This window comes from Ruminococcus sp. 210702-SL.1.03 (assembly GCF_020559915.1).
Classification (GTDB): Bacteria; Bacillota; Clostridia; order Oscillospirales; family Ruminococcaceae; genus YE71.
The window spans coordinates 1-115,343 of the sequence record NZ_JAJCLZ010000004.1 but is presented as its reverse complement, the minus strand read 5'-3'; the positions used below and the strand labels follow the sequence as shown (position 1 = coordinate 115,343).

The following is a 115,343-nucleotide window of genomic DNA, read 5'->3' as shown; positions in this document are numbered from 1 at the left end:
GCGCAAGAAGCAGGTCAAGCCCCGACTTATGATGGACTATCTTGTAGCTTTCGCCCGTGCGCTCGTTCACTGCCGTTTCTATAGTAGTTTCACGCATATGCTTCGCCTCCTTCGGGGGTAAGTGTGTATACAGTATCCAGCTTGAAGTTTTTCAGCGACTCCAGCACGTCCTCGCGGCTGAGCGCCTTTATCAGCGCCGCCGCTTCGTCGGGCGAATACGCCGTGCCCCTAGCAAACTGGTAAAAGTACCAAAGATTTAGATTTTCAGCCGAATCGTAATTCGAGCGGATAGCGCCTATGAGGTATTTCTTGGTATTTTCAAGTTCTTCATCGGTAAAATCTCCGCCGCGCAGGGCTTCGAGCTGAGCGATTATCTCGTTGTAAGCTTTTTCCTCATTGCCCGGCTCTACACCGCTGTCCACAAGCATTGCCGCCTTGCACTCCACTATTCCCGACTGGCAGTAGTAGCAGAGCGAAAGTTTTTCGCGGACGTTCATAAAGAGTTTTGAGAAAGGCGTGCCGCCGTAAAGTTCGCAGGCGAGCCTATCGGCGTAGATATTTTTGCCCGCCGTCTTGAAGAACATTACGAGCTTCGACTGCGCCTGATCTATCTTTTCATCAGCGCGATGCGGCTCGGCTTTAAGCAGCGAATAGGCGTTGAGGTCGTGAATATCGGCGACTTCCGCCTTGCGCTCGGAAGCGAGCTTTACGAAAGCGTTTTTTACCAGCTTTTGCGCGCCCTTATTCGTACCGCCGCCGCAGAAGCTTATGCTGATAAACGCATTTTCCAGCAGTTCGCGGTGGCTCTCGGCTAACGCTGCGGAGGTCAGCGCGTTGGCGTTTTCCTCGCTGCCGAGCGGTGAAACAGCCGCAGGCTCGCCCGCAAAGGCTATATCGCGCGCTTTTGTGACAGCGTAGGTGTGCCTGTTATTGAAAGAGCTTTTTATCTTATCGATAAGCTGGCGTTTTTTCTGCTCGAAATATTCCCGCGGAAATTCGCCGTTAGTGATATCTGGCTCAAAAATGCAGCTAAGCAGCAGCTTTGCGCACTCTTCGGTGATATTCTCGCCGTTTATCGTGTATCTGTCGCCGATACTGCTCACCGCCAATCCGCAGCAGAGCGAATTGCCTAAGCGGTATGCGAAAGAGTTTACCGAAGCGCCGTAGAGCGAAGCGAGCTTTTTAGCCATATCAGCCTTATCGGGATATTCGCGGCAGCTTTCAGCCATAAGCGATACCAGCGCCGTATACTTTTGCGAGCTTTTCTCCTCCAGCGGTACTATGAAGCGAACAACTATCGACTCAGTATTGAATTTTTCATCCTCGCTGTGCGCTATCACAAGTCCGCGGCAGGGGCGCTCATAACTTGTATATAATGCCATATTCTGTTCTCCTGTTTCTCTTTGACTTGAATACAATTAAGCAACACTATTTATTATACCACAAGAAAGTTATTTTTTCCATACTTTTCACGAGAATTTCATCATATTCAGTTCTCGATAACGCTGTACTCGAAATTTTCCCAGTGCAGCTTTACACCCTCGTCGCTCTCTTCGGGTATCAGCGCTCGGGCTATATTCAGCTCTATGCCGCTGTTAAGGTCGCGCAGCAGGGCGTAATCGCCGTCTATTTTTTCAACTATATAATCTTTTGGTTCCATAGCTTTCTCTCCTTTCAGCCGCGCTTTTTCATAAAGCGCACGTTCTCAGCGCCAGCCGCCTGCCGCAGGTCTTCTATAAGTCCGCCGCTGATCTTTACGGTCGGCGCGCTCTTTAAACGTATCGAAGCATGCTTGTCCGCTAAATAGATTATCAGCGACCTGCCGTCCGGCGCGGCGTGCTTTTCGGCGGCTGACTTTACCCGCGCTAAAGCAGCTTTATCGTCTGAGCGCAGTTTTACGCATATATCCTTGCCCATACAGCTTTGAACGAAACGTTCGCCCGTTTCCACAAGCTCGGCTATAAGCTTCGCAGGTTCGTCGTCTTTAAGCGAAACTTTGCCGAAAACGTGAAGCACCGCGCCGTCTTTCAGAAGCGGCTGAGCGACCTCGTAAAGCGCGGGGAAGATTATAAATTCCGCCGTGCCAGACCTATCCTCGCCGTCGGCAAAGCACATAATAGCGCCGTTTTTGGTCTTGAACTGTTTTTTTCCTGTAAGACGTATCAAGATACCCGCAGGCGAGTCGTTTTTCAGCCTGCGGTCTGTATCGGCGAACATCTGCGCGGGCAGGCAGCCCTCGGCTTCGGCAAAAGGCAGGTAGCTATCGAGCGGGTGACCCGAAAGGTACAGCCCCGTTACCTCATACTCCATATCCAAAAGTTGAGTGCGCGAAAATTCATCGCAGCGCTCAACTATTGCCTGATGTTCATTGCCGCCCGAGGACATATCAAAGAAATCGAGCTGACCCTCTGCATTATCGCGGCGGCTGTACTGAGCCTGTTTGAGGATAGTTTCCACCGACATCAGCATCTCGCGGCGGTTGTTCGGAAAGCTGTCGAAAGCGCCGCTTTTTATCAGTGCTTCGCAGCCTTTTACAGTTATGCCAGTACCTGCCGCGCGTGTACAGAAGCTCTGCAAGGTGGTGAACGCGCCGTTTTCATCGCGCTCGGCCGTCAGCGCATTTATCACGCCCTCGCCCAGACCCTTGACCGCGAGAAGTGCGAAACGTATGCCCTGCGGCTCGGCTTTGAAACCGCCCACGCTCTTATTTATGTCGATAGGCAGTATCTCCAGCCCGCTGCGGCGAACGTCGGTGATGTAGTCGTAAAGCTTGTGCGGTTTTTCAAAAAGCGTTACCGTCATCAGCGAAGCCATGTATTCCTTATAATAGCGGCATTTCAGATACGCCGTTTGGTAAGCGATGGTAGCGTACGCGGCGGCGTGAGATTTATTGAAAGCGTATGAAGCGAAAGAGCTCATTTCGTCAAATATCTCGTTCGCTACATTTACGGGCACGCCGTTTGCGGCAGCACCGCAGCACTCATCGTCGCCGTAGATGAAAGTTCGCCGCTCGTTTTCAAGCACATCATGCTTCTTTTTCGCCATAGCGCGGCGAACAATATCCGCCCTGCCGTAAGAGTAGCCCGCCAGCGTGCGGAATATCTGCATCACCTGCTCTTGGTAAACGATACATCCGTAGGTGACCTCTAAAATATCTTTCAGCAGCGGGTGCTTGTAAGTTACTTTCGAGGGGTCGTGGCGGTTGCGGATATAGGTCGGGATAGAGTCCATCGGGCCGGGGCGGTATAGGGAAATCACGGCTATAAGGTCTTCTATTCGCTCGGGGCGCAGACGCATTACGGTAGATGTCATTCCCGCGCTTTCAAACTGGAAAACGCCCTGAGTTTTTCCGCGCGAGAACATATCGTAGACGGCGGGGTCGTCGAGCGGTATTGCGGAAATATCAAAATCCGGATTGCGCTTTTGTATCTGCTTTACGCACATATCTATTATCGTCAAGTTGCTTACACCGAGAAAATCCATTTTCAGCAGACCCAGCCGCTCCAGCACTGTCATGGTGTACTGCGTAGAGATCTGTCCGTCGCGCGCGTACAGCGGCACATATTCGCTGACGGGGTCTTTTGTGATAACTACGCCCGCGGCGTGAGTGCCTGCGTTTCGCGGCATATTTTCTATGCGCATGGCTGTTTCGATAAGCTCGTGTATCTGCGGGTCGCCGTTATACAGTTTGCGAAACTCGGGCGAATTTTCAAGCGAAGCGCGAAGCGACATACCGCCTATAACTGCCTTTGCCGCAACATCGCCCGTCTTATAAGGCAGACCCATCACACGCGCGCAGTCGCGCAAAGCCTGCTTCGCGCCCAACGTTCCGAAAGTTATTATCTGCGCCACATGGTCTGAACCGTAGCGACTGATGACGTAATCTATAACTTGCTGACGTTTCAGCGTACAGAAATCTATATCGAAGTCGGGCATGGAAACGCGCTCGGGGTTCAGAAAACGCTCGAAGATGAGCTGATAGCGAAGCGGGTCGATGTCGGTGATGCCTATACAGTAGGCGACTAAGCTTCCCGCGCCGCTTCCTCTGCCGCAGCCAACGGGTATATCGTGCGTTTTGGCGTAGTGCACGAAATCCCAGACTATGAGAAAATAATCGACGTAGCCCATCTGCGTTATCACCGAAAGCTCGTACTCGGCACGGTCGATATGCTCTTTCCGCGGCGTTCCATAGCGCTTTTGCAGACCTTTAAACGTCATATCGCGCAGGAATCTAACGTTATCATTAACGCCGCTGAAAGTTATCTTCGGCAGCTTTGTAACGCCGAATTCAAACTCAACGTTGCACATATCGGCAATCTTGACGGCGTTTTCTATCGCCTGCGGGCAGCTGCGGAAAAGCTCAGCCATCTCGTCGCCTGAACGGAGGTAGAAATCATCCGTCGGCAGCTCAAGCCTTTCGTTATCGTCAAGCGTTTTGCCTGTGTTTATGCACATCAGTATCTTCTGCGCGTAGCTGTCCTCGCGGCGGATATAGTGCACGTCGTTAGTCGCGCAGAGGGGTATGCCAGTTTCTCGCGAAAGGCGGATAAGCTGATTGAAAACAGCCATCTGCTCGGGAAAATCATGGCTCATTATCTCAATGAAATAATCCTCGCCGAAAATCCTGCGGTAGCGAAGCGCGACCTCTTTTGCGGAATTGAAATCGCCCGCCGAAAGCGCGCGAGAGACCTCGCCCGCCAGACATGCAGAAAGGCAGATAAGCCCCTCGCTGTACTTGCTGAGCAGCTCAAGATCTATGCGCGGACGGCGGTAAAAGCCCTCGGTATACGCAAGCGAAGCAAGCTTCGCGAGGTTGTGATAGCCCGTTTTGTTCTTGCAGAGAAGTATCAGATGGAACGTGCGTTCGTGCGGGTCTTTATTAAAGCGCGAATTTTCGGCAACGTAGACTTCGCAGCCGATTATCGGTTTTATGCCGACCTCTTTGCAGGCGTTATAAAACTCTACCGCCGCAAAGAGATTGCCGTGGTCGGTGACGGCGCAGGCTTTTTGACCCAGCGCTTTTGCGGCGGCGGCAAGCTCTTTTACGCGGCAGGCGCCATCTAGAAGCGAATATTCGCTATGGACGTGAAGATGAACAAAATCCGTCATTTTTCGCCCTCCGCACCGCGCAGCTCTTCCGCTATCTTAGCGAGCTTTTGCAGACGGTGGTTAGCGCCGGAGCGTGAGATGGGCGGGTCGAGTGCCGCGCCGAGGTCGCCGAGATTATAGTCGGGATTTTCGTAGCGCAGCATAGCGATCTCGCGCAAATTATCGGGCAGCGAGCCTATGCCCAGTTTTTCATCTATCAGCTCAATATCCGCTATCTGCTTTTCGGCGGCGCGGATAGATTTTTCTATATTGGCGTTTACGCAGTTTACCTCGCGGTTGATCTTATTGCGCATATCCTTGTAGATCTTTATGTTCATGAGGTCGAACGAAGCGGAGGTCGCGCCCATCATCGCTATCATGTCGATGATGTTTTCAGACTCTTTGAAATAAAGTATCTGCTTGCCCTTGCGCTCGACGTGCTTCGCCAACAGCTCGTAATTATCCAACAGCAAAAGCCCGAGGCTGTTGCAAAGGTGCAGCTCAGGCATTACAAATTCCATATGGTAATTTTTGTTTGGGTCACTGAGCGAGCCGCAGGCTAGGAACATACCCGCCGTCATGTACGGGTAAAGGCTCTTTTTCGGATAATTCGGCTTCGAGCAATGCCTGCCGTCCACGATATGGAAATGCTCCAGAAGCTTTGCGCGCTCCTCCGCGCCCTTTACCGTCAGCGAAAGCATAGCCGCGCCGCTGCCGCGGTCGGTACTGGTAAACTCTACGCTGTTTTCGCCGCAGATACGCTTTACGTTCAGCTCGAAAAAATCTGCTATCGTTTGCGTTTCGGTAAGCAGCGTTATCTCGTCTGCGCCAAGCTCGTTCGCGCAGAGCAATATCCCGAACAGACAAGCGTCAGCCTTCTGTACGGAATTTATCTTTGAAATAATCTCTTCTTTTACCTGTTTGGAAAAAGACTGCTCTGACATGATCTAAATGCCGACTCCTTTATTATTTAGTGATCTATATCGCGGTGCTTTACGCGTATCTTATGACCGTTTAGCGTTAGGTGGCGGGCTACTGCCTCGGCGAAAGTAACGCTGCGGTGCTTGCCGCCGGTACAGCCGAAAGCTATTACAAGCTGCGACTTGCCCTCTTTTTCGTAAAGCGGCAGTAGGAAATCTATAAGGTCGGTAAGCTTATTATAAAGCGTTTTAGCATCGTCGAATTTCATGACGTACTGCGAAACTTCGCTGTCAAGACCTGTTTTATGCTTCAGCTCGGGCACATAGAAAGGGTTCGGCAGACACCTTACGTCAAAAATAAGATCGCCCTCGGCGAAAACGCCGTATTTGAAGCCGAATGAGCGTATCTCTATGTGCATATGCTCGCTGTTATCCTCTTCAAAAATAGAATACAGCCTGCTGCGGAACTCTGAGGTAGAGTAATTTGAAGTGTCGATAAAATAATCGCTCATCGCTTTTGCCGACATAAGCAGCTCGCGCTCCATGCGTATAGCCTCGGTAAGGCTACCGCCAGCAAGCTCGTCAAGCGGGTGCTTTCTGCGCGTTTCCTTATACCGCCGCGCGATCACGTCGTCGAAAGACTCTAAGAAAAGTATTTTTAGATCTACATGAGCGGCGCGCAGATTTTGTATAGTATCCTGCAATTCAAGGAAGAAATCTCCGCCGCGCACGTCTACTACAAAAGCCGCTTTCTGTATCTTGCCCTCTGACTTCGCGCAGAGGTCGGTAAATTTTATTATCAGCTCAGGGGGGATATTATCTATACAGTAATAACCCATATCCTCCAGCACGTCGATAGCCGTAGATTTTCCCGAGCCTGACATTCCCGTTACTATTACAAACTGCATTTTTTCATTCTCTCCTTTCGCGCAAGCCGTATGGTCAGTCTGCCTTATAAGGTATTATCCTTACCTCGCACTCCAGATGAAAGCCCGTTTTTTCGTAAACGGTCTTTTGTATGTGCGCTATAAGTTCTTTTATATCGGCAGAGGTAGCGCCGCCTTTGTTTATAACAAATCCGCAGTGCTTTTCAGAGACCTGCGCGCCGCCTACTGTCGCACCGCGCAGACTGCAGTCCTGTATCAGCTTACCCGCGAACTGTCCCTCGGGGCGCTTAAAAGTAGAGCCTGCATTCGGGTACTCTAGCGGCTGTTTATCTTTTCTGCGCGCCATAAGCTCGTTCATCTTCGCTTCGATCTCCGCCTTATCGCCGTGCGCAAGCTTGAAGTCGCCGCTGACTATTATCTCATCAGTATGTGAAAAGCGTGATCTGCGGTATGTAAGCTCCAGTTGTGCGGGGGTGTAGGTGTGCAGTTCGCCGTTTCTATCCATAGCGGTAACGCTAACCAGCACGTCTTTCATCTCACCGCCGTAAGCTCCAGCGTTCATGTAAATACCGCCGCCTACGGTGCCGGGTATGCCGTATGCAAATTCCAGACCTCTCAGCCCGTTATCCAGCGCTACCCTGCAAAGGCGGCTCATAGCAGCGCCCGCCTGCGCGCGTATAGTGCAGTCGTCGAGCATAGTTATCTCAGAAAAATCACTGCCTATCAGCAGCACCGCGCCGTCAAAGCCTTCATCGGCGCAGAGCATATTCGAGCCTTTTCCCATCACTAGGGTACGCACGCCGTTTTCCGCAGCAAATTTTATCAGCTGCGAGAGGTCTTCGGCGCTTTTAGGCATTATCATGCAGGTGCAAGGCCCGCCTGTGCGGAAGGTAGTATGCGCGGAGAGCGGTTCGTTTTCGCAGACGCCGCAGCCCAGCTTTTCGGCGAGCGCGGCAAGAGCTTTTTCGTTCATTTATGTGTTACCGTTCCTTTCTTTATATCTTGCAGTCGGGGTGCTTTTTCAGCACATATTCGCGTATCTTCTCCCAGTCGGCGTTATAGACCAAGCGCATGGGGAAATCAAGTTCTTCTATCAGCTTTTCGGCGTGGGGTGTCTGACCTATCGCGTCGCAGAAATGGCAGTCGGTATTTACCACTACGGGTATCTCGTACTTCTTGCATATCTTGAGCGCTTCGGTGCAGCCTTTCAGCGAGCCTTTTTTGTTAAAGATAGAGTTTTCATTTATCTCTACTAACTTGCCGTACTCTTTGAAAGCTTTAAGGCATTTTTCCATATCGAATGGGTAAAGTGAGGTCGTGCAGTGACCTATAACGTCTATCGCGGGGTTTTTAGCCGCCGCGAGGTACGCCTTTGTGTGGGTATAATAATCCTTCGGCTCGAATGTCCAGCGGTGCATAGAAGCGACCACCCAGTCAAGCTTTTTCAGCAGCGAATGGTCAACGTCGAGAGTGCCCTCGGTATCTATTATATTCGCCTCAGTGCCTTTAAGCACATACACCCCGCATATCTTATCAGGCAGCGTAAAAAGATTTTCAAAGTGCCATATATGCGGCGAATCGGGCATATTTATCATATGGTCTGTCATAGCTATCGCTTTAAGTCCGTACTCAGCGGCGCACTGACAGTTTTCCTTTATAGTTGAGTAAGCGTGTGTAGAAGCTAACGTGTGCGTGTGAAGATCCGCTTCTATAATCATTTTTGTATCGACCACCTATTTACATAAGATCCCAGTTTTTAACTTTATCCTTTTTATCGAACTGCAGACCCAAGTTATCGAGCAGCTCCTGCGCGGCGTTATATCCCATTTTCTTCTGACGGTTGTTCATAGCCGCTACCTCGAGGATAACTGCGAGGTTTCTGCCGGGCTTTATAGGAATAGTAAGGCTGGGCACTTTTACGCCGAGAATGGTGGTAAATTCGTTATCCACTCCCATTCTGTCATATACCTTCTGAGAATCCCAAGGCTCCAGCTCTACTACCATATCTATCTTCTCAGTCACCTTAACTGCGCCCATACCGAAAAGGCGGCGCACATTTATAATACCTATGCCGCGTATCTCGAGAAAATGTCTTATATTATCGGGCGAAGAGCCGACCAAGCTCTTGCTGGAAACGCGGCGTATCTCTACTGCGTCATCCGCTACAAGGCGGTGTCCGCGCTTTACAAGCTCAATGGCTGTTTCAGACTTGCCGACGCCGCTTTCACCGACTATCAGCACGCCCTCGCCGTATATCTCTATCAGCACGCCGTGCCTTGTTATACGCGGCGCGAGCTGTACGTTCAGATAAGAGATGAGCGCCGCGATAAAAGCGGTGGTGCTCTCTTTAGTTCTTCCTATCGGTATCTCGTACTTTTTGGCAAGCTCTATCATCTCGGGGTAAAGCTCGTGACCTCTCGCCACCACGAACATAGGGATATGGGTAGCAAAAAGCGTTTCTATCTTCTTGTATCTTGTTTCTTCGTCAACGCTGGCGAGGTACGCAAACTCCATGTTTCCGCATATCTGTATACGCTCGGCGTTGAAGTATTCGTAAAAGCCCATTAGCTGCAATCCGGGACGGTTGCAGTCGTTATCCGATACCATTATCTCAGTAGAATCCTTCGGCGCATAAACAAGCTCTAACTGTAGCTCTTTTACTATGTCCGCAATGCTGACGGTAAATATCTCTGCCATAGCTCTTTTTCCTTTCTAATATAAGATGAATGTCAAATTTCTATCAGACCTCTGTTAAGAAGCTCCTGCGCGGCGGTGAGCACGCCCAGTTTGCCTGTCGGGTAAGTAAGTCCGCCCTGAAGCCACGCGGCAAAAGGCTCTCTTATCGGCGCGTCTGCCGAAAGCTCTATCGAAGCGCCCATTGTGAAAGCACCTGCCGCCATTATCACCTTGCTGTCGTATCCGGGCATATCCCATGCTTCGGGGGTGCAGTAAGCGTCTACGGGCGAGCCTTTTTGTATGCCCTGACAAAATGCCGTAAGGCGTTCCTCATTTTCCAGACATATAGAGGAGATTATATCCGTGCGGTGATCGTCGGCGGCAGGGAAAGTCTTAAAGCCCAGCTGCTCGAACAATGCGCAGGCGAAAACGCCCGTTTTGAGCGCGTTTGCGGTGACCTCGGGCGACATGAAAAAGCCCAGCAGCATCTCTCTGCTCTGGTTAAGCGTACAGCCTACCTCTTTGCCGACGCCCACGCAGGCAAGTCTGTCGGCGCAAAGCTCTACAAGGTCTTTTCTGCCGCAGATATATCCGCCGGTAGAAGCTATACCGCCGCCGGGGTTTTTTATCAACGAGCCCATTATGAGGTCTGCGCCTACCGCGAGCGGCTCGCGCTTTTCCACAAATTCACCGTAGCAGTTATCCACCATTATTATGATGTTAGGCTCGGCGCTGCGGGCGGCTTTAATTATCTGCTCTATAACGTCTATCGTGAAAGATGGACGCAGCGAATACCCGCGCGAACGCTGGATATAACCGACCTTTTTGCCCTTTGCGCGCTCGACTATCTCCGCGAGGTCGGGCGTGCCGTCATCAAGCAGATCTACCTGCTCATACTTCACGCCGAAATCTTTCAGCGAGCCTCTTCCCGCCTCGCCGCGTATGCCGATGACCTCTTCCATAGTGTCATATGGGCTGCCCGTGAGCGAAAGCATGGTATCATTCGGGCGAAGCACGCCGAAAAGCGCGGTAGAGAGGGTATGCGTACCGTTCACAAAATTGTGGCGGACTACTGCGTCCTCGCCGCCAAACGCCTGCGCGTAAACAGCATCGAGCGTTTCCCTGCCAATATCGCCGTAGCCGTAGCCCGTAGTGCCTTTAAGGCAAGACTCGCTGACTTTGTTGTTGATAAAGGCTTTGAGCACCTTAGCTCCATTATACTCGGCGGTCTTATTTATCTCGCCGAAGCGCTTTTCGGCGACTTGCTCAGCCTTTTCCGCAAGCGCGGCAAGTCTAGGGTCTATATTGAAAAAATCTGTCATTTTAATTATCCTTTGTTATGTATTATCCCTTATGTATTGTCCCTTAGTTCAAAAACTTCGTCCTGCGAAACTGCCGCAAAACCTATCTCGCGGTAATAGCTTACGCGGTGCGGTCGCGCAAGCAGACGGACATCGTAACCGTCGTTCGTCAGGCGCTCGCCTATCCAATAAAGCAGGCGGCGGGCGTAATAGTGTCCGCGGTATTCGGGCAGGGTGGCGACGTGACCTATCAGCGCGGTCTTGTCGATTATATACTGTATAGTCGCGGTAGTGCATCCGCCCATCATGAAAGACTGCGAAAGTCCGCGGCGCACGCGGTGAGAAGTATCGGTGAGCCAAAGCTCGTAGCAATCTGCCAGCGCGGGAAACGACTCTTTCAGAATAGCGTAAACATCGTCCAGCGGCGGACATTCGTTCACGTCGAGCGCGGGCAGTTCGCCGCGGGCGCTGTACGCGAACTCGGTGCGCAGCTCAGAGGAATAGTCTTTGCCTATCAGTCCGCGCAGCGTTTCGGCGTAGCGCGGGTCAAGCTCTACCGAATACGGCGAATTCATAAGTATAAAATGCGCAAGCTCCTCCACCTCGGCGGCAGTGAGCGACTGCCCCGTTATATCGGCGCACATCATCGCCGCGTTGAAAATGGAGATAAGCGTTACCGCCTGTCCCCCGCGCCGAAGAACGTAAAAGCGCGCAAAATCATATTTGATCGAATATGCGGCGAAATGCGAACGTATACGCCGCGCGTAATGGTTCGGCTTCAGCTTTTCAAAAAGCTCTGTTTCGCCCTCGGTAAGCTGACTTATCATAGCTCTTGCATCCGTTTCAGTAAATTTTTAGTTAGCAGATAAGCGTTCTCTAAATCGCTCTCAGCTATCACGCAGGAGGGCGAATGCAGGTATCTGCATGGCAGTGAGATCGCGGCGGTGCGCACTCCCCCGCGTGCGAGCGAGATAGCGCCCGCGTCATTGCCGCCCGCCACCATAGTCTTTGTCTGGCAGGGTATATCCAGCCCGCGCGCGGTATCGAAAGCCAGCGCGTAAAGCTGCTTATCATATATCGTGCGCCTGTCCATATAGGAAACAACAGGGCCTTTGCCGACCTCGCAAACGCGCTTTTCGCCCGCCGCCGAGGGTATATCCGCCGCGGTGGTAGACTCAAGCACTATCGCCATTTCGGGGTCAACGGTAAAAGCCGCAGCGCCCGAACCGCGCAGACCTACTTCTTCCTGAACTACGAAGGTGAAGCAGGTATCGTACTCAAGCTCTTCATCTATAAGCGCAAGCATTATCGCGCAGCCCGCTCTGTCGTCTATCGCGCGCGCTTTTATCATGCCCTCACCGAAGCGCATAAAGCGCGAATCGAAGATCACGCTTTCGCCGAGCGGGATATGATTCTGCGCTTCCTCGCGCGAGGAAAAGCCTGCGTCGATCACAAGTTCACTTTCCTGCGGCGCTGCCGAGCGCTCAGCCTCGGAAAGATTATGGACAGCCTTTCCGCCGATAACGCCGAGAAGCCTATCTTTTCCGATAAGCACGCGTTTGCCGTAAAGCACGCGCGGGTCTACGCCTCCCACCGTTGAAAATTTCAGAGTGCCGTCGGCGTTGATGTAGGTGACTATCAGTCCTACTTCGTCCATATGCGCCGAGATCTGCACGCGGTGAGGAGCGCGCTTCGCGCCCTTTTTGTAAGCTATGACGTTGCCTAGGTTATCTATACTATACTCGCATTTGCGCTCCAGCTTTTTGCAGATGTACTCCGCAACATCGCCCTCATCGCCCGAGATACCGCCCAGCGTGCAAAGCTCTTCCAATATTTCAGCAAGCTTCATCAGAAAAGCCCCCTTTCGCAGAAAGCCGCAGCCAGACGCGCGGTGTTTTCAATATCGCCGAGGTAGGCAGCTTCTACGGGCGTGTGCATATTGCGTATCGGTATCGAAAGTGTACAGGCGGCAGAGCCTTTACCAGCAGCCGCGGCTTCGTCAGCGTCGGTGCCAGTTCTTCCGCCCATCACTTCTATCTGATATGGAAGCTGCTCGGTCTTAGCCGTTTCGATGAGCGCATTTGAGAGCCTGCGCGAGAGCACGGGCGAAATGCCTATCATCGCTCCCCCGCTGACCTCGCCGGTATCTTCATCCGACTCGCCGTGCACTCTGCCGAACGAAACGTCCATTATCAGCGAAATATCAGTCTGCTCGCAGAAAGCCGTTACCTTAGCCCCGCGCGAGCCTACCTCTTCGCCCGAGCACACCGCCGCCGAGATATTGTAGGCGGTATCCCTGCCTTTCAGCAGGTCAAGCGTGCGGATAAGCGCGCAAACGCATGCGCGGTCGTCGAGCGCTTTAGATGTCACCAGCCCGCCCATATCGGCGAGGGTATTTTCTATCAGCACTCTGTCGCCCAACGAGATAAGCTCTTTTGCGCGCGCGCCGCTCAGACCCGTATCTATATACAGATCATCGAGTTTCGCCGCCTTTTTATGCTCGGTCTGTAAATGCGGGGGAACGCTCGTCACCACGCCGATGAGCTTTTCTTTGCCGTAGATCGTGACCTCCGCCGCTGGCAGAACGCGCTCGTCTATTCCGCCGCTCTTTGAAACGCGCAGAAAGCCGTCGTCCGTAATGTGATTTACTATCATGCCTATCTCGTCGATATGCGCTTCTATCATTACAGTGGGCTTGTCCGCAGTGTGGCTGCCGACTTTGCAGATCACGTTATTGAAAGCGTCGGTCTGCGTTTCGCCGTAAGCCGAAAGGTACTTTGCGCACACAGCCGCCGCGTTTTCCTCCGTTCCCGAAACGCCGTCGGCGGCGCAAAGGGCGGAGAGCATATTTTTAAGTTCAGATCTATCCATATCGACCGCAGATCAAAGCTCGTTTACAAGGCGCTTGAAATGCTTTCCTCTTTCCTCAAAATTTACATACAGATCAAAGCTCGCGCTGGCGGGCGAAAGCGAAACTACATCGCCCGGCTTTGAAAGGATATTCGCCTGCTCTACCGCTTCCTCGAGCGTTTTCACGCGAACTATTTTAAGTCCGCTCTCGGGGTACAGCGGCGAGGAGGTAACTGCTTTTTCTATCTTAGGGCCAGTCGCGCCAAGCAGGATAAGTATTTTTACCTTTTCGTTTACGGTATCGGCCATAGGCTCGTAAGGTATCTTCTTATCATATCCGCCCGCGATGATTATTATTTTCTGGTCGAAGGAATTTAAGCCCGCCATAACGCGCGTCGGGCTAGTGGCGATGGAGTCATTGTACCACTTCACGCCGTCTACTTCGCGGACGAACTCTATTCTGTGCTCTACGCCGCCGAAAGTCATAGCGGTGTTCACGATGCTTTCGATAGATACTTCGCCCCATACTGCCGAGATCGCAGTAAGGTAGTTATCCACATTATGGATGCCGGGTATGCGTATATCTTCCTTATGGACTATCTCGGTAACTTTTCCCTTGTCGATATAGCAGAGCATACCGTCGTCGCGCAGGAAAGCTCCGCGGTCGGTGTTGCCCGAGAGGGAAAATTTAACGAGCGTGCCGCGTACCATTGGCGCAAGCTTCATAGTTTCCTCGTTATCCGCATTGAGTACAGTTTTCGAAAAAGCGTTCTGATGGCGGATAAGATTGCACTTAGCGTCGATGTACTCTTCCATAGTGCCGTGAACATCGAGGTGGTTTGGCGAGATATTGGTTATAACGGCTACGTCGGGCGACTTGCGCATAGAGATGAGCTGGAAGCTCGAAAGCTCTACTACCGCAGCGTCGGTCTCGCTCATAGTTTCAACTATCGGCAGCAGTGCTTTGCCTATATTGCCGCCGAGGTGCACTCTCTTTCCCTCAGCCTTTAAGAACTCGCTGATAAGGGTGGTGGTGGTGGTCTTTCCGTCAGAACCGGTCACAGCGTAAAGCTTGCAGGGGCAGAGGTCGAAGAATACCTCCATCTCGGAAGTAACTACCACGCCCGCCTCGCGCGCCTTGGTAAGCATCGGGTTATTGAAATACATACCAGGGGTACGGAAAACAATATCGCAGTTGAACATTTCGTCGAGGTAATTATCGCCGAGCGAAAACTCAGCGCCCTTTGCCGAAAATTCGCTGTAAAGGTCTTCGGGGAAATGGTCCTCGTCCTTTTTATCAAGAATAACTACTTTTATGCCCTTGGAAAGAAATACGCGTATCAGCTGGGTGTGGCTAACGCCCGTACCGATAAAGCCTACTCTTTTATCTTTGATCGAAGTGAAAAATCTCTGTGCCTTTGTCATTAGCAACTATCTCCTTTTCTGCCGTACTGCGGCAAAGTAATTATGTATCAAGCCTATAGCATACATACTCTATTATATTATATAACAAATGCGGCGAAATAGCAAGGGCTTATCATGAAAATTAACAACTTTTCATTCAAAACAAAAAAGCCCCGCTGAAAACGGGGACGTTTCTGCACATCTATTCCGCTGTAAAAAGCTCTGCGAGGGCTTTTCCTATCAGCTCGCCGCTGTATTTTGCCTGCTCAAGCGTATTGCCGTGGCTGCCGACCTCTATCAGCAGCGAACCGGAAGTAAGATCTTGATTGTAAAATCTGTAATCAAAAAGTATCGGGCGGGTAAGACCAGAAAAAAGCGTTTCGGATTCCGACTGCAATTCGCAGGCGAAGCGAAAGTTATCCATATAATTCGGCATATCCATAGTGCCGTCATCGCAGCCCGAGATAATCATTATCTGCGCAGCTTCCCTGCCGTCTATCTCGGCTACGGGCGCCAGGCGCACGCCTTCGGCTGTTTCTATGCCGTCGCGGTGAATGTCGAGCGCTACTTTTACCGATGGGTACTCCTCAAGCAGCTCGCTGACCGTCTGTCGGCTGGAATCATACGCCGCGTCGTAGCTGGGGTAATCGTGCACTAATGTATCGTGGATAACGGTTATCCCGCTCTCTTCAAGTTGTCGGCATATCTCGTCGCCGACGGCTGTCATGTTCTTATCAGGCTCTGAGGTCTTTCCGCCGAAATCGCTGTCGTACCAATCTTTATCTTCAAGCTCAAAGCTTTCGGTGGTGTGGGTGTGGTAGATAAGAACCTGCGGCTCTTCCGTGCCTGTTTCTATCTCAAACACCCTGCCTTTAGTGCTGTTTTCGAGAAGTTCGGAATTATCTAAAGACGTGCAGTTTCGCACCTGTCCGCCGTCTGCGAGGTCAAAATACTGCTCGCCGCTGTATGCGCCGAAATTGTTCTTTTCTATAACGCCGTCGTGGTCGGCGAGGTCAGTAGGGTAAGGCAGAGCGTTTATCACGTCAGCTGAGGGCATAGGCGTAGGTATCTCAGCGCCCTGCGGCAGGCGTATCTCCACCTCTTCGGGCGCGGCTTCCATATCGCGCGCGGTAGAGCCTATCATATCGCTGTGCGCCGCGGAAAATGCTGTCTGCGGGACGGCTGCCTTTGCCGAAATATCCATCTCGCGCGCTGCCGAGTACGCCGCCGCGCTTGAAAACGCAGGTGCGAGCTTTGCCCCCTCTGAAACGCCGAAAGGCACTACCGCGCAGGAGATCACCACCGCGAGCGACCATTTGCAGGTCTTTTTCATATCCATTACCGTTATCCTCCTTAATATTCTGATACTGAGTAATACTATGCGGTATCAAAAGCGAATATTACAGCATATATATAATATAATGCAGTATATTAACAGGAGGAATAGAAAATGGACTATCTTATTCTTGTAGACAGCGTAAGTCCTGTACCGAAAGACTTCGCGCCGCAGTTAGAGGAGGTCGGCACGGTGAAGATGGAAAAGACCGCCGCGGAACACTGCCGAGAGATGCTGCGCGCCGCCGAAAGCGATGAAGTTGTGATAAAAGTGCTTTCCGCTTACCGCACGCCCGAGTATCAGCAGCAGCTTTGGAACAGAAGCGTGGCGGAGTATATGTGCAGCGGCGAAACGCCTTCGGCGGCGGAAAAGCTCACTGCGCGCTATCTCGCGAAGCCTATGCACAGCGAGCACCACACTGGTCTTGCCTGCGACCTATGCTCGCCCGACTGGGACGACACGCAGGACGATTTTTACGCTACCGAGCAGGGGCGCTGGCTATGCGTGAACGCTTGGAAATACGGCTTTATACTGCGTTATCCGCGCATGAAAGAGCACATTACGGGCATAGCCTACGAACCATGGCACTACCGCTATGTCGGCAGAGAACACGCTGAGGTGATACGCCGAGAGGGGCTTACGCTGGAGGAATATCTATACTACTACAAATAAAAAGCGGCTGTCCATATGCGGCAGCCGCTTCTGTGTTATTAGAGATAGCGTTTTACATCGCTGCAAAGCTTTTCCTCGCAGCGTATGACTTTTTTGGCAAGGCTCACGGCGGCGGAGTCGGCGTGCTTATACTGATTTATATACTTATTCAGCGTTTTTACTCCCATATTGCAGCCGTCGGTAACAAGCCCTGCAGCGGTCTTGTCGCCCGGCTCGGCAGCCATTTTCACGTTGGTCTTCATCCAGCTCATGGCTTTGGCGGCGAGGTGAGGCTCTTTAGTATCAGCGCCGTACTCCAGCAGCAGCCTGTGCGCTTCGTCGCCCAGCTCGTCATGCTCCGCCTTTGAGTCGTGCATAACCGCGCGCAGGCGCTCGTCGCGAATGTCTGAGATCATCTCTTCCAGCGTGGAAACGCCCATCTGTATGCCCGCGTTAGTTTCTTTCAAAAGCCCTATGGATTCCTGTTTATTGCTCATATAAGATCGCTCCTTTTTGATTACTGTATGTAGTATTATCAAAAAGGAGCGGTTTTATAACTTATATTTCAAATCAGCGTTTCATGATTTTAGAAAACTGTTTTTGATATGGAGTGATCAGCCGCGGCGGGAGTCAAGCAGGCAAACGGCGCTTGCGGAAATGCCCTCGCACGCGCCCGTAAAGCCTAGCTTTTCCTCAGTGGTAGCTTTCACCGAGATCTGCGAAAGCTCTATGCCGCAGACGCGCGCTATGTTATCGCGCATCTGCATTATATACGGCGCCAGCTTCGGTTTCTGCGCTATAACGGTAGCGTCGATGTTGCCTATCTCGCAGCCCTCGCCGCGGATAACCTCGCAGACTTTTGCCAGCAGCTTCATGCTGTCAGCGCCGCTGTATTCTGGGTCGGTATCGGGGAAAAGCTTGCCTATATCGCCCATAGCGGCTGCGCCGAGAAGCGCGTCCATTATAGCGTGCACGAGCACGTCGGCGTCAGAATGACCCAGCAAACCTTTATCGTGCGGAATATCCACGCCGCCCAAAATAAGCTTTCTGTCCTCGGTAAGGCGGTGAACGTCGTAACCCTGTCCTATGCGCATATGTCAGCCTCCTCAGATCTCTTTATAGTTACCCAGCAGTTTGAAATAGCCAAGCTCGGTTTCAAGCTCGCGTATCAGCTTTACAACGTCGGGTGAATTTACCGAACCCTGAAAATCGAGATAGAAAAGCACGTCGAAATCGGTATTGGCGATTGGGCGCGACTCTATCATGGTAAGATTCAGACCCGAAACGGAAAACTTCGTCAGCAGGCGGTAAAGCGCCGAGGTCTGGTGGGGAACGGTGAGCGAAACTGAGATTATATCGGCGTCGGGCGCTAAAAGCTGCTTTTTGGAGATAAGTATGAATTTGGTAAAATTGCACTCGGCGTTTGCTATGCCGTGGTCGATTATCTTCAAGCCGAAATGGTTCGCACACTGCTCAGAGCAGATAGCCGCGTAAGGCTCGGCGCTTTCTTTTACAAAATCTGCCGCGAGGGCGGTATTCTCATACGGGTGAGCCGACCAGCCGTGCTGCGCTAGATATTTCGAGCACTGCATAAGCGCCTGCTCGTGCGAGTAAACGCGCTTAACGTCCGCAAGGTCGGTATCGGGCTTTATCGCCAAGCAATGGTCGACCGAAACCTTAGTGCAGGCGCATATCTTGAAATCGTGGCGGCGCATAAGCTCGTATGTCTGCGAAACCGTGCCCGCTGTGGAGTTTACGATAGGCACTACGCCGAACTCAGCTTTGCCGCTTTCTACCGCCGCGAATACTTCGCCGAAAGAATCGTAAAACTCCGGCTCAGACTCGGGCAGGAACTTATTTGCCGCAACGTGCGAATACGAGCCGACAGTGCCGGGAACGGCTACCCTGCGGCTTCCCGTAAGGTCTAGCGGCGAGGACTCAAAAGGCTCGGCGTCGGCAAAAAATTTCTGAAACTGCTTGCACTTCGATATATCCATCATATTGGTAAAAAGCACCTCGGCAGGATCTGCCATATCGGCGGGCACTTCGCTGCGCACGCGCTCGATTATCTGATGCTCTCTGTCCATCTGAAACACGGGCAAGTCGTTAGCTATCTTATATTCTGCCACTTTATAGCAAGTCTGCATACGCTTCGTAAAGAGCGAAAGTATCTGCTCGTCTATCTCGTTGATCTGTGATCTGAGTTCGTCAAGATCCAAATGATCCATAAATAAATGCTCCTTCTGCAAAAATATTCATACGATACAAATTTAATTTTATCACATAATCTGCCGAAATGCAAGCATTTTATCTATAAAGCAACATTTGGTTTATAAAACTTTAATATTATAGCCGCATGGATATATACATTATAGATTTCATAAAAAAGCCCTTGAAATTTTGTATAAAATGTAGTATAATGAATTTGTATTATTTTATGCGAGAATATTATCGCAAACAAGATCTGATATTGAAAGGAAATGGTCAGTATGACTAAAATAGGATTTATCGGTGCGGGCAACATGGGCTACGCCATCATGAAGGGAATTTCGGGCAGCAAGGACATAGAGGCTGAGCTTTACGCTTACGACACTTACGCTCCTGCGCTCGAGAGAGCGGCTGAGATAGGCGTGAACGCCTGCGGAAGCGCTGCCGAAACAGTAGAGAAATGCAAGTACGTTTTTCTTGCCGTAAAGCCGCAGCAGCTCGACGAAGTTCTCGCGGACATCGCGGAAGCTGTTACCGCAGATACCGTAATAGTATCCATCTGTGCGGGCATAACCGACGATTACATCGCATCAAAGACCATTGCGGGGGCTAAGGTAGTGCTCGTAATGCCGAACACTCCCCTGCTGCTGGGCGAGGGCGCTACCGCACTTTCGCACTCTGAAAGCGTTACCAAAGAGGAGTTCGCCGTTATCTGCGGAATATTCGGCTGCTGCGGAGTATACGCCGTTATCCCCAAGGACAAGATGAAGGAGATAATCGCGATAAACGGCTCTTCGCCCGCTTTTATCTATCTTTACGCCGAATCTTTCATCAAATATGCAAAATCGGTCGGCATCGACGAAGAGGTCGCGAAAAAGCTTTTTGCAAAGTCGCTGATAGGCTCGGCTAAGATGATAACCGACAGCGGAAACACGATAGAAAAGCTGATAGAGATGGTATCCTCAAAGGGCGGCACTACCATCGCGGGTCTTGAAAAGCTGCGCGAAGGCGACCTTGACGAAGCCGTTCAGAACTGCTGCAAAGCCTGCACGGCGCGTGCTTACGAGCTTTCGAAGTAATACTTTTCAGACAAGCCGCATAAATATCCTCTTAAAAGGAGTGATGTTTATGCAAACGCTGAAAAACAAGCCTGCCGATAAGAGCGGCAAAAACCTTACGCTTTTCGCGGTGCTGTGCGTTTCGGCGCTGGTGGGTACGCTTTTCGGGGCAGTGTGCTGCTGCTTTATGGACACCCGCCTTACCGAGCTGCTCACGGGCGCGGAGGAGAGCTTTTTCAACGCCCGCCGCAGCGGCGACATTATCCGCATAATGCTCAGCACGCTTGCGGGCAGCGGGTTTTATCTGGCGGCAGCATTTGCGCTGGGGTTCAGCGCTATATCTCAGCCGTTTGAAGCGGTACTGCCTTTTTTCAAGGGCATAAGCAGCGGAGTGATACTCACGCAGATATACGGCGAAAGTCCATCGGCGCACGCTTTTGCGAAAGCAGCTGCGGTATTCCCTGGGATATTCGTAACGCTTATCGTTACCGTGCTCGCCTGCCGCGAAGCGATGTTCCTCTCGGGCAGACTTTTCAAGATATGCTTTCAGGACAGGCTTTTTGACGGGCTGCTGAAGCGCTGCAAGCTTTACGGCACAAGGTTTCTCGCGATGGCTGCGGCTATATGCGCCTGCGCGGCGCTCGACTGCGGGCTTTCGATACTGATACTCGGCAAGATATAGTCGGGAAGATCAGATGTTAAAATTCAAGGAGTGTAGAAATGTCATTATTCAGCAAATACGATGAACCGGGCAGAGGTATACCCAAAGCGCCGGTCGAGAAAAAAGGCTTTTTCAAATTTATGGAGATATACGGCAGGCGCGGCTGGAAACTGGTACAGCTCAACCTCATCTACCTGCTGGCGCTGATACCGATAGTTACGTTCGGCCCTGCCACGGCGGCTATGACGAAGGTCTGCCGCAACTGGTCGCAGGAGCGCAACGCCTTTGTATGGGAAGATTTTTGGGAAGCTTTTAGGAAAAACTTCAAGCAGGGCTTTATCATGGGGCTTATCGACCTGCTTTTCATAGTGGGATTTGCAGTGGCGATACCCTCGTACTCCGCGTGGGCTAAGCAGACCGAATGGATGTACATCCCGCTGGTGATATGCCTTGCCTGCTGCATCGTTTTTTTCATGATGCACTTTTACATTTATCTTATGATAGTTTCGACAAATCTTTCGCTGGGCAAGATAATCAAAAACGCGTTTTTCCTCGTGAGCCTCGGCATAAAGAACAGCCTTTGGACGCTGGTGGTATGGATAATCATCGGCTCGCTGGTGGTATTCACATTCCCAATCTCGCTGTTCATTATCCCTTTCTGGCCATTCAGCATGATATGCTTTGCGGGAGCTTTCAACTGCTACCCCGTTATACGCAAGTACGTTATACAGCCGTACTACGACGCGCGCGGCGAGGAGAACCCCGAGTTCGACTATTTGAAATCTGACGAAGCGATATTCGAAGACCGCGGCATGGAAGAGCCTGCGCCCGAAAAGAGCAGCGCTAAAAAGAGCAAGCCGAAAACTATTTCGTAATGAAAGGACGTTAAAATAATGAGTGAGATAAGAAACATTGACCTTTGGGAAAGCGGAGCAAGAAAGATCGAATGGGTGCGCCGCAATATGTGTCTGCTGCGCAGCATAGAGGAAGATTTCAAGCGCGACAAGCCTTTCAGCGGACTAAAAGTAGCGCTTTCGATACACCTCGAGGCAAAGACCGCCTACCTCTGCAAAGTGCTTGCGACGGGCGGCGCTGAGATGTACGTTACGGGCAGCAATCCCCTCTCTACGCAGGACGATGTAGCTGCGGCTCTGGCGCACGACGGTCTGAACGTTTACGCATGGCACGCTTCCACTCCCGAAGAGTACCACCGCCACATTTCAGAAGTTATCAAGGCAGGCCCGAACGTTATCATCGATGACGGCGGCGACCTTGTGAACATGATACACAACGAATACCCCGAGCTGATACCCAACGTTATCGGCGGCTGCGAGGAAACCACCACGGGCATTATCAGACTCATCGCGATGAACAAAGCGGGCGAGCTGAAATTCCCGATGGCGCTGGTAAACAACGCGCGCTGCAAATATCTTTTCGACAACCGCTACGGCACCGGTCAGTCGGTATGGGACGGCATAAACCGCACCACGAACCTCATCGTTGCGGGCAAAAACGTAGTAGTTGCGGGCTACGGCTGGTGCGGCAAGGGCGTTGCTATGCGTGCGAAGGGTCTTGGCGCTTCCGTTATCGTCACCGAGATCGACCCGATAAAGGCTATGGAGGCTGTAATGGACGGCTTTAAAGTAATGAAGATGGAGGAAGCAGCTAAGATAGGCGACATTTTCGTTACGGTAACGGGCTGCAAGGACGTTATCACTGAAAACAGCTTTGCAAACATGAAGGACGGCGCTATACTTTGCAACGCGGGCCATTTCGACTGCGAAGTCGCGGTAGCTAAGCTCGCCGAGATATGCACCGAGAAGTACCCCGCGAGAAACAACATCGACGGATACAGAATGAGCGACGGCAGAAGCATTTTTGTTATCGGCGAGGGCAGACTTGTAAACCTTACCGCAGGCGACGGTCACCCCGCCGAAATAATGGATATGTCCTTCGCGATACAGGCGCTCACCGCCGCTTACCTCGTAAAAAACCGCGACAAGCTTACGGACAAGATAATCACCGTGCCCGAAGAGATCGACAACGAAGTAGCATGCCGAAAGCTGAAATTCTGGGGAATAGAGATAGACAAGCTGAGCGAAGAGCAGGAAAAGTACCTCAACAGCTGGCAGGTCTGAACCGAATTTAACTAAACAACAAAAGGCAATATCATGCAGAAAACGCAGCGTGATATTGCCTTTATTTTTATGCGTATAAGTTGGATAAAAACGCAGATTTTTGCGCAAATTATAAGTAGCTGATATTTACGAGAGGAGCGATAATTTGCATCAGAATTTACGAAGCGAAGCGGCTAAACTGCTGGCGGTGTTCACGACGGGGGCTTTCAGCTACGGTATCATCGAGATATGCGCGCGCGGATTCACGCACATCTCGATGGGACTGCTGGGCGGGCTGGCGATGTACCTGATACACCTCCTCAACCGCAACGGGCGCACGGCACCGGGCGTGTTTCTGACGCTGATGATCTCGGCGCTTTTCATCACCGCCTGCGAGCTTATAACGGGCGAGATAGTGAACAGGCAGCTCGGGCTGAACGTTTGGGATTACTCAATGATGCCGATGAATTTCGACGGGCAGATATGCCTGCCGTTCACACTGATATGGTTCGCGCTTTCGGCAGTCGGGATAATGCTCGACGACCTCATGCGCAAAAAATTATTCGGCGAGCAGCGCGATATTTTATTCCTGCAAAGCAGCGGGCGCACCGCAGTATGAACGGCACGCCCCAGATATAAACATCATTTTTCCTGCGCCGCTATCAGCTCCGCTAGCTGCATATCGAATGGCGCAGTTATTTTTATATTCGTATCCTCGCCGCGGACTATCGCAACCGGTATGCCGCGCAAAGCGAATATGCCCGCCGTATCGGTAAGGCGCGCTTTCTGCTCGTCGGTCAGCGCGGCGTATTCCTGCATAAGCTCTTTAAGGCGAAATGTCTGCGGGGTCTGCGCGCGGAACATTCTTGCGCGCGGCGGCACGCTTTCGATAACTCCGCCGTCCTCAGATGAGAGCAGGATAGTATCTACCGATGGAACCGCCGTACCCGCGGCGCTGTGGTCGCGCATGGCGGCGATATTGTCGGCGATGATGCGCTCGGTAACGAAAGGCCGCACGCCGTCGTGCGTAAGTATAATATCCTGCGGAGCAACTCCCCTCTCGGCAGCGATATGCTCGGCTATCTTAAATACCGTGCCGTTTCTGTCCGAGCCGCCCGCCAGAATAGTAACGTTATCCGCTTCGGGCAGATACTCGGCGCACATAGCTTTCAGCTCATCCACCCACTCGGCGTTAGTACCAACGTAAACTGCGTCTACCGACGGACTGCTGCAAAAGCGCGAGATAGTGCGCACGATCATCGGCACGCCGCCCACATTTAGAAACTGCTTTGGTATATCTGCGCCCATGCGGCTGCCTACGCCGCCCGCCGCGATAGCTGCGTATATCATTTCATCATCTCCCAAAAAAGGCGGCTCGTAAAAAGCCGCCCTTATTTTGCTGTAAATATATTACTTTTTCTTGTTGTGCTTTTCGAGCAGAGCAGCTATCTTCTGATGAGGGTCGATAACGTCTGCGATGGACATATCGTGGTTAAGAGTAGCGATGTAGTACGCGATGTACTTCGAGCAGTCGACCTCGTGGAACCAGGGAGTAGCAAGAAGCTCAGGCGAACGGTAGGTAAGATTTGTACCGAAAACTGCGTCGATGATACCGTCTGCATAAGCCTTATTGAAGCTTTCAAGACCATTGGTGAAGATACCGTAGGTAGCGTAGCAGAAGATCTTTCCTGCGTTGCGCTTTTTCAGCTCGATAGCTATGTCAAGCATCGACTCGCCGGAAGAGATAAGGTCGTCAGCGATGAAAATATCCTTGCCGGTAACGTCGTTGCCCATGTACTCGTGAGCTACGATGGGGTTTCTGCCGTTTACTACGGTAGAGTAATCTCTTCTCTTATAGAACATTCCGAGGTCTACGCCGAGAACGGAAGCGTAGTACATATTTCTGTTGATAGCGCCCTCGTCGGGAGAAACTATCATGAAATGCTTCTTATCGAAATTGAGGTTATCAAAGGTCTTCATCATAGCCTTGAGCACCTGATAAGAAGGCATTATGTTATCAAAGCCTGTGAGCGGGATAGCGTTCTGAACTCTGGGGTCGTGCGCGTCGAAAGTGATTATGTTCTGCACGCCCATCGAAGCCAGCTCCTGAAGAGCTACTGCGCAGTCGAGAGATTCGCGGTATGTTCTTCTGTGCTGTCTGCCGCCGTAAAGTATAGGCATAATGACATTTATTCTGTGAGCCTTACCGCTTGCAGCCTGTATAATTCTCTTGAGATCCTGATAGTGGTCGTCGGGCGACATCGAGTTCTGCTCGCCGTGCATTGTGTACTTGCAGCTGTAATTTCCTACGTCGCAAAGAATGAAAAGATCCTTGCCGCGAACGGTGGATTTGATGATTCCCTTACCGTCGCCGGAAGAAAATCTTGGGCACTCAGCGTCTATGAGGAAAGTTTTGCCCTCTTCGCCATCCTGTAAAGCCCATTTAAGAAAATAGCGGTTTATCATGTCGCCAAGCTCTTTTGCGCCGTCCATAGCGATAAGCCCGAGGGGCGCTACACTTGTACTGGTATCAAAAACCTTTTTTTCTGTCTTACCCATCAATACATCCTCTTTTCTCCGTCATTTCGCAAAGAAACCTGCTGCGGCACGACGGTAACGCGCAGCGGTACGCGGTCAAAACACATTATTATTATACATTATTCGACATGATTTTACAATACCTTTTTTCATTTTTGAGCAAGGTTTTATCTTTTGTACAAAAATTATTCTCCTTTAAGCTATACTTTTATTCAAGAATATAGCTTGCTCGCCGCCGATTTCAAATTTTAGTCACATATTAAAATAATCATATCAATTCTGTAAAGAGCAAGTAAAAAATTAGTTCATGCAAACCCAGCGCTTATTCAAAGATCTCGTCGCCGGCTTCCTCGCCGTCCTCGGCAGGCTCGGGCTTATAATCATCGTAAGTGTCCAAAAAATTGTACCGTTTACCCTTATACTGATACTCTATCACCGTGCGCAGATTTACGTTGTAAACGCTCTTGAAGATATTCGTTTCGATGAAGGGATTCGTCTTGCGGAATTGCGCTATAAGCTGCTTTACCTCCTGCCGCTTCGATACTTCGCCCTTGTTTTCAAGGTTTTCGTATCTCTCGGTAAAACGGCAGGCGCAGCGGATAAAGTGCAGGTCGTTATGCGCCACCCAGCGAAGTATGTCAGCTTCCTTTACCATATACATCGGGCGGATAAGCTCCATGCCCTCGTAATTTTTCGAGTGCAGCTTCGGCATCATGGTCTGTATCTGTCCGCCATATATCATGCCCATAAGTATCGTTTCAATAACGTCGTCGAAATGATGACCCAACGCTATTTTATTGCAGCCAAGGCTCTGCGCGTAACTGTAAAGATGTCCGCGGCGCATACGGGCGCACATATAGCAGGGGTTTTTATCCAGCCCCGCGACGTAATTGAAGATATTCACTTCAAATATCTTTATCGGTATACCAAGCAGCGCGGCGTTGTCCTCAATTTTTTTGCGGTTCTCGGCGTTGTAGCCGGGATCCATCACTATATACTCAGCCTCGAACTTTTTATCGGAGTATTTTTGCAGGTGCTGTATCAGCTTCGCCATAAGCATAGAATCCTTGCCGCCGGAGATACAGACGGCTATTTTATCGCCGTCGCTTATCATCTGATAATTTTTCAGCCCCATCACGAATTTGTTCCATATATCCTTGCGGTATGTGGTTATCAGGCTGCGTTCAGCCTCCTGCGCGGGGGTAAGCTGTCTTGCCATTTATTTCATTTTCCTTTCGTAAGATCATTGAGATAATTATATCACAACAAGCTATGCCTTGTCAAATCAAAGCAGCTTTTTGAGATACTGACCCGTATACGAACTTTCGCAGGCAGCCACGTCCTCTGGCGTGCCCTTGCAGACCAGCGTTCCGCCGCCCGAGCCGCCCTCAGGGCCCAGGTCGATCACCCAGTCGGCGGACTTTATCACGTCCAGGTTATGCTCTATTACAAGCACGGTATTTCCCGCGTCGGCGAGCTTTTGCAGCACCTCTATCAGCTTGTGGACGTCGGCGGAATGAAGACCCGTAGTCGGTTCGTCGAGGATATAGAAAGTCTTGCCGGTCGGGCGTTTTGAAAGCTCGGCCGCGAGCTTTACGCGCTGTGCCTCACCGCCCGAAAGAGTAGTCGCGGGCTGACCGATCTTCACATATCCCAAGCCTACTTCTACCAGCGTATCCATGCGGCGCTTAATCTTCGGGATATTCTCAAAGAATTTCGCGCCCTCTTCCACCGTCATTTCGAGCACGTCGTATATCGACTTACCTTTGTACTTGACTTCGAGCGTTTCGCGGTTGTAGCGTTTACCGCGGCAGACTTCGCAGGGCACATACACGTCGGGCAGGAAGTGCATCTCTATTTTCAGTATGCCGTCGCCCTCGCAGGCTTCACAGCGCCCGCCACGCACGTTGAATGAAAATCTGCCCGCTCCGTAGCCGTGCGCCTTAGCGTCGGCGGTGCTGGCGAAAAGCTCGCGAATATCGGTGAAAACGCCAGTGTAGGTCGCGGGGTTTGAGCGCGGCGTTCTGCCTATCGGCGACTGGTCGATGTGTATCACCTTATCGAGGTTTTCAAGACCCTCCATGCGCTCAAATTTGCCAGGGCGAGTTCTCGCGCGGTTGAGCTTTGCGGAAAGCTCTTTGCTGATTATCTCATTTACCAGCGAGGATTTTCCCGAGCCTGAAACGCCCGTAACGCAGGTGAACGTGCCGAGCGGTATAGAAACGTCGATGTTTTTCAGATTATTCTCAGCAGCGCCTATAACTGTTAGGAATTTGCCGTTGCCCTCGCGGCGCTTTTCGGGCACGGGTATCTTGATCTTGCCCGAAAGATATTTGCCCGTCCACGACTTATCGCAGTTCATTATTTCCTGCGGAGTGCCTGCGAAAACTATCTCGCCGCCGTGCACGCCCGCTCCAGGGCCTACGTCTACTATAAAATCTGCCGCACGCATAGTGTCCTCGTCGTGCTCTACGACTATCAGCGTGTTGCCGAGGTCGCGCAGACGTTTCAGCGTGGCGATGAGCTTATCATTATCGCGCTGGTGCAGACCTATCGAAGGCTCGTCGAGGATATACAGCACGCCGACAAGCGAAGAACCGATCTGCGTGGCAAGGCGTATACGCTGGCTCTCACCGCCCGAAAGCGTACCGCTGGAGCGCGAAAGCGTGAGGTACTCCAGACCTACGCTCTTTAGGAAGCCGAGGCGCTCTTTTATCTCTTTGATTATGCGCGCGCCGATCATCTTTTCGCGCTCGTCAAGCTCTAAAGCGTTGAAGAAATCGAGCGCTTCGGTGACGGAAAGCTGAGTCAGCGAGTAAATATCCAGCCCGCCCACGGTCACGGCAAGGCTCTCTTTTCTCAGACGTTTTCCGCGGCAGTCGGGGCATGGGCGCTCGCTCATGTACGATTCAAGCTCGGCTTTTGCAGCGTCGGTAGCGTTTTCCTTATTGTATCTGCGCTCGAGATTATTTACAACGCCCTCGAAATGCGCGGTGAAAACATCGCCGAACCAGCCCACTCCCCGCTTGAGGTCGAGCGTATCGTCGCCGGTGCCGTAGAGGAAAATATCGAGCTGTTCCTGCGTAAGCTCTTTAACGGGAACGTCGAGAGAAATGCCGTACTGCTCCGAGATAGCCTCGTAGTAATTCATAGCTATCGAATCTTTGCCCAAGCTGTTCCAGCCGCTGGCTTTTATTGCACCCTCGCGGATAGAGAGCGACTTATCGGGTATTATGAGGTCGGGGTCTACCTTTTTGAACACGCCCAAGCCGGTGCAGGTGGGGCAAGCGCCGAATGGATTATTGAAAGAGAACATTCTCGGCTGAAGCTCGGGCAGAGAAACACCGTGCTCGGGGCAGGCGTAGCTTGTAGAAAAGAGCATCTGCTCGCCGTCGATAATATCAACAACTATGAGTCCGCCCGTAAGCGAATTTATTATCTCGATAGAGTCGGCAAGGCGGCTTTTTATGCCATCTTTTATCACAAGGCGGTCTACCACTATCTCTATGGTGTGCTTTTTATTTTTCTCCAGATTTATCTCTTCCGAAAGGTCATAGATAACGCCGTCTATGCGAACACGCACATAACCGGACTTTCTCGCGCGCTCCAGTTCTTTCTTATGCTCGCCTTTTCTGCCGCTCACCACGGGTGCGAGAAGCTGTATCTTGGTACGCTCGGGCAGTTCCATTATCTTATCTACGACCTGGTCTACCGTCTGCTGGCGTATCTCTCTGCCGCAGACAGGGCAATGCGGCACGCCTATGCGCGCGTAGAGAAGTCGCAGGTAATCGTATATCTCGGTAACTGTGCCGACGGTAGAGCGCGGGTTTTTGCTGGTTGTTTTTTGGTCGATGGATATAGCGGGCGAAAGACCCTCTATGCTGTCCACATCGGGCTTCTCCATCTGTCCCAAAAACTGGCGGGCGTATGAAGAGAGCGACTCCATATATCTGCGCTGACCATCGGCGAATATAGTATCGAAAGCCAGTGAAGATTTGCCCGAGCCGGAAAGACCCGTCATTACAATAAGCTTATCGCGCGGGATAGTAACGTCAACATTTTTCAGATTATGCTCCCTAGCGCCGTGTATCACTATCTCATTTTTCTGCATTTGATTTATCTTTCCTTTCTTGATCGCTTTCTTATCTGTCTTTATTTCTTCTCCCCACGCAGCTCAGAAATCTTATCCCTCAAATAAGCCGCGTGCTCAAATTCAAGCAGCTTGGCGGCTTCCTTCATCTGGCGGGTGAGCTTTTCTATGAGCTGAGCCGTTTCCGCCTTTGAAAGCTTCGTCTTTTGGCGGGCGGTGTACTCTACCTCTTCCTTGGTGGATATTTCTATTACGTCGCGCACGTCTTTGATTATCGTCTTAGGCGTTATGCCGTGCTCCTCGTTGAACTTCATCTGCAGTTCGCGGCGGCGGTTGGTTTCGCGTATCGCGCGCTCCATCGAGCCTGTAACGCTGTCGGCGTACATGATAACTCTGCCCTCGCTGTTTCGCGCGGCTCTGCCTATCGTCTGTATCAGCGAGCTTTCTGAACGCAGGAAGCCCTCTTTATCGGCGTCGAGTATAGCCACCAGCGATACCTCTGGTATATCAAGACCCTCGCGCAGCAGGTTTATGCCTACCAGCACGTCAAATTTGCCCAAGCGCAGGTCGCGGATTATCTCCATACGTTCTATCGTATCAATATCGTGGTGCATATAGCGCACCTTTATATCAAAGCCCTTTAGGTAATTCGTGAGGTCTTCCGCCATCTTTTTTGTAAGGGTAGTGACTAGCACGCGCTCCTTTTTCTCTATGCGCATATTTATCTCGTACAGCAAGTCCTCTATCTGCCCCTCAGTCGGGCGAACGTCTATCTCGGGGTCTAGCAGACCTGTAGGGCGGATAAGCTGTTCTACCACCTGCTGAGAATGTTCTTTTTCTATCGGGCCGGGCGTTGCGGAAACGAACACCGCTTGATCTATATGCTCGTAAAATTCGTCAAAAGTCAGCGGGCGGTTATCCCACGCCGAGGGCAGGCGGAAGCCGTAGTCTATAAGCGTGGTCTTTCGCGCACGGTCGCCCGCATACATACCGCGCACCTGCGGCAGGCTGACGTGGCTCTCGTCCACCATAAGCAGAAAATCTTTCGGCATATGGTCGAGCAGGGTGTACGGCACAGAGCCTGCGGGGCGGCGCGCCAGCACACGGGAGTAGTTCTCTATACCGGGGCAAAAACCTATCTCCTCCAGCATCTCAATATCGTAATTCGTGCGCTGAGCTATGCGCTGAGCCTCTATCAGCATATCGCGGTCTTTGAAATACTTTATGCGCTCGTCAAGCTCCTGCTTTATATCCTCTATCGAATCGCGCATTTTATCCCTGCCGACTATATAGTGCGTGGCGGGGAAGACCGCGGCGTGGCTGAGGCGGCATATAACCTCGCCTGTTACCACGTTTATCTCGCTGATACGGTCTATCTCATCGCCGAAAAACTCTACGCGCAGAGCGGTATCGGTATTAGCGGCGGGGTATATCTCCACCACATCGCCGCGCACACGGAATTTGTTTCGCGAGAAATCTATATCGTTGCGCTCATACTGTATGCCCACAAGCTTTGCGACAAGCTCGTCGCGCGAGATCTCCATGCCGGGGCGCAGAGATACCACCATCGACTTATACTCCTCAGGGTCGCCGAGGGAGTATATGCAGGATACGGAAGCGACAATAATCACATCACGCCGCTCGGCTATTGCGGTGGTAGCGGAGTGGCGCATTTTATCTATCTCATCGTTTATCGAAGAATCTTTTTCTATATACACGTCCTTGCTGGGTATATACGCCTCGGGCTGGTAATAATCATAATAGCTGACGAAATACTCCACGGCGTTATTCGGGAAAAACTCGCGAAACTCGGTGCAGAGCTGCGCCGCAAGTATCTTATTGTGCGCGAGGACGAGCGTAGGGCGGTTTACTCTGGCGATAACGTTTGCCATAGTAAACGTCTTGCCCGAGCCTGTTACGCCGAGCAGGGTCTGCTCTTTCATGCCGCTGTTTATGCCCTCTACCAGCTTATCTATCGCCTGCGGCTGGTCGCCCGCGGGCTTATAATCAGAAACTAATTCAAAATGATCCATACTTTCCACCGCCTTTTGCAGAACTAATGTTTACATTACTCACATTCTATTATACACTAATTCTTTATAAATGTAAATAACATTTTTCACAAAAATATGTTACCATTATTTTAAGCAGATAAGTCAGTATTATAGGGGTTTTCAAATGGAATATCCAGACAAACGCAGCCCGCAGCGGCTGTTTATTTTTAATAAAGCGGACGAGATATGCGGCGCTCAGCCCGAGTATATGTGGGCGCGCACGCCAGACGCCGCCGTGCTTCGCCGACGTGACAATTCAAAATGGTTCGGGCTGGTGATGACGGTGAGAAGGGGCGTATTGGAGAAAGACTGCGCCGAGCCGAACGCGCCAGCCGAGATACTGAACGTGAAATGCGACCCTCTGCTCATCGGCTCGCTGCTGATGGAAGAGGGCTTTTACCCCGCGTACCACATGAACAAGCAGTACTGGATAACCATACTGCTGAACGCGGGAGTGGAGGATAAAAAAATTGCGGCGCTGCTGGAGATGAGCTACGAGCTTACCGAAACTCGCGGAAAGAAACGCCGGACTAAAAAGGATAAACAAGCATGAAAGAATTTACCATACAAAAAAACGACGCGGGACAGCGCGCGGATAAATTCATCACGAAAGTCTGCCCCGCTCTGCCGAAAAGCGCGATGTACAAATACATACGCAAGAAGAGCATAAAATGCAACGGAAAGCGCATGGAGATCTCGCAGAAGCTTTGCGAGGGCGACGTTATACAGATGTACATAAACGACGAGTTTTTCACCAATGCCGAGGACAGCAAAAGCTTTCTCGCCGCGCCCGCTAAGCTGAACGTGATATACGAGGACGAGAACATACTTCTTGCAGACAAGCCCGTTGGGCTGGTGGTGCACGAGGACGAGAGCGGCACGCCCGACACGCTGATAAACCGCTTGCTGCATTATCTGTACGAAAAGGGCGAATACGACCCCGAGAAAGAACAATCGTTCACGCCCGCTCTCTGCAACCGCATCGACCGCAACACGCAGGGCATAGTGATATGCGCAAAGACGGCGGAAGCGCTGAGGGTGATGAATCAGAAGATAAAAGACCGCGAACTTCACAAGCAGTATTTATGCGTAACGGTAGGCATACCGCAGAAAAAGCAGGCGCGGCTGACAGCTTACCACAGCCGCGATGAAAAGACCAAGACTGTAAAGGTATGGGACAAGAAAAACTCTTTCAACAAAACTATGATAACCGATTACCGCGTGCTGAAAGAAAACCGCGAAAAAGACTTAGCCCTGCTGGAGGTAGACCTGATAACGGGGCGCACCCACCAGATACGCGCGCACTTAGCGCACGAGGGCTACCCGCTATTGGGCGACGGCAAGTACGGAATAAACCGAGTGAACCGTGCGTATAATGTAAAAACGCAGGCGCTCTGCTCGTACAAGCTGACATTTGATTTCACTACCGATAGCGGCTCGCTGGAGTACCTCAACGGCAAAAGCTTTACGGCTAAGAAAGTATGGTTTGAAGAAAAATTCTTTGAGTAAAGCCAAATAATGCTTTCAATACGGCAATGATATATATGCCAAATGCACAAAAGAACCGTCTGCGATTTGTGAGAACATACAATCATTATAAAAATCATGTGATAATGCGGCGAATTTTTGTTAAAAAGCTTGCAAAATGTACAAAAATGTGATATAATATATGTGTCATTTTTATAGTGATAAATCAGTAAAACGGAGGATAAGGTTCTATGATCGGCGATCTTCATTGTCACACAACGCTTTCCGACGGCTCGCTCGGAATAGAAGAAGTTATTTTACAGGCTAAGCGTATGAATCTCGACTACCTCGCTATTACCGACCACGACACGCTTTCATCGTCTAACCGCGCGCACATTTTGGGCGAACGGTACGGCGTGAATATCATACCAGCGGTAGAACTTTCGGCATGGGATAAAACGAGAAATATGAAAGTACATATACTCTGCTACGCCCCGCAGAAGCCGGACAGGCTGGAGGGCTTATGCCTGAAATCATGCTCTATAAGAACAGAATGCGCCAAAGACATGATAAACAAAGTAATGGAGCGCTACCCCATACCGCAGGACGCGGTAAGAATGTACACCAAAGGCTCGAAGAGCATATTCAAGCAGCACATAATGCGCGCGCTCTGCAACTACGGCTACGCTACCGAGCTTTACGGCGAGATAAACAACAAGCTTTTCGCTTACCCTAACGGCGAATGCCTTGTACAGCGCGAATACCCCGACGTTAATTTCGTGCTTGACCTGATACATTCATCAAAGGGCGTGGCGGTGCTGGCGCACCCGCATCTTTTCGACAATTTAGAGCTTATGGACGAGCTTATAGAAAAAGGCAAGCTTGACGGAATAGAGGTATACCACTACTCCGCCGACAGCGCACAGCAGGCTGAGTTGCTGAAAAAATGCGCCGAGCACGACCTGATAGCAACGGGCGGCTCAGACTTTCACGGATTATACAACAGCGAAGTTACATATATAGGCAGCCGTTTTACCGACGACGCCAATATGCACAAGCTGCTGGATAAGATAGCTGAAAACAAGCAGAAGAGCAAGAAGCACTCTGCTGAGGCACAACAAAATCAATAAAAAGGAGTTCTTAAAAATGGCACAGATAGCATACAAACCTCACGGAGTATGTTCAAGACAGATAAACGTAGACGTAGAGGACGGCATAGTTAAAAGCGTGCAGTTCATTGGCGGCTGCAACGGCAACACTCAGGGCGTAGCAAAACTCGCAGTAGGCAGACCTGCACAGGAAGTCATCGACCTGCTGAAAGACACCGACTGCAACGGCAAAGGCACATCATGTCCCGCGCAGCTCGCTAAGGCGCTGGAAGAGGCTATGAACAAGTAATTAAGATAATATCAAACGGCAGCTTTTTACAGCTGCCGTTTTTTTATGCTTGTTTAATTTTTGATCTTAATGCCCATCAGCAAGGCAAGCTCGGCTGCCTGCGCGGGGGTGAAATATGCGCCGCGAAGCTCGGAAAAATCATCGGAAGTCACAAGCGACGAAAGGCGGCTATCAGAAAAGTCAACGCCTTTAAGAGATGTGCGGGTAAACTGCGGCTTGGTAATAGTACAGCCGCCGAAAGACAATCCGCGCTGAGTGCAGCTTATGAAAGCCGCCGAGAGCATCGCGCTTTCGGAAAAAGCGGTGACGGCGAGCTTGGAATTACTGAACACGGCGTAATCGAGCGTGCAGTTTTCAAAGCGCACGCCTTCGCAGACACATTCGTCCAGCGAGATGCCGAGCAGGCGGCAGCCGCGGAATTTGCAGCCTTTAAAACAGCAATCGGAGAACGCGGAATTTGAAAGGTCGCAGCCGGAAAACTCGCAGTCTTTAAAATAGACCTTTTCAAAATTGCAGTCTGTAAAGCGACAGGCGGAGAATTTGCAGGAGTAGAGGTCGGCGGAATATACCTCTTCATAAGCCGCCTCAGCGCTGGAAAATTCGGCAGAGAAAACATCCTCGTCAGCCTCGGCGCAGGAGCGGATATAGGCTATCGGGTCGGCAAAAGCGCGGGTATCAGGCATCGGCTCCACCGCACTTATCTGCAAAATAGCTCTGCGGGATATTCTCGAAAATTATCGAGCCTGAGAAAACCTCAGCCGCTTCTATGAGCTGTTCGTTATTCGCCGTCCATGTTATGAAATGCGCGCCTATATCGGCGGCGGCGAAAGCAGCGTCTAAGCTTACCGAGCGCAAGTCCCACGCGAGATACTGCGGCTTTGAGATAGCGCGCCAAACGGTCTTAGTCGCGGCGGCGGTGCGCAGCAGCTTTTTATCGCCCGAATAGGTGGAAACGAGCTGACCGCGTATTATAGACGGGTCGGCTTCACGCAAGCGCAGAAGGGTGAACGGGTCGAAACTCTGCACGGCGAAAGCGCCCTTATACTTTTTCAGCAGATGGGCAAGGCGCTTTTCGGCGTCGGGCACGGCGGGCGACTCTTTCAGCTCTATAAAGAGCATGACTCGACCGCGGATGAGCTTTAGCACCTCGGTAAGCAGGGGTACACGCTCGCGGCTCTCGGCAAGGCGAAGCTTTTTGAGATCGGCGTAAGAAGTATCGGCTATCTTGATATCAAAGCCGCACATACGACGGGCGTCGGCGTCGTGAAAGACGACCATTTTTCTATCAGCGGTAAAGCGCACGTCAAGCTCTATCGCGAAACCGCGCTGAGCGGCAAGCTCAAAAGCGGCGAGCGAATTTTCGGGAACGCCCGTGCCGTGCAGACCGCGGTGGGCTATATATCTTGGAAATTCCATATAAAAGCATATCCTTTCTGACAAAATACATCACTACTATTATATATGCAAATAAACGGTTTGTCAAACGCCAAAAGAAAAAATAAGCGGCGGTATGCGCTTTAATGACAAAAAATTTATAGGGTCTTCACATTGTTATCACATATAGATAATATAATTAAAATATCTTTATGGCTATACTTACAGCCGTATGCAAAAAGAAAGGAATCTTCACTATGATAAAAAAAATATCCGCGCTTACTCTAGCGCTTATACTTGCGGCTGCGGCTCTTACAGGCTGCAATAAAAAGGACAACAACAGTTCATCATCGAGCGTGGACGTATCCTCGGCGGCTTCGCAGAGCACGACCGACTCTGCCGCGCAGCAGAACGCGCCCGACGCTAAACTTGTGATAGACGGCAAAGAGGTAGACACCGACGGGCTGATAATATGCACGATAGACGGCCACGACGTTGACTTCGACACTTTCAGATATTACTATGAGAACACTCTTTCAGACCTGCAATCGAACTACGGCATAACTCTCGACTCGCTGAAAAACAGCGAAAACGGCTTTGAAAATCTGCTGAACCAGACTATCTCAGCTATCATGCAGGACTACGTTACCTACCGCATTTGCGAGGACAACTCAGTAACGCTGACCGACGATGAGAAGAAAGAGAACGAGGACAAGTATAATGCAAGTCTGGAGCAGGCAGGCTCGGAAGAAAACTTTGAGCAGAGTTTAAAAAATTCATATCTGACTACGGAAGTTTACAAGAACAGACTGGAGCTTGCGGCGCTTTACGTCAAGGCTGAGAACGAGCTTTTCACCAACGAGGGCGTTTACGCGACCAAAAAAGACGAATTCCGCGAGATAGCGCAAGACCCCGCTAAGTACGCCTGCGTCCGCACGATATACATACCCTACTGGTGTAAGACCGAGCTCAGCGACGACAGCACGGCTTCGGCTTACGATGGCTACTCGCTGGAGCAGAAGAACAACGTAAAGAAAGCGGCTTACGACGCGCTGAACGACGACGGCAGAGAAGAATCTAAGAAAGCGGCTAAGGAAGTCGCGGACGCCTGCCTGCAAAAGGTGAACGACAGCGAAGATTTCGACGATCTGCTCGACCAGTACAACTGGGATTCGCTTCAGGAAAGCTACACGGCGGGCGAATTCATGTCGCCGGACTCGAACTACGACTCTGACTACCTCGACGCGGTATTCTCGCTGAACGAGGGCGAAACGAGCGGGCTTATAGAAAACAAAAACTTCGGCTGGACGATAATCAAGAGAATGCCTATGGACATGGACTACGTAGAGGAAAACATCGACGAGCTGATAAAGAGCTACGATCTGCCGAAGCGCCAGCAGGTATATTCGGACATACTCGACAAGATGAAGGTAACATACTCCGACACATACCAGAAGCTGACCATAGACAGCATAACCTGATACGCCACAAACTTACGAGGGTAGATTTTTGGACAGTTTACGATTTCAGGAAGCTTGCGAGGAGGTCATCGGCGTAAAGCGCGAGCGCAGCGGGATAGGCACGCTCAGCGAAAAAACGCTGCACGCCGTGCTGAAAAAATATCTCGAGCCGCACGCAGAGAACCACGAAGTGCCGCTGGGGAACTACGTTGCCGACATAATCGGCGAGAACGGCGTTATAGAGATACAGACAGGCTCATTCACGCCGCTGCGCCCGAAGCTGGAAGTACTGCTGGACTGCACGGACGTAACGGTGGCTTACCCGATAGCGGAGGTGAAGTATATGCGGTGGATAGACCCCGAAACGGGCGAGATATCGCCGCCGCACAAGTCGCCGAAAAAAGGCAGACCTTACGACGCATTTTACGAGCTGATAAAGATAAAATACACGCTCGACAACCCGCATATGCACTTCAAGATACTGATGCTGGAGCTTACGGAAACGCGCTGGCAGAACGGCAGGCGCTCGAAAGACCGCAAGCGCGGCTCGCAGAGGTGCGACCGAATACCTCAGCGGCTGACGGGCGAGATAGACCTGCTCTGCCCTGCCGACTACGATATGTTCATACCGCAGGGACTGCCCGAGAAATTCTGCATAAAAGACTTTGCGGCAAAAGCGGGCATATGCTACGACTTGGCGCAGATAGCCGTGAACATACTGACCTACTTAGGGCGGTTGGAACCGCAGGGCAAGAGCGGCAGAATGAAGCTTTTTTCGATAGCGTAAGTAACAACAATTGAGGATAATCAAAAGCGCTTTGGTTTTAAGATACCGAAGCGCTTTTTTTACGGCAAAATTTACGCGCGGGCGCTTGACATAAAAAATAAATGCTGATATAATATTTATATGTGCTCTTAAAACAGGGCAAAAACATGAATTACAGAGATAATAATTCGGGAGGAACAAATAAATGCGCAGTAAAAAAATGCTGAAAAGAATATCGGCGGCGCTCTGCATGGTGGTATTCGTTTCGATACAGCTTTGCGGGATAACCGCCGAAGCTTTCAACTTCGAGCCGGTAAAGGGATACGACGAGGACGGCAACACTATACCGCTTTCGCTGTACTCGGAATCGGTATATATGTTCAACATGGACACGGGCGATGTGATAATAGACGTAAACAGCAACGAACAGCGCGTGCCCGCTTCGCTGACAAAAATAATGACGGCGATAGTGCTGCTGGACGAATTTGACGGCGACGAAAACAAGCTGAAAAGCACGAAATATTCGGCAGGCACGGAAGCTTTCGATGAGCTTTACGGCACGGGCGCTTCCACCGCAGACATTCAGCCTAACGAGGAAGTAACCTGCTACGACCTGCTCTGCGCGCTCATGCTGCCCTCTGCCTGCGAAGCCGCGAACATCATTGCGATAGGGGTGAGCGGCTCGCTGGACAAATTTGCAGACCGCATGAACGAAAAGGCGGAAGAGATAGGAATGGCGGACAGCCACTTCTCAAACGCACACGGACTTTCGGGTGACAACAACTACACCACCTGCGCGGACGTTGCAAAAATGTGCGTTTACGCGCTCGACAACTATCAGGTGTTCACCGACGTGGTATCTATGTACGACTACACCCTTGCGCCTACCACCGAGCACCCCGACGGAACATACATCTACAATACGAACCAGATGCTTGCCAACGACAGCCTTTACTACTACTCATACTGCCGCGGGATAAAGACTGGCACGCTTGACGCAGCGGGCAGATGCTTAGCCTCATACGCCGTGAACGACGGCGAAAGATACATGATAGTATCAATGGGCGCGCCGATGGAAAAGACGGCTGAGGACGTTACAAAGGGCGAGGAGAACCCCTCTTCGGTATATGCCGCGGACACGGTCTACTACAATCTCATCGACCACATAAATCTTTACGAATGGGCATTCAACTACCTTGCTGAAACGGAATTTGTTGACAAAAACAGCGAGCTTCGCGAGGTAAAGGTGGAATTTGGCGAGGACAAGCGCGACTATGTAACCATAAAGCCCGCGGAGGGCTACACCAAATTCTGGCCGAGCTACATACCCAAAGACGAAGTGAAGCAGAGCATAGAGGTATACGACAACGTGGTAGCGCCCGTATACGCAGGCGACGAGCTGGGTATGCTCACGCTGACATACAAGGGCGAAACGATAGCCGAGATACCGCTTATCGCGACGGAATCGGTGAACCGCTCGCAGGCAGCGGCTAAAAAAGCGGTAGCAAAAGCCTTCCCGCACTCGACGGAATTTAAGATAGCGATTGCCGTTATCGTGATATTTACTGCCGGATCTACTGCTATTTACATAATGAATGTGCAGAAAAAGTACAGAAAGAAGTAAGCTGATAGGATATTTAATAGAAAGTTCATTTTATTTATTAGAAATGTTCACATCGTGCAAGTATAATAATTATTGTAAAGTTTAATATTTGAAATCCTTTGAGCAAAAGTAAGTAGCCTTTAAGTAGGTTTTCAGAGAGTATGCGGGTGGTGCGAGCATACAGCCGATGTTTGGGTGAATGGATTTGTGAGGAGCGTCGTGAAAAGCTTTTGGCCAAGTATCGATCGCCGCGTTTCCTGCGTTAGTGTGACAGGGTATATCTCTCTTCTGCGAAGAAACTGAGCGTACCTGCCGAGGCGGCAAAATCATTGCCGTAAAAATTGGGTGGCACCACGGTCTTATCGTCCCATAGCGTAACTGCTATGTGCGTTAAGGCCTTTTTTGATTTCAGAAAAAAATTTGGCGGATTTCCCGATTTTACTGCCCGAGATGATTAAATGGAGGTCATCGATATGCTGTATCCAAATATCGAACAAGTAAAAGAACTGCTGGGCGAGTACAAGAACGTACCTACTTTTTACGAGATACTCATCGACTCGTTCGCGCCGGTACACCTTTTCAACTGTCTGCACGAGCTGTATGAAAATTGCTTCATACTCGAATCGGTAGACAACAAAGACCAGTGGGGCAGATATTCGTACATCGGAATAGAACCGAAAAAAGAGATAACGCTGAACGACCACAAAGCTGTAATAAAGAGCAAGGACGGCGGCGAGGAACACTTTGACGTAAAAGACCCGATAGCTTTCTTCAACAAGATAATCGAGGAAAACAAAGCGCCGAAGTTCCCAAACAGACCGAAGCTGACGGGCGGACTTATGGGATATTTCGCATACGACATGGTGAGATATTTTGAAAAGACGCTGACGAACGTGCCTTACGACGATCTGAAAATGCCAGACGCTCAGCTTTACTTCTTCGACAAGCTGGTAGCTTACGACCACCTGAGCAACAAGGCGGTCATCATACAGAACATCAACACGGCGGACAACGCTGAGAGCAAGTATGCAGAATGCGAGCAGACCGCAAAGAAAATAATCGAGCAGCTTCGCAACTATACGCGCAAGCCTAAGAAAACGGCAAAGACCTCCGGCAGCATAGAGGTACGCTCGAACATCACCAAAGAACAGTATATGGCTAACGTTGAGAAAGCTAAAGAGTACATCAAAAACGGCGATATATTCCAAATAGTGCCTTCACAGAGATTTGAAGTTTCAAACCCGCCCGACAGCTTCGACGTTTACCGTATGCTGAGGACTACGAACCCCTCGCCGTATCTTTTCTACTTTAAGGGCAAGGATTACGCATACGCGGGGGCTTCGCCGGAAATGCTGGTTTCTGTAAACAGCGGAACGGTGATCAACCGCCCGATAGCGGGAACTATAAAGCGCGGCGAAACTGAAGAGCAGGACGCAGCGAACGAAAAGCAGCTACTTAACGACCCGAAGGAGCGCGCCGAGCACACCATGCTGGTAGACCTCGGCAGAAACGACCTCGGAAAAGTATGCAAATTCGGCACGGTAAAGGTGACGGACTGCATGATAGTCGAGAAATACTCTAAGGTAATGCACTTAGTATCGAACGTAAAGGGCGAGCTTGCGGCGGACAAAAAGCCGATGGACGCGCTTATGGCGGTGCTTCCCGCGGGTACGCTTTCGGGTGCGCCTAAGGTAAGAGCTATGGAGATAATCGACGAGCTGGAGACCACAAAGCGCTGTCTGTACGGCGGCACGGTAGGCTACCTTGCATTCGACGGAAGCATAGACACCTGCATAGCTATCAGAACGGTGCTTTTCAGAAACGGCAAGGCATACGTTCAGGCAGGCGGCGGAGTAGTAGCCGACAGCGTGCCCGAGAACGAATATATGGAATCAGTAAACAAATCAATGGCGGTAGTGAACGCGATAAAGGAAGCCGCCGAACTTGACAATATATGATAAGGAGAAATTCATCATGGAAAAAGAAAACAATATCATCTTAACAGGCGACCGCCCAACCGGTGCTCTTCACCTCGGACACTATGTAGGTTCGCTGAAAAAACGCGTACAGCTGCAGAACACCGGAAAGTACGATGCATTCGTAATGATAGCAGACTTACAGGCGCTCACCGACAACGCCGAGAATCCCGAGAAGATACGCCAGAACATACTGGAAGTAACTCTCGACTACCTTGCGGTAGGGCTTGAGCCTGACAAGACGAACCTCTTCGTACAGTCGCACATACCCGCGCTTACCGAGCTGCCTATGTACTACTCGAACCTCGTTACTATGTCAAGGCTCGAAAGAAACCCCACGATAAAGCAAGAGATAAAGATGAGAAATTTTGAGCGCAACCTGCCCGTAGGCTTTATGACATACCCGATAAGCCAGGCGGCGGACATTACGGCATTCCGCGCGAAGTACGTTCCCGTAGGCGAAGACCAGCTGCCAATGCTGGAGCAGGCGCGCGAGATAGTATCTTCATTCAACCGCATTTACAAGTGCGACATACTGGTAGAGCCGGAAGCTATACTGCCCGACAACTCGACCTGCAACAGACTTGTAGGCACGGACGGCGGCACTAAGATGTCGAAATCGCTCGGCAACTGCATCTACCTCAAGGACGATGAAAAGACGCTGAAGCAGAAGATAATGTCGATGTACACCGACCCGACGCACATAAACGTTGCAGACCCGGGACACACCGAGGGCAACCCCGTATTCATCTACCTAGAAGCATTCTCTACCGACGAGCATTTTGCGGAATACCTGCCCGAATACAAGAACCTCGCCGAGATGAAAGAGCACTACGAGCGCGGCGGACTGGGCGATATGAAGTGCAAAAAATTTCTCAACTGCGTAATGCAGGAAATGCTCGCGCCTATACGCACACGCCGCGAAGAGTTCGCTAAAGACAAGGGCGAGCTGCTGAACATTCTGAAAAAAAGCACTGAAAAGGCGCGCGAAGTATCAGACGAAACGCTGGCGCAGGTACGCCGCGCGATAGGAATCGACTACTTCAACGACGCGGAGTTCATCGAAAAATTCGTAAAGTGAGGGCGATGAAAAAATGATACTTCTTATAGACAATTACGATAGTTTCACATACAATCTTTATCAGGCACTGGGCGTGATGTACCCGCACATAGAGGTAAAAAGAAACGACGAGATAACCCTTGACGAGATAGAGAAGATGAAACCCGAGGCGATAATAATCTCGCCCGGCCCATGCTACCCTGCGCAGGCGGGAATTTCGGAAGAAGTTATCCGCACATTCAGCGGCAGAGTACCGATACTGGGCGTATGCTTAGGACATCAGGCGATAGCAGAAAGCTTTGGCGGAAAGATAGTTCAAGCTGAAAAGCAGCTTCACGGCAAGCAGACGGACGTAAAGATAGACACGGCAAGCCCCCTCTTTGCAGGACTTCCCTCCTCGATACCCGTAGCGAGATACCACTCGCTGATAGTAGAAAAAAGCTCGCTGCCCGAGTGCCTGAAGATAATCTCAGAAGACGCGGACGGACAGATAATGGGACTAAAGCACAAGGAGCACGCGACATACGGAATGCAATTCCACCCCGAGTCGATAATGACCGACAGCGGAATGACCATACTGGCGAACTTCCTGCGCATAGCTGGTATACAGCCCGACATGGCGGCAGCGCCCGCTATACCCGACGCGAAAAAGACCGAGCTGAAACCGCTCATTGCAAAGGCGGTAGAGGGCGAGCACCTCACGCAGGAAGAAGCACGCCGCGCAGTAGACATTATAATGAGCGACCGCGCCACCAACGCGCAGACCGCCGCACTGCTGACGGCTATGCGCATGAACGTTGAGAACGCAGACGAGATAACGGGCTGCGCTATGGGCATGAGAGAGAAGATGACGACCGTACCGCACGAGCAGGAAGTGCTGGAGATAGTAGGCACGGGCGGCGACCTTGCGAACAGCTTCAACATCTCTACCACCTCGGGATTCGTCATCGCAGCCTGCGGTCAGGCTGTTGCGAAGCACGGCAACCGCAGCGTATCTTCAAAGAGCGGCGCGGCCGACGTACTGGAAGCGCTGGGCGTAAAGATAGCTTCGACTCCCGAAAAAGCCTTAGCCTGCATCGACGAAACGGGCATATCGTTCCTCTTTGCGCAGAGCTACCACAAAGCTATGAAATTCGTAGGCCCTGTAAGAGCGCAGATAGGCATACGCACAGTATTCAACATCCTAGGCCCTCTTGCAAACCCTGCGAACGCCGAGTACATGGTAGTAGGCGTATACGAGGACAGACTGCTTGAACTGGTAGCGAACGTGCTGAAAAACCTCGGCGTAAAGCGCGCCCTCGTTATCCGCGGCAGCGACGGACTGGACGAATTCTCGATCTCGGCGCACACGAACGTTTTTGAGATCAGAAACGGCGAGATCACGAGCTACGAGGTAACGCCCGAATCGGTAGGCTTAAAGCGCGCGACTAAGGCTGAGATAGTAGGCGGCACGGCTGCCGAGAACGCAGAGATCACCCGCGGGATACTCAGCGGAAAGATCACGGGAGCGAAGCGCGACATAGTACTGCTCAACTCGGGCGCGGCGCTCTACACCTGCGGCAAGGCTGAGAGCATAGCAGAGGGCGTAAAGATGGCTGCGGAAGCGATCGACAGCGGCGCGGCTATGGAAAAACTGAACGCAATGATAGAATTTACGAACAGGGACTAAGCGCATGATATTAGACGAAATAATCACACACAGAAAAGAGCAGCTTGCGCGCGAGAAAGCGAAGATCGGCGAGAGCGAGATGAAAAAACTCGCCGAGAAAGTGCTGAGCGAGCGCACTCCCCTTTCGCTGGCGGCGGCGCTGAAAAAGCAAACGCTGAGCTGCATATGCGAAGTAAAAAAAGCATCGCCCTCGAAAGGGCTGATACGCCCCGACTTCCGCCCCGCAGACTTTGCGAAAGAGTACGAAGCGGCAGGCGCGAACGCTATCTCATGCCTTACGGAGGAGCACTATTTTCAAGGTTCATCGCAGTATCTCGCCGACATACGCAAGGCGGTGAAGATACCGATACTGCGCAAGGACTTCATATTTGACGAATATCAGATATTTGAAGCGGCGGCGATAGGCGCGGACGCGGTACTGCTGATAGCCGCGGTGCTCGAGCCGCAGAGGTTCGCCGAGCTTTACAAATTAGCGGGCGAACTGGGGCTGAGCGTGCTTTGCGAAGTGCACAACGAGCAGGAGATGCAGGCGATAAGCTTCATCGAGCCCGAGATACTGGGCGTGAACAACCGCGACCTCAAGACATTCAACGTTGACCTTACTACCGTACAGCGGCTAAGACCGCTCGCGCCCGCGAACGCGGTATTCGTTTCGGAAAGCGGCATACGCGACAACGCCGACATGAAAACTGTACGCTCGCTTGGCGCGGACGCGGTGCTTATCGGCGAAACGCTTATGCGCAGCGAGAGCATTGGCAAAACGCTGGCGGCGCTGAGAGAGGGCGTTTAAAATGAGCACGCTGAAGATCAAGATATGCGGTATGCGGCGGCGCGAGGACATCGGCTATATCAATCGATGGCGCCCCGACTACGCGGGGTTCATACTTAGCGGCGGGTTCAAGAGAAGCGCAGCTTTCGACGATTTCCGCAGGCTGAGGGATATGCTGGACGGCGGGATAAAATCCGTAGGAGTATTCGTGAACGAGCCGCTCGAAAGCCTCGCAAGATACTGCGATATGCTGGACGTAATACAGCTTCACGGCGACGAGGACGCGGAGTACATCGAAAAACTGCGCGGGATATGCGGCGGCGCTGAGATATGGAAAGCGGTGCGCGCAAAAAGCCCCGACGACATCGAAACCGCGTGCAAGCTGCCCGCCGACAAGCTGCTGATAGACAGTTTCAGCGAGAAGCAGTACGGCGGCACGGGCAAAAGAGTAGACCTCGAAATATTTGACAAACTGAAGATAGATAAGCCATTCTTCCTCGCGGGGGGGCTTACGGCGGAAAACGTTTGCGAAGCCGCCGACCGCGTGAACCCTTACGGGGTGGACTTTTCCAGCTCAGCAGAGGTGAACGGATACAAGGACGAAAACAAGATACGCGAGATAATAGAAACTATCAACAACTACCTGAAAGAAGGATAACTGATGGGAAATATCGGAAGATTTGGTCAGTACGGCGGGCAGTATGTGCCTGAGACCGTAATGACCGCGGTGCACGAGCTGGAAGCGGCTTATGCGAAATACAAGTACGACCCCGAATTTATAAGCGAGCTGAAAGAGCTTTACCGCGACTACGCGGGCAGACCCTCGATGCTCTACTACGCTGAGAAAATGACAAAAGACTTAGGCGGCGCTAAGATATACATCAAACGCGAAGACCTCAACCACACGGGTTCGCACAAGATAAACAACGTACTGGGACAGGTGCTTCTCGCCAAAAAGATGGGCAAGAAGAGGATAATCGCTGAAACCGGCGCGGGACAGCACGGAGTAGCTACGGCTACGGTATGCGCGCTTTTCGGGCTGGAGTGCGAGGTATACATGGGCGCTGAGGACTGCCGCAGACAATCGCTGAACGTATACAGAATGAATCTGCTGGGCGCGAAAGTAAATGCGGTAGACAGCGGCACGGCTACGCTGAAAGACGCTATAAACGAGGCTATGCGCGACTGGTGCTCTAACATCAACACCACTTTTTACTGCATCGGCTCGGTAATGGGCCCGCACCCATACCCCGCTATGGTGCGTGATTTCCAGAAAATAATCTCGGAAGAGATAAAGAGCCAGCTTGCTGAGCGCGAGGGCAGACTTCCCGACTGCGTAGTAGCCTGCGTAGGCGGCGGCTCGAACGCTATGGGTGCATTTTACAACTTCATCGAGGACAAGAGCGTGCGGCTGGTAGGCGCGGAAGCGGGCGGCCTGGGCATAGACACCGAAAAGCACGCAGCAAGCATGGCTAAAGGAACGTTGGGCATATTCCACGGAATGAAGTCGATATTCTTACAGAACGAATACGGACAGATAGACCCCGTATACTCGATCTCGGCGGGTCTGGACTACCCCGGCGTAGGCCCTGAGCACGCATATCTGCGCGAAACAGGCAGAGCGGAATATATACCGATAACCGACGAGGAAGCGGTATGCGCTTTTGAATATCTCTCAAAGACCGAGGGAATAATCCCCGCGATAGAGTCATCGCACGCGGTGGCGGCGGCGCTGAAAATAGCGCCCACCATGAGCAAAGATCAGATACTTGTCATCAACCTCTCGGGCAGAGGCGACAAGGACGTTTATTCGATAGCAAGATACAGGGGGGTAGACGTAGTTGAAGAATAGGATAGACAGCTGTTTCGAACAGCTAAAGGCAAAGGGCGAGAAGGCGCTGATAACATTTGTTACCTCGGGCGACCCCGACCTTGAAACAACAGAAAAATGCGTGCTGGAGATGCTTGACAAAGGCGCGGACATAATAGAGCTGGGCGTGCCATTCTCCGACCCGATAGCCGAAGGCCCTGTAATACAGATGGCTTCGCAGAGAGCGCTTCGCGGCGGCGTAACGCTGGATAAGATATTCGACATGGTAACGCACCTGCGCACAAAGACCGACAAACCGCTTCTGCTGATGATGTACATCAACACTATATTCAAGTACGGCACTGAAAAATTCTTCAAAAAATGCCGCGACCACGAGATCGACGGCGTGATAGTGCCCGACCTGCCATTTGAAGAGCGCGACGAGATAGCCGAAACCGCCGACAAGTACGGCGTATACAAGATTAATTTGGTAGCGCCTACATCTGCCGACAGAGTAGCTATGATAGCTGCGGAATCGAAAGGATTTCTGTATGTAGTATCGTCGCTGGGCGTAACGGGTTCGCGCAGCGAGATAACCACCGACTTCGACAAGCTGCTAGCGCCGATAAAGGGAAAATCGCCCGTACCGTACTGCATAGGCTTCGGAATATCCAACGCCGAGCAGTCGGCTAAGATGGCTTCTTACAGCGACGGAGTTATAGTAGGCAGCGCGATAGTTCGCACGATAAACGAAAACCCCGGAGCGGAAGCGCAGAAAGCGGGAGAGCTTGCGGCTGCCCTGAAAGCGCCTTTGAGAAAGTAACCAAATAATACGGTGGCAGAGTCTTTGCGAAAGGGCTTTGCCGCTTTTTTATGCGTTCGAGAGAGGTCAATTTGTGTTCATACAATATTTACAAATAAAATGCGACGAAAAAGTCCTTGATCTTTCACAAAGGTTTCCGCGCGGTAACTATGCCACAAAATTGTGCCTACTTTACAGCATTGCGAAAGTGTGTTAAGATAAGATCACAGAAAAGATCAGGCGCGCAGGTCTTCCGAAAACACAAATATTTTTCAGGAGGTATAAGACCATGAACAAAAACGCATTTGAAACAGTAAAGCTCGCAAAGGGCGAAGTAAACGTATATGACTTCGGCGCAGTAAAGCTGCACGCATACAAGACTAACGACCCCATCGACGACGAAGTATTCATCATAGAGAAAAACGGCAAAGCCGCGGTGATAGAGTCGCCATGCTTTTTCGACAACAACACCGAACTTGAGGAATATCTGAAAGACCTCGAGGTAGAAGGCGTGTTTATAGCTTACCACGCGGCAGGCGGCACTTTCCTGCCCGACGTGCCTAAATACTCGACAGCAAACGCGGTGGAATACTCGGCTAACGGCGGCGGAAAGACGCTGATAAACAACTTCACGGCGGCTTTCGGCGAAAGCTTTGACAAGAGCGTGCACAAGGCGACGAACATCATCGGCGAGGGCAGCGTGAACGTCGGCGGAATAGAATTCATCATCACGCAGACGGCTGAGGCTTTCGACATCGAGATACCCGAGATCGGCGCGGTATACACGCATATGCTGGGTCACGACTGCCACTCGATAGTTGCGGGAGCTGCGCACGCGGACGCGATCATCGCGCAGCTTAAAGGCTATATCAACAAGAACATAGGGCTGATACTCACCTCGCACTACACGCCGGAAGACCTCAAGGACGCTCAGACCAAGATAGACTATTTGGAAGAGCTGAAAAAGCTGGCTGCCGAGAGCACGGACGCAGAAAGCTTCAAGGCAAAGGTTCAGGAGCGCTGCGCAGGATACAGCGGCGGCAACTACCTCAACATGACTGCGGGATTTTTCTTTGCGCAGCGAATAACCGAATAAAATATGCGCATAGACTGCCGTGGGACAAAAACTCGCGGCAGTTTTTTTGCTATTATCAAATAAATCGCGGCGCAGGGCTTGCATATTTGATAGAAATGTGTTATAATAAAGAATATTATGCGTTAATTTTACGATAGTAAAATGATATAGCGAAGGGAGTTTTTTTGTGACACAATCTGTATTATGCATACTGATAGCCATTCTGGTCTACATGGCAGGAATGGTAATAATAGGTGTTGTATACTCGAAGAAAAACAGCAGCGTCCACGATTTCTACTTGGGCGGCAGAAAGCTTGGCCCGATAGTTTCGGCAATGAGCGCCGAAGCTTCTGACATGAGCAGCTACCTGCTTATGGGTCTGCCGGGACTTGCCTACATAAGCGGCTGCGCGGAGGTAGGCTGGACGGCGATAGGCCTTGCGATAGGCACATACCTAAACTGGCTGCTGGTAGCCAAAAGGCTGCGAATCTACTCGCACCGCTGCGGCAACTCGATAACCATACCCGACTTTTTCTCAAACCGTTTTCGCGACGACAAGCACGTTATAATGGGTATCTCGGCGGCGATAATACTGATATTCTTCGTGCCTTACACCGCTTCGGGCTTCTCAGCCTGCGGCAAGCTTTTTAATCAGCTTTTCGGCTGGGACTACCACATGGCTATGATAATCAGCGCGGTGATCATAATCGCATACACCTGCCTCGGCGGATTTTTGGCGGCGAGTTTCACTGACCTTATCCAGAGCATAGTTATGACCTCGGCGCTGGTAGTGCTCGTAATTTACGGCGTGCACACAGCGGGCGGCTTTAACAGCGTAATAGAAAACGCAAAGGGCATACAGAACTATCTAAGCTTCACCCAGACCCGCACGGCGGATGGCGAGCTTATACCATACGGCGGACTGAGCATAGTTTCCACCCTGGCGTGGGGACTCGGCTACTTCGGTATGCCGCACATACTGCTGAGATTTATGGCGATAGACGACAAGAACAAGATCAAGATCTCGCGCCGCATAGCTTCCATATGGGTAGTTATCGCGATGGGCGTTGCGGTATTCATCGGCATAATCGGCAGAGCGCTCAGCGCTAACGGCACCATCGAGCAGCTTACCACCTCTTCCGAATCTGAGACGGTAATACTCAAGATCGCCACCGTACTCAGCAAGCACGGCGTAGCGGCGGCACTGGTGGCAGGACTTATCTTCGCAGGAATACTCGCCTGCACGATGTCCACCTCAGACTCGCAGCTTCTCGCGGCATCATCCAGTATGTCTGAGAACCTGATGAAAGGCGTATTCAAGATAAAGATGACCGAAAAGCAGTCGATGCTGGCGGCGCGCGCGGTACTGCTGATAATCGCGGTACTGGGAATAGCGCTGGCATGGGACAGCAACAGCTCGGTATTCCGCGTAGTATCATTCGCATGGGCGGGCTTCGGCGCGACATTCGGCCCCGTAATGCTGACAGCGCTTTTCTGGAAGCGCACCAACAAGTACGGCGCTATCGCAGGAATGGTTACGGGCGGCGTAATGATATTCGTATGGAAATTCGGCATCAGCAAGCTCGGCGGCGTATTCGCCATCTACGAGCTGCTCCCCGCTTTCATACTCGCGCTGGCTGTAATAATCATCGTTTCGCTGGCTACCAAAGCCCCCGACGAAGAGATAGTTGCAGAATTTGAAGCTGTACGGGCTGAGATGAAAGAATAAAATCAAGAATAAATCGACCACGCAGGATATGAAAAATGCTCTTGCGTGGTCTTTTTTGCACTTGAACAATAAGTATTTACAATTTGATTGTTTCAAGTTTACAATATTCCGCTCTTTAAAATAGTCTTAAATAAGTGGACAGATAGTCTGTTATGATAATCAAATATCAAGTAAAGGGGAAAAGAATATGAATCACAACTTGAAAAAAACGATCTCATTCGCGGCAGCGGCGGTAATGCTTTCGGCGGGATCGCAAAGCGCTTTCGCTGAGGAGGCGGTGTTTCCCGAAAGCTCGCAGAAGCAGGTGGTAATGGGCGAAGAGTATGAACCTGCCGAACCTGCCGAGCCGATAGACGATGTGATTATCGACGACAGCTCAGCGGAGAACTCATCGACGGCTGAGAGCGATGACAGCTATGACAGTTACGATAGCGCAGAGGAAAGCATTACCGACGAGCAGCAGGCGCAGAAAAGCGAGTCTATCTACATTGCAGCCGTCAGCGCTCCGACGCTCAGCATAGAAAAGACGAACAAGACCACGATAAGGATAGCATGGAACACGCAGGAGTGCTATTCGTACATCGTAGAAAGGCGGCTGAACGGCGGCAATTAAGAGTTGCTAGCGATTGTGCTGAACAAGCCGAACCAGGACAAACTGACATATACCGACAAAAATCTGAGATATGGTGATATAGCCGCATACCGCGTGCGCGCGTGCGTTGTGAACGACGGCAAGACAGAGTACAGCAAGTATTCAAACGTGGTGAAATTTAAAGCGAAACTGGATACGCCTAAGCTGAGCACGACAAGATCGGAACTTTACGCAGCTACTGTAAAGTGGAAGTCGGTAAAGGGCGCGGCCGGCAATACTTATACGGGCGAAGCGAGCGACACCAAGACCTGCAAGACAAAATAATTACTGAATAAGAAAGACCGTCGAGGGAAACGAACCTCGGCGGTCTTTTGCACTTTATCAGCAATATTTTTCATCGGTGTACCACTTTTTCAGCGTTTGCTCGGCGAGCTTGCCGTAAACGGTGAAATCGCGGTTTTCCTTAGCCTTTTCTATCGGCGGGAGCATAGCTTTCCAATCCCACCAGAAGTAGCCGCAGAACCATTCGCGGTCTATCGACTCAGAGATAGCGGCTTCGTAAAAATCAGCCTGTTCCTGCTCGTCGAGCACGGCTTCTGGGCGGTATTTGAAATCCCAGGGGTAGCGGGTACAGCCGCTCTCGTTGCGCACGCCTATCTCGGCAAACATTATCGGGCGGTCATAATGGCGATGCATCTCTTCGAGCTTATCGGCAATGCCACGCCAGACCTCTTTCATATGCGCAAGACCCGTTTCGCTCTCGGAAGTGCAGGGGTAATACGCCGAAACGCCGATAACGTCAACAGCCGAGAGCCAATCGAAGCGAAATTCATCGCCGTGATTTATATTGTGCATAACTATTCCGCTGTAGACCTCACGGACGTCGGCGATTAGCTTTTTACAGTAATCCGACTGCTTATCCATGCCAGCCATCTCGCAGCCGGTGCAGAGCATTTCACAGCCGGTGCGCTCGGCTATCTCGGCGTAGTGCAGCATAAAGCGGGTATAGCTCGCGAACCAGCGTTCCCAGTAGGCGGGGTTTTCGGGCGGGAAATCTATACGCGCGCGCCACGAGCGGTCAAGGCAATCGACCATAGGCTTCAAGCAGACTTTCAGCCCCAGTGACTTAGCTTTCTTTATCGCGAAGATAACGTCGTCGTCGGTCTGAGTTCTGCCGAAAAGCGAGAACACGCTGAGCGAATAGTAGGTTTCCTGAAAACAGTTGACGGGTATACAAATCCAGTTCAGACCATTAGCAGCGAGAAGCTCCATCGAGCGCTCGGCTTCGGGGGTCTGAAAAGCGCCGCTGCCCGAGAAAAAGCCCCAGGTGTAGCCCTTACAAAACAAGTCTTTATTCATAAAATTTTCCTCCATTACTTTTTTCGGAATATCAGAATATCAAAGCCGCACTCGGTATCCAGCGTTTGCAGAGCGCTTAGGCGTTCCCTGCCCTCGGCGGGGGTCTTGTAGTAGTACGGCGTCATGGCGAAGAGGTTCATAATATCGGCGTTAGTTTCGAGCGTGATGTTATACTCTATACGCTGAGAGCCGCAGGGCGCAAAGCTTTTCAGCCCGTACTCATTCGGCTTATTGAGATAAGGCTTTTCGTAGAGCACCGACTTCATGCCGAAGAGGTGTATCGGCGAGGGGCAGACTATTACGAGCTTGCCGCCTTTTTTGAGCACGCGTGCGTATTCATCGTTGGAAACGGGCGCGAAAGTGCATATCAGCGCATCGGCACAGCGGTCAGGAAAAGGCAGCTCAAAGCCGGAAGCGGCGGCGTAATGAACGTTTTCAAGCCCCAGCAGCTTCGCCTGAGAAGCGCCGTGCTTTACGGCGTTTTTGGAAATATCCACGCCGTAAAGCTGAGCCTGCGGCAGGCGTCGGGCGTAGATATTGGTGTAATACCCCTCGCCGCAGCCGCTGTCTATAACGGCAGCCGGCTTATCGCCGACAATATCCGCCAGCACATCGGCGGCGGAGTTCGCGAGCTTTTCATAATACCCGCGCGAGAGAAAATCGGTGCGCGCCTTTACCATCATAGCGTTATCCCCCGCAGTTTTGGGGTTGCGGTGAGATGAGGTGAGCAGGTTGACATAGCCCTGCGCGGCGGTATCGAACCTATGACCTTTCTTACAGCAAAAGCCTTTTTTATTCTCTTTCAGCGGCGAACCGCACACGGGGCAGATATACACGGCTGTTCCCTCCAACAAAAAAATGCTTGTGATATATAAAAATATGAAACTGATATTCGTTTATTGCGAAAAACATCATATCAATGAATTATACCACACATCGCCGTGATTTGCAAGCACGTTTACAAAATTTTCGCAATTACTACACACTATAATTGATATATCGGTGCAGAAATTTTTGAAATAGTGAAATGGTACAGAAATGCGCTTTAAATTTTGTAGAATAATACATAGAAATTTTTCGTGGAATTTGATATAATTAAGGTACAAGTATGTTTTTAAAACAGGAGTATGACATGAAAGATATAAATTTTAACAGACGAACCAAGAGAGCGGCGGCGGCGCTGATCTGCTGCGCTGTGACGGCAACGGCTATGAGCGGCTGCTATCTGCTGCCCGACGAGGAAGAAGTACTCGCCGCGCCTACCGTAAAAGCGAGCGAAGTGACCTACACCACCGTTACCGCGAAACGCAAGACGCTGGAGAAAAAGATAGTAAACAGCGGCACGGTAAACAGCGAGAAGCAGTACAACCTTTCATACGAAACGCAGGGCGGAACTATCAGCAAATTCTACGTTCACGCGGGCGACAAGGTGAAAAAGGGCGACAAGATCTGCGAGATAGACACTAAGGACATAGAGTACCAGATAGCTATGAAAGAGCTTGACCGCAAGCGCGCTTTTCTGTACACCGAGGTGCTTTACGACAACGGCGCTACGCAGTCGGAGTACGACAGAGCGTATGTAGACGTAGAAAAACTGGACATAGAGCTGCAAAAGCTTTACGATCAGCGGGATGGCGCGGTGCTTACAGCGCCAGCGAGCGGCACGGTATCCGCGCTGGCGGACGTGCGCGTGGGCGACTACACGAACCCCGGACAGACCATCGCGACGATAATGCAGACGAAAAATCTTTACATAGCCATAAAGCCGAACGACTGCACTGAATTCACCATCGGCAGAAAAGTGCAGATACGCCTTGACGAAGATTACTACGAGGGCGAAGTTTTCATGAACCCCGACGAACTGGCAGACTACATGGAAAAGCAGAACGAGAGCCACGATAAGCTCGAACAAGGCGGGATAGATTACGAAGCCGAGATGGTATACATCCGCTTTACCGAAGACCTGCCTTCAGACGCTGTAGGTCAGCTTGCAGACACTATACTGGTGCTCGACACGGCCGAGAACGCTATTTGCGTATCGAACAACCTTATCAAAACAGTAGACGGCGAGAAGGTAGTTTATGTACTGAAAGACGGCGAGAAGGCAGCCGTGCCCGTCGAGATAGGCTTGCAGACAGGCTCGCAGTCGGAGATAACCTCTGGTATAAACGAGGGCGACGAGCTTGTGATACGCTGAGCCATTGAGATAAGGAGAACATAGTAAAATGCTTACACTGCTACTGCGCAAGATGCGCAACACAAAGTGGATGGTGCTGTGTCTGCTCATCGGCTTCATAATGGCTGCGGCTATGACGAGCACCATACCTATATACATGAACGCCTCGCTCCAGCGTATGCTGGTAAAGGACATGGAGAGCTACCAGACGGAAAACAACGTTTACCCCGGCGAATTCAGCGCCGAGCACGACGTAACGCTAGACATACCCGCTGAAAAACAGCGGCAGGAGATAGAGAAAGTTCAGAATATAGTGCAGAACGGCTACGACGAGATGGGCTGTCCTGCGAAATACGACAAGACATTTATTTCAGACACATATCTGTACGTTACCTCGATAGACGTTTCAGAGGGCAAATCGGCTTCCCGCCTCTCGCTTTCGGCAATGAGCAACTTTGACGACAAGATAGAGATAAAATCGGGCAGGATGTACGAGCCGGGCAAGCGCAGCGACGGCGTTTACGAATGTGTGGCTACTGAAAAAGCGCTGAAAGTTTCAGAGCTTGCCATGAACACCGTTTATGAGATAGGCAACGTTTTCGGCGCGGACAAGACCATAAAGATAGAGATAGTCGGCATATTCGACGTAAAGGACGGCTGCGAGGCATACTGGGCCGAGGGCTTAAGCGGATACGTTTCAAACATGTTCACCGACTACGATACCATGTACGGCGAGATACTCGACACGGGCGCTGTGAACGTTTCTGAGATGGCTGTTCGCTACGCTATGGACTACCCGAATATGGATATGAACGGGCTGGGCGGAATAAGCGAGCGAATCAGCGAGCAGGAGCGCATATTTGACGAAAACGACATTACGCTCTCGCTGCCTGCGAAAAGCATATTCACCGATTATGCGAGCCGCGCTTCGCAGCTTAGGAACACGCTTTGGCTTTTGCAGATACCAGTAATTCTGATGATACTGGTATACCTCTTTATGGTATCGCAGCTAAATATCGAGCAGGAGCGCAACGAGATAGCGGTATTCAAGAGCCGCGGCGCGAGCAGAGGGCAGATAATATTCATATACGCGCTGGAATCGTTGCTGCTGGGCGCTGTGACGGCTGTTGCCGCGCCTTTTGCGGGACTTGGACTTTGCAAGATACTCGGCGCTTCAAACGGCTTCCTCGAATTTGTAAACAGAAAATCGCTGCCCGTAAAGCTGGCGCTCGACGCATTCATCTACGCGCTGGCAGCGGTAGTAGTATTCTTCATAACCACCATGGCGCCGATAATCCCCGCCACAAAGACCACGATAGTAGAGCACAAGCAGTCGAAAGCGAAAAAGCGCAAGCTGCCGTTATGGGAAAAGCTATGCCTGGACTTCATACTGATAGGCGGCTCGGCAGCGTGGCTCATCTACTACAACAAGCAGCAGGCAGACGTTATGGCCGAGGGCGGCGGAGAAGCGCAGGCTATAAACCCGATGATGTTCGTAGCTTCTACGGCGTTCATACTCGGCTGCGGGTTATTTATAATAAGGATACACCCGCTGATAATCAGACTTATCTCTAAGATATTCAGCCGCGTGCTTTCGCCTGCGGCGTATGTTTCGTTCAACAACATAGGCAGAACAGCTTCAGGCAAAGAAAGATTTCTCATGATATTCCTGATACTCACCGTTTCACTGGGACTGTACTTTGCCAACACGGCACGCGCTCTCAACCGCAACGCTGAGGAAAGAGTTTCATATGCGATAGGCGCTGACGTGGTAATGCAGGAGCAGTGGGAGAACACATCGGGCGAAAACAGAGCCTCTGACGCGGCGCAGAAGGCCGACGAAGCGCTGGCGAAATTCAATTCGCAGAAGAGCGGCTCGACACAGGACACTGCCGCCGACAGCTCTGACGAGAGCGACGACAGCGAGAGCGTTATACAGTACACCGAACCGCCGATAGAGCGGTACGAAAAACTTGCGGGCGTAAAGAACGTAGCGAGAGTTTTCGTGAAAGAGGGCATTACTGTACAGAGCGACAGGATGAGAGTTCCCGCCGTGCAGAAAAACACGGGCAAGCGCGGTTTTGAGGACGACTACAAGACAGACTACGAGATAGCGGCGAACGAAGCGGACGCTAAAAGCTCTTCAAACACAACGTCAAACGTTAATCTGATGGCGGTGTCGCCGGGAGAATTTTCTAAGGTATGCTGGTTTGCCGACAGGCTGCTTCCCGTTCAGATAAACAACTACCTCGAAGCGCTGAGCGAATATCAGCAGGGCATAATACTCTCGACCGCATTCCGCGACACATACGGCTTGAAGCAGGGCGACACGGTAAACGTTAGCTGGGGCGCTAACGACAGCTTTGAAGCCACGGTGCTGGCGTTCGTAGAATACTGGCCCTCGATGAATCCGTATGACGTTGCAAAAGACGGCACATACATGAATTTCGCAGTAATGAACCTCGATTACGTCAACGTAATGACGAACATCGAGCCGTATCAAGTATGGATAAACATGGAGAACGGCGCGCTGACGGAAGACCTCTACAAGTCAATCGAAAAATCTGACATAGAGCCTACCCTGCTGCGCGTGGCAAGTCAGGAGATAATCACCGAAAAAAACGATCCGATGCTGCAGGGCATGAACGGCGCACTGACGCTGGGCTTTCTGATCATCATGATAATGTGCATAATCGGCTTCCTGATGTACTGGATACTCTCGATAAAGAGCCGCACGCTGCAATTCGGAATAATGCGCGCGATGGGCATGAAGTACCGCGAGATAATCGCGATGATAATGTACGAGCAGCTGCTTGTTTCGGGCGCGGCGATATTTGCAGCGATATTCATAGGCGGTATCGCGAGCGACCTATTCGTGCCGCTGTTCCAGTATCTGTACAGCCGCGAGGAGCAGGTACCGGGATTTGTGGTGATACCGCAGCGCAGCGACTACCTGAAAGTTTACGCGATAATACTCGTAATGCTGCTGATCTCGCTCGCCGTACTGGGCAGGCTGATACAGAAGATAAACATTTCAAAGGCGCTGAAACTCGGCGAAGATTAAGCCTTAACAAAAAATTTACAAAGCTTCTGAAACAGTTTTCGTACTATTTCGGAAGCTTTTTTACTGTACAAAAGTCGGCGTCGGCTAAAAAAGCATTATACATTCAAATAATAGATGTATGAAACCGGCGTTTTCAAATAAAGTTTCATATTTTAATATCAAGAAAAACCCATGCACAAACATATCCCCGCGCGGCACGATCTATTTGTGTAAAAACGCCAAAAAACAAGATGGTAATTCGTGCGAAATGTATATTGAAAAAATCACGAAAATTTAGTATTATAGTATTATCGGATATGTGTATATTCAGTGATAACAAGCATGAAAACGTTTCCTAAAACTTTTCGGTGCGCTGAAAAAGCACCTGCCGACCGATCACAGATCACTATGATTAATTTTTTTATTGGAGGAACTAAAATGGAAAAAATCAAAAAGATTACTGCCGCTATTCTCGCTATGTCTTTAGCTTGCGGCATGATGGCTTCCTGCGGAGATTCTAACGACAGCAAGGACGATTCTAAGACCGAGATCAAGGTTGCTGAGTCTGCTGCTGCGGCTGACGAGAGCACCGCTGATGAGAGCGCTACCGATGAAAGCGCTGCTACTGATGAGAGCGCTGCTGCTGATGAGAGCGCTGCTGCAGAGCCTGCAAGCACCTACACTCCTCAGTATGAATATCAGGGCTACGACGCTTTCCTTATGTTCGCAGATACCAACTGGTTCTGGGGCAACTGGAAGGGTCAGGGCAACGTACATAACGAGTCTGACTTTGACGAGACTGATCCCGGATCTTACGGCTACGGCGTTGACGCTGACATCGTAGGCGACGGCGAGTACACTGTTGCTATTACCAAAGATTCTATAGGCGGCAACAACGGTTACACCAACCCCAACATGGACGCTACTCTTGGAACTGACTCCCCTGCTACCGGTACAGTAGTATTCTGCGTAGATATTATCGGTATCTGCGACGGCAACAAGGTTTCCGGCAAAAACAAGGAGACCGGCGAGTGGGAAGTTTCTGCTAACGAAAAGAACAAGCTCAAAGAGGGCGACAACCACTACGATAACAGCACCATTGGTGACTACGATATTGAGAACCTCAAAGTAGAAGTAACCTCTATCAAGTGCGACGGCAAGGAAGTTGAATTCGACGCAAGCAAGATCAGATACGGCAACATCGAGGACAACAACAACTGCTACAGAATCGAGATATACAACTCCTACGGTTCTACCGCAGAAGATCCTGCATTTGATCCGCTCACCGCTATCAACTTTGCAGAGTCGCTGGAAGTAACCTTCACCATCGAGGGTCTTGGCGAAGTTAAGACTTTCCCCGAAGTTGACGCTTTTACTCCCGCTCAGTAATTTAAACTGAATATGATTTATCCGCTGATCGGCAAAAGTCGGTCGGCGGATTTTTTATATGTATGAAAAAGTGCGAATAAAAAAAGAACGCTGCGATATGCTCACAGCGTTCTTATTATTTATCGGTTTGATGTTTGAGGAATTAGTACATTCCGCCGCCCATTCCGCCTGCTGCGGCAGCCATAGCCGCGTCAGCCTGCGGGTCTTTAATATCTGCAACAAGGCTCTCGGTGGTGAGCACCATTGCCGCTACGGAAGCAGCATTCTGCAGCGCGCTTCTGGTGACCTTAGTCGGGTCAACGATACCTGCGGGTATCATATCAACATACTCTTCAGTGTAAGCGTTAAAGCCGTAGCCGATCTTTCTGGAGCGAATGATCTTGTCGATGATAACGCTGCCCTCAAGACCTGCGTTCTTAGCGATCTGGCGAACAGGCTCTTCAAGCGCTCTCAGAACTATCTGAGCGCCAGTCTTTTCGTCGCCGCTGAGCTTGTCGCAAACCTTCTTAACGGTCGGGATAGCGTTGATAAGAGCTGTACCGCCGCCTGCTACGATGCCCTCTTCTACAGCAGCCTTAGTAGCAGCCAGAGCGTCCTCTATACGCAGCTTCTTTTCCTTCATCTCAACTTCGGTAGCAGCGCCGACCTTGATAACAGCTACACCGCCGGAAAGCTTAGCAACGCGCTCCTGCATCTTCTCTCTATCGAAATCAGAAGTGGAGTTTTCGATCTGAGCCTTGATGTTAGCGATCCTAGCCTTGATGTCCTCGCTTGCTCCTGCGCCGTCAACGATGATAGTGTTCTCTTTCTGAACAACTACCTGACGAGCCTGACCGAGCTGGTCGATGGTGGTATCAGCAAGCTCAAGACCGAGGTCGGAAGTGATGACCTGACCGCCGGTGAGGATAGCGATGTCCTGAAGCATTTCCTTTCTTCTGTCGCCGAATCCGGGAGCCTTGATAGCTACGCAGGTGAAAGTACCTCTCAGCTTATTAAGGATAAGGGTGGAGAGAGCCTCGCCCTCAACGTCTTCAGCGATGATGAGCAGCTTCTTGCCCATCTTAACGATCTGCTCGAGAAGCGGCAACAGATCCTGAATATTTGCGATCTTCTTATCAGTGATAAGAATGTAAGCGTCGTCGAGAACAGCCTCCATCTTATCGGTATCGGTGACCATGTAAGGCGAGAGGTATCCGCGGTCGAACTGCATGCCCTCTACTACCTCGCTGTAAGTTTCAGCGGTCTTAGACTCCTCAATGGTGATAACGCCGTCAGAAGTCACCTTTTCCATAGCCTCTGCGATAAGCTCGCCGACCTTTTCATCAGCGGAAGAAACAGTAGCTACGCGGGCAATATCTTCGCTGCCCGAAACGGTCTTGGAATTAGCAATGATGGTCTCAACGGCAGCGTCAACTGCGGTCTGCATACCCTTCTTAACGATCATCGGATTAGCGCCTGCTGCGATATTCTTCATACCCTCGCTGATAAGCGCCTGAGCGAGCACGGTAGCGGTAGTAGTACCATCGCCCGCCGCGTCGTTAGTCTTGGTAGCAACTTCTTTAACTAGCTGAGCGCCCATGTTCTCGAAAGCGTCCTCAAGCTCGATCTCCTTAGCGATGGTAACGCCATCGTTAGTGATGAGGGGTGCGCCGAATTTCTTATCGAGAACTACGTTTCTGCCCTTAGGGCCTAGTGTGATCTTTACAGTATTTGCAAGCTTATCAATACCTGCCTGAAGAGCTTTTCTGGCGTCTTCGCCATATTTAATATCCTTAGCCATGATAAATTACCTCCAATATTATCTCTATATACTATTATAAATAGCTTATTCTACTACTGCGAGCACGTCTTCCATCTTAACGATAGTGTACTCAGCGCCATCGAGCTTGACTTCGGTGCCGCTGTACTTCGAGATAAGCACCTTATCGCCGACCTTAACGCCCATAGTAACGTCAGCCTTGCCCGGGCCTACTGCAACTACTTCCGCTACCTGCGGCTTTTCCTTAGCTGCTGCCGAGAGAATAATGCCGCCCTTGGTGGTTTCCTCGGCCTCTGTCATTTTTACAACTACTCTGTCCTGTAATGGTTTGATAGCCATAATAAATCGCTCCTTTTCCAAATTTACGGAATAAATTTTTGCTGCCGCTTTTACTGCGGCTTTTTTACATTTACTTTTCCTTTTAGCAGACGAGCTGCCAAAGTGTTAGCACTCAATCTCTTTGAGTGCTAATTATATTTTAGCACCTTTTCAGAAAAATGCAAGGGGTATTTGCAATATTTTTTTATTTTTGTATACTTGCACAATTTTAAGCCTATATTATTAAGCAGTTTGCCACTTTCAACAAGCATCATCATAATTATTTGGTTTGTATTGTAATTAGTTCCATCAGAATACTTTTAACAAAATAGCACTATCTGACGCAAATGTTAACAAAGTAAGCGTGCGCTAACTGCTAAATGAAATAATTATAAACACAAATATTTTTTGTTTACGATTTTATAGCAACTTTTACATTTAGTTAATAATTAGTTTTATTTATGTTCACCAAAGCTGTTTGTGAATTTGTTATAATGAAATTATCAATTAGAATTTATTATAGGAAATATTCAAAATTGGCATGACTGATGAAAAATATACTATATCATTAGTCAAATGCCGCTGTATTCTAGGAGGGAATTTTATGTCATTAGGCAGAGTACTTGTAGTAGACGATGACAAAAATATATGCGAACTGCTTCGTCTTTATCTCGAAAAAGAAGGCTACGGCGTAATACTTGCGCACGATGGCGAAGAGGCTGTTGTAAAATTCAACGCGCTGAAGCCCGACATCATACTTCTCGACATCATGCTGCCCGGTATCGACGGCTGGCAGGTATGCCGCGAGATCCGCAAAAAGTCAAATGTTCCGATAATCATGATAACCGCTAAGCAGGAGACCTTTGATAAAGTACTGGGTCTGGAGCTTGGCGCCGACGACTACGTTGTAAAGCCTTTCGACACTAAGGAAGTCATCGCAAGAATAAAGGCTGTTTACCGCCGCGTAGGTCAGTCTGCAAGCGAGGCTGAGGTCAAGGAAGTAAAGTACGACAAGCTTTCGGTAAACATGACGAGATACGAGCTGAAAGTAAACGGCGTAGTGCTCGACACACCGCCTAAGGAGCTGGAGCTGCTCTTCCACCTCGCTTCCAACCCGAACCGCGTATATACCAGAGATCAGCTTCTTGACGAAGTATGGGGCTTTGAATATTACGGAGATTCCAGAACCATCGACGTTCATGTAAAAAGACTTCGTGAAAAACTCGAAGGCGTATCCGATCAGTGGTCGCTCAAGACCGTTTGGGGCGTTGGATACAAATTTGAAGTAAACGAGAATAATGACTGATCGCCGGAGCATATTCTTTAAATACTTTTTGATCTGTACAGCAGTAATACTGATAAGCTTCATATGCTTGGGCGCAGTATTACTGCTTATTTCTTCACGGTACTTTAATAATGAAAAAGAGATAGCCTTGAAAAAAAATATGGAAAATCTCTCTGCAGGAATAGCACGCACGATGAAGAACACGCCCGACGAATGGACGAAAGGTATCCAGATCAGTATAAACGAATATGCTAAAAATTCAGAAAGCAAGATTCTGCTTTTCAACAGCAGCGGTGAAATAATACTGCACTCCGAGCTGGACAGCAAAACGAGCGGTCTGGCGGATTTTAAAGCAGATAAGAGATTTCTCAGCCAGTACGGGCAGGACCCCACCTGCGTTTACACGGATATGAATGGGCTATACGCCACAAACGTGATGACTATCGGTCAGCATTTTACGGGCAATGGACCGAAATATCTGGTAGTAGCTATTGAATCGCAGACATCTAAGAACGGGTACACAAGCAATATAATGGAAATATTTATAATATCTGCCGTTATCGTGCTTGTTATCTCGACCGTTATAATCTATTTCACGACTATACGCATGGTCGCGCCTATCAAAGAGATGGCGGCGGCGGCTAAGAAGATAGGCCGCGGCGACTTTGACATACAGCTTCCCGAATATTCGGAGAGCGAGTTCAACGACCTTGCTTCAGCTTTCAACGAAATGGCGGCATCGCTGAAAAGCTATGACACGATGCGTAACAGTTTCATCGCAAACGTTTCGCACGAGCTGCGCACGCCTATGACATCTATCGGCGGATTTGTTGACGGAATGCTGGACAAGACCATACCGCCCGAGGAGCAGGAGCATTATCTGAAAATAATCTCCTCTGAGGTACACCGTCTGACGCGTTTGGTGCGCTCGATGCTCAACCTTGCGAAAATCGAAGCGGGCGAGCTGAAGCCCAATTTCACATCGTTCTCGGTGCTCGACCCTATAGTCGACACACTTGTTACGTTTGAAAAGCGGCTTGAAGAAAAGCAGATAGAGATACGCGGGCTGGACACCGACAAAATTTACAGACTTTGGGCGGACAACGACCTTATACACCAAGTTATCTACAACCTGCTGGAAAATGCCATCAAATTTGTTGACAAGGGTGGATATATTAGCTTCCATTTTGAGGAAGTTGGCTATCTGACCGTTATATACATCAGAAACAGCGGCGAGGGGCTTTCACAGGAAGAGCTTTCGCTGGTATTTGACAGATTTTACAAAACAGACAAATCGCGCGGCATGGACGCTACGGGCGTGGGTCTGGGTCTGAACATCGTGCGCTCGATAATCAAGCTGCACGGCGGAAAGATACAGGTGCGCTCGGTGCTGGGCGAATACACTGAATTCATGTTCTCGCTGCCTAACAAGGACATAAGCTGACCCGAAAGGTGGGATAATTTTGGAGAACGAAAACCATATCGAACAGACTGAACAGACTGAGGAGATCAGCGGCGAGGTTGCGGAAACGGCTGAAAACGCTGAGGAAAGCGCTGAGCCTGCCAATGTCAACAAGATAACGTACATCAACTTTATACCTCCCGACCCCGGCGACAGCGGCTTTTGGAAAGACGCTGCGGTAAATGGCAAAGGACGGCTGAGAAAACTCCCCTTTCTGATCTGCGCCATAGTGCTGATGCTCGCGATATGCACATACGCGGTGATGCTTGGGCGAGGCAAGGGGTGGTTCAGCAACATAATCAAGGGCAAGGAAAACATGAGTTTCACGCTGCCCATCGCCGAAACGCCCGAGCTTGACGACAAATACTACAATGCCGACGGCTCGTACACATCGGCGGGCGCGGCTAAGGCAGTGCTGCCGAGCGTGGTGCAGATACAGGTCTACAACAAAAACGCGCTTGTGCCGACCAGCCAAGGCAGCGGGATAATCATTTCTGAGGACGGCTATATCGTCACAAACGCTCACGTTATCAGCGATTCGGACTACGGGATAACGGTTTCGCTGTACGACAAAACGCAATACGCCGCGAAGATAGTCGGCTCGGACGACTCGACGGACATCGCGGTGCTCAAGATCGGCGCTGAGGGGCTTACGCCCGCGCAGTTTGCCGACTCGGACAAATGCGAGCTGGGCGACGAAGTTATCACTGTGGGTGCGCCTGCGGGCTACGAAAACACCGTAACAAAGGGCATCGTTTCGGGTCTGAACAGGCAGATACACGCGGAAAACAGCGCCACGCCGATGCAGTGCATACAGATCGACGCGGCGATAAACCCCGGCAACTCGGGCGGCCCGCTCTTTAATATGTGGGGACAGGTCATCGGCATAACTTCTTCTAAGCTTGTTTCGACAAGCTACGACAACATCGGATTTGCAATTACTGTAAATTCCGCCAAGCCGATAATAGAGGAGCTGATGGAGAAGGGCTACATTCCCGACAAGCCGCGCATCGGCATTTCGTACTACATCGTGAGCGCGGAGGCGGCGAAGCTGAACAACGTCGAGGCGGGAATTTACGTCATGGACATCAGCGACGACTGCAACGTTGCAAAGACCGAACTCAAAGTCGGCGACATAATCACCGAGATGAACGGCAAGGCTGTTACCGACACGGACGTTGTGACGGGGATCATGAGCGGTCTGAAAGCGGGCGACAGCATGACCTGCAAAGTCTACCGACCCTCGCAGAAAGAGGGCGCGAAGCTAGAGGACGGCGAGTATTTCGAGATAGAATTCAAGCTCAATTCAGACAAGACCTCGATGATCGAGCAGAAAGAAAAGAGTAAAGAATAAAAGCAAAGCGGAGTTTTTGGACTCCGCTTTTTGCTATACACAAAAAAGCGCCGCATATACGCGACGCTCTTTTATATCTTATATCAAAACTATTTAACTCAGATATTAGCCTTCGATCTTAGCGTTGCACTCTTCAACGATATAGTCAACAGCCTTCTCGTACTCGGAGCGTGTAGCAGTCCAAGTAGTAGCGCCGCCGCCCGTGATCATGGTAGCCTGAGATACACTCATCATAGTTGTGGACAGGTCATCAGATACGCCTTCCTGAATGTCGAATACAGGGTTCTCGGCAGCCATGTCATATACCTTAGCTCTCATATCGAGCATATCCTGATTCCACTTGTACTCGTTAACGAGAGTATCCTCAGTGATGCTGGAAGCCTTATCCTTGCAAGCCTGGAGGCAGTTCATGTATACTGCAAATCCCTCGGGGTTAGGAGCACCCTTACAAAGGTTGTAGCCCTCAACGTGCGAAGACATATAATAAGTATCGCTGTCAGGATTCTTAGGCATAGGAACGAACATGATCTCGCCCGCTTCCATATCGCCGAAAGGAGCAGTAGTTTCCAGAGGAGCTTCGAGAGCCCACAGACCAACAGGAATAAACAGAGTCTGGTAAGTACCAAGTCCGTTACCGGTAGTGCCGTCGCCGCGAGTATTCCAATCGTTAGAAGAACGGTCAAATACTACATTGTTCTTTTCGAGGTTATACATGAAATTCTGAGCCTTTTCTATATCAGGATCAGACATATTGTTTACGATCTTACCATCAGCAAGTCCTATCATAGGCTTACCGGAAGTCTCAGAAAGAGCCTTTACATACCAGTAACCGTCGAGAGCATACTTATCGTTATCCTGATCAACGAATTCGTTGCACATATCGCTGAAAGTATCCCAATTCCAGTTATCGTCAGCAAACAGCTCAGCAGGATCGTCAAGACCGTTCTCAGTGATGGTGGTCTTGTTGTAAGTGCAAACATAGTTAGGCGATACATCGATAACAGCTATGTAGTGACTGCCCTGGAACATGAAGGAGTCGCTAGCAGTCTTGGTGCTGGACCAAAGGTCGGAATCAAGATCAATATAATCATCTATCGGCTGGAACATTCCCTTGATAGCGCCCTTAGGGAAAGTATCCATATCAGAAGCCGGGAAGAAGTCAGGTGATTTCTTGCCCATAACTGCTGTAGCAAGGTCATCATATCTCTTATCCCAAGTGGTCTGAACGTACTCAACTTTTCCGCCGTACTTGCTCTCAAAAAGCTCGAGCGCAGGGGACTTTACCTGACCCTTAGAGGGGTTGATGTCGTAGTGAGCCATCCACTTTATAGTCTTATTAGCAAGATCTACGTCCTCAAGAGAAGCACCGATATCTTCTACCTGCTTCTTCTGGTCGTCAGTAAGATCTTTTCCGCCGGCATCGGAAGAGCTGTTGCCCTTAGAATTGCCGCATGCGGTAACTGCAGCCGCCATTGTAAGAGCAAGAGCACCTGCAAAAATTCTTTTCATTGCTTTCATGTGAAAAAACCTCCTAGAAATATTAAAAAAAATAGAAAAATTGCGTAACTAGCCTTTTCAACTAATAATATTATACCAAAATCCAGTTTCAATTTCAATCGGCATTTTGCAATATAAACAAAGCTCTTCTTTAGTAATTTTAACGAAACCCTCACGAAATGAACATAGAATACGTTTACAGAAAACGATTACCTAAAAAACATTGTACTAATTAACTGAATATTTACATTATTAGTGACGCGATGTCCTCTGCCGAAAGGCTCGGATGCAAATAAATATTTACCGCCGCAGAGATCAGCGTGCCCGCCTGCGCAGCCAGTTTGTCGATCGGTTTCGGGGTTATCAGCAGATCAGACATGCCTTCATGCGAAAAAAGAAGGCGCGAAACGGTCGGAACGCCTATCGCGACAGTCGGCACGCCTAGGTACTTTTCAGAAAGCTCGGCGCGAGAATTGTCAACACCGCTGCCCGGAGCAATCCCCGCGCTGCTTATTTGTATAGTATGACCCATGTGTGCGGGCTGAGAACAGGCGAGCGCATCGCAGACTATCACCTGCTGAGGACGCACTTCCCTGCACACCGCTGCCGCAATTTCTGAGGATTCCGCGCCCGTCTGCGCCATCACGCCGGGCGAGATCACGGTAGTTTCGGTAAGCTCGGAAGTGTCAAGTTCGCGCGCCAAACGTTTGATATGGCGGGTCGCAAAAACGCTGTCGGCGGCGAGCGGGCCAAGGCTGTCGGCAGTTATCCTGCGGTTGCCCAGCCCGACAAAAAGCGTGCTCCCGCCCTTGCAGACTTTGGAAAGCTCGCGCGCAATGGCTTCGCACCGCGCCGAAAAGTTCGGGTGATACTCGTAAAGTGGGGCTTCAGTTTCCAAAGTGATGTACGTTCCGCAGGGTTTTTGCAGACGTTTTGCCGCCGCTTCGCTCTCTACCGTTATCTCGGTTATCGTAAATTCCGCCGCTTCATCGAAACGCTCGCGAGTGCGAACTCCCTCAAGCTTCCCTGCCCTTTCGCTTACATATGATTCCAGCGCGAGATCTGTATCAAGTGCCATATTACTGCCCCTTTTTGTGCAAAATGTATAAATAAAGTTTCAGAAATGTTCTTAAAATCTTCAAAAAATCTCTTGCAATTTGTGACTGTATGTGTTATAATATTTACAATGCTTGTTTAATAGCTGATTGCGTTTCCCTCTCAGTCACGCAGTTAGTTTATACGAATAAGTGAAAATTATTCATAAAGGGAGGGTAATCAAATGCCAAACATCAAGTCTGCTAAGAAGAGAGTAAGGATCAACGAGGCTAAGGCTATGAGAAACAAGGCTGTTAAGTCTGATCTCAAGACCGCGCTCAAGAAAGCTGATCTCGCTGTTGCTAACAATGCTGACGATAAGGAAGCCGTTATCAAGACCGCAATCAAGAAGGTCGATATGGCTTGCTCGAAGGGTATTCTTCACAAGAACAACGCTTCCAGAAAGAAGTCTGCTCTTGCTAAGTCCCTTAACAAGTAATTGATTATTAAAGCCGTCTTTTTCAGGCGGCTTTTTTATTTTGTCTGGATTTGCGTAACACAAAAGCGGCCCGCATTTTACTGCGAACCGCTTATTTTTATGCTTTGAAATTATTTGCCTATGAATTTCTTGTACTCTTCGTTGAAAGTTTTCAGCTCGGAGTCGATAGTGCCGCTGTAAGTTTCGCGGAGCTGAGTCCATGTATACTGCGCACCGTCATCATCAGTCTTCATTACCGACGAGTACATATAAGCAACTACCGCTTCCTTAGTATCGTTCGCCGCCGCGTCGTCGTTGGAAAGCGTGGTGGAGATACCGTAGCCGGGGTCGATAAGCTGTACCCAGTTGCTGCTAGAAAGCTCAGAGTATGCCATCTGGTACATTTCTTCTGTCCAGTTCGGGTTGTTTACAAAGAACTTTTCCTTGTCAGCTTCGATGTAGGTGGGGTCTGTATTGACAAGCTTAGCGCACTCCAGCCAAGTTTTCATAGCTTCCTTCTTTGTCGAACCCTTTACCCACATATAAGCGTTGATCTCGACGCTGGTGTACTTAGCGTCTGCATTCGGGTCGGAAGGAATAGGAACTATGCCCCAGTTAGAGCCGTCTCTCGGGGTGTGGGTATCGCTCGCAGCCCAAGGTCCCATAGCGAAGAAGAGGATATTCTTTTTGAAGCAGTCGGAAGCCTGACCTACCCAATCGCCGTAATACATACCGTTCTTCGAGATGTTGTAAAGCAGATCGGTAGCGCGGTCGAAATTCGGGTCGGTGATGTTGGAAACATATTCGTCCTTGTCAGCATCATATTCGATAAGGGTGTGACCGGTAGACTGGAAGATGAAAGGTGCGAACCAGCCGTTTACGCCGTATCTCTGCTCATCGCCCTCAGCGCCCTTGACGTATTCGTCCATCATATCGTACCAAGTATCCCAGTTCCACTCGTCGTTCATGTAAAGCTCATAAGGATCATCGAGCGCGCAGGCTTCGATAACGTCCTTATCATATGTAAGAACAGAGTTCGCAACGTACTTTACAGGTGCTACGTAATGCTCGCCCTTCAGCGTGAACTGATCTGCGGTGTCCTTAACGTCTGCCCAAAGGTCGCTGTCAAAATCAACTATATCGTCGACAGGCTGGAACATTCCCTTTACGCAGTAGTTCGGAAAAGTCATTTTCTGCTCATACCAGAACATATCGGGAACATCGTTGGCCAGCACGCGGTTAGCGAGCGTATCGTACTTAGTCATCGAAGTGGTGTTTGTGTAATTTATCTTACCGCCCTTCTTCTCGAAAAGGGTAAGGTCTGCTCTCTTTTCAGCGCCCTTAGTGGGATTGATGTCGAAATAAGAGAGCCATTCCAGCTCGTTATCAGCGCCGTCGGGAATAGCCTCGATCTTGTCAGTATCTTCTATTTTCACCTGATCTACATGAGAAGAACTGTCGTCTTTACTGCCGCCGCAACCTACTGCCGCCGCTGCAAAGCAAAGAGCAAAAGCCCCTGCTGCGATCTTTTTTGCCTTAAACATATGAACTCACCTCCAAATAATTGCCATAAAGGCTTCATCTTATCATCATTATTATATCACGCTTTATGCTATTTGTCAATGAAAACGATTAACTTTTCACATTCCGGATATATAATTAGGTATTATGCACAAAAGAAAATCGGCTTTTTGGAAATAAAGCCGATTTAAAGTTCAAATATTCAAGATCATTCAGTCAATGCATCATGCGCTTCCCGTTGAGTCGCGCAGGATAACGCGGTGCTCTACGGTGTATGTGCGGTTGTCCTTACTGCCCGCAGGCGATGTTATATTCGCTATAAGCTTGCGAACTACCATCTCGCCCAGCTTTTCGCAGGGCTGCTCTATAGTAGAAACGCTCGGCAGCATCATCTCGCACATTGTGATGTTATCAAAACCAATGATGGAAATATCCTTGCCGACTTTCAGCCCGAGGTCTGCCGCGCCGTGTATCGCCGAGATAGCCAGCAGATCTGAAACACAGAACACAGCCGTAGGCGGTTCGGGCAGGCTCATGAAATAGCGTATAGCCGCCTCGCCGTTTTCGTACTCGAACGAGCCGCTGTAAATATAGTCGGGGTCTACTGTGATGCCGTATTCTTTCATAGCGCGCAGGAAGCCGTCGCGCCTTCTCGAGGAAGACACCGCATTCTCATTCGCGCCGACAAAAGCTATCTTGCGGTGGCCCAGCCGAATAAGCGCCTTAGCCGCGTCGTAACCGCCCTGCTCATCGTCAACCACTACAGTAAGCACGTCAGCGCCGTCAACGCCCTCGCAGCAGAGGGCTATATCATAATTTTTAGAAAGCTTATTGAGCGTATCGGCGTCGTACTGAGTACCCAGCAGAATAACGCCATCTACCGTGCGGTTGAAAAGCATATTCATCTGGCGCACCTCTATCTCGGAAGTAGAGTTTGAGGAAGCGCAGATAACGTCGTAGCCGCGTGTTTGGGCATACTTCTGTATACCCGCAACTATTTTCATATAAAATGAATGTTCGGAAGTCGGCATTATAACGAGGATAACGTTGGTCTCGCGCTTTCTCAGATTTCTGCCGAGAAAGTTTGGCGAGTAGCCCAGCTTATCTATCGCCTGATTTACCCTCTGCGCCGCGTCCTCAGAAACGTTTGCGCTATTATTCAGCACACGCGAAACGGTAGCGACCGAAAGTCCGGCTTCGTTAGCAACGTCTTTTATTGTTGCGCTCATTTTGTATAACAGCCCTTTCTTTTTTGTATCATTATTTTATATTATAACATAATTTTCGCTCTTTTGAAATGCACAAAATGCACAAATGTAAACGGTTACATCTGTGCATTTTGCTTAATCAAAACTATGCTGTTATTCGTATCTCAGTGCGTCGATAGGGTTAAGTCTTGCCGCCTTGATAGAGGGGATAAGTCCGAAAACTATGCCGACCACCATCGAGAAAAGCACTGAAACTATTATCGCGGGGGTAGAGATAGCAACGGGTACTTCCGCCATCTTCGACACCACCTGCGCCAAGCCTATGCCCGCCGCTACGCCGATAAGTCCGCCAATGCTCGTCAGCACGGAAGCTTCGGTGAGGAACTGCATGAGTATCCTGCCGCGGCGTGCGCCGAGAGCCTTTTTCAGACCTATCTCGCGAGTACGCTCGGTAACGGAAACCAGCATTATGTTCATAACGCCGATACCACCGACGAGCAGCGAGATGCTGGCTATCCAGATAAGCATATTATTAGTGGAAGAGCTAAGGTCTTGGAGCGATTTTGCCTGGTCCAGCAAGTCCTCGCTCTTGTACTTTATGCCCGAATCATCGTTTACCGAAAGCGTTTCGTTAAGTATATCGGCGGTCTTTTTGCCCGCCTGCGTCATGCTGTCGGTATCTACGGCTTTGGCGATAACGTTCTGCGGCTCGTCATAGCTGAAAATTATCGGCCATGCCTCGCTGGGAATGTATATCTTTCCGCCGCTCTGCTGATTGTACATCCAGTAATCTTCGATCGAGTTGATCACCGGCTCGAAGTCTGTAGATTCTGTGACAACGCCGAGCACCGTAAAAGGCTCGCCCCGAATGTCTAGTATCTTGCCGATAGGGTCTACGTCGCCGAAAACTGAGGCTACCACCGTATCGTCCACAAGGCAAACTTTAGAAGTACCCTTGTAGTCGGCGGGCGAAAAGCCCTTGCCGCGCTCTATCTGATATCCCGCCGTATCGAGATAATCTTCGTCGATACCGTAGACTGAACCGGAGTCGAGCATTTTATTTTTGTAAAACAGACTGTCGATATAGCTGCGGTAGCGGTATACCGTGCAGCTCTGCACCTGCTCTACGTCCTCTATCTGCTTCTTTACGTCCTTAGTTATAACAGGCACGCCGTCCGGCACGCCCTCCCACTGGTAATCTATTTGGTCGTCGCCTTTTTTTAGCGTTACCGTTACCGTGTTGTTGCCGGAACCGATGAGGTTGTTCTTTATCTGCTCCTGCGTGCCTTTTATCGTAGATACTATCGCGATGATCGCCGCTATACCTATTATTATACCAAGCATGGTGAGGAACGAGCGTATCTTATGCGAAAAAATACCCTGAAAAGATAATCTTATATTTTCAAACATCTGCCATGCCTCCTTACTCTTCCACGCTGTCGGTCTCGCGGGTCTTTACGCCCTCTTTAACGTTTTTGCCGTATGGAAAGCATATCATATCGCTGTCAGAAATGCCCTTTTTGATCTCGATATAGCTGCCCCAGATGACCTTGCCGGTTGCAACGTACTGCTTTTTCAGCTTGCCTTTTTTGTCCGCTTTCATAACGTAATAATTTGCGCCGTCCTTGCGAACGTACTGCAAAGGCAGGTACATTCCACCGTTATCGGTATCGGTCTGCGGTATAGTTACCGAGAGGTAGTTATCCACGCTGAAAGTAACGTCGTCCTCCTGCACCTCGGCGAGCACGCTGTATGTACTGCTGTTGGGGTTATCTGAGTAGTTGTTAGAGGAGTAGGAAACGGGCTCTGGGTCTATGCTGAGAACCTTAGCCGAGAAGCTCTCGCTGGTATCGTAAGACATTCCCTGCACTACCGCGCCCTCTTGGAATTTATCGAGGTTCATTTCGCCGACGTTGATATTTATGCGGGTCTTTTTACTGCCGCGCACCGTGATGTAGGGCTTATCGCCATTATCTGATGTTTCTTCGTCAGAATAATCCTCATCGTCGCTGTAACTGCCATCGGAGTAAGAAGAATCTATAGCGTCAAAAGCATCCGAGCCGTCGTCCATGCCTTCGCCATTATCATCTGAAGCGTCAGAACCGCTGTCGGTATCGTCATCATCGCCCGCGCGGGTAACTATACCGTCCTGCTCGGCTACCACCTTGCCGTCTTTCTTCTGCTTTAGGCTGTTTTTGTATTCCAGTTTGGCAGATTTCAGGTCAAGTTTAAGTGACTTTATCTCTGTTTCCTTTTCCGAGATCATGTTTGCCAGCTCTTTGCGCGAGTACATATAGTTCTCATCGCCGCTGTCGCCGTCGTCGCCGGAATTATCATCCGGCGTATAATCGCCGCCGGGATCTGTATCGTCTATATCGGTATCGTCGCCGTCATCGGGGTCGGTATCGTCAATACCGCTGTCGTCACCATCATCACCGTCGTCGGGCTCGGCAGTATCGGCAGGCACTTGGAAAATGCCGTGCGCTTTGAATTTCAGCGAGTTGAACGAAACGCTTTCGTCCGTCTTTTCCACGCCGTCGGCGACGTTCCAATCCTCGATAAGTTCTTTAGGCGTATTCGCGCCGTCGAGATACCATGTGTAAAGCAGAGTGCCGCTTTCGTCGCAGACATTGAGAAGCGCAGTCTTGTGCGAGATTATCAGCGCGCCCATGAAATTTCTATCTACCGCTGCCTTTTCGCTGCAATAAAATACCAGTGCGCCGTTTTCGTCCTCTTCCTCCGCCTGCGCAAGGCTGCTTACTTTATCTAGCAACTTTACGGGAACATCGGGGGTATCGGGCGTATCGGGATCATCTGGAACGTCGGGATCATCGGGGTAGGTCGGCTCGGCAGGCGCTTCCTCAGAGGGGCGCAGCGTTTTGAGCTTCGCGAGCTTTTTCTCTTCCTCTTTTATCTGCTGACGAACGAGGGCTATCTGGCTCTTTTTCTGCTGAACGGATAGCTCTACCACCGTCATATCGTATTTCAGCAGTACGTCGCCCTTTTTGACTTTATCGCCGACCTTGACATACAGCTTTTTCACAAGCTTTTCGCTGTCGAGATAAACGTTCTGCGAGCCGCCGGAAGCCACGGTAGCATCGGTGGTGGACTCGTCCGCCCAGTAATCGGTAACGAGCAGGTTTACCGGAACTACGTCCACTACGCGCTTGCTGTCCTTTTTCTTCTGGTATCTTGTATATCCGCCAAAGCATCCGCCGCCCGCAACTACTACCGCTACGGAGGCTATCGCTATTCTCTTAGCAGTTTTCAAAGCGACTCCCCCTCTCTGGCGAAAAGCTCACCGTCGCGGATATATACTATCCGCTTCGCGCACTGAGCTATCTCGGGTTCGTGGGTTATCATTACTATTGTTACTCCTTCATCGTTCAGTTCCTTAAAAAGCTCCATTACCTGGTCGCCCGATTTTGTATCGAGCGCGCCGGTAGGCTCATCGGCGAGAAGCAGACGGGGCTTATTTACTATCGCTCTAGCTATCGCAACGCGCTGTTTCTGTCCGCCAGAAAGCTGCGTGGGCTTGAAATACATTCTCTCTTCAAGGCCTACGCGAACGAGAGCTTCTTTCGCGCGCTTTCTGCGCTCGCTCTTTTTCACGCCCGCGTACAGCAGGGGAAGTTCTACATTTTCCACTGCGCTCTGGCGGGGCATGAGGTTAAAATTCTGAAATACAAAGCCTATCTTTTTGTTCCTTATTATAGAAAGCTGTTTATCGCTGCACTGCGCTATATCTGTACCGTCGAATAAAAATTCGCCCGCAGTCTGTTTATCCAGGCAGCCGATAATGTTCATCATGGTGGATTTTCCCGAGCCGGAAGGCCCCATTATCGCGACATATTCGCCGTCGCTGACATTGAAATTTATCTTTTTTAGAACCGGCACGGGCAGTTTATCCTGCATATAATCTTTATCTATATCTTTTAACTGCAACAGCATATTTTCCACCGCCTTTATTCATCTGCGGGCAGTGCCTGCGCACCTGCGGTGTCCATATCTGCTTCATTTGCGGTATTTATATCGGCGTCGTCAGCGTCGGCGTCGAGCGAGCCGTAAGCCTCTTCCATCATCGCTTCTACTTCCTCGTCAGAGAGCACGTTGCCCTCTGAGTCAACGAAATTGCCGTCATCGTCTATCGTGTAGCCTGCGAAAGGATCGTCGGCGTTATCGCCATCGGTATCGCCGTCCATCGGCATGATTTCATCATCGCCATCGTTACCAGCATCGCCGTCAGCATCGTTATCTGTATCGTCCTCGATAAGATCAGGGTCTTCCGCGTTGGTAGTAACAGCCATGCCCTCCTTGATATTCTTAGAGGGGTAAGCAATATAGTCGTCCTTTTTCAGACCCGAAAGTATCTCTACATCGCCCATATTCTCGTCTTTTTGACCGAGCTTTACTTCGCGCTTTTCTATCTTTTCATTCTTATCCTGCGTCCAAACGTAGCTCTTGCCCTTTTCGGTGAACACATAATCGCTGTAAAGCCAAATGCCCTTTTTATCTATGCCGCTTTCCTCGCCAAGGTCAGGCTCGATAAGGATATGCTGACCGAGCATGAGTCCGTCGAGCGAGTCGGGCTCTACATAAAATGCGTACTTAGAAGATTTAGATGAGCTGTCGCTGTCGCCGTCGGAGTATATATCGGAATTATCTTTCTGCGGGCTGGTCTCTATAGAAGAGATCTTGCCTGTCCATGTGGTATTTTCGTCAACGCGCGAGCGGATAACTACGGGCATATCGACGTAGATATTATTTATCATCTGCTCGTTTACAGTGCCCTTTACAAGGTAGCTGCCGCCGCGGGAAATGCTTACCATAACGTTCGATTCGGCGTTTTGGATATTCTCAAGGTCGAGGGTAGATTTTACAGTACCGTCAACTTCTGAGTATACCTTGGCGTTCTTTATAGATTTCTTTATCTTTTTATTCTCAGCCTTTTTGGTCTTTATATCGTACTCAGCCTTTGCAACGTCGCTTTGCAGCGAGAGTATCTGCGTATTGAGCGAGGTCTGACCGTCCTGCGGGGTCTTTTTCTTCTCTTCCTCGAGTTGTTGTAACTGGAGTTTATTGGTCTCTACCTCGTTCTTCATGCGCTCTACTTCTATCTTGCCCTGATCGAGCTCTAGCTGCATGGCTTCTACATCATATGTAAAAAGCAGGTCGCCTTTTTTTACCTCGTCGCCTTCTTTTACCGCGAGTGATTTCACCGTTTTCGAGCTGTCGTATTTATAATCTACCGTTTTCTGAGCCTCGATAACGCCTGAAAATTTACTGCCGCTGAGGCTAACGCCCGCAGCCGTATTCACGTCGGAGACCTGCGTTACAAAAACCTTTCCTTTGGAAGCGGAAGAGTCTTTCTTTTTCCAAAGTCTGTAAGCTGTAACACCTACCGCTGCGGCTACCACCACCGCCACCAGCGTGACAGCTATCTTTTTACCTTTTGCCATTTTTTGTTCCTCCTTAAAAAGCTTTTGCTCTTTCTATCGCGCGGGCGTAGTACGCCCCCCGCACATTCATTATAGCATACATAAAATCAAACGTCAACAAAATACAGATTTTTTAAGAGAAATTTAAGGGCGTACAATACAAAAACAGCAGGTATGCTTTGTGCACGCCTGCTGTTTCTGAAATTGCTTTCGCAACTATACTAGGAGATCTATGAAGAAATCTTTTTGTATATGTTTACTGATAATCGCGGCTGACGATCAACGTATCATCGGTATATCTTTCGATAGTCACCTCACCGCAGTTCATGATATAGTATTCAGAATATCCATTCGATGTTTTTTCATATCCGTATGAATCAGCTTTTTTCTGCAAGCTTGACTCGTCAGAAAAGCTGGCATCACTTTTGTAGAACGAAAAGCTGTATACCGCGCCGTTTGCCACGCTTACGCCAAGGCTGTCGAACGATACGTCTTCGATATTAAAGCCCGAGGAGAAATTCCAAGTATACATATCGACCTGTATCGCGGTCAAGTCTGTTCCGTCGGGCAGTCTGAATGCGTCGATTTTCTCTTCGCACTCGCCGACTTGGAATTTGCTTTCAACGGCGGCTTTTACTTCATCTAATGTCTTTCCGTCAATATCCGAAAAGAAAGTGTCGATCTCGGGCAAAGTCATGCTCATGCCTGCAACGCTTGTCGCTTCCTCAGCCGACGAAGTTTCAGCGCTTTCTGCCGCGCTAGATTCGGCGGCGGTTGTTGTAGTAGTTTCGGCGGCGGAGTCCTCCTCGTCATTGGTATTTGCTTCGGCGTTATCGTTAGCGGCGGTGGTTTCAGCAGTGGAATAAACTGCCGATTTGTCAGACTTGCTCTCGCCCGATGTTTCGCCGCAAGCCGCGAGGGATAGTGCCATTACTGCGGCGGCTATAAATGCTGTTGTTCTTTTATTCATTGCTATCTATCTCCTGCTGATAATAAGAGTGAGTGATACTGAGCGTGCCAGTTTCATTCAATGTATCGATAAATACGCGCCCGCAGTTCATCTGACGATAGAATTGTTGAATATCATTATCAAAGATCTGTTCATACCCATACTCTCTAGCCTTGTTCTCTAAATTATACTCACTGTCAGGCTTTCCGATGGCCTTATTGATCTCGTTGCCTTCTTGTTTGGCGAACGAAGCATTGTCTAGTTTATTACTTAAATAAGATACTCCAATGTAATCGAATTTTTCCCCTTCGATGTCCAAGCCTTCGGGAAAATGCCAATAATAATTATCCACCTGTTCGCCGCCAATCATGTATGCGTTGATGCTTTCTTCGTATTGTGTGTTAGGAAATTTCTCGTCCATGTATGCTTTTAATTCATCTAAAGTTTTTCCGTCAATATCCGAAAAGAAAGTGTCGATCTCGGGCAAAGTCATGCTCATGCCTGCAACACTTGTCGCTTCCTCAGCCGACGAAGTTTCCGCGCTTTCTGCCGCGCTTTCAGCGGTGGTAGTTGTTGTAGTCGTTTCGGCGGCGGAGTCCTCTTCTGCGTTATCGGCGGCGGCGGTGGTTTCAGCAGTGGAATTTACTGCCGATTTGTCGGATTTGCTCTCGCCCGAGGTTTCGCCGCAAGCCGCGAGGGATAATGCCATTATGGCAGCTGCTATAAATGCTGTTGTTCTTTTACTCATGATCTTTTCTCCATTCTAATTACTTGGTCTTGTAGGTCTTTACTGCGCTGGCTGTTCCCCAGTAGGTATTGCCGCCTACTTTGCGGTACGCCTTTACCTTGTACTTGTACGATGTGCCTGACTTCAGCTTGCTTTCCTTATAAGAAGCAGTCTTGCCATTCTTTACGGTAGATACGGTGACCCACTTCTTGGAAGCGGAATCGTATCTGTACACGCGGTAGCCGTTAGCGCCGTTTACTGCGCCCCACTTGAGCTTTACAGCGGTCTTTGATACGGAAGCGGACTTGATAGTCACCTTGGCGGGCTTGGTGGTGGTAACGATGGTGTCAGAGCTTTCGCCGTAGTATTTCTTGCCGTTTTCCTTAACGAAAGCCTTGACCTTATACTTGTAAGTAGTGCCAGACTTTAATCCGCTCTGCTTGTATGTAAAGGTATTGGCGGAAACGGTAGTAACGAGCTTCCACTTTTTGGTAGAGGTATTGTAAGCGTAGATCTTATAACCGCTTGCGTTCGCGACCTTGTTCCAGCCGAAGTTTACAGAAGTTGCGGTGCAGGTAAAGCCGTTGCCCGCAGCCTTGCCTACGGTCTTTTTAGCCGTGTAGTTATCCTTGTAGCTGTTGCCGCAGGAAGAGCACTTGTGCAGAGTATAGCCCTGCGCTTCATATGTAGGCGCTACCACGCTGGTCTTATAGCTATGACCCTTAGCCTTTATAGTTTCGGTCTTTTTGCTTCCGCAGGAGGAGCAGGTGTATTCTCTTGTGCCTGTAGCCGTGCAGGTAGGCTGTTTAGTGACCTTGCCTGCGCCGTAGCTGTGGCCCTTAGCGGGGATAGTTTGAGTATAGCTGTCGCCGCAGATGGAGCAGGTGAGAACCTTTTCGCCGGCGGCGGTGCAGGTAGCCTGCTTAGTTATCTTAGTGGTGTAGCTGTGCTTGTGGTTGGGGTCGTAATTGTAAACTACATTAAATTCACAGCCATCGGGAAAAGCCTTACTGCCGCCTATCTTTATCCACGAAGCTTCCGAGCCTTCATAGAAAAGCTTAGAATCATCTGATCCGGCACTAAATGCCCACATACCGATAGAATCAACGCTCTTGGGAACGAATACGCTCTGTAGCGAACCGCACATATAGAACGCTTCTTGTCCGATAGTAGTAAGACCGCTGGGGAGTTCTGCTCTTGTTAAGCTTGTGCGGTAAAAAGAGTGGTAACCGATAGTTTTAAGGGTGCTCGGGAACTTTATGCTGCTCAGAGAGTAGCAGCTGTAAAACGCCTCTTTCTCTATATCGGTAAGACCCTCGGAAAGTGTAACGTTTTTAAGAGAACCGCAGCTCTCAAACGTACTCGCTTTGAGCACCTTAACTTTTGAGGGAATGTTGGCTTTTTCAAGCTTATAGCAATTGAGAAATGCGTCCCTCCCCATATCAGTAAGCGTATTCGGAAGCGTTATAGCGGTGAGCTTCTCGCAGTTGCTGAATGCGCCCTCGCCTATCGTCTGCACCTTGTTGGACATTTTCACGCTCGTCAGGTTGCCGCATTTCGCAAAAGCATGATAGCCGATGCTGGTAACGCTGTCGGGTATAGAAACGCTGGTGATCTCACCTCTGTTATTAAAAGCGCTGTCGCCTATGTATTCAGTTCCGTTCGGGATAGTTACCGCGCCTGTCAGCTTGACATCGTTTATAAAGATAGTGCCGCACTCGGGGTTATTACCAAGCTCGCACCACTGTTTCAGACTGCCGATAAATACGCTGTCGAACGAGAAGTAATGAAAGCCATCACCCTCGATAGTTTTCAGAGTTGAGGGGATAGTAAGGCTGTTTTTTCTCGTATAATCGTAGAAAGCGCGCGTACCGATGACGGTCACCTTTTTGCCGTCGATAGTTTCGGGGATAACTACGTTACTAGCCTTGCCCTTATACTTCGTGATCTTGAGAGTGCCGTCAGAGAGCACGGTGTAATTGAAATCAGCCGCGGTAGATTCGTCCGCGCTAGCCGAAATAGCCGCGGAGAATGAAAGCCCGCTTTCCGCCGCAAGCAGAGCCAGTCCGCCGAACGCGATAGTTACAGCCACTACACTTGCAATGATTTTCTTCATAATTTTTCCTCCTACAATTTATTGCCATATCATGTAAATTTAACGGATTATTAAAAACCGTTCTACATATATAGAGGGAGAAAAAGCGCAAAAAGTTTTGATTAACTTGTAAATAGTTTATTAAGTTTCTGCGATTTTGCGAATAAAAAAACCGCCTTTAGGGTGTTATACCAAAAGGCGGTTTAAAAGATAGATGTTAGTCGATGTATTCGTATTTGAGGTCGAGTCCTGATGCCCACTCTTCCAGCACTTTTGCTGCACTTGAATCTCTGTAGACACGAAAAACAAGGTTATCACAATTTCTCATAATAGGGAAAAAGCCATATTGATACATCTCAACATCTTTATCTATTGTGATAGTTTCAAGGTTTTTACAATCCTGTATCTGTAAATTGCAAAGATTTCCGACATCAGATGTTATAGTCAATGTCTTTAACTCGTTCATGTTATGAATGCGGAGAGTTTCTATACATAGTTCATTATAATCACTATGCTCGTTAACATCAAAATATTTGCCGTCTTCATTTGAGCCCAGTTTAACCGTGATATTCTGAAAATTATCGGGCAAATATTCCAAGAGCATAACATTTCTTCCGACGTTAAGATCAGTAGAATGCAGTCTGTCGAGAGCATACTTCTCGAACACCGTTACATTATCTTCGAGCGAAAGAGAATCGACGTTAAAGTTTTCGGGAGCCCATATGATAGCTTTACGGTTTGGATCTTCGGTATCATGTTCAGAAGTATTATACAAAACTCCATCAGTAAAGTGCAAATATTTGCAGTTATCAAGCGTAACAATTTTTATTTCAGACGCATAATTAGAGAATACCGGTCTTGCTCTACTGTATCCGGTGGAATCAGAGCTGATCTCTTTCGTCCATACACCATATACGGGGAAAAAGCTCAGTTTTTCATTTGCAACAAAATTGCCGTCTAAAGGCACTTTAATATAAGAAGGATAAATACAATCGCCTTGTTTTTGGTAGTAGCCGTAATCATCACCGCTGTAATACTCGGACGTGCCCAAGAATGTAAGATGATTTGCGGCTTCTTCAACAGACATAGACGATGGCACAGTAAACATAGCCAGTGCTGTATTATAGCCATCTACATCGTAAGTGGTCGAATACGGTGTTTGATAGATCCTATGCTCCGGATCAGAACCAGAGTCATATATACAAAAGCTAAAGCTATGTTCGAGATAAATAGTTTGACCTGACTTAAACGGCTCAAATGAATACTTTACAGCAAGCTTTCCATCTTTATATCTGACATCATAAATAACATAAAAAAATGAAAATGGTCTTAGCTTATCAGGGCTAAAATATCTTTTTGGCACCTGCTCGCCATTTTCGTTTACTATAGGTATTACATCCCAATCATCATTTGAGGCAGTATCACTATCACTGTTATTATCGTTATAGTCAGTTTGATCGCCGTTGTTATTTGTATTATTGTTAGTGTTGTTATTGTTGTTGGTATTGGTGTTAGCGCCCGCTCCGCTGCTTGCCGAACTGTTCAGCGCGGTAACGGCAATATCGCTGCTGGTATCGGTCATCGAGAGAAGGTAGCTGCTGTTTGAAGTATTTATCACCATAGAGTCGGTAAGGTCGGGCATGGTGTCGGTGCTCGAGCTATGGTCGGTAGGCTTTTTATCGCCGCGGGTGTTATCTATATCGAGATCATCGCTTAAATTTGAAAGCAGCGTAACGCCTATCAGCACCGCCGCGCTAACGCCTACCACCGATATCCCGCCGATAAAGCCTGCCGAAGAGGGCGAAGCCACCGAAGCCGTGGTAAGAAAGCTGACATTCACCATATCGCCAAGCTCGACAAAGAGCACGGAGATCGGGAAAGCGGAGAACACATAGCCCTGCTTTCTGAGCTTCTCCAGCCGTCTTTTCAGATACTTTTTTGCGAGAAGCATACGCGACTTTACCGTGTTTTCCGAAACGCCGGTAGTCTGCGCTATCTCAGAGATCGACATACCCATATAGTAGTAGCAGTATATAGCTTCGCGCTGAGTTTCGCTGAGCGAATTGACCGCGTCGGCTACAAGCTGCTTTTTCTCCTCATCGGCGCTGAAATCCTCGGGCAGCATTATAGTTTCATCGTCCACTACCTCAGCTATCTCGCTGTAATCGCCCGACATTCTGTTTTCGGAATGTTTGTTTTCCTTTTTGATATAGGCGTACATCTCGTTGACAGCGATCGCTTTTAGCCACTGCTCGAATTTCTGCGCGTCCCTCAGCGAGTCGATATTTTTCACGGCAGCCATGAAAGTTTCCGAGATTATATCCTCTATGTACTGAGTGTGCTTAGTCCGTTTTGAAAGAAAATCGTAAAGCGGCGCTTTATAGCTCTCGTAAAATTTGCCGAAAGCTTCGTCGTCCCCGCTTTTTAGGCACTCAATCATCTTTTCGCTTTCGGTTACTTTTTCTTCCTTTTCACTATCCAATACCGTCATATTTTCCTGCGACATTTGCAAAAAACCCCTTTTAATTTCTTATATCCCCATTTATATTACAGAATTTGTATAATAAAAATGCAGATAGTTCTAATATTAAAGACTAAAACTATGCTAAAAAAGTTTGCGTGTTTTTGTAACTATTTTATAAACAAACAATTAACGCAGCAAACGGCATAGCCTGCGCCGAAGCAAGTTATGCCGTTTTTAGATTGCAAAATTATTCACTGCGGTCTTTTGTAAGCAGCATTCTGTCATTATCGAACTGCTTATCAGACTTCTGCGAGTACATTTCAAGCAGGTCATTGAGCGTCATACCATCGCGCTCGCTGCCGCTGATGTCTAGGATCACCTTACCCGAATCCATCATCACCGTGCGCGTACCCGTGCGCAGGGCTGCGTTAAGATTATGCGTTATCATCATCGTTGTAAGGTTATTTTCCTTAACTATATCGTTGGTGATCTTCATTATCTTATCGCTGGTCTGCGGGTCGAGAGCGGCGGTATGCTCGTCGAGAAGCAGAAGCTTCGGCATATTGAGCGTACACATCAGCAGCGTTACCACCTGCCGCTGACCGCCAGAAAGCAGACCGACTTTTGTTTTCATTCTGTCCTCAAGCCCCATATCCATAGCGGCTAAGCGTTCGCGGAAGTAGGCAATATCGCGCTTATTCACCGCAAGCGAGAAAGCGTGCTTCTTTTTGCGCGAATAGGCAAGTGCTAAGTTTTCCTCGATAGTGAGATTCGGCGCTGTGCCTTTCATGGGGTCTTGGAAAACTCTGCCTATATCGGCGGCTCGGCGGTAATCGGGCTGATAAGTAATATCCTTGCCATCGAGCATAACAGCGCCGCCGTCGAGCATAAAGCTGCCGCATATCGCGTTGAAGAGGGTAGATTTTCCCGCGCCGTTCGAGCCTACCAGCGTTACGAATTCGCCGTTCTCGAGCGAGAGGGAAACGTGGTCGAGCGCGGTATGCTCGTTAGGCGTACCCTTAAAGAACGTCTTTACGGCTGATTCTATTTTAAGCATTCACACACCGCCTCTCTTAGTCTTGTACAGCGAGATAGACTGCTTTATCGCGGGCACTGAGAGCGCCGCCGCTACTATCACCGCCGAGATGAGCTTGAGCATATACGCGGGCAGAAGGGTGTAGCGGGTAGCAAGCGCTATTATTATGCGGTACGCCAGCGAGCCTGCCACTGCCGAGATAACGCCCGCGGTGACTCCCCTCCTGCCAACGATGACTTCGCCGATTATCACGGAAGCCAGACCTACTACCAGTATGCCCACGCCCGAGTTTATATCCGCAAATGACTGATACTGCGCGATTATTCCGCCGCAGAGCGCGATGTAAGCGTTTGAAACGGCGAGGGCTATAAGCTTCACGCGGTCAACGTTTATCGAGGAAGCGCGCACCATAGTTTCGTTATCGCCCGCCGCACGAACGCAAAGACCCAGATGTGTGCGGAAGAAAAGTATTGCGAGAGCCGCGCCGATAACAGCCGCCGCGGCAGCGATGATAAGTTTCAGCACATTTTTATCCGCCGAAGGAAAAAGTCCCGCGAACCATGTGAAAATAGTGTCGCAGCCGATGAGGGTAACGTTCGCGCGCTCGCCCATGACGTACATATTTATCGAGTAAAGCCCGCTCATGGTGAGTATTCCCGCGAGGACGGGGTGGATCTTTAGGCGGGTCTGGAGAAGCGCCGTTACAGCGCCCGCCGCCGCGCCCGCGAGCGCCGCGCAGAGTATGCCCAGCCACGAGTGACCGCCCGCCGCCATTACTGATGATACCGCAAGCCCGAAAGTAAACGAGCCCTCGGCGGTAAGGTCAGGGATATTGAGCACGCGGAAAGAGATATAGATGCCCACAGCCAGCAGACCGTAGATAAGCCCGAGCTGGAGCGTTCCGAAAATAAAGCTCATGTGCAGATACTCCTTAGCCGTTAGAATCCTTTACGATAGTCGCTTCGTTCTTGACATCGTCGGGAATGGTAACGCCGATAGCCGCCGCCGCGTCGGAATTTACGACAATATCGTCGGCGTCTACTACCTCAGCCTTGATGTCCTTTATAGCCTTGCCCTCAAGGTAATCTATGAACTTATCGGCGGTGATAGCACCTATCTTCTTATCGCTGATAGCCTTAGTAGCGAAAGCACCGCTGTTTACCATTACAGCGCTGGAGCCGTAAACAGGTATCTTATTATCGCGCGCTACCTGCGAAACTATCGGCATTGCCGACTGGATAATAGAATCGTTCGGAACGAAGATAGCGTCTACGCTGCCAGCGAGCGACTCTGCCGCGGTCTGAACCTCGCCTGCGGAGGTAACGGTCTTTTCAACGTACTTTATGCCCTTTTCATCGAGGTACTTCATAGCGTTCTGAGCGGTGGTCACGGCGTTTACCTCGCCGGTATTATAAAGTATGCCGTAGGTCTGTATGCCGGGGGTGAGCTTATCGGCAAACTCGAAAATATCGTTTATCGGGATATAGTTTGAAGTACCGGTAGCGTTCTTATCGGGGGCTTTATTCATATCGCTGATAAGACCCGCGCTTACGGGGTCGCTAACAGAGATGAAGAAGTTCGGAACATCGCTGTTCATACCGACTACCGCCTGCGAAGCGGGTGTGCCGATGGTAGCAATCGCCTTAGGCTCGGCGTTTACAGCCTCCTGCACTATCGTATTAAGGTTAGTGGCGTCGCCCTGAGCGCATTTGTAAACTATATCCAGCTTATCCTCAGAGTAGCCCTTATCGCGAAGCTCTTGAATAAAGCCGTCTTTCATATCAACGAAAGCGCCGTTTTCAACCATCATTACAACGTAAACGGTGTCCTTATCAGAACCTTTTCCGCAGGAAACGGAGGCCATGCCGATAGCCGCGGCGATAATTATCGCGGCAGCCTTTTTCAAAATACCTTTTTTCATTGAAGATTTCTCCTATCAAAAATTACTGTAGATTATATAGATCAGAGCATTGCGAAAACGCTTCTGAGCTTTTCGGGGTCGATCGGGTAGGGGTAATGACGAACGTCGGACATACCCGCTATCATCTCAGCGAGGGAGTCGAGCTGCGCAGGCTCTAGACCGAGGTCGCTGACGGCTGTGGGCAGACCAACACGCTCGTTAAATTCGCGGACGCGCATATATTCGTCCACCTGACCGTCATACAGCAGGCAGATGAGCGTGCCGAAAGCTACCACCTCGCCGTGCAGGTGCTCTTCCTCTATGCCGATGGTCGTCAGCTCGTAGAACACCGCGTGCGCCAGACCGCTGTTGTAATCGGGCGTATGGTCGCGGGTGAGCATTATGGAAACTAAGCCCGTGGAAACGGCTATCGCAAGGACGGTTTCTTTAAAATCCTCAGAATTTACATGGCACTTGTTCGCGCTGAAAGCGGAAACGCCGTGAGCGAATATCGGCTCGCTGCACATAGAGGACATCGCAAGCCCCAGCGCCTTGAAATGCTCGGGCTCTTCGCCGCGCGCCGAGATCTGCGATTCGTAATATTTAGCGTAAGTATCGCCCATACCAGCCCATAGATATTTTTCTGGCGCTTCGCACATAATATCAGTGTCGATAAAAGCGTGCACGGGGGCGTTTTCGAAGAAATACGGCTCTATAAAGCTGCCGTCGGGGCGGTACATTATCGCGACGGCGGTACAGCAGGCGCAGTTTGAAGCGACCGTCGGGAAAGTAAACACGGGCTTGCCGAGCTTATCGGAAAGGCACTTGCAGGTATCGAGCGCCTTGCCGCCGCCGACCGCGAAGATCATATCAGCCGACTTCACTTCGTCAACGCCGCTGAGTATCTCGACATTTTCGTAGCTGGACTCACCGCCGTACCATATCTTAGCAGAAACGCTTATACCGCCGCAGTTTGCGATTATCTTTTCGGAAGCAACGGAAAGCGCAGTTCTGCCGCCTATCATGACAGCGGTCTTGCCGAAAGGCGAGCAAAAGCGGTAAATATCTTCGTAAGCCCTCTCGCCGATAGTGTAACTCGGCAGAGTCATGCAGTAATTATTCATAGTTCCACTCTTTTCATAAGAAATACGGGCATTTCAGCGCCCAATTTGCAATATACAGAACATTATATTGCAAAATATAGTATATTGCAACGGCATTTGATGAATAAAATGTTAATGATTTAGTGTGCTAAATTTATGAAACGCATGAAACAAGTTTATGCGGTAAGCGATTGACAACTATGTTTATTTGTGATATTATATATAGATAGTATGAAATATATGAAATGATGTAACAGGAGTGATATATATGAACAGCAAACCGAACCTCAAAGCGCTTGAGAAAAACATAGTTGACACTATAAAAGAATCGCAGCTGAAGCTGGGCTTTACGCCGAACCCCGTGACGCTTTTCTACCCGCTGGAGTCGCTAAACCTGCTGACGGGCGCTGACCTCAGCATGAGCGAGATGACGGCGGCTATCTCGGCCTTCAAGAGCGGCGTGTTGAGCGGTCTTAGCTGCAACGTTTTCGAGGACAAGATAGGCGTTGTGGTATCTGCCGAGAGCGTGCGCGCGATACACGAGAACACCGAGGCGAGCGCTTTCCTCACCGAGTTCATAGCCGCGGTGAAAGAGGGCTGCACTATGGAAAAGGCTAAGGCTATATTCAAAAAGTACAGCGATAATACCGTACTGGAAGATATGGACGACGACGAATTTGACGTACTGGCGTATTTTCCCGACGGCGAGCCGGACGCTTACAAATACTGCCTTGCGAACGACCTTGGCGGGATAACCTACCACAGATTTACGCAGCAGGATTACGAAAATATTTTTGAAAACTAAACGGCGGTGAGCTTTTTGGAAAATTTCACTTGCGTGAGCATAAACCACAGGCTTTGCGACGAAGCCTTTCGCAGCCTTTTCACATTCGGCGAGAGTGAGCGTGAAAAGCTGCTTTTTTCCGTGCGGGAAAGCAGTCCCGTACTGGTATGCACCTGCAACCGCACCGAGCTTTACTTTTTTGGCGGGACTGAAAGCGGCATAGAACTGCTGAGCGAAGCGGGCGGCATACCGCGCGAGCAGCTGAAACAAAAGGTGATGATATTCAGCGGAGAGGGTGCGGCGAAGCACCTTTTTAACGTTTGCAGCGGCATAGACTCGATGGTTGTCGGCGAAGACGAGATACTGGGGCAGGTAAAGAGCGCCTACGCTTTCTCAAAAGAGCGGCTGGAGCTTTGCCCCGAAGCGCACATGATATTTCAGGCGGCGGCAGCGGCGGCTAAGCGGATAAAAACACAGACCGAGATCTCAAAAACATCGGTATCGACGGCGACGCTGGCGGCTAAGAAAGCGGCAAGATTTTACGGCGGCGAGGAGATAAGCGTGACGCTGATAGGCGCAAGCGGAAAGATCGGCGGAAGCCTGCTGAAAAATCTTATCTCGTACAAAAACGTAAGGGTGTACGTCACCGAAAGAAAGCACGGCGCAGACTTCGGCATAGCGGCGGGCGACCCGCGCATGAAAGTAGTGCCATATGACGAGAGGTACGAATATGCAGCTAAGAGCGGGTGCATCATCTCGGCGACAGCCGGCCCGCACTTTACCATCACGGCGGACAGGCTGGGCGAAGTATGCGGCGACTGGCGAAAGCGGCTGCTGATAGACCTCGCCGTGCCGCGCGACATAGACCCCGAAGCGGTGGAGATACGCGGTGCGGAGCTTATCACGATAGACCATTTTGCAAAACTCGCCGCCGAGAACAACGAGCTGAAACGCGGCAGCGTAGAGCGCTCGAAAGAGATGATAGCGCAGGATATGGACGAGCTGAAAAAGCAGCTCGCCATGCACGACCTTATGCCGCAGTTCAAAGAGATAGCGCCGAAACTGAAAGCGGCGGGGGCGGAGGAATTTTTCTACCGTCTGCGCTCGCGGCTGACGAGCGAGGCTTTCGCGCAGGTCGTCGAAACAGTAAAAACATATCAAGAGGACTGAAATATGCCATATTTCCCGTTTTTTGTGAACATAGAAAATTCGCGCTGTTTAGTAGTCGGCGCTGGAAAAGTCGCGCTGAGGAAGATCGAAAAGCTGATGCCTTTCAATCCGCGGATAACGGTCGTCGCGCCCGAGATCTTGCCAGAGATACGCGGTATCGGCGGGATAGAGATACGCGAGAGGGAGTTTTGCGAGAACGACCTTGACGGCGCAGCGTTCGTAATAGCGGCGGCGGGCGGCGAGCGGCTGAACGAGCGCATCTCGGCACTTTGCCGTGAGCGCGGGCTGCTATGCAACGCGGTAGACAGCCCCGAAAACTGCTCTTTCTACTTCCCTGCACTGGTACAGCGCGGCGAGGTATCCATAGGCATATCGACGGCGGGCAACTGCCCTACGCTGGCGGCGGAGATACGCAGGCGCTTAGAGGAAAAGATCACCGAACGGACGGCGGAGATATGCGCGCTGATGGGCGAGCTGAGAGAATTTGTAAAGACGAATTTTCCGACGGAAAAGCAGCGCAGGGACGTTATGAGCGCGGCGCTGGAGATCTGCATGAGCAGCGAAGGCGATCTGCCGAGCCTTGCGAAGCTTGAAAAATCTTGTGAAACAAAGAGGACAGAAGATGACATTTAAAATAGGTACGCGGCGGAGCGCGCTCGCGATGGCGCAGACGGAAATGGTGAAAGCGGCGCTAGAGCAGGCGGGCGCGGAGGCAGAGATAGTGCCGTTTACCACGCGCGGCGACAGGATACTCGACAAGCCGCTCGAGAAGATAGGCGGCAAAGGCGTATTCGTTGCGGAGATAGAGGCGGCGCTGCAAAGCGGCGAGATAGACATAGCGGTGCACAGCGCGAAAGACCTGCCGCTGGAGCTTGGAGCGGAACTGGAGATAGGCGGCGTACTGCCGCGAGGCGACCAGCGAGATATGCTGATAAGCGCGGGCAGGAAATTTGCGCGGGACGAAATCTTCACCGTCGGCACGGGAAGCGGCAGGCGGCGGGCTAATCTGCGCGAGGTGTACCCGAACGCGCGGTTTGCCGACATACGCGGAAACGTTGACACGCGGCTGAAAAAGCTGACGGCGGGCGAGTACGACGCGATAATATTATGCGCGGCGGGAATTGAACGACTGGGGTTGGATATGAGCGGTTACAAGTACGAATATTTGGACAGCTACGAATTTGTGCCCGCGCCGTGTCAAGGGATCATCGCGGCGGAATGCAAGGCGAACAGCAGGGCGGCGGAAGTGCTAGCGATAATTTCAGACGAGAGGACCATGCGCTGTTTTGAATTCGAGCGCGAAGTTATACGGCTTTTGGGCGCTGACTGCACTTCGCCGATAGGAGTATTCAGCGAGGTGCGCGGCGGCGCGATAAGCGGCATCATCTCAGACGGGCGCGGCGGAAAAGTGCGCGGCGAGAGCGGCATCGGCGAAAGATACACACTTGCAAAGGAGCTGACGGAGAAGCTATGAATGGCAAAGTAACGCTTATCGGCGCAGGCTGCGGCGACTACGACCTCATAACACTGCGCGGAAAGCGTGCACTAGAGAGGTGCGACACCGTGATATACGACGCGCTGATAGACGAGCGCCTGCTGGACAACTGCCGCGAGGGGGCGGAGAAGATATGCGTCGGCAAGCGTGCGGGGCGGCACTCGAGCAAGCAGGAGGAGATCAACGAACTGCTGGTGCGCAAGGCGAGCGAGGGGCGAAACGTAGCGCGGCTGAAAGGCGGCGACCCATTCGTTTTCGGGCGCGGCGGCGAGGAGATACTGGCGCTGAGGGCAGCGGGGATAGCGTACAGCGTTGTGCCGGGGGTGACATCGTGCGTGGCAGTGCCCGACCTTGCGGGGATACCCGTTACACACCGCGGAATGGCGCGGAGTTTTCATGTAATAACGGGGCACACGGCAGACGATCTGCTGCCCGAGAATTTTGAAAGCTACGCGAAATGCGGCGGCACGCTGGTATTTCTGATGGGGCTGAAACATCTGCCCGAGATAGCGCGGCGGCTGACCGAGAACGGCATGAGCGGCAAAACGCCCGCGGCGGTAATATCGAGCGGTGCGACGGCAAGGTCGCGTGTGGCAAGGGCTATGCTGAAAGACATCGCGACGGAGAGCGAGCGTTTAGAGATGAAAGCGCCCGCTGTGATCGTAGTCGGCGAAACAGCGGCTTTTGACTTTTCGGCTGAGAGCGCGCCGCCGCTTTACGGGAAGAGCATCGCGATAACGGCGACACCTGCGCTTTCCACACGGCTTATCGGCGCGTTCACCGACCTCGGCGCATATGCATTCAGAGCGGCGGATTTCGACACGCGCGAGCTTTTCGGCGGCGAGATAGACAGGGCGTTCGCAGAACTGGAAAGCTACTCGGCGATAGCGCTTTCAAGCCCGAACGGCGCGGAGGTATTCATCAAAAAACTGCGCGAAAAGCGAATAGATATACGGCGGCTGAGCGGGATAAAGCTCGCGGCTATCGGCAGCGGCACGGCTAAGCGGCTGGCGGAAGCGGGGCTTTACGCCGACATAGTTCCCGAAAAATTCACGGCGGCGGAGCTGGGCAAAACGCTCGCGGAGCGGCTGACGGACGGCGAAAAACTGCTGATAATGCGCTCTAGCGACGGCTCGCCCGAGCTTACAGCGCCGCTTATTTATAAAGGTATAAAATTTGACGACGTAAACATCTACGAGCCGATTTACGGCGGCGGAACAGCTGTTTCGGCAGACTTTGCGGTATTTACGAGCGCGGGCGGCGCGCGGAATTTCTTTAGCGGAAACGGCACGCTAGGCGGTGCGAAAGCCATTGCGATAGGCGAAGTGACCGCGGCGGAGCTGAAACGGCATGGAGTAAAAAACATCGCGATACCGCGCGAAAGCACGGCTGACGGAATAATCGAAAAGATCTTGGAGGAAGTAAAATGCGAAGATTCAGAAGGCTGAGGGCTACGCCCGCAATGAGAAAAATGGTACGCGAAACGCGGCTGAGCGCGGCGGACATGATATACCCGATTTTCGTCGAGGAGGGCGAGGGCTTGACCGCGCCGGTAGAATCTATGCCGACGGTCTACCGCTACTCTATCGACAGGCTGGAGGAGATACTGCCGCAGATAGCGGAGAGCGGGATAGCGGGACTGCTGATATTCGGCGTACCGAAGCACAAGGACGAATTTGCGACCGAAGCGTACTGCGACGAGGGCGTTACCCAGCAGGCGATACGGTACATCAAGAAAAATTATCCCGAGCTGATAGTGATCGCCGACGTTTGCCTTTGCGAATACACTAACCACGGACACTGCGGAGTTATCTGCGGCGAAAAGATACTCAACGACGAAACGCTGCCTTTGCTGAGCAAGATGGCTGTAAGCATGGCAAAAGCGGGGGCGGACATCATTGCGCCCTCAGACATGATGGACGGAAGAGTGGCGGCGATACGCGCGGCGCTTGACGAGAATGGATATATCGACGTGCCGATAATGTCGTACAGCGCGAAGTTTGCGTCTGGCTACTACTCGCCTTTCCGCGACGCGGCAGACTCAGCGCCCTCATTCGGCGACAGAAAGACCTACCAGATGGATCCCGCCAACCGCCGCGAAGCACTGCGCGAGATAGCTGACGACATCGAAGAGGGGGCAGACATGGTGATGGTAAAGCCCGCACTGCCCTACCTCGACATACTGCGCGAGGCGCGCGACATGACAGACCTGCCGCTGGCGGCTTACAACGTAAGCGGCGAATTTTCGATGGTAAAGGCGGCGGCAAAGCTGGGCTGGATAGACGAAAAGCGGATAGTAATGGAAAACATGACGGCTATAAAGCGCGCGGGCGCGGACATAATCATCACATACCACGCACTGGACGCTGCAAAATGGCTGAGGGAGGACGACTAAGATGATAACTGAAAGATCGGAGAAACTGTACGCCGAAGCCTGCGGATATATGCCCGGCGGAGTGAACAGCCCTGTACGCGCCTGCCGCTCGGTAGGCACTACTCCCCTATTCATCGAGCGCGCGAAAGGCTCGCGGATATGGGACGAGGACGGCAACGAATTTATCGACTACGTTTGCTCATGGGGGCCGAACATACTCGGGCACGCCTGCGAGCCAGTCATATCAGCCGTGAAAGCCGCATGCGAAAAGGGGCTGACTTTCGGCGCTTGCCACAAGAGCGAGATAGAGCTGGCGCGGCTCATCAGAAAGCACTTCCCCTCTATGGAAATGCTGAGGCTGGTAAACTCGGGCACGGAAGCCGTGATGAGCGCGATAAGAGCGGCGCGCGGCTTTACGGGCAAGGATAAGATAATCAAATTCGAGGGCTGTTACCACGGACATTCGGACGGACTGCTGGTAAAAGCAGGCTCTGGACTTATGACGCAGTCGATACCATCGGGTGCGGGAGTCACCGAGGGCTGTACGCGGGACACTCTGCTGGCGAAGTACAACGACGAAAGCTCGGTACGCGCGCTTTTTGACGAACACGGCGGAGAGATAGCGGCGCTGATAGTCGAGCCATGCGCGGCGAACATGGGCGTTGTGCCGCCTAAGGAGGGCTTTTTGCAGTTCCTGCGCGACATTACCGCCGAGCACGGAGCTATGCTGATATTCGACGAAGTTATAACAGGCTTTCGCCTTTCAGACGGCGGCGCGCAGAAGCTTTACGGCGTAACGCCCGACCTCACAACGCTTGGCAAGATAGTCGGCGGAGGAATGCCGCTGGCGGCTTACGGCGGCAGGCGCGAGATAATGGAGTGCGTAGCGCCGCTCGGCTCGGTATATCAGGCGGGCACGCTTTCGGGCAACCCATGCGCGGTAGCGGCGGGCATCGCGACGCTAAAGCAGATAGAGAGCACGCCGGATATTTACGAAGCTCTGGACAAAAAGTCGGCAGTGCTGGAGGAAGCTATGAAGTCGGCGGGGCTGAACGTGAACCGCTGCGGCTCGCTCATGACGGCTTTTTCCAACAGCAAAAAGGTAGTAAGCTACGACGAATCGCGCGCCTGCGACACAGAAAAATACGCGAAATATTACAGGCATCTGCTGAGAAACGGCATATACGCCGCGCCCTCGCAATTTGAAGCGATGTTCGTATCATACGCGCACACAGCGGAGGACATTGAGCGCACGGCGGAGATCATCAAGGCTTTCAATGGCGAATAATGTCGCGAAAGCAAAAAAATTATCGTTTAAATGGTTGACGAATAGTGAAAAATATGTTAAAATATAAAGGCAATAACGCACAACTATTGTGTGCGTATTGCGCCGTCAAATTTTTCGTAAAAGTGTTTTAAAGCGACGCAGGCTAACTGGCGTTAGTCAAGGAGTTTTAGGGCATTATGAAGGAAAATTGTTTTGGCTTCGCAAAAACGCAAGCAAGACGTGCACAAAGCCGAAGGCGGTAGTTGTGCGTTATTGCCTGAGGCATATGTTCTTGGTAGAATTTTATATCATAGGATAAAAGACCACTATTGAAAGGACGGTGGAAACAGAAATGAAAAAGCTGTATGAATCCGGAGAAAATTATCTGGAAACAATACTGGTACTTTTTAACCGACACGGCGAGGTGCGCTCGATAGACATCGTGCGCGAGATGGAGCTTTCAAAGCCAAGCGTAAGCCGCGCTATGGGAATTTTAAAAGAGGGCGGATTTATACTCATTGACGAAAACGGATACATAACGCTTACAGAAGATGGCAGACAGGTGGCAGAGACCATCTACGAGCGCCACCGCGTGCTGACCGACTGGCTGGTAAGCCTAGGCGTAGACGAAAAGACCGCCGCGGAGGACGCCTGCCGCATGGAGCACGCCATCAGCTCGACATCATTTGACAGGCTGAAAGAGCACATAAAGAAATATCACCAGAATATCGGCAAAAGCTAAGCTGAAAAAACCGAATGAATCTCAAAGCTGCGGCATATGATAAACTGAGGTGAATCATATGAACGAAAACAGCGGAGAAAGACACAGCCTGATATTACAAAACTGCCGAAGCCTGAGCATTTCGGGCGTTACGGACGCGGACAGCTTTGACGAAAAAAAGATACGCGTATTTACCGAGTGCGGCGAGCTTTGCATATACGGCGAAGACCTGCACGTCAACGAGATGAGCGTAGAAAGCGGCAGCCTGACCATAGAGGGAAGCATAACGGCGCTGATATACGGCGACAAAAATGCCACGAAGCGGCTGCGGCTGCTGGGCAAGCTCTTTAAGTAAGGGAGGCGCGGCATGACGCCAATGCAGCTGGGCACGCAGGCAGAGCTGGACATACTGGGTCTGGCGGTGACGGCGGGCGCGGCTATGGGGCTAATATACGGGCTTTTTCAGATAGTGGCGCGACTGCTAAACTTTGCAGCGGTGCGGCTGATCTGCGACCTGACTTACACACTGATGTTCGGCGCGGTGTATTTTGTATTCACGCTGGCGCAGACGAATTATCTGCGCGGATTCGTGCTGCTGGGCATGATAGGCGGCGCGGCGGGCTGGCATTTCGCGATAGGCAGATTTGCCGTGCGCGGGGCAGCGGCGGTTTTTGGCGCAGCGGCTAAGCCGGCAGTCAGATCTATGCACAAAATATCAGCTAAAAGCAGACGAATGTTTGTGAAAAAGTACCCAAATTCAAAAAAATCAAAAAAAGTGCAAAAAAGCACTTGAAACTTCGCCGCGAAAAAGATATAATTATAGATGTAGGTACTGACGGAGAAACTGTATCTACATACAAGCGGCAGTACGGCAGAAGCGTTTCATGCGCGGCTGCTTTTTGTGTAAAAATTCAGGAGTTGAAAAAAATTGAAAAGTAAAACTTACGCGGACGACGCTGTAAGGTCCGCTAAAAAGAAAAAAGATGGTGCGGGAATTTTCGGGCCTATTGCGGGATTTGCAGCATTTATCCTCGTGATATACTCGATAGTTACCATAATCTCGCAGCAGGTGCAGATAGCGCAGCTAAAGCAGCAGCGCAGCGAGATAAACGCGCAGATCTCAGAAGCGAAACAGCTTAACGACGAGTATTCGCGCAGGCTGGCGAGCGAGGACGAAACGGAATATATGGAGAGGATAGCCGTGGAAAAGCTGGGCTACGCCTACCCTAACGAAAGACGCTTTTACGTAGTAGAAGCGCAGTGAACCCCTTGGGAAGCACGTTCCGACCCGTTTTTACAGTAGCGGCGGGCGTTAAATAAATATGAGAGGTATTGAAAAAGAATATGCAGCTTGAAGTAGGAAAAATTTACGAAGGAAAAGTAACCGGCATTACGAAATTCGGTGCATTTGTTGAGCTGGAGAAGGGTACGACGGGAATGGTACATATTTCCGAGATCGCCAATACTTACGTCAGTGAAATAAAAGACCACATCACCGAAGGCGAGACCGTAAAGGTGAAGGTACTGGCGCTGGGTGAAAACGGAAAGATAAGCCTTTCGATAAAGAAAGCGCTGCCTATGCCCGAGAAAAAGCAGTTCAACAACCGCGGCGGCAGAGGCGATTTCAAGAGAGATGGCGCGCGACAGGGCGGACAGAACCACGGCAGAAACGAACGCGGAGATCACCGCCAGCAGAACGACGGCGCAAGAGGACAGGGACAGGGTCAACGCCGCGCGAGAACTTACGAAAGACCGCAGCCGCAGGACTTTGCTAAAAACCCGCCCCCTGTATACGACGTGAGAACAAATTCGGGCGACGCGGACTTTGAGGACATGATGGCGAAATTCAAGGCTTCGAGCGAGGAGCGTTTTTCCGACCTCAAGCACGTCATGGACAACAAGCGCAGGAGTTCCTCAAGAAGAAAATAAGGAGCGGAGAGAAAATTGAAAAAAACTTTTGCATTCATCTTCTTCATGCTGGCGGCGATAATTTTGGGCGCGGCGCTTGCCTACCTTGGCAGGAACGTAGCTTTTTTGAGCTGGCTGGCTTGGGGAAAAAGCATGGGAATAGATAACGTGGCGATAGATCTTTACGTTTTAAAATTCTCATTTTCGCTGAACGTTACGTTCACGATCTCTCAGCTTATAACGATACCTGTGGGTCTTATCGTATATGCCAAGACCTGTAAAGGACTATAAGAAATAGTACATAGACACTGCTTTTGACAGACAGAAGCAGTGCTTTTTCTATAATTTTGCCAGCGACTCGTGCGAGTTTTTACATTTCCCCAGCAGTTCATGACATTGCTATTGACAAACGCACGAAAAAATTATACAATAGTATTAGGGAAAGAAAACAACTTAGCAAGACAGGTTTTTTTGATAATTTGGCGCAACGAGAAAATGACTTATGATACCCCATTTTTAAAAGCGCCTATTCCCTTTTTGAAGATCTCCGTTACTGACGGAGGTCTTTTTTTATTGACAAACGGCGAGATAATTTTCAGATTTCCGCGGTTCTTCTTTATTACGACAAAATAAAAAATCGGGCGGAGGAATTGACCTCTGCCCGAAATTTTTTGCTGTTTGAAAAATTATTTGCCGAGAGCAAGCTTGCCCATAGCGTCAGCCTGCATGATAGCGTCGTAAAGCTCTACGGGCTGAACATCGCCCGCGAGGTTATGGATAGTTTCGCCGGGGATACAAGCGTTTTCGGAAATGGTCTTGACCTGCTCGGGGGTAGTAACGCCGATCTCTTCAAGAGTTACAGGCAGACCTACCTCGATGCAGAAGTCCTGAACTTCCTTGAACTCCTCTTTGGACGCGCCCTCGAGAACGAGCTGAACGAGCGTGCCGAGAGCTACGCAGCAGCCATGGTCGGCGTGCTTGATGCCCAGCGACGTAACGCCATTGTAGAAAGAGTGTGCAGCGGCGCAGTTGACGTTATCAGCGCCAACGCCCGAGAGATAAACGTTCGCCTCGATGATATTTTCGAGGGCGGGGGTAACGGCGTGAACTTTGCAAGCTTCAACAGCCTGCTTGCCGTACTCGCGAAGGGTATCGTAGCAAAGTCTTGCGAGCGCCTGACCTGCACGAGTGATGCCCGTGCCCTCAAGGCTGGCAGACTCGGTGCGGATAGAAGCTCTGCCCTCGAAATATGTACCCAGCGCGTCGCCCATGCCCGCGATAAGGAACTTAACGGGAGCGTTTGCGATAACGGTAGTGTCTACCATTACGGCGTCGGGGTTAGTTGGGTAGAAAAGGTATTTATCAAAGCTGTGGTCGTCATTATAAATTACCGAAAGACCTGTGCAGGGGGCGTCGGTAGCGGCAACGGTAGGCAGGATAACGATGTGTTTGCCGGTGTAGTAAGCCGTAGCCTTAGCGGTATCGACAGCGCTTCCGCCGCCTACCGCAACAACGGTATCTATCTTATCTTCCTTAACGATAGCCTCCATCTTAGCGATCTCGCCCTTGCTGGAGATACCGCCGAAGATCTCGTAACGTCTGTAATCATCGAGCGTGCCAAAGCTTTTCTCTATCTTATCATGACAGGCTTTATAACCGCTGTTTGAACATACAAAGAGCCATCTCTTGCCCATATAGCCCATTTCTTCCTGAAATTTCAGCAGCGCATCTCTTCCCTGAACATATTTAAGCGGCTCGCGCATTGCTCTGAGTCTTCCCATCATAAAAAATCAACCTCCGATCTATTATGAAAAACGTAAAAAAACAACATTTTTCTAAGACACATTATAGCACTTTTGACGAATGAAACAAGCAGTATATTCATAACAATTTGTGAATATTTTATTATCTCAGAGGGCTAAAAAAGACCCCGCAAAAAGCTCTGCAGGGTCTGAAAAGTATGTTCAAATTTTATTATTTGCCGAGCGGATAAACGAGGTCTTTATGCTTTTCAGCAAAGGCAGAAGTAGCCGCCTGAGTCAGCCCATACTCATACCATGTGCCGTCCTCCTTGCGCTCCATCCAGACCATAAGACCCTGCCAGCCGTTCTCGTAAGCTATTTCATATTTTTCAGTCAGCTCGTAGCCGCACTCGCCCGAATCATCGTTGGAAGTTTCACCGACGAGGCAAGGCTTGGTATCGTCAAGACCGAACTCCTGCGGGGTAACGTTGAAAGGGAAACCAAAGTACGGCTTCTGCCACATATAGTAATGTGTACTATAAAAATCCACATAAGCATTATCATCGCCGGTGAGCTTTTTGAGCGTATCGTCGGCGATAACGTTGCCCTCGTAATTGGCGGAATTGTACTTGATTATACCCATGCCGACGGTCGCGAGCATATCAGAATTTTCGTGGATAGTCGCCGCGCACTTGCCGAAGAAGTAGCTGAGGTCGTCCCACTCGAGCTGGCCGCACTCCTCATTTTCGTGGACCCAGTCGGGCTCGTTCATAATATCGACCGCGAAGATGTACTCATTGTCATTGTAGCGCTTGCAAAATTCCTTGACGTACTGCTCAGCGAAATCGTCAACATTCTCCTTGCTGGTGAGCAGAGTGCGCCACTTTTCGCCGCTGCCGTTCTCGCCCTTGCAGTGGTCGAATGATGTGATGGTCGGCATAACGTAGATCTTATGCTTTTCAGCCATCTCGAAAAGCTTATCGAGGTCGCTCCAGTGGTTCTCGTTGATATTTTTAATTGCGCCCGTTGTTTTTAAGCGAACGATATTTTCGCCCGCACAGTTGACCCAGATACGGGTACAGTTCACGCCGTCAGCCTCGAGCTGAGTAAAAGTCTGCTCCCAAGCATCGGTGTCCATCGAGCCTGTAAAGTCGTTCCAGTTGATCCACGGGGTGTTTACACCGTTGATCCAAAGCTGTTTGCCATCGACCATGAATTTTGTGCCGTCTACCGTGACCCTTGCCGAAGGGCCGCTTTCCTTTGTTTCGTCAGCCTTTTTATCGGACTTGCCGCAGGCCGCTGTGCCGACGCACACCGCCGCACAGATTATCAGCGCGGCAGTTCTTCTAATGACATTTTCAAGCGTCATAGAAAATACCTCCTAAAAATTGTATCATAAATAGCGAAGCGCCCCACTCCGCCATATTATAGTATAGCACAAAGCAATGTGAAAATCAAGAGAATCAAGCAACGATCATTACTATATTTTTAAGCAAAAAAACGCAGCCTTTTTCGACTGCGTTCATGTATATCAAGCTATCTGCGCGTGCCTTATCTCACGTTTCTTCCAGCTTATGAAACCGTACATATCGTTTAGGAAAAATATGCTGAAATTGACCGCAACGGGTATATATGAAGGGTCTTTCAGCGACGCCAATATCCACAAAACTATTAGGACTATATCATTTGCGGCATATCCCAGCGCGTAATACGATGAGCGAAGCATCGTAAGCGATGCAGCCAGAAAGCTTGTGGTTACTGAAATAGTGCTGAATACCATATTTGGTGTACCGAGCGCTTTTAAAGTATAGTAAAATACCACAGATACCGCCGCGGTGAATATCACAAGCCCCACGATATGCTTTCGATTGAGCCGCTGTATCTCTACCTCCGAGTCGTTTTCCGCAGAGGGATTTCGTATCCACGTTATCATAGACCACACCGCCATAGGCAATGTCATGCCAAGATATGTTACCATCTCGCCCCAATATCTGAATCTGTACGATATTATGCCGTACAATATGCTGAAAACTATCATCAATATCTGCGCCCAAACGTTGCCTTTTGCCGCGAATATCAGCGATGTAACACCTATCATCGCCGCCGCCAATGTCAATATGTCAAGCTGACCCGGCAGGATATTAGATAAAAAAACAGCGACAAGCGAGCATATCCAAAGCAGCCGATCCATTTTCGTCAATGTTTTTATAGGATCATTCAATATATCACGCCTTTCAAATATATATATCACTTTAAAGCGATATTGTGATGGTCTATTTTAGGTACCGAACGTTTATTTAATATCATCAGATCATCCGATCCCGAATTTCAAAAGCTATTATAGCACATTTTTTTGTGCCTGTCAACCCATAAAAACTTGACACTAAGGCAAGTTTGTGATATAATAACTTCGAGGTGAAGATATATGGACGCAAATACTATCGGCTGCATATGTGTAGGCGCGGCAGGACTTGTTGCAGCGCTGTTGTCGATGCCGTTTTTCATGCGCGGCAGATCATTGCGCAGGAGATGCACAGCTGAAACGGTCGGAAAAGTTATAAAACACCGCATAGCTGGCGGATCTAACGCAAAGTCTGTCGCGCCTGTCGCAGAATTCAGCGTGAATGGCAGGACATACACGGCTTACAGACATTACAAAGGCGTAGTTTCGACTAATATAAGCACGCCCGAAATGGAAAAGGTATTTGGGCAGGGCGACGGTTTTTATATATCCGAAAATGATATATTTCATATCCACACGACGGGCATATATCACAATTACAGGGTGCTTGGGGAGCAGGTATGGCATATCGGCAGCGATGTAAAGGTGATATATGACCCGAAAAAGCCGAAATGTGCATATATAGATAAGGTAGTGACATCTGCAAAGACCGCAGGGATAGTTTTATTGTCATGCGGAGTTGGGTTGATGTTGATCTCAGCAATCGCATATTTGTTAATATAATACCACATATAGATTCTGAATGAAATATGCACATCAATATAAAGTATAAAGACCGTCTGATATATTGCAGACGGTCTTATATATTATACTACTAGTCATCAAATCGTTCTCAGCGTACTTCTGCAAGGAGCGGATAAACAGCAAATCGGCAAGGCTGTTGTTGCCATCAAAGCCGTCAGCGCACAGATCTTCTTCCTCTTTTCGTCATTTCATAAACACAAATTCTTCCAGTTCAAATAGCTTTCTGCCCTCAAAATACTGCGCCGTCCAGCCCTCAACGCCGTGCTCGGCAACGAAATAAAGTGCGTGTCTGCCAATAACTTTCGCAGTTTTTGCCGTGTAAACGCCGTCGCCCGTGCCGATCTGTATGCTTCCGATTTCCTCGCCATTTTCAGGATCGTCTAGCAGAACGCGCACGCGGCACTTCGCTCCGCCGCCTTTGACTTTCATTGCTATTGTCATTCCATCATTGGTAAAATCATCACCAAAATCAAAATATTTGTATCCGATAACACAGCCGTCGGTGATGTCGGTAACAGTTCGCGTGAAAATGTCCTTCTCAGTAACAAAACAGCCGCCTTTTAGTACACACGCGATCTCGGCTGGCGTGAGTTTATACGGATCGAGCGAATCCTCAAACCCGAGCGAGGTCATTTCGACCGTCGGGATAGTTCCGTCGGGCAGGATCTCGATTTTTTCAACGCAGGCACGGCGGCTCATTATTGTGCCATTTGTCATTCTATGGTAAAAAACATACCATTGACCTTTTATGCAGCAGACAGAGCCGTGGTTATTTCCGCCGGGGTAATCAACGCCGTTGTCAATGATGTATCCGCGGTATATGAAAGGGCCTCTCGGCGAGTCGGAGGTCGCGTATGCAAGTCGGCTGCCGACGCAGGGCGAGTAAATCATGTAATATTTTCCGTTGATCTTTCGCGGCGAGCTGGCTTCAAAAAAGCGCTGTTCCCGCGGAACGTTCTCTGTGTCGTCAATCACCGGGCGCTTGTAACTGCCCGCCTTGATTTCGTACATATTCGCGGGGTCAAGTTCGTTCATGTTCGACTCGGTAAATCCGTAGTAGATATAGACTTTTCCGTCATCATCTACCAACACGCCAGCATCGTTAAAAATACCATCATCGCCCACTTTTGTATCATATTTATAGTTGGAAAGCAGTTCAAACGGGCCTTCAGGACGGTCTGAAACACCAACTGCTCCTTTAGAACCCACAATATATGCGTAAAGGTAGTATTTACCGTCTTTTTCTATAACATCGGGGGCAAAAAGTTCGTGGTCAGTCCATGGCGTATCAGGCTTGCGGTCGCCGCTGCTGCGGGTCTTGAAGCTGTCGCCGTGGCAAGTCCAGTTATTAAGATCATCCACGCTCGCCGACCAAACTTTCAATTTAAAATCGCAAAAAACGTCGCTGGCTGCTCTGTCGTGCGAGCCGTAAAGATAAACGCGGTCGCCGAAAACGCGCGGTTCTCCATCAGGTATATATTCCCAAAGCGGCAGGATAGGATTTGGCATATTGATCACCTCAATATAATTTCTCTACAAATAGTATACTACATTTTGTGCACGATTGTAATATCAAAAAAAGCTCAATTTAGTATCATTTTGTGCAAAATCCACCAGCGCAAACGGACGGCGATATGTCAGAGACCTTTCCGGTAGGCTGTCGGCGTTTTGCCGCAGCGCTGTTTGAATTGACGAATAAAGGTATACGAGCCGGAGTACCCGCACCGCGCGGCGATCTCATCGACCGTCAGCGTGGTCGATGTCAATAAACGTTTTGCGCGCTCGACCCTGCTGGTTATGACATCGGCAATAACGCTCACACCGAACATTTTTTTATACATATGCTGGAAGCCCGAACGGCTCATCCCCGCCTCTGCGGCTAGCTCATCAACGCTGCCGACCAAATCGGGCTGGGTGTAAATGCGGCTGCGAATGTGCGTGAAGCTGTCATTTTTCTTTGCGAACGCGCGTGTGCAGAGATGCTTTTTGTCTGCGATCAACCTGCCGATCTTCATAAAAAGTATATCGAGATAGCGCTGCTCGATCTCTTCGTGAAAAGCGTCTGCCGAGTAGTGCTCATAGGTCAAAATGTGCATTATCTGACTCAGCTCCTCCACCGCCCCGAGGTGCACAATCTGGTTGATCGGCAGCCCTAGTTTTGCAAAATGATCCATGTCGCCGACCTCTTCCGAGAAGTAGAACCAATCGTCGGTGTAGTTGTCATCTAGGGCGGTGTACATACATGGCGTGTTGGGCGAAATGAGCACGCAGGAGTTCGCCGCAACGTTCTGCCGAACGCCGTCTAACTCGAACAAAGCCGTTGATTTTACTAGCAAAAACAGCCATGCGCCCGGGCCTGCGGGTCTGTCCATTACGAATGATCTGTCGTGGCTGTGGTTGTAGCCGATCGAGCCTATTTTCATTTTTCCATCTCCTTATCTAGGTCGTTTTTATCGTTTCTGTGGTCTAAATATTCAGCAAAACGCTGCACGGCGAGCGGTGCGGATTTTTCATCGTGCAGAGTGAAACATATATCTCTTCCTGCTTGCGCCGATTGTCTTTTTGTGCAAATTCTGTACGGTGCACGGCGCTCGAACATTTTTTGTAACGCCTTTCCATTTGCAATTGCAATGATCTGCATGACAAATAGTTGCTTTTCAGATAATTGATTTTATGATACAATATTTTAGCAGATATGTCAAGTGCGAAATGAAAGAAAATTTGAGATAGATCGCAGTGCTACAAGTCTTTGCAGAAAAATTGCCGTGCACACTTGAAAAAAATTCTGGAACGTGGTATAATAATTCTATACTTAGCGAAAGGAAATTTGACAAATGTCTAAAATATGTAAATCATGCGGCAAAGAGTACAAGGGCGAATTTTGCGAGCACTGCGGCTACGGCGACCCTGACCTCGAAATAAAAGCCGTCAAGAAATACCAGACCAATAAGCCAGTGCGCTTTATGACAGCTGAAGAAAAGGAAGAACATTACAAAAAGTTGAAAGAGGCTCAGCGCGATAAAAACGGCAAGAAAAAGCGCGACCCGAAGATGGTGCGCCTACTGATTGTGTTGACTATCGCGGCGATGCTTATCGTGGTAGGCACGCTTTTCGGCACTGGCGTTATAGGCTTTAGCGAGAAGAGCAGCGACGTTGTGGACAAATACCTGACGGCGATAAACGAACGCGATTTCGACAAATACAGCTCATGCTTCCCAAAAGAGATGCAAAAAGACTATGAGAGCGACCTCAAGATTTCCGAAATTGGCGACAAGAAATACATGGAAACTTTTGCCGCCGATTTTGCAGATACCTATGGCGACGATTTCACCATCGGCTGGAAAATACAGAGAGCCGACGAGCTTACCGAGTACAGTTTAGACGGCTACAAGGAAGCCTACGGCACTGTTCCAGACATAAGCGAGGCGAATTTGGTAGTCACCGACGTTACGTTCAAAGGCTCAAAAGGCGAAGAAACTTTCCGCATGAATTTCTACGTCGGCAAGGTCGGCAGACATTGGAAGCTTTTCAATCTGCAATACGAGCCGGGAATCATCACGCCCGATATGGAGATAACCTCTTCATTCGCGGAGAGCGATACGGACAGTGCGGCGGAAAGCGCTGCTGAAAGCGCGGAATAAAAACTCAACAAACAAAAAAGACCTCCGAAAAGCTCGGAGGTCTTACTATTTTACGAGGTCACTTGCCCATGAATTTCAGATTTTTCTCGATAAGCTCGCAGCGCTGTTTTACGCAGTCTACCGAACGCAGCGGGTCAGACGGAGTGTTGAAAGTGTAGTCCATCAGTTTCTCGATAGTAGTCGAAGCAACGTGCACGCGGGTATCGGAGGAAGCGTAGTAGATGTAAACATCGCCGTTTTCACGGACGATAGCGCCGTTAGTAAAGCAAACGTTTGAAACATCGCCGACTCTCTCAGCGCCGTGCGGAGCGATGAAAAGTCCCGAAGGCTCGGCGATAAGCTTAGAGGGGTCGTTAAGGTCGGTCGCGAAAACGTAGATAACGTAGCGCAGACCTGCGGCGGTGTTTCTTACACCGTGCGCTATATGTATCCAGCCCTTGGGTGTCTTTATCGGAACAGCGCCCGCGCCGTTCTTGACCTCGGTTATGGTGTGGTAGCGGCGGGGGGATATGACCTTTTCCTCGGTGCAGATGACGGGGTTCGTGATGTCATCACAAAGACCGAAACAAACGCCGCCGCCCGAGCCTGTTTCTATAAAATCGTCCTGCGGACGGGTGTAGAAAGCGTATTTGCCATCAACAAATTCCGGGTGGAGAACTACGTTTCTCTGCTGCGGCGACTTAGATCTCAAATTCGGCAGACGCTCCCATGTAACGAGGTCTTTAGTGCGAACTATGCCCGCCTGCGCGGTAGCCGCGGAAAGGTCGTTGACGGAAGTATCCTTGCTCTCAGAGCAGAAAACGCCGTATATCCAGCCGTCCTCGTGCTGAGTAAGGCGCATATCGTAAACGTTGGTTTCGTCAGGCTCGGTATCGGGCAGGATAACGGGATAATCGCGGAAACGGAAACCCTCGGTAGGGCTGTCGCTTTCGGCAACTGCGAAGAAAGACTTGCGGTCGCTGCCCTCAACGCGCGCTACAAGGCAGTATTTGCCATTGAGATAGATAGCGCCCGAATTAAGCACGGCGTTTATGCCGAGGCGCTCCATAAAGTGCGGGTTGGTCGCGGGGTCAAGGTCGTATTTCCAGATGATAGGCGCGTGCTCGGCGGTAAGCACAGGATTTACATAGCGGTCGTAAATGCCGTTATAGCTGTCCGCCTTGCGGTTTTTGCGGTTGATAAGCTCCTCATATCTCGAGGTAACATAAGCTTTGTTTGTTTCAAATTCGTTCATATTACGTTTCCTTTCATGGTTATTTGTGATAAATATATTATACTATATCGCGAAAAAAAATGCAATAGGCGCGCGCGGGCTTAAACGTTTACAATAACGATTACAAAAAAACTTTTTGTAAATAAAAGAAAGCGCAGCCGAAGCCGCGCTTTTGGTATTATTTAGATTTTCGAGATCCTGCCGCCTTATAAGCGGTATCATAAAGAAATTCCTGCACGTTGAAAGGCTCGCCGACAGGCTCTTGACGCTCGTAAGTACCGTCGGGCAGCATAACTCTCGCCGAAGTGTTGTCGCTCATCATGGCGGTAAAAATCTGCTCAACGCGGCGTTTAAGCTGCTCGTCAAGTATCGGCGCGGCCACCTCTACGCGCTTCAAAGTGTTGCGTGTCATGAGGTCGGCGGAGGCTATGTAGATCTGGCGGTCATCGCCGCTGCCGAAAATGTATATACGCGAGTGCTCGAGAAGTCTGCCGACGATGCTCACAATGCGGATATTTTCGGTGTAGCCCTCGATGCCCGGGCGCAGACAGCAGATACCGCGAATGACCATTTCGATCTTCACGCCCGCCTGCGAAGCTTCTATCAGGCTTTCCATTATCTTCTTATCGGTCAGCGAATTGAGCTTCAGCCCGATGTAGGCTTCCCTGCCCTCGCGCGCCTTTGCCGTTTCACGCTCGATAAGGTCTATTACTTTATCTTGCAGGCAGTGCGGCGCTACCATGAGCAGATTTGTTTCTGAGATAGTTTCGCCCATCAGCAGGCGGCGGAATACCTCGGCGGTCTCCTTGCCAATATCGCTGTTCGCGGTGATAAGGCAAAGGTCGGTGTAAAGCCGCGCGGTAGATTCGTTGTAGTTGCCGGTGCCGACCTGCGTGATGTACTGAACGTTCTTGCCGCTCTTGCGAGTGATAAGGCAGATCTTGGAATGAACTTTAAGCCTATCTATGCCGTAAATAACGCGGCAGCCCGCCTTTTCAAGGCGTTTAGACCAATTTATGTTATTTTCTTCATCAAAGCGCGCTTTCAGTTCTACCAAAACGTTGACCTCTTTGCCGTTTTCGGCAGCTTCGACCAGCGCTTCTATTACCTTACTATGGCGGGCAAGGCGGTAAAGAGTCATTTGGATAGAGATAACATTTTTGTCACGTGCAGCCTCACTGAGCATATTAAGGAAAGGCGTTATACTCTCATACGGATAGTGCAGCAGCACGTCTTTTTTCAGCACCTGCGGGATTATCGCGGAATCAGTGAGAGCTGGCGATTTCTGCGGAGTGCGGGGCTTATAGCTAAGCTCGGGGTCGTCGGAAAGCTTTTCGCGAATAATCTTTACGAAGTCGAGCGAGAGCGGAGAATCGCTGGTGAAAACGCACTTTTTCTCGAGGTGTAGGTATTCGCAAAGTTCTTCCACAACGCCGTCGCTAAGTCGGCGAGTCATATCAAGGCGCACAGGGCAGAGCTTTTTGCGCATTTTGATGACCTCAGCCATATGGTCGCGGTAATCGAGATCTTCATCGTAAACGCGTGATTCATCTATATCGGCGTTGCGGATTATCTTTATCAGCGACTTTTCGATGACCTTATAGCCTGGAAAAATGTTGGCAAAAAAGTGCAGGATCATCTCATCGGTGAGCATATAAACAGTGCCCTTTGAGGAAGCCATGGGCGGTATCTCAATAGCGTTCGGGAAAAGCAGGGTTATCGAGGGAACGATGGCCAGGCGGCGTTTACCGTTTTTACTTTGGAGCACGGCGATACCGTAGACCTCTTTATTTTTCAGAAATGGAAAAGGCTGTTTTTTGCCAATAAGCGCGGGGAAAAGCAGCGGCTGAATATCCGCTTCAAATTTCAGGCGAACATACTCCTGCTCGCGCTCGTTAAGCTCGGAAAATCGGGCGACGCGCACGCCGCGAGTGTCGATCTCCGCCATGATACGCGAGTAAGCCTCGTCCTTGCGTTTGAGCAGCTTTTTTGCGCGTGCGAGAACAGCGCTAAGCTGTTCCTGCGGGGTCATGCCCGTCTTATTATCGCGCGAGCGATCGGAAACGAGCATGGCGTCATGCAGACCGCCAACGCGTACCATGAAGAATTCATCAAGATTGCTCTGAAAAATCGAGATGAAATTGAGCCTTTCGAGCAGTGGCACGCTTTCGTCCTCAGCTTCTTCGAGCACGCGTTCGTTAAATTTGAGCCACGAAAGCTCTCGATTGACATAACAAATGTATTTATCGGTGTTTTTTGGCATATTATCTCCTCCTGAACTGCCGCCGCGCTATGTAAAAGCGGTGCATAATGCTATTATACCGCAAATATGCGCATGTTACAAGGCAGAGCGCTGTATAATGTTTGTAAAAAGTCTGAAAAAGCGACAAAACCAGCGCTATACTATATTTATATATACATTATATCAGCAAGATAGGGCATATTTTGTTATGAATTTATGTATTTTTTCTTACAAACAATAAAAAATACACACTTTATACGGACAAAATCTATTTTTTGTCGCACAAGTATTGCAAAAACCGTAGTTAATAATATCTTCTATTTTTATTTACTGAATATTAACAAATTTCCGTGCAAAAATTGTTGACACGGGTGAAATTATGTGCTATAATATTAAAGTCGTCGGGGTGTGGCGCAGATTGGTAGCGCGCTACCTTGGGGTGGTAGAGGCCGTGGGTTCAAGTCCCGTCACTCCGACCAACAACTAATGCGTGATCATTGTAAAAGTGGTCACGCTATTGTGTTAATAAGCCATTATCGGCAAAGATGAAAGCACCAAAACTGATGCGTTCATCTCAACCGATAATCGGTTGAGTAATATATAAACAGTATAAACTGCGGATCGCATTTTCGACCTCTGCTCTTACAGCTTGTATCGCACTCTATGTCGAGCAGCCGAAAGGGCTTATACAGGCTTGCTTGTATTGTAAATTAAGCTTTTGTGATCTCAGTTGGATCAGCGTGCAGGCTCATAGGCGGCACAGCCGTTTCAGGATCGCGGCGGCGCTGTATGCTCACAGTCTTTCTTTGAAAGAAAAAAATTAAAATCACCTAACCGGTGTGGGTCTTTCTTGCAGACTGTATATCATTGCATAGGCTGCTATGCTCCGGGCGTTGCACATGGTGCGCAGCTCCTCGTGGGAGCATATGATGTTCATACGCATTTAGGTCACTCCCTTGTCATCGGGTGGCCATCATCAGCTTAATACCGGACACTTCCAATCTACCTTATCATTAGTCCGGAGAGCATGAGGATTCAATTTTCAAGATTCTAATATCTGCAAGCTGTCAACCACACTGTGAAGATATTGTGATAAAATAAAGAACCATACCTAAAAGATACTAGGTATGGCCTTGACAAAATCTATTATTCATGCTATAATGGTAGCAATGAACGCAAAACTAAGTCCTGACGATATGACCGTATCGTTTAGGGTGATGGGCTGTTTGGTGCTGGTAACACTGAGCAGCCCGTTTTGTTATTTATTTTACTCTTATATTATAACATATTGGCGGCATAATGTCAAGTAGTCACAGTAAATTTTATGAATTTTTTTGGTAGAATATCTGCCTTTAGGCAAAAAAAAGGAGCTGCACGAGAAGTGCAGCTCCTTTAGTTTTCCTTATGTTTTTCTACTGCTCTGATTATGCTTCTTACTATAAAACCAATAATAAATAATACTAGCACTAGTGGAATTGATCCAAATAGGAAGATTAGATAATATAACGCTATTTTCTCTATGCCCTCGATCCGTATTATTGAGAAACCACTTTTTATAACCCTTTCTAGTTCCGTAAAAAATGTTACAACTAAGGACACTATCAAAGGTCTTAATAAAACAGGAATCTTGTTTTTCACTTCTAAAAATATTGCCGGAACAGTAAATGATAATAGCATAGGCAAAAATTTTAAAAAATCTTTTGGTGAATCAATTAGCGAGAAAATTGTCGGCCAAAATGTCACGATCATAAATATAGAAAATACAACTGCCAAAAATGCTAAAATGGCTATTACATTATCAAATGTTGATTCCTTATGGACTATGACTTTGACTTTTTGTTTTTCATCGATACGATTCATGTTCCTACCCCGTTTTTCTAGTAATTCTTTGGTATATTATATCACATTGATAATATAATGTCAAGTAGTTACAGTCAAATCCCCAGCTGCTTTCGCAACAACTGTATATCCCTATGTCCATAAACACGGCTGAGCATATCGAGATCTGACCAGCCGAGCTGTGCGGCTATCGCATATGGGTTCTTACCTTCGTTGACCCATATCGAAGCGCGTGTGTGTCGCAGCTCGTGAGGTGTAAGCATCGGAACGTTTACGCCTTGCTTGAGATAGTGATTGTGCATTTCCTGCATGAAAACTTTGTATCTGCGAATGTACCATGAATCAGGACTGCACACTTTTCCGAAGCGGTTATATATGAGAAATTCCGGATACACATAGTGCCCTGGCGTTTTCTTTTGAACATTCCTACCTAGCAGCAGCTCACGCGGAGCGCGGTTTATGTGCTCCATCGTTTCGTCAGATACGGCTATCACCCTTTCACGGTACTCGTTCTTTGTATCGTTGATGACGACACGGCTGCTTTCGGCACTGCTGCCGCCCTGACGCACTGTAACACCTCGCTGGATATATATCAGTTGATTTTGATTATCTATATCGTCCCACTTAATACCCAGCAGTTCAGAGCGCGTCAATCCACAATTCAATAACAGATCAATTTCAAGCCCAAAGCGGTGATACTTTGAGTATGCCAAAACAAGATCAGCTTGCTCAGGTGTGTAGACGCGTTTTTTCTTTGTTTTGCCGCCCACCTGAATCTTGAAATGCTCACATGGATTTTTTGGTATAATATCATTGACATACGCATTATCCATTATTTCGTTAAGCACAGAAAAATGTGATTTAAGAGTTTCTCTCGCATAATCGCGGTACAAGATAAAATACATCTCAATATCGTTGCGCTTGATACTGTCTATAGGCAGTGCGCCGAAATACGGCAAAAGATGATTTCTGCACAGCGATTCCCAGTGCAACTGATATGTATTATCACGCACCTTGTACTGTTTGATCATTAGCACGGTTTTTGCGTGCTCTGCGAACGTTAGTGACTTCATTTGATTTTCCATTATTCTCTTTCTCCTTATAGTATTTTTACACAAGTCTTTTTACAGACATCATATATTATATAACATCATTGGCATAAAGTCAATTATATAGCAATATTTAAAATTTCTTTTAAAGAAAAAAAGATAATTTTGTACTCATAACAATGCAAAGCGCAGCGCAGCTGACAAACCCCGAGTGTTCGTATGTATATATACTTAACAAAGTTATATATCTTAGATCATATTTTTTACTCTCTAAAAGACATGACTAAGTGGGTTTATATAATGAGGGTTCATTTTACCCACTACCCCCTATAAAACTTTCAGAGCAGATATGCATAGATTTTCTGCGGCAGCTATTGACATAGTCAAATTTAGGTGATATAATATATGTGAATTTATGGTGACAACGCGACCGTCTCTTCTTTTTTATAGTACCGCGCAAGCGTACTACCACGAAGTATGTGTTATCAGTATAGTCGCCAAGCTTTGTACGCTTTAGCTGCTTTACTATAAGCCCTTTTTCGATCAGCCTGCTGCAAGTGCGGCATATATCTGATTTATCCGCATTCAGAATGCGTGAAAGGTCGTTTAAAGACTGATAAAATGAATTGATAGTATTAGTACGCAGCTTGCACATTGCGGCGTACAGCGTAAATTCCTGCGCCGTGAGAGCATATGAAAAAACATCATAGCGCATATAAAAAAACTTGTTGAAAAACGCCATAGTGTAATGATAACTGCTTTGATGACCGTTTTCACGAGTGGTCCTGTATCTGTTTACTATTATATTCTTCTCAGCGAGTTCCGAAAGGGCACGCTTGACTGTAGACACACTAAGTCCGCAGGCTTTAGAGAGAGTAGATTGTTTCACACAGATCTCGTAACCGTTACGGCTCTTTCTATTCTCATTGACAAGACTGTAAAGCTTGCAGGCAACTTTCAGAGCATTTCCTTTGGTTTGGGTTAAAATTGCATTTGGTATTTTCATATTAATTCTTCTTTCTGAGGACGGCATATTCGCACTATGCTGTTCTCTTTTTTTGTATATAAAAAAGCAGCCATTTATAGCTGCTTTAAATCATTTTTCTTTGATTTTTAGTAAAGTTGTTTTTGCTTTATTGTAAATAGCTTTTGAGTTAATAGTTGAAAGCGAAAGCTTTATGTTGTGATCTTTTGAAAAAGTAATAAGCGGTTCCGGATCATAGGCTATAGTGTTATCATTACTATAGTGAATACCGTCAAAATCAAGTATTTGCCGACAAGATGATCCACATATAACACTTTTTATTTTGCAAAGAGTATACAACAACGGAAATCTGTAATCCGACGAAAGCTCTTTATAATTGCCATTAAAATCGAACCAATAAACTCCGTTAGTTGAAATATGATCATACTGATTTTCGAAATCAATTATGCGAACAGGAATATCAATGCTCTCTCTTAAATACTTTACTGCCGCCAATCTGTGATAGCCGTCCTCGTAAGCTGCTATCATGTTAAGTTCTGAAACAAAAACTGCTTGATGAATATTGTCAAGTTTTTTATTCTTTATAAACTCAACGATACTCTTAGGTTTAACTGCAGTCGTTAATATTGATTTTTTATAGGAATTTACTATCCCGTCATGGCTATTATAGGAGGAAAAAGTCATTATGCAGCTATGTAGCCTTATTATGTAATCGTCTGTCGCATTGCAGTAATATGGAAGAGTTGCCAAGGCGGCATACTCAGCTATTACCGATTCCTTGATCAATGTTATATTGTAATCCAAGAAAATCAATTTTTCTTTTATTTCACTAAAGCAATTAAGTCTTTCGAGTAATTCTTTTAAAACAATAAAATACTTTTTGGAATTATTAGTTTCAATTTCTATTAACTTTTTGGCATCATTTATAGACATACATTCTTTGCTAAAAATCATTTTCATTCACCATTTTCCATGCAGCTAGAAGCATTGCTTTGGCAGAAGGCTCGAATAAGCTAAGGGAAAATCTGATAAAATCATTTATTGCACCGATCGCATTGAAATAATCCCCATCAATATAATATTCTCTAAAGTCATTCATATATTTCAGCTTGTTTTTAAATGTTATTTCTGTAATATCATCTTTCAAAATAGGGGGAATCATATCAAGGCGCTTAAGTTCTGAAAAAAACTCCGAAATGAGCTGTTTATTTATTTCTGTCTTACCGAATTCTCTTTTGTCAAGTAACGATAACAAACGTTTTTCTTCGCTTCTGCTAGCAGCGATCATTTTGCTCTTTTTATTCATTAAAGTACCTCTCATTTTATCATGATTTAGTTTCGCTGTCAATTACCATTTGACCACATCATTGTCAACCTCCATTGTATTTTTTCGCAACATATCTAAGATTAACATACTTTCCCGTATCAACAAGCTCAAACGTCCCTTTGTATTTTTCACCTTTTGAATTTACTGCACTCAGAGTTGCCGTTTTTCCCTTTAAAAGACTGGCGGCGGAAGCCGCACTGACTTTTATGCCACGCTTTTTATCCTCTTTCCAAAGTGTGAAGCCGCAGCCCTTACCGCCGCAGCAGCTAAATGCCTTTGGTGTTTCCGTCACATCGCAGCCGCAACGCGGACATATACCTACGACTTTTGTTTCATACTCAGGCAGCTCAAGCTTTACGCTCATATCGTCTTGTAAAGATAAAAAAGCTGAAAAGCTTTTGCCCGATTTTCCGATAAAACCTTTCAGCACATCTGTTCTCCCTTTTTCGAGTAGCTTTGCCGCCTGTGTTTCAGATATATCTTTCTTGCATATATTTTTCGGCAAACCGAATCCACAAGCTTCCTTGCCTTTCTCGCAAGCGTAGACCTTGCTGTATGACCTCACCTCTGCGCCGCACCTAGGACACTTGCCGATAGCTTCAAAGCGCGTAGAGAGGACTGTATTTTCTGCTGGTGATGAATAACTCTTTGTCATGTTTTTAACGTGGTTTTCTATTTCATCAATGAAGCTGTCAGCAGAGATCTGCCCCTTTGCTATCCTTTGCAGTTGTGTCTCCCACTCTGCTGTCGTTGCCACTGATATAGTATAATAAAACTTGACACTCCAACCTCAAAGAAGTAAAATAGAAAGAGAAAAAATGGAGGTAAAGAAATGTCAGAAAATAAACAATATGAAAATGAGTACAAGGTGCAGGCGGTAAAGCTTGCAAAAAAGATTGGTGCGGTAAATGCAGCAAATGAACTTCAAATTCCTGTAAATACGCTGTACGGCTGGATCAGAAAAGCAAAAATCGGAAGCCTTGATATCGGCTGTGGAGAACGCAGCCCGGAAGAATCCCTGAATATCGCCGAAGAAAACCAGCAGCTGAGGAAGCGGATCAAAGCATTGGAAAAGGAAAACAAACGCTTAAGCGAAATGAATGAGTTTTTGGAGGATGCGGCGGCTTTTTTCGCTGCATGCCGTCAGAAGTCCGGAAAGAGCAGCGATTGAAATATATTGCATATCGAACCGATGACGGCAAAAACGCCGGAAAGATCCGCTTTTACTGCAAAGCTCTGCAAGTCAGCAGGCAGGCGTTTTACGGTTATCTTGAGCGTAAGGACACCCCATGGAAGTATCAGCCGCTGGCAGATGCGATGCTGAAAATTCATGATGAGGACGAAGAAAATGCGGATTACGGCAGAGTACGTATGTATCAGGCGCTTAAGTACAGAAAAGAAGTCGGCAAGCTTGATAACATAAAAATACCGTGCGAAGCAACCGTTCGCTGCGTGATGGAGCAGATAAACCTGATCCATAGACCCAAGCGAAAGCCCAATGGAATCACCAAAGCCGACCGTGAAGCACGCAAATCCGATGATCTTCTGAAACGTGATTTTACAGCGGCTGCACCGCTGCAAAAGTGCGTGACAGATATTACAGAAATTCCGGCAA

Annotated in this window: 106 protein-coding genes, 1 tRNA gene, 1 pseudogene and 1 other annotated feature (1 of these 109 running past the window's edge); of the genes and pseudogenes, 49 read left to right on the top strand and 59 right to left on the bottom strand. The window is 49.5% G+C overall.

All coding sequences use genetic code 11. The features are described 5' to 3' along the window. From yfmH to spoIIP, 15 genes are all read right to left on the bottom strand, one after another. Positions 1–97, bottom strand: the 5' portion of a protein-coding gene (gene yfmH, locus LI114_RS03960; RefSeq protein ID WP_227219516.1) for an EF-P 5-aminopentanol modification-associated protein YfmH. The gene continues 1,181 nt to the left of window position 1, outside the view; only the first 97 of its 1,278 coding nucleotides appear in the window; the start codon lies at positions 95–97; its stop codon lies off the left edge, out of view. Next, complete coding sequence (locus LI114_RS03955) at positions 90–1,382, bottom strand: M16 family metallopeptidase (protein ID WP_227219514.1); 1,293 nt, start codon at positions 1,380–1,382, stop codon at positions 90–92. Before LI114_RS03955 ends, yfmH begins: the two co-directional genes overlap by 8 nt. A 107-nt stretch (positions 1,383–1,489) precedes the next feature. Further along, the gene (locus tag LI114_RS03950) at positions 1,490–1,660 is read right to left on the bottom strand and encodes a hypothetical protein (protein WP_022127369.1); all 171 of its coding nucleotides are present in this window, start codon (positions 1,658–1,660) and stop codon (positions 1,490–1,492) included. Between the two features lie 14 nt (positions 1,661–1,674). After that, complete coding sequence (locus tag LI114_RS03945) at positions 1,675–5,109, bottom strand: DNA polymerase III subunit alpha (RefSeq protein ID WP_227219512.1); 3,435 nt, start codon at positions 5,107–5,109, stop codon at positions 1,675–1,677. Then, positions 5,106–6,032, bottom strand: a complete 927-nt coding sequence (gene whiA / locus LI114_RS03940; protein ID WP_022127371.1) for a DNA-binding protein WhiA — start codon at positions 6,030–6,032, stop codon at positions 5,106–5,108. Before whiA ends, LI114_RS03945 begins: the two co-directional genes overlap by 4 nt. A gap of 26 nt (positions 6,033–6,058) precedes the next feature. After that, positions 6,059–6,916 (bottom strand): RNase adapter RapZ, encoded by an 858-nt coding sequence (gene rapZ / locus LI114_RS03935; protein WP_022127372.1) that lies wholly within the window; start codon positions 6,914–6,916, stop codon positions 6,059–6,061. 34 nt (positions 6,917–6,950) lie between these two features. Further along, entirely contained in the window at positions 6,951–7,868 is a 918-nt protein-coding gene (gene murB, locus LI114_RS03930) for a UDP-N-acetylmuramate dehydrogenase (protein ID WP_227219510.1), read from the bottom strand. A 22-nt stretch (positions 7,869–7,890) separates the two neighbouring features. Further along, positions 7,891–8,613 carry a phosphatase gene (locus LI114_RS03925; protein WP_227219508.1) on the bottom strand — a complete coding sequence of 241 codons (723 nt, stop codon included), beginning with the start codon at positions 8,611–8,613 and terminating at the stop codon, positions 7,891–7,893. Positions 8,614–8,632: 19 nt separating this feature from the next. Beyond that, on the bottom strand, positions 8,633–9,592 hold the full coding sequence (gene hprK / locus LI114_RS03920) for an HPr(Ser) kinase/phosphatase (protein ID WP_022127375.1): 960 nt from the start codon (positions 9,590–9,592) through the stop codon (positions 8,633–8,635). Between the two features lie 32 nt (positions 9,593–9,624). Then, complete coding sequence (locus LI114_RS03915; RefSeq protein ID WP_227219506.1) at positions 9,625–10,893, bottom strand: aminotransferase class I/II-fold pyridoxal phosphate-dependent enzyme; 1,269 nt, start codon at positions 10,891–10,893, stop codon at positions 9,625–9,627. Between the two features lie 29 nt (positions 10,894–10,922). Then, positions 10,923–11,699: a GNAT family N-acetyltransferase gene (locus LI114_RS03910; protein WP_227219504.1), complete on the bottom strand. Its 777-nt coding sequence runs from the start codon at positions 11,697–11,699 to the stop codon at positions 10,923–10,925. Next, a complete protein-coding gene (locus LI114_RS03905; RefSeq protein ID WP_227219502.1) occupies positions 11,696–12,721 on the bottom strand; it encodes a M42 family metallopeptidase in 1,026 nt (341 codons plus the stop codon). Before LI114_RS03905 ends, LI114_RS03910 begins: the two co-directional genes overlap by 4 nt. Continuing rightward, the gene (locus tag LI114_RS03900; RefSeq protein WP_227219500.1) at positions 12,721–13,743 is read right to left on the bottom strand and encodes a M42 family metallopeptidase; all 1,023 of its coding nucleotides are present in this window, start codon (positions 13,741–13,743) and stop codon (positions 12,721–12,723) included. The genes LI114_RS03905 and LI114_RS03900 overlap by 1 nt, the downstream gene beginning before the upstream one ends. Positions 13,744–13,755: 12 nt before the next feature. Next, positions 13,756–15,147 carry a UDP-N-acetylmuramoyl-L-alanine--D-glutamate ligase gene (gene murD / locus LI114_RS03895; protein ID WP_227219498.1) on the bottom strand — a complete coding sequence of 464 codons (1,392 nt, stop codon included), beginning with the start codon at positions 15,145–15,147 and terminating at the stop codon, positions 13,756–13,758. A gap of 181 nt (positions 15,148–15,328) precedes the next feature. Beyond that, positions 15,329–16,465 carry a stage II sporulation protein P gene (gene spoIIP / locus LI114_RS03890; RefSeq protein ID WP_227219496.1) on the bottom strand — a complete coding sequence of 379 codons (1,137 nt, stop codon included), beginning with the start codon at positions 16,463–16,465 and terminating at the stop codon, positions 15,329–15,331. A gap of 111 nt (positions 16,466–16,576) precedes the next feature. On the opposite strand from spoIIP, the gene LI114_RS03885 reads away from it, so the two are divergent. Continuing rightward, positions 16,577–17,134, top strand: coding sequence for a M15 family metallopeptidase (locus tag LI114_RS03885; RefSeq protein WP_022127382.1), 558 nt, complete (start codon positions 16,577–16,579; stop codon positions 17,132–17,134). A 38-nt stretch (positions 17,135–17,172) separates the two neighbouring features. Here LI114_RS03885 and LI114_RS03880 read toward each other — a convergent pair whose 3' ends face one another. The 3 genes from LI114_RS03880 to LI114_RS03870 all read right to left on the bottom strand — a co-directional run bounded on the left by LI114_RS03880 (position 17,173) and on the right by LI114_RS03870 (position 19,341). Continuing rightward, on the bottom strand, positions 17,173–17,610 hold the full coding sequence (locus LI114_RS03880; RefSeq protein WP_022127383.1) for a hypothetical protein: 438 nt from the start codon (positions 17,608–17,610) through the stop codon (positions 17,173–17,175). A 117-nt stretch (positions 17,611–17,727) separates the two neighbouring features. Continuing rightward, positions 17,728–18,207: a 2-C-methyl-D-erythritol 2,4-cyclodiphosphate synthase gene (gene ispF, locus LI114_RS03875; protein ID WP_227219494.1), complete on the bottom strand. Its 480-nt coding sequence runs from the start codon at positions 18,205–18,207 to the stop codon at positions 17,728–17,730. Between the two features lie 12 nt (positions 18,208–18,219). Beyond that, positions 18,220–19,341 carry a bifunctional chorismate mutase/prephenate dehydratase gene (locus tag LI114_RS03870; protein WP_227219492.1) on the bottom strand — a complete coding sequence of 374 codons (1,122 nt, stop codon included), beginning with the start codon at positions 19,339–19,341 and terminating at the stop codon, positions 18,220–18,222. A 261-nt stretch (positions 19,342–19,602) separates the two neighbouring features. On the opposite strand from LI114_RS03870, the gene proC reads away from it, so the two are divergent. The 5 genes from proC to LI114_RS03845 all read left to right on the top strand — a co-directional run bounded on the left by proC (position 19,603) and on the right by LI114_RS03845 (position 23,776). After that, on the top strand, positions 19,603–20,400 hold the full coding sequence (gene proC / locus LI114_RS03865) for a pyrroline-5-carboxylate reductase (RefSeq protein ID WP_227219491.1): 798 nt from the start codon (positions 19,603–19,605) through the stop codon (positions 20,398–20,400). Positions 20,401–20,449: 49 nt separating this feature from the next. Next, positions 20,450–21,061 (top strand): hypothetical protein, encoded by a 612-nt coding sequence (locus tag LI114_RS03860; RefSeq protein ID WP_227219489.1) that lies wholly within the window; start codon positions 20,450–20,452, stop codon positions 21,059–21,061. A gap of 38 nt (positions 21,062–21,099) precedes the next feature. Further along, positions 21,100–21,915 carry a YesL family protein gene (locus LI114_RS03855; protein WP_227219487.1) on the top strand — a complete coding sequence of 272 codons (816 nt, stop codon included), beginning with the start codon at positions 21,100–21,102 and terminating at the stop codon, positions 21,913–21,915. An 18-nt stretch (positions 21,916–21,933) separates the two neighbouring features. Further along, complete coding sequence (locus tag LI114_RS03850) at positions 21,934–23,178, top strand: adenosylhomocysteinase (RefSeq protein ID WP_264468212.1); 1,245 nt, start codon at positions 21,934–21,936, stop codon at positions 23,176–23,178. Positions 23,179–23,323: 145 nt separating this feature from the next. After that, positions 23,324–23,776: a putative ABC transporter permease gene (locus tag LI114_RS03845; RefSeq protein ID WP_227219485.1), complete on the top strand. Its 453-nt coding sequence runs from the start codon at positions 23,324–23,326 to the stop codon at positions 23,774–23,776. Between the two features lie 23 nt (positions 23,777–23,799). Here LI114_RS03845 and LI114_RS03840 read toward each other — a convergent pair whose 3' ends face one another. The 5 genes from LI114_RS03840 to uvrB form a co-directional block, all read right to left on the bottom strand. Then, entirely contained in the window at positions 23,800–24,507 is a 708-nt protein-coding gene (locus LI114_RS03840) for an IspD/TarI family cytidylyltransferase (RefSeq protein WP_227219483.1), read from the bottom strand. 60 nt (positions 24,508–24,567) lie between these two features. Continuing rightward, positions 24,568–25,716, bottom strand: coding sequence for a ribose-phosphate pyrophosphokinase (locus LI114_RS03835; protein ID WP_022127392.1), 1,149 nt, complete (start codon positions 25,714–25,716; stop codon positions 24,568–24,570). 301 nt (positions 25,717–26,017) lie between these two features. Further along, the gene (locus tag LI114_RS03830; RefSeq protein WP_227219481.1) at positions 26,018–26,914 is read right to left on the bottom strand and encodes a tRNA 2-thiocytidine biosynthesis TtcA family protein; all 897 of its coding nucleotides are present in this window, start codon (positions 26,912–26,914) and stop codon (positions 26,018–26,020) included. Between the two features lie 66 nt (positions 26,915–26,980). Next, on the bottom strand, positions 26,981–29,806 hold the full coding sequence (uvrA, locus tag LI114_RS03825; RefSeq protein ID WP_227219479.1) for an excinuclease ABC subunit UvrA: 2,826 nt from the start codon (positions 29,804–29,806) through the stop codon (positions 26,981–26,983). A 41-nt stretch (positions 29,807–29,847) separates the two neighbouring features. Then, the gene (gene uvrB, locus LI114_RS03820) at positions 29,848–31,818 is read right to left on the bottom strand and encodes an excinuclease ABC subunit UvrB (RefSeq protein ID WP_227219477.1); all 1,971 of its coding nucleotides are present in this window, start codon (positions 31,816–31,818) and stop codon (positions 29,848–29,850) included. A 145-nt stretch (positions 31,819–31,963) separates the two neighbouring features. Between uvrB and LI114_RS03815 the strand changes: the two genes are divergently transcribed. From LI114_RS03815 to LI114_RS03800, 4 genes are all read left to right on the top strand, one after another. After that, on the top strand, positions 31,964–32,392 hold the full coding sequence (locus LI114_RS03815) for an MmcQ/YjbR family DNA-binding protein (RefSeq protein WP_227219475.1): 429 nt from the start codon (positions 31,964–31,966) through the stop codon (positions 32,390–32,392). After that, positions 32,389–33,348, top strand: coding sequence for an RluA family pseudouridine synthase (locus tag LI114_RS03810; RefSeq protein WP_227219473.1), 960 nt, complete (start codon positions 32,389–32,391; stop codon positions 33,346–33,348). The genes LI114_RS03815 and LI114_RS03810 overlap by 4 nt, the downstream gene beginning before the upstream one ends. 209 nt (positions 33,349–33,557) lie before the next feature. Then, positions 33,558–34,436, top strand: coding sequence for a PHP domain-containing protein (locus LI114_RS03805; protein ID WP_022127398.1), 879 nt, complete (start codon positions 33,558–33,560; stop codon positions 34,434–34,436). Between the two features lie 25 nt (positions 34,437–34,461). After that, the gene (locus tag LI114_RS03800) at positions 34,462–34,704 is read left to right on the top strand and encodes a TIGR03905 family TSCPD domain-containing protein (RefSeq protein WP_413770895.1); all 243 of its coding nucleotides are present in this window, start codon (positions 34,462–34,464) and stop codon (positions 34,702–34,704) included. 53 nt (positions 34,705–34,757) lie between these two features. On the opposite strand, the gene LI114_RS03795 is transcribed toward LI114_RS03800, so the two are convergent. Then, a complete protein-coding gene (locus tag LI114_RS03795) occupies positions 34,758–35,387 on the bottom strand; it encodes a pentapeptide repeat-containing protein (protein ID WP_227219469.1) in 630 nt (209 codons plus the stop codon). Further along, positions 35,380–36,120 carry a glycerophosphodiester phosphodiesterase family protein gene (locus LI114_RS03790; RefSeq protein ID WP_227219467.1) on the bottom strand — a complete coding sequence of 247 codons (741 nt, stop codon included), beginning with the start codon at positions 36,118–36,120 and terminating at the stop codon, positions 35,380–35,382. Before LI114_RS03790 ends, LI114_RS03795 begins: the two co-directional genes overlap by 8 nt. A 215-nt stretch (positions 36,121–36,335) precedes the next feature. Between LI114_RS03790 and LI114_RS03785 the strand changes: the two genes are divergently transcribed. From LI114_RS03785 to LI114_RS03720, 14 genes are all read left to right on the top strand, one after another. Further along, a complete protein-coding gene (locus tag LI114_RS03785) occupies positions 36,336–37,559 on the top strand; it encodes a peptidylprolyl isomerase (protein WP_227219465.1) in 1,224 nt (407 codons plus the stop codon). A gap of 28 nt (positions 37,560–37,587) precedes the next feature. Then, positions 37,588–38,325: a hypothetical protein gene (locus LI114_RS03780; protein ID WP_227219463.1), complete on the top strand. Its 738-nt coding sequence runs from the start codon at positions 37,588–37,590 to the stop codon at positions 38,323–38,325. Between the two features lie 184 nt (positions 38,326–38,509). Next, entirely contained in the window at positions 38,510–39,928 is a 1,419-nt protein-coding gene (locus tag LI114_RS03775) for a D-alanyl-D-alanine carboxypeptidase family protein (protein ID WP_227219461.1), read from the top strand. Between the two features lie 89 nt (positions 39,929–40,017). Then, positions 40,018–40,280: a binding site (T-box leader), on the top strand. 100 nt (positions 40,281–40,380) lie between these two features. Then, positions 40,381–41,865: an anthranilate synthase component I gene (gene trpE / locus LI114_RS03770; RefSeq protein WP_227219459.1), complete on the top strand. Its 1,485-nt coding sequence runs from the start codon at positions 40,381–40,383 to the stop codon at positions 41,863–41,865. Positions 41,866–41,881: 16 nt separating this feature from the next. Beyond that, on the top strand, positions 41,882–42,964 hold the full coding sequence (trpS, locus tag LI114_RS03765; RefSeq protein WP_227219457.1) for a tryptophan--tRNA ligase: 1,083 nt from the start codon (positions 41,882–41,884) through the stop codon (positions 42,962–42,964). A 13-nt stretch (positions 42,965–42,977) separates the two neighbouring features. Next, positions 42,978–44,612, top strand: coding sequence for a bifunctional anthranilate synthase component II/anthranilate phosphoribosyltransferase (locus LI114_RS03760; protein WP_227219455.1), 1,635 nt, complete (start codon positions 42,978–42,980; stop codon positions 44,610–44,612). A gap of 4 nt (positions 44,613–44,616) precedes the next feature. Beyond that, entirely contained in the window at positions 44,617–45,402 is a 786-nt protein-coding gene (gene trpC / locus LI114_RS03755; protein WP_227219453.1) for an indole-3-glycerol phosphate synthase TrpC, read from the top strand. Position 45,403: 1 nt separating this feature from the next. Beyond that, positions 45,404–46,039, top strand: a complete 636-nt coding sequence (locus tag LI114_RS03750) for a phosphoribosylanthranilate isomerase (RefSeq protein WP_227219451.1) — start codon at positions 45,404–45,406, stop codon at positions 46,037–46,039. Positions 46,040–46,042: 3 nt separating this feature from the next. Then, positions 46,043–47,233: a tryptophan synthase subunit beta gene (gene trpB, locus LI114_RS03745; protein ID WP_227219449.1), complete on the top strand. Its 1,191-nt coding sequence runs from the start codon at positions 46,043–46,045 to the stop codon at positions 47,231–47,233. Beyond that, a complete protein-coding gene (trpA, locus tag LI114_RS03740; protein ID WP_227219447.1) occupies positions 47,223–48,014 on the top strand; it encodes a tryptophan synthase subunit alpha in 792 nt (263 codons plus the stop codon). Before trpB ends, trpA begins: the two co-directional genes overlap by 11 nt. A 268-nt stretch (positions 48,015–48,282) precedes the next feature. After that, positions 48,283–49,089 (top strand): hypothetical protein, encoded by an 807-nt coding sequence (locus LI114_RS03735; RefSeq protein ID WP_227219445.1) that lies wholly within the window; start codon positions 48,283–48,285, stop codon positions 49,087–49,089. Between the two features lie 166 nt (positions 49,090–49,255). Further along, positions 49,256–50,797, top strand: a complete 1,542-nt coding sequence (locus tag LI114_RS03730) for a sodium/proline symporter (RefSeq protein ID WP_227219443.1) — start codon at positions 49,256–49,258, stop codon at positions 50,795–50,797. Positions 50,798–50,984: 187 nt separating this feature from the next. Beyond that, positions 50,985–51,410: a hypothetical protein gene (locus LI114_RS03725; RefSeq protein WP_227219441.1), complete on the top strand. Its 426-nt coding sequence runs from the start codon at positions 50,985–50,987 to the stop codon at positions 51,408–51,410. 3 nt (positions 51,411–51,413) lie between these two features. Continuing rightward, positions 51,414–51,713: a hypothetical protein gene (locus tag LI114_RS03720; RefSeq protein ID WP_227219439.1), complete on the top strand. Its 300-nt coding sequence runs from the start codon at positions 51,414–51,416 to the stop codon at positions 51,711–51,713. Positions 51,714–51,770: 57 nt separating this feature from the next. On the opposite strand, the gene LI114_RS03715 is transcribed toward LI114_RS03720, so the two are convergent. Together LI114_RS03715 and LI114_RS03710 are read right to left on the bottom strand one after the other, a co-directional pair. Then, the gene (locus LI114_RS03715; RefSeq protein WP_227219438.1) at positions 51,771–52,748 is read right to left on the bottom strand and encodes a glycoside hydrolase family 113; all 978 of its coding nucleotides are present in this window, start codon (positions 52,746–52,748) and stop codon (positions 51,771–51,773) included. A gap of 14 nt (positions 52,749–52,762) precedes the next feature. Further along, positions 52,763–53,584 carry a putative RNA methyltransferase gene (locus tag LI114_RS03710; RefSeq protein WP_227219436.1) on the bottom strand — a complete coding sequence of 274 codons (822 nt, stop codon included), beginning with the start codon at positions 53,582–53,584 and terminating at the stop codon, positions 52,763–52,765. Between the two features lie 296 nt (positions 53,585–53,880). On the opposite strand from LI114_RS03710, the gene LI114_RS03705 reads away from it, so the two are divergent. From LI114_RS03705 to LI114_RS03695, 3 genes are all read left to right on the top strand, one after another. Further along, positions 53,881–54,945: an efflux RND transporter periplasmic adaptor subunit gene (locus tag LI114_RS03705; RefSeq protein WP_227219434.1), complete on the top strand. Its 1,065-nt coding sequence runs from the start codon at positions 53,881–53,883 to the stop codon at positions 54,943–54,945. Positions 54,946–54,973: 28 nt separating this feature from the next. Beyond that, positions 54,974–57,988, top strand: coding sequence for an FtsX-like permease family protein (locus tag LI114_RS03700; RefSeq protein ID WP_227219432.1), 3,015 nt, complete (start codon positions 54,974–54,976; stop codon positions 57,986–57,988). 417 nt (positions 57,989–58,405) lie between these two features. Continuing rightward, entirely contained in the window at positions 58,406–59,356 is a 951-nt protein-coding gene (locus LI114_RS03695) for a hypothetical protein (RefSeq protein ID WP_227219430.1), read from the top strand. 142 nt (positions 59,357–59,498) lie between these two features. Here LI114_RS03695 and groL read toward each other — a convergent pair whose 3' ends face one another. Both groL and groES read right to left on the bottom strand, forming a co-directional pair. After that, positions 59,499–61,136 (bottom strand): chaperonin GroEL, encoded by a 1,638-nt coding sequence (groL, locus tag LI114_RS03690; RefSeq protein ID WP_227219428.1) that lies wholly within the window; start codon positions 61,134–61,136, stop codon positions 59,499–59,501. A gap of 45 nt (positions 61,137–61,181) precedes the next feature. Continuing rightward, positions 61,182–61,454, bottom strand: coding sequence for a co-chaperone GroES (groES, locus tag LI114_RS03685; protein WP_022127422.1), 273 nt, complete (start codon positions 61,452–61,454; stop codon positions 61,182–61,184). 583 nt (positions 61,455–62,037) lie between these two features. Between groES and LI114_RS03680 the strand changes: the two genes are divergently transcribed. From LI114_RS03680 to LI114_RS03670, 3 genes are all read left to right on the top strand, one after another. Next, the gene (locus tag LI114_RS03680) at positions 62,038–62,739 is read left to right on the top strand and encodes a response regulator transcription factor (protein WP_022127423.1); all 702 of its coding nucleotides are present in this window, start codon (positions 62,038–62,040) and stop codon (positions 62,737–62,739) included. A gap of 127 nt (positions 62,740–62,866) precedes the next feature. Next, positions 62,867–64,162, top strand: a complete 1,296-nt coding sequence (locus LI114_RS03675; RefSeq protein ID WP_227219427.1) for a sensor histidine kinase — start codon at positions 62,867–62,869, stop codon at positions 64,160–64,162. A gap of 19 nt (positions 64,163–64,181) precedes the next feature. After that, positions 64,182–65,534 (top strand): S1C family serine protease, encoded by a 1,353-nt coding sequence (locus tag LI114_RS03670; protein ID WP_227219425.1) that lies wholly within the window; start codon positions 64,182–64,184, stop codon positions 65,532–65,534. 105 nt (positions 65,535–65,639) lie between these two features. Here LI114_RS03670 and LI114_RS03665 read toward each other — a convergent pair whose 3' ends face one another. Continuing rightward, positions 65,640–67,052, bottom strand: a complete 1,413-nt coding sequence (locus tag LI114_RS03665) for an ABC transporter substrate-binding protein (protein ID WP_227219423.1) — start codon at positions 67,050–67,052, stop codon at positions 65,640–65,642. A gap of 223 nt (positions 67,053–67,275) precedes the next feature. Then, positions 67,276–68,109 (bottom strand): GPR endopeptidase, encoded by an 834-nt coding sequence (gpr, locus tag LI114_RS03660; RefSeq protein WP_227219422.1) that lies wholly within the window; start codon positions 68,107–68,109, stop codon positions 67,276–67,278. A gap of 201 nt (positions 68,110–68,310) precedes the next feature. Between gpr and rpsT the strand changes: the two genes are divergently transcribed. Further along, a complete protein-coding gene (gene rpsT / locus LI114_RS03655; protein WP_227219420.1) occupies positions 68,311–68,565 on the top strand; it encodes a 30S ribosomal protein S20 in 255 nt (84 codons plus the stop codon). A gap of 110 nt (positions 68,566–68,675) precedes the next feature. Here the strand turns inward: rpsT and LI114_RS03650 are convergent, their stop codons facing one another. From LI114_RS03650 to LI114_RS03585, 14 genes are all read right to left on the bottom strand, one after another. Next, positions 68,676–70,088 carry an ABC transporter substrate-binding protein gene (locus LI114_RS03650; RefSeq protein ID WP_227219418.1) on the bottom strand — a complete coding sequence of 471 codons (1,413 nt, stop codon included), beginning with the start codon at positions 70,086–70,088 and terminating at the stop codon, positions 68,676–68,678. A 201-nt stretch (positions 70,089–70,289) separates the two neighbouring features. Continuing rightward, complete coding sequence (locus tag LI114_RS03645) at positions 70,290–71,294, bottom strand: LacI family DNA-binding transcriptional regulator (RefSeq protein WP_227219416.1); 1,005 nt, start codon at positions 71,292–71,294, stop codon at positions 70,290–70,292. Between the two features lie 132 nt (positions 71,295–71,426). Beyond that, entirely contained in the window at positions 71,427–72,683 is a 1,257-nt protein-coding gene (locus LI114_RS03640) for an ABC transporter permease (protein ID WP_227219414.1), read from the bottom strand. Between the two features lie 13 nt (positions 72,684–72,696). Beyond that, on the bottom strand, positions 72,697–74,544 hold the full coding sequence (locus LI114_RS03635; RefSeq protein ID WP_227219412.1) for a biotin/lipoyl-binding protein: 1,848 nt from the start codon (positions 74,542–74,544) through the stop codon (positions 72,697–72,699). Then, positions 74,541–75,224, bottom strand: coding sequence for an ABC transporter ATP-binding protein (locus tag LI114_RS03630; RefSeq protein ID WP_022127432.1), 684 nt, complete (start codon positions 75,222–75,224; stop codon positions 74,541–74,543). Before LI114_RS03630 ends, LI114_RS03635 begins: the two co-directional genes overlap by 4 nt. Positions 75,225–75,238: 14 nt before the next feature. Next, positions 75,239–76,732, bottom strand: a complete 1,494-nt coding sequence (locus tag LI114_RS03625; RefSeq protein WP_227219410.1) for an efflux RND transporter periplasmic adaptor subunit — start codon at positions 76,730–76,732, stop codon at positions 75,239–75,241. Positions 76,733–76,967: 235 nt separating this feature from the next. After that, entirely contained in the window at positions 76,968–77,681 is a 714-nt protein-coding gene (locus tag LI114_RS03620; protein WP_227219408.1) for a hypothetical protein, read from the bottom strand. Next, a complete protein-coding gene (locus LI114_RS03615; protein ID WP_227219406.1) occupies positions 77,674–78,408 on the bottom strand; it encodes a hypothetical protein in 735 nt (244 codons plus the stop codon). The genes LI114_RS03620 and LI114_RS03615 overlap by 8 nt, the downstream gene beginning before the upstream one ends. A 19-nt stretch (positions 78,409–78,427) precedes the next feature. Then, entirely contained in the window at positions 78,428–80,503 is a 2,076-nt protein-coding gene (locus LI114_RS03610) for a fibronectin type III domain-containing protein (RefSeq protein ID WP_227219403.1), read from the bottom strand. Between the two features lie 196 nt (positions 80,504–80,699). Further along, entirely contained in the window at positions 80,700–82,988 is a 2,289-nt protein-coding gene (locus LI114_RS03605) for an RNA polymerase sigma factor (protein WP_227219401.1), read from the bottom strand. Between the two features lie 205 nt (positions 82,989–83,193). Further along, entirely contained in the window at positions 83,194–84,003 is an 810-nt protein-coding gene (locus LI114_RS03600) for an ABC transporter ATP-binding protein (protein WP_227219399.1), read from the bottom strand. Further along, a complete protein-coding gene (locus LI114_RS03595; protein ID WP_227219397.1) occupies positions 84,004–84,900 on the bottom strand; it encodes an ABC transporter permease in 897 nt (298 codons plus the stop codon). 13 nt (positions 84,901–84,913) lie between these two features. Continuing rightward, on the bottom strand, positions 84,914–85,903 hold the full coding sequence (locus LI114_RS03590; RefSeq protein ID WP_227219395.1) for an ABC transporter substrate-binding protein: 990 nt from the start codon (positions 85,901–85,903) through the stop codon (positions 84,914–84,916). Positions 85,904–85,944: 41 nt separating this feature from the next. Next, on the bottom strand, positions 85,945–87,006 hold the full coding sequence (locus LI114_RS03585) for an iron-containing alcohol dehydrogenase family protein (protein WP_227219393.1): 1,062 nt from the start codon (positions 87,004–87,006) through the stop codon (positions 85,945–85,947). A 247-nt stretch (positions 87,007–87,253) separates the two neighbouring features. Between LI114_RS03585 and LI114_RS03580 the strand changes: the two genes are divergently transcribed. From LI114_RS03580 to LI114_RS03520, 13 genes are all read left to right on the top strand, one after another. Next, a complete protein-coding gene (locus LI114_RS03580) occupies positions 87,254–87,790 on the top strand; it encodes a DUF3877 family protein (protein ID WP_227219391.1) in 537 nt (178 codons plus the stop codon). A 15-nt stretch (positions 87,791–87,805) separates the two neighbouring features. Beyond that, positions 87,806–88,939: a glutamyl-tRNA reductase gene (locus LI114_RS03575; protein ID WP_227219389.1), complete on the top strand. Its 1,134-nt coding sequence runs from the start codon at positions 87,806–87,808 to the stop codon at positions 88,937–88,939. A gap of 3 nt (positions 88,940–88,942) precedes the next feature. Then, positions 88,943–89,572, top strand: a complete 630-nt coding sequence (locus LI114_RS03570; RefSeq protein WP_227219387.1) for a bifunctional precorrin-2 dehydrogenase/sirohydrochlorin ferrochelatase — start codon at positions 88,943–88,945, stop codon at positions 89,570–89,572. Next, positions 89,562–90,413, top strand: a complete 852-nt coding sequence (gene hemC / locus LI114_RS03565) for a hydroxymethylbilane synthase (protein ID WP_227219385.1) — start codon at positions 89,562–89,564, stop codon at positions 90,411–90,413. Before LI114_RS03570 ends, hemC begins: the two co-directional genes overlap by 11 nt. Further along, complete coding sequence (gene cobA, locus LI114_RS03560) at positions 90,410–91,882, top strand: uroporphyrinogen-III C-methyltransferase (RefSeq protein WP_227219383.1); 1,473 nt, start codon at positions 90,410–90,412, stop codon at positions 91,880–91,882. The genes hemC and cobA overlap by 4 nt, the downstream gene beginning before the upstream one ends. After that, the gene (gene hemB / locus LI114_RS03555) at positions 91,861–92,829 is read left to right on the top strand and encodes a porphobilinogen synthase (RefSeq protein WP_227219381.1); all 969 of its coding nucleotides are present in this window, start codon (positions 91,861–91,863) and stop codon (positions 92,827–92,829) included. Before cobA ends, hemB begins: the two co-directional genes overlap by 22 nt. A 1-nt stretch (position 92,830) precedes the next feature. Next, complete coding sequence (gene hemL / locus LI114_RS03550) at positions 92,831–94,096, top strand: glutamate-1-semialdehyde 2,1-aminomutase (RefSeq protein ID WP_227219379.1); 1,266 nt, start codon at positions 92,831–92,833, stop codon at positions 94,094–94,096. 331 nt (positions 94,097–94,427) lie between these two features. Then, positions 94,428–94,817 (top strand): metal-dependent transcriptional regulator, encoded by a 390-nt coding sequence (locus tag LI114_RS03545; protein WP_022127026.1) that lies wholly within the window; start codon positions 94,428–94,430, stop codon positions 94,815–94,817. 58 nt (positions 94,818–94,875) lie between these two features. Then, a complete protein-coding gene (locus LI114_RS03540; protein WP_022127025.1) occupies positions 94,876–95,151 on the top strand; it encodes a YabP/YqfC family sporulation protein in 276 nt (91 codons plus the stop codon). A gap of 12 nt (positions 95,152–95,163) precedes the next feature. Then, positions 95,164–95,589 (top strand): spore cortex biosynthesis protein YabQ, encoded by a 426-nt coding sequence (yabQ, locus tag LI114_RS03535; RefSeq protein WP_227219377.1) that lies wholly within the window; start codon positions 95,164–95,166, stop codon positions 95,587–95,589. Positions 95,590–95,724: 135 nt separating this feature from the next. After that, on the top strand, positions 95,725–96,060 hold the full coding sequence (locus LI114_RS03530; protein ID WP_022127023.1) for an FtsB family cell division protein: 336 nt from the start codon (positions 95,725–95,727) through the stop codon (positions 96,058–96,060). 68 nt (positions 96,061–96,128) lie between these two features. After that, positions 96,129–96,725 (top strand): S1 RNA-binding domain-containing protein, encoded by a 597-nt coding sequence (locus LI114_RS03525; protein ID WP_319638290.1) that lies wholly within the window; start codon positions 96,129–96,131, stop codon positions 96,723–96,725. Between the two features lie 15 nt (positions 96,726–96,740). Further along, the gene (locus tag LI114_RS03520; protein ID WP_022127021.1) at positions 96,741–96,995 is read left to right on the top strand and encodes a DUF4321 domain-containing protein; all 255 of its coding nucleotides are present in this window, start codon (positions 96,741–96,743) and stop codon (positions 96,993–96,995) included. 395 nt (positions 96,996–97,390) lie between these two features. Here the strand turns inward: LI114_RS03520 and LI114_RS03515 are convergent, their stop codons facing one another. From LI114_RS03515 to pnuC, 3 genes are all read right to left on the bottom strand, one after another. Continuing rightward, positions 97,391–98,488: a glycerol dehydrogenase gene (locus LI114_RS03515; RefSeq protein ID WP_022127020.1), complete on the bottom strand. Its 1,098-nt coding sequence runs from the start codon at positions 98,486–98,488 to the stop codon at positions 97,391–97,393. A 190-nt stretch (positions 98,489–98,678) separates the two neighbouring features. After that, positions 98,679–99,815 (bottom strand): cellulase family glycosylhydrolase, encoded by a 1,137-nt coding sequence (locus tag LI114_RS03510; protein ID WP_227219375.1) that lies wholly within the window; start codon positions 99,813–99,815, stop codon positions 98,679–98,681. Positions 99,816–99,977: 162 nt separating this feature from the next. Further along, entirely contained in the window at positions 99,978–100,667 is a 690-nt protein-coding gene (gene pnuC, locus LI114_RS03505) for a nicotinamide riboside transporter PnuC (RefSeq protein ID WP_227219373.1), read from the bottom strand. Between the two features lie 204 nt (positions 100,668–100,871). On the opposite strand from pnuC, the gene LI114_RS03500 reads away from it, so the two are divergent. Then, on the top strand, positions 100,872–101,411 hold the full coding sequence (locus tag LI114_RS03500) for a DUF3592 domain-containing protein (protein WP_227219371.1): 540 nt from the start codon (positions 100,872–100,874) through the stop codon (positions 101,409–101,411). A gap of 204 nt (positions 101,412–101,615) precedes the next feature. On the opposite strand, the gene LI114_RS03495 is transcribed toward LI114_RS03500, so the two are convergent. From LI114_RS03495 to LI114_RS03485, 3 genes are all read right to left on the bottom strand, one after another. Continuing rightward, positions 101,616–102,941, bottom strand: coding sequence for a family 43 glycosylhydrolase (locus LI114_RS03495; protein ID WP_227219369.1), 1,326 nt, complete (start codon positions 102,939–102,941; stop codon positions 101,616–101,618). Positions 102,942–103,069: 128 nt separating this feature from the next. Beyond that, positions 103,070–103,855: an AraC family transcriptional regulator gene (locus tag LI114_RS03490; protein ID WP_227219367.1), complete on the bottom strand. Its 786-nt coding sequence runs from the start codon at positions 103,853–103,855 to the stop codon at positions 103,070–103,072. Continuing rightward, a complete protein-coding gene (locus LI114_RS03485; RefSeq protein WP_227219365.1) occupies positions 103,852–104,073 on the bottom strand; it encodes a hypothetical protein in 222 nt (73 codons plus the stop codon). Before LI114_RS03485 ends, LI114_RS03490 begins: the two co-directional genes overlap by 4 nt. A 193-nt stretch (positions 104,074–104,266) precedes the next feature. On the opposite strand from LI114_RS03485, the gene LI114_RS03480 reads away from it, so the two are divergent. Continuing rightward, positions 104,267–105,073 (top strand): hypothetical protein, encoded by an 807-nt coding sequence (locus LI114_RS03480; protein ID WP_227219363.1) that lies wholly within the window; start codon positions 104,267–104,269, stop codon positions 105,071–105,073. Positions 105,074–105,131: 58 nt separating this feature from the next. Here LI114_RS03480 and LI114_RS03475 read toward each other — a convergent pair whose 3' ends face one another. Together LI114_RS03475 and ppk1 are read right to left on the bottom strand one after the other, a co-directional pair. Beyond that, the gene (locus tag LI114_RS03475; RefSeq protein WP_227219361.1) at positions 105,132–106,307 is read right to left on the bottom strand and encodes a glycosidase; all 1,176 of its coding nucleotides are present in this window, start codon (positions 106,305–106,307) and stop codon (positions 105,132–105,134) included. 157 nt (positions 106,308–106,464) lie between these two features. Then, a complete protein-coding gene (gene ppk1, locus LI114_RS03470) occupies positions 106,465–108,549 on the bottom strand; it encodes a polyphosphate kinase 1 (protein ID WP_227219359.1) in 2,085 nt (694 codons plus the stop codon). A 381-nt stretch (positions 108,550–108,930) separates the two neighbouring features. Between ppk1 and LI114_RS03465 the strand changes: the two genes are divergently transcribed. Continuing rightward, positions 108,931–109,007: transfer RNA gene (locus LI114_RS03465), tRNA-Pro, on the top strand. A 913-nt stretch (positions 109,008–109,920) separates the two neighbouring features. Here the strand turns inward: LI114_RS03465 and LI114_RS03460 are convergent. The 6 genes from LI114_RS03460 to LI114_RS03435 form a co-directional block, all read right to left on the bottom strand. Next, complete coding sequence (locus LI114_RS03460; RefSeq protein WP_227219356.1) at positions 109,921–110,388, bottom strand: hypothetical protein; 468 nt, start codon at positions 110,386–110,388, stop codon at positions 109,921–109,923. A gap of 74 nt (positions 110,389–110,462) precedes the next feature. After that, entirely contained in the window at positions 110,463–111,452 is a 990-nt protein-coding gene (locus tag LI114_RS03455; RefSeq protein WP_227219354.1) for a tyrosine-type recombinase/integrase, read from the bottom strand. A gap of 277 nt (positions 111,453–111,729) precedes the next feature. Beyond that, positions 111,730–112,422, bottom strand: coding sequence for a helix-turn-helix transcriptional regulator (locus tag LI114_RS03450; RefSeq protein ID WP_227219352.1), 693 nt, complete (start codon positions 112,420–112,422; stop codon positions 111,730–111,732). 90 nt (positions 112,423–112,512) lie between these two features. After that, the gene (locus LI114_RS03445) at positions 112,513–113,361 is read right to left on the bottom strand and encodes a hypothetical protein (protein ID WP_227219351.1); all 849 of its coding nucleotides are present in this window, start codon (positions 113,359–113,361) and stop codon (positions 112,513–112,515) included. Beyond that, complete coding sequence (locus tag LI114_RS03440) at positions 113,345–113,707, bottom strand: hypothetical protein (protein ID WP_227219349.1); 363 nt, start codon at positions 113,705–113,707, stop codon at positions 113,345–113,347. Before LI114_RS03440 ends, LI114_RS03445 begins: the two co-directional genes overlap by 17 nt. A 64-nt stretch (positions 113,708–113,771) precedes the next feature. Further along, positions 113,772–114,485, bottom strand: coding sequence for a topoisomerase C-terminal repeat-containing protein (locus LI114_RS03435; protein ID WP_227219347.1), 714 nt, complete (start codon positions 114,483–114,485; stop codon positions 113,772–113,774). Positions 114,486–114,560: 75 nt separating this feature from the next. On the opposite strand from LI114_RS03435, the gene LI114_RS03430 reads away from it, so the two are divergent. Together LI114_RS03430 and LI114_RS03425 are read left to right on the top strand one after the other, a co-directional pair. Next, positions 114,561–114,899 (top strand): transposase, encoded by a 339-nt coding sequence (locus LI114_RS03430; protein WP_227219345.1) that lies wholly within the window; start codon positions 114,561–114,563, stop codon positions 114,897–114,899. Continuing rightward, a pseudogene (locus LI114_RS03425) lies at positions 114,896–115,343 on the top strand (IS3 family transposase); the annotation flags it as partial. The gene LI114_RS03430 and the pseudogene LI114_RS03425, both read left to right, overlap by 4 nt.

What these genes read in the sequence shown, in the direction of transcription:
- LI114_RS03630 (WP_022127432.1), bottom strand. Translation starts at nt 75,224, where the DNA reads ATGCTGTTGCAGTTAAAAGATATAGATAAAGATTATATGCAGGATAAA.
- LI114_RS03495 (WP_227219369.1), bottom strand. Translation starts at nt 102,941, where the DNA reads ATGCCAAATCCTATCCTGCCGCTTTGGGAATATATACCTGATGGAGAA.
- trpS (WP_227219457.1), top strand. Translation starts at nt 41,882, where the DNA reads ATGGAAAAAGAAAACAATATCATCTTAACAGGCGACCGCCCAACCGGT.
- LI114_RS03585 (WP_227219393.1), bottom strand. Translation starts at nt 87,006, where the DNA reads ATGAATAATTACTGCATGACTCTGCCGAGTTACACTATCGGCGAGAGG.
- gpr (WP_227219422.1), bottom strand. Translation starts at nt 68,109, where the DNA reads ATGGCACTTGATACAGATCTCGCGCTGGAATCATATGTAAGCGAAAGG.
- LI114_RS03605 (WP_227219401.1), bottom strand. Translation starts at nt 82,988, where the DNA reads ATGTCGCAGGAAAATATGACGGTATTGGATAGTGAAAAGGAAGAAAAA.
- LI114_RS03815 (WP_227219475.1), top strand. Translation starts at nt 31,964, where the DNA reads ATGGAATATCCAGACAAACGCAGCCCGCAGCGGCTGTTTATTTTTAAT.
- yabQ (WP_227219377.1), top strand. Translation starts at nt 95,164, where the DNA reads ATGACGCCAATGCAGCTGGGCACGCAGGCAGAGCTGGACATACTGGGT.
- trpB (WP_227219449.1), top strand. Translation starts at nt 46,043, where the DNA reads ATGGGAAATATCGGAAGATTTGGTCAGTACGGCGGGCAGTATGTGCCT.
- LI114_RS03880 (WP_022127383.1), bottom strand. Translation starts at nt 17,610, where the DNA reads ATGAGCAATAAACAGGAATCCATAGGGCTTTTGAAAGAAACTAACGCG.
- LI114_RS03650 (WP_227219418.1), bottom strand. Translation starts at nt 70,088, where the DNA reads ATGTTTAAGGCAAAAAAGATCGCAGCAGGGGCTTTTGCTCTTTGCTTT.
- LI114_RS03915 (WP_227219506.1), bottom strand. Translation starts at nt 10,893, where the DNA reads ATGACAGATTTTTTCAATATAGACCCTAGACTTGCCGCGCTTGCGGAA.
- LI114_RS03945 (WP_227219512.1), bottom strand. Translation starts at nt 5,109, where the DNA reads ATGACGGATTTTGTTCATCTTCACGTCCATAGCGAATATTCGCTTCTA.
- LI114_RS03570 (WP_227219387.1), top strand. Translation starts at nt 88,943, where the DNA reads ATGCCATATTTCCCGTTTTTTGTGAACATAGAAAATTCGCGCTGTTTA.
- LI114_RS03440 (WP_227219349.1), bottom strand. Translation starts at nt 113,707, where the DNA reads ATGAATAAAAAGAGCAAAATGATCGCTGCTAGCAGAAGCGAAGAAAAA.
- LI114_RS03615 (WP_227219406.1), bottom strand. Translation starts at nt 78,408, where the DNA reads ATGAGTAAAAGAACAACAGCATTTATAGCAGCTGCCATAATGGCATTA.
- LI114_RS03750 (WP_227219451.1), top strand. Translation starts at nt 45,404, where the DNA reads ATGAGCACGCTGAAGATCAAGATATGCGGTATGCGGCGGCGCGAGGAC.
- LI114_RS03790 (WP_227219467.1), bottom strand. Translation starts at nt 36,120, where the DNA reads ATGGAATTTCCAAGATATATAGCCCACCGCGGTCTGCACGGCACGGGC.
- LI114_RS03680 (WP_022127423.1), top strand. Translation starts at nt 62,038, where the DNA reads ATGTCATTAGGCAGAGTACTTGTAGTAGACGATGACAAAAATATATGC.
- murB (WP_227219510.1), bottom strand. Translation starts at nt 7,868, where the DNA reads ATGAACGAAAAAGCTCTTGCCGCGCTCGCCGAAAAGCTGGGCTGCGGC.
- LI114_RS03480 (WP_227219363.1), top strand. Translation starts at nt 104,267, where the DNA reads ATGTCTAAAATATGTAAATCATGCGGCAAAGAGTACAAGGGCGAATTT.
- LI114_RS03490 (WP_227219367.1), bottom strand. Translation starts at nt 103,855, where the DNA reads ATGAAAATAGGCTCGATCGGCTACAACCACAGCCACGACAGATCATTC.
- LI114_RS03715 (WP_227219438.1), bottom strand. Translation starts at nt 52,748, where the DNA reads ATGAATAAAGACTTGTTTTGTAAGGGCTACACCTGGGGCTTTTTCTCG.
- uvrA (WP_227219479.1), bottom strand. Translation starts at nt 29,806, where the DNA reads ATGCAGAAAAATGAGATAGTGATACACGGCGCTAGGGAGCATAATCTG.
- LI114_RS03735 (WP_227219445.1), top strand. Translation starts at nt 48,283, where the DNA reads ATGAACAAAAACGCATTTGAAACAGTAAAGCTCGCAAAGGGCGAAGTA.
- LI114_RS03850 (WP_264468212.1), top strand. Translation starts at nt 21,934, where the DNA reads ATGAGTGAGATAAGAAACATTGACCTTTGGGAAAGCGGAGCAAGAAAG.
- groES (WP_022127422.1), bottom strand. Translation starts at nt 61,454, where the DNA reads ATGGCTATCAAACCATTACAGGACAGAGTAGTTGTAAAAATGACAGAG.
- LI114_RS03595 (WP_227219397.1), bottom strand. Translation starts at nt 84,900, where the DNA reads ATGAGCTTTATTTTCGGAACGCTCCAGCTCGGGCTTATCTACGGTCTG.
- ppk1 (WP_227219359.1), bottom strand. Translation starts at nt 108,549, where the DNA reads ATGCCAAAAAACACCGATAAATACATTTGTTATGTCAATCGAGAGCTT.
- LI114_RS03760 (WP_227219455.1), top strand. Translation starts at nt 42,978, where the DNA reads ATGATACTTCTTATAGACAATTACGATAGTTTCACATACAATCTTTAT.
- rpsT (WP_227219420.1), top strand. Translation starts at nt 68,311, where the DNA reads ATGCCAAACATCAAGTCTGCTAAGAAGAGAGTAAGGATCAACGAGGCT.
- LI114_RS03795 (WP_227219469.1), bottom strand. Translation starts at nt 35,387, where the DNA reads ATGCCTGATACCCGCGCTTTTGCCGACCCGATAGCCTATATCCGCTCC.
- LI114_RS03600 (WP_227219399.1), bottom strand. Translation starts at nt 84,003, where the DNA reads ATGCTTAAAATAGAATCAGCCGTAAAGACGTTCTTTAAGGGTACGCCT.
- cobA (WP_227219383.1), top strand. Translation starts at nt 90,410, where the DNA reads ATGAATGGCAAAGTAACGCTTATCGGCGCAGGCTGCGGCGACTACGAC.
- LI114_RS03450 (WP_227219352.1), bottom strand. Translation starts at nt 112,422, where the DNA reads ATGAAAATACCAAATGCAATTTTAACCCAAACCAAAGGAAATGCTCTG.
- LI114_RS03885 (WP_022127382.1), top strand. Translation starts at nt 16,577, where the DNA reads ATGGACTATCTTATTCTTGTAGACAGCGTAAGTCCTGTACCGAAAGAC.
- LI114_RS03515 (WP_022127020.1), bottom strand. Translation starts at nt 98,488, where the DNA reads ATGATGGGAAGACTCAGAGCAATGCGCGAGCCGCTTAAATATGTTCAG.
- rapZ (WP_022127372.1), bottom strand. Translation starts at nt 6,916, where the DNA reads ATGCAGTTTGTAATAGTAACGGGAATGTCAGGCTCGGGAAAATCTACG.
- LI114_RS03540 (WP_022127025.1), top strand. Translation starts at nt 94,876, where the DNA reads ATGAACGAAAACAGCGGAGAAAGACACAGCCTGATATTACAAAACTGC.
- trpC (WP_227219453.1), top strand. Translation starts at nt 44,617, where the DNA reads ATGATATTAGACGAAATAATCACACACAGAAAAGAGCAGCTTGCGCGC.
- LI114_RS03925 (WP_227219508.1), bottom strand. Translation starts at nt 8,613, where the DNA reads ATGATTATAGAAGCGGATCTTCACACGCACACGTTAGCTTCTACACAC.
- LI114_RS03475 (WP_227219361.1), bottom strand. Translation starts at nt 106,307, where the DNA reads ATGAACGAATTTGAAACAAACAAAGCTTATGTTACCTCGAGATATGAG.
- LI114_RS03805 (WP_022127398.1), top strand. Translation starts at nt 33,558, where the DNA reads ATGATCGGCGATCTTCATTGTCACACAACGCTTTCCGACGGCTCGCTC.
- LI114_RS03625 (WP_227219410.1), bottom strand. Translation starts at nt 76,732, where the DNA reads ATGGCAAAAGGTAAAAAGATAGCTGTCACGCTGGTGGCGGTGGTGGTA.
- murD (WP_227219498.1), bottom strand. Translation starts at nt 15,147, where the DNA reads ATGACAAAGGCACAGAGATTTTTCACTTCGATCAAAGATAAAAGAGTA.
- LI114_RS03840 (WP_227219483.1), bottom strand. Translation starts at nt 24,507, where the DNA reads ATGATATACGCAGCTATCGCGGCGGGCGGCGTAGGCAGCCGCATGGGC.
- LI114_RS03835 (WP_022127392.1), bottom strand. Translation starts at nt 25,716, where the DNA reads ATGGGTAAGACAGAAAAAAAGGTTTTTGATACCAGTACAAGTGTAGCG.
- LI114_RS03455 (WP_227219354.1), bottom strand. Translation starts at nt 111,452, where the DNA reads ATGGAAAATCAAATGAAGTCACTAACGTTCGCAGAGCACGCAAAAACC.
- LI114_RS03500 (WP_227219371.1), top strand. Translation starts at nt 100,872, where the DNA reads ATGGACGCAAATACTATCGGCTGCATATGTGTAGGCGCGGCAGGACTT.
- LI114_RS03445 (WP_227219351.1), bottom strand. Translation starts at nt 113,361, where the DNA reads ATGAAAATGATTTTTAGCAAAGAATGTATGTCTATAAATGATGCCAAA.
- LI114_RS03620 (WP_227219408.1), bottom strand. Translation starts at nt 77,681, where the DNA reads ATGAATAAAAGAACAACAGCATTTATAGCCGCCGCAGTAATGGCACTA.
- spoIIP (WP_227219496.1), bottom strand. Translation starts at nt 16,465, where the DNA reads ATGGATATGAAAAAGACCTGCAAATGGTCGCTCGCGGTGGTGATCTCC.
- proC (WP_227219491.1), top strand. Translation starts at nt 19,603, where the DNA reads ATGACTAAAATAGGATTTATCGGTGCGGGCAACATGGGCTACGCCATC.
- LI114_RS03545 (WP_022127026.1), top strand. Translation starts at nt 94,428, where the DNA reads ATGAAAAAGCTGTATGAATCCGGAGAAAATTATCTGGAAACAATACTG.
- LI114_RS03695 (WP_227219430.1), top strand. Translation starts at nt 58,406, where the DNA reads ATGGAAAAAATCAAAAAGATTACTGCCGCTATTCTCGCTATGTCTTTA.
- LI114_RS03950 (WP_022127369.1), bottom strand. Translation starts at nt 1,660, where the DNA reads ATGGAACCAAAAGATTATATAGTTGAAAAAATAGACGGCGATTACGCC.
- LI114_RS03610 (WP_227219403.1), bottom strand. Translation starts at nt 80,503, where the DNA reads ATGAAGAAAATCATTGCAAGTGTAGTGGCTGTAACTATCGCGTTCGGC.
- groL (WP_227219428.1), bottom strand. Translation starts at nt 61,136, where the DNA reads ATGGCTAAGGATATTAAATATGGCGAAGACGCCAGAAAAGCTCTTCAG.
- ispF (WP_227219494.1), bottom strand. Translation starts at nt 18,207, where the DNA reads ATGCGCATAGGACAGGGTTACGACGTTCACCGCCTTACCGAGGACAGA.
- LI114_RS03590 (WP_227219395.1), bottom strand. Translation starts at nt 85,903, where the DNA reads ATGAAAAAAGGTATTTTGAAAAAGGCTGCCGCGATAATTATCGCCGCG.
- LI114_RS03955 (WP_227219514.1), bottom strand. Translation starts at nt 1,382, where the DNA reads ATGGCATTATATACAAGTTATGAGCGCCCCTGCCGCGGACTTGTGATA.
- LI114_RS03810 (WP_227219473.1), top strand. Translation starts at nt 32,389, where the DNA reads ATGAAAGAATTTACCATACAAAAAAACGACGCGGGACAGCGCGCGGAT.
- trpE (WP_227219459.1), top strand. Translation starts at nt 40,381, where the DNA reads ATGCTGTATCCAAATATCGAACAAGTAAAAGAACTGCTGGGCGAGTAC.
- LI114_RS03485 (WP_227219365.1), bottom strand. Translation starts at nt 104,073, where the DNA reads ATGCAGATCATTGCAATTGCAAATGGAAAGGCGTTACAAAAAATGTTC.
- hprK (WP_022127375.1), bottom strand. Translation starts at nt 9,592, where the DNA reads ATGGCAGAGATATTTACCGTCAGCATTGCGGACATAGTAAAAGAGCTA.
- LI114_RS03430 (WP_227219345.1), top strand. Translation starts at nt 114,561, where the DNA reads ATGTCAGAAAATAAACAATATGAAAATGAGTACAAGGTGCAGGCGGTA.
- LI114_RS03460 (WP_227219356.1), bottom strand. Translation starts at nt 110,388, where the DNA reads ATGAATCGTATCGATGAAAAACAAAAAGTCAAAGTCATAGTCCATAAG.
- hemB (WP_227219381.1), top strand. Translation starts at nt 91,861, where the DNA reads ATGCGAAGATTCAGAAGGCTGAGGGCTACGCCCGCAATGAGAAAAATG.
- LI114_RS03860 (WP_227219489.1), top strand. Translation starts at nt 20,450, where the DNA reads ATGCAAACGCTGAAAAACAAGCCTGCCGATAAGAGCGGCAAAAACCTT.
- LI114_RS03700 (WP_227219432.1), top strand. Translation starts at nt 54,974, where the DNA reads ATGCTTACACTGCTACTGCGCAAGATGCGCAACACAAAGTGGATGGTG.
- hemL (WP_227219379.1), top strand. Translation starts at nt 92,831, where the DNA reads ATGATAACTGAAAGATCGGAGAAACTGTACGCCGAAGCCTGCGGATAT.
- LI114_RS03705 (WP_227219434.1), top strand. Translation starts at nt 53,881, where the DNA reads ATGAAAGATATAAATTTTAACAGACGAACCAAGAGAGCGGCGGCGGCG.
- LI114_RS03900 (WP_227219500.1), bottom strand. Translation starts at nt 13,743, where the DNA reads ATGGATAGATCTGAACTTAAAAATATGCTCTCCGCCCTTTGCGCCGCC.
- LI114_RS03785 (WP_227219465.1), top strand. Translation starts at nt 36,336, where the DNA reads ATGATAAAAAAAATATCCGCGCTTACTCTAGCGCTTATACTTGCGGCT.
- uvrB (WP_227219477.1), bottom strand. Translation starts at nt 31,818, where the DNA reads ATGGATCATTTTGAATTAGTTTCTGATTATAAGCCCGCGGGCGACCAG.
- LI114_RS03855 (WP_227219487.1), top strand. Translation starts at nt 21,100, where the DNA reads ATGTCATTATTCAGCAAATACGATGAACCGGGCAGAGGTATACCCAAA.
- LI114_RS03910 (WP_227219504.1), bottom strand. Translation starts at nt 11,699, where the DNA reads ATGATAAGTCAGCTTACCGAGGGCGAAACAGAGCTTTTTGAAAAGCTG.
- whiA (WP_022127371.1), bottom strand. Translation starts at nt 6,032, where the DNA reads ATGTCAGAGCAGTCTTTTTCCAAACAGGTAAAAGAAGAGATTATTTCA.
- LI114_RS03870 (WP_227219492.1), bottom strand. Translation starts at nt 19,341, where the DNA reads ATGGATCATTTGGATCTTGACGAACTCAGATCACAGATCAACGAGATA.
- LI114_RS03905 (WP_227219502.1), bottom strand. Translation starts at nt 12,721, where the DNA reads ATGAAGCTTGCTGAAATATTGGAAGAGCTTTGCACGCTGGGCGGTATC.
- LI114_RS03580 (WP_227219391.1), top strand. Translation starts at nt 87,254, where the DNA reads ATGAACAGCAAACCGAACCTCAAAGCGCTTGAGAAAAACATAGTTGAC.
- LI114_RS03510 (WP_227219375.1), bottom strand. Translation starts at nt 99,815, where the DNA reads ATGACGCTTGAAAATGTCATTAGAAGAACTGCCGCGCTGATAATCTGT.
- LI114_RS03645 (WP_227219416.1), bottom strand. Translation starts at nt 71,294, where the DNA reads ATGAGCGCAACAATAAAAGACGTTGCTAACGAAGCCGGACTTTCGGTC.
- LI114_RS03640 (WP_227219414.1), bottom strand. Translation starts at nt 72,683, where the DNA reads ATGTTTGAAAATATAAGATTATCTTTTCAGGGTATTTTTTCGCATAAG.
- LI114_RS03830 (WP_227219481.1), bottom strand. Translation starts at nt 26,914, where the DNA reads ATGGCAAGACAGCTTACCCCCGCGCAGGAGGCTGAACGCAGCCTGATA.
- hemC (WP_227219385.1), top strand. Translation starts at nt 89,562, where the DNA reads ATGACATTTAAAATAGGTACGCGGCGGAGCGCGCTCGCGATGGCGCAG.
- LI114_RS03665 (WP_227219423.1), bottom strand. Translation starts at nt 67,052, where the DNA reads ATGAAAGCAATGAAAAGAATTTTTGCAGGTGCTCTTGCTCTTACAATG.
- LI114_RS03775 (WP_227219461.1), top strand. Translation starts at nt 38,510, where the DNA reads ATGCGCAGTAAAAAAATGCTGAAAAGAATATCGGCGGCGCTCTGCATG.
- LI114_RS03725 (WP_227219441.1), top strand. Translation starts at nt 50,985, where the DNA reads ATGAATCACAACTTGAAAAAAACGATCTCATTCGCGGCAGCGGCGGTA.